Genomic DNA, 115343 nt, shown 5'->3' with positions numbered 1-115343 from the left:
CGGCAGGTGCCCGTCGTGGTCGTCGACCTCGACCCCGAGCGCGCGCAGCGCGTCGGTGACCGGCCCCATCGGGCGCACCCGCGCCTGGGGGTCGCCGTCGAGCCGGACCGGCCCGTCGGCGAGCGCCGCCACGGCGGGCAGGAAACGCATCACGGTGCCCGCCAGGCCGCAGTCGACCGTCACGTCACCGCTCAACGTCTCGGGCGGCGTCACCACCCAGTCGAGCACGCCGCCGACCGCACCGACCCCACCGCTGCCGGACTCACCTTCCGGCGCGACGTCGTCGATGCGTACGCCCAGGGCGCGCAGCGCGTCGGCCATGAGGAGCGTGTCACGCGAGCGCAGCGGCGCCCGCAGCCGTGAACGGTCGCTGGCCAGTGCGGCGAGCACGAGGTAGCGGTTGGTCAGGGACTTGCTACCCGGCAGGACGACCGTGGCATCGAGCGGTCCGGGCGCGAGCGGCGCCGCCCAGTCGGGCTCCTCGGTCAGGGTGGCGCCGTCGGTGGCGCCGTCCGTCACGGACATGGGGTGGGGCGATGGATCAGCGGGACTCAACTCAGCTCACGACGTCCTGGGCTCGATGGGCGAGCAGGCGCGCCTCACGCTTGGCGGCCCGCTGGGCGTGACGGGCCTCGCGGCGCGTCGTCTTCGTGGCGTGCTGGGCGCGCCAGGCCAGGCCCGGCTTGCCCTCGGTGTCGACGGCGGCGAGGAGCAGGCCGCCGAGCAGGCCGACGTTCTTGAGGAAGAGGCTGCGGCTCTGCGCCTTGCGGGTGGGGTCGGTCTCCTCCCAGAAGGCGTGCTCGATCGCCGTCGTCGGCACGACCGAGGCGGCGAGCACCGTCGAGGCGAGCCGCGGCATCCGACCGGTGGCGAGCAGGAGCCCCCCGCCGAGCAGGGCGGCGCCGTTGATCCGGACGAAGAGGTCGGGGTCCTTCGCGGCGACCTCGGCCCCCGGCACCTGGCCCGGCACCTTCTGGAGCAGGTGGGCGGCCTGGTCGGTGCGCGCAGCCGGGTGGCGGAGCGCCTCCACGCCGGCGGCGACGAAGACGGATGCGAGCAGCGGGCGGGCGAGACGACGGACGATCATGCGTTTTCCTCCTCTGGCCGCGACCCGTTCGAACGCGTCGTGACCATCGTGGACCTGTGGACACCTACGGTATCGACATACCCGCGGCGCAGGACGTGCCGCCCACGCCGGCCCTCGGGGTCGTCGCGGTCGTGACGGACGCGTATGCCGTCACGATCCATGTCGTCGGCCACCCGGCATACGCTGTGGCGCATGTGCGGGAGGTATGCCGCGAGCGCGCGGCCCGACGAGCTCATCGAGGCCTTCGACGTCGACGAGGACCACACCGACGAGCCCGCGCGCAGCGTGCTCAAGAACCCCCAGAGCCCGCCGGCCGGCGAGCCCGACTGGAACATGGCCCCGTCCAAGCAGGCGTTGGTCGTCCTGACCCGGAGGCCTCGCGGCACCGGAGGCACCGACGGCGCAGACGAGGAGGCCGTCCCCGCCCGGCAGCTCCGGATGCTCACGTGGGGTCTGGTGCCGGCGTGGTCCAAGGACGTCTCGACGGGTCTGCGCATGACCAACGCGCGCGCGGAGTCGGTGCTCGGCAAGGGTGCCTTCGCCAAGGCCGCCCTCTCGCGCCGCTGCCTCGTGCCGGCCGACGGGTGGTACGAGTGGCAGGTCTCGCCGACCGCGGTCGACGCCAAGGGCAAGCCGCGCAAGCAGCCCTTCTTCATCCACCGCGCCGACGGCGCCCCCGTCGCCTTCGCCGGGCTCTACGAGTTCTGGCGCGACCGCGAGCTGCCCGAGGGCGACCCGGCGGCGTGGTTGACGACCTTCACGATCATCACGACCGCCGCCGACCCCGGCATGGACCGCATCCACGACCGCCAGCCCCTCGTCCTCGAGCCCGCCCAGTGGGAGCACTGGCTCGATCCCGACGAGAAGGACCCGGGCTACGTCCAGGGCGTCCTCGAGTTCGCCGCGCCCGGACGCTTCGAGGCGCACCCGGTCAGCCGTGCGGTGGGTGCGACGCGCAACAACGGTCCCGCCCTCGTCGAGCCCGTCCCCGAGTCCGAGCTCGAAGGTGTCGTAGACCCGATGACCGGTGAGGTGGTCGGCGCGTGAGCGCACCGGCCCGTGAGGCGGTCCGCGAGATCGAGACGCCCGGTGGGCCCGGACGCGCCCACATCCAGCGACCCGCACGCCCACGCGGCACCGTCGTCCTCGGCCACGGCGCCGGGGGAGGGCTCGGAGCGATCGACCTCGCGATCGCCCGCGAGGTGCTCGTCGGCGCGGGCTGGGCGGTCGTGCTCGTCGAGCAGCCGTGGCTCGTGGCCGGTCGCAAGGTGGCCGGTCGCCCGCCCACGCTCGACGTCGCCTGGGTGCCGATCGTCGAGGCGCTCATGACCGGCAGGGGCCGCCTGCCGCGCCCCCTCGTCGTCGGCGGCCGCAGTGCGGGCGCGCGCGTGGCGTGCCGCACGGCCGGACCGCTCGAGGCCGATGCCGGCCTCCTGCTCAGCTTCCCCCTCCACCTGCCGGGTCAGCCGGAGAAGCTGCGCGCCCACGAGCTCGCGCTCGCGCCAGAGCCGTCATGGGTGGTTCAGGGCACCAAGGACACGTTCGGCACGCCCGACGAGGTGCGCGCGCACCTGCCGGTGGGCACGACGCTCGTCGAGGTACCCGGCGCGCACAGCTTCCCGAAGGGCTCGCGCAGCGCCCTCACCGAGGCTCTCGGCACGATCGCGGGAATGCTGCCCGGCTAGGTGTCGTTGCACGGAGCATGGTCACCTGCCCCACCCGTGAGCCCGAGAGCATCGCGACCGTGCCGACCGAGCACGGTCTGCTGACGCAGCCCACCGGTCTAGGCTGGGAGGCGATGGCAAAGGACAAGAAGACCGATCCGAGCGCCGCACTGCGGCTGACGGACCCGAGCACCGACACGAGCGCGACGACCCGGGGGGCGACGCCTGCACCGTCCGACCCCGACGACCTCGCGCGCGCCGATGCGACCGTCGACGTCGCGAGCGAGAGCGAGCACGAACGTCGAGCGCGCTTCGAGCGCGAGGCGATGCCCCTGCTCGACCAGCTCTACAGCGCTGCTCTGCGCACGACGCGCAACCCGAGCGACGCCGAGGACCTCGTGCAGGAGACGTTCGCCAAGGCGTACGCCGCGTTCCACCAGTACAAGCCGGGCACCAACCTCAAGGCGTGGATGTACCGCATCCTCACCAACACCTACATCAACAGCTACCGCAAGAAGCAGCGCCAGCCCCTCGAGTCCGACTCGGCCGAGATCGAGGACTACCAGCTGGCGCGGGCCGAGTCGCACACGTCGGTCGGGCTCCGGTCCGCCGAGGCCGAGGCGCTCGACCACCTCCCCGACAGCGACGTCAAGCGCGCCCTGCAGGCGATCCCCGAGGAGTTCCGCCTCGCGGTCTACTTCGCCGACGTCGAGGGCTACGCCTACAAGGAGATCGCCGAGATCATGGACACGCCCATCGGCACCGTCATGAGCCGCCTGCACCGCGGCCGCCGTCAGCTGCGCGAGCTCCTCTCGGAGTATGCCGCCGACCGCGGTTTCGCGGCGGCCGGCACCTCCGAGGGTGCGGCGATGGGTGCGGGGATCGCTGCTGGCACGGAAGGAAGCCGGTCATGAACGACCACACGACGGGTGGACAGGGTGCGTCGGACAGCGCGATGACGCGCACCGACTGCTCCGAGGCGTTGCTGAGGGTCTACGAGTACCTCGACGGCGAGCTGGGCCCCGACGAGTGCGCCAAGATCCAGGCGCACCTCGACGAGTGCGGGCCGTGCCTCAAGGAGTACGACCTCGACACGACCCTCAAGTCCCTCATCAAGCGTTCGTGCGAGTGCGAGCAGGCGCCGGAGGCGCTGCGCCTGACCATCATGTCGCGCATCTCGATGACCATGATCCAGGTCGACCGCAGCTGAACAGCGGCCCACGACGTCAACGTCGGGTCCCACGGACACGACGAAGGCCCGCCCCGAGCTGCTCGGGTGCGGGCCTCTGACGTCTGCGGCTCAGGCGTTGGGCTTGCGGCCGTGGTTGGCGGCGTTGCCCTTGCGGGAGCGGCGCTTGCGGGCGCGCTTGCTCATCGTCGGCTCCTAATGGGTCGTACAGTGGTCTCGGGCCCCGGTGCGGGACACGAAGACCCGATTCTTCCACATCCTGCGCGAGTGGCCAATTTGGTCGCAGGTTTGCCCTGCAAACCTTAAAATCTTCGTATAGATCCGGCATGGGTACGCCGGATCTGCTTCCGTGCGCCCGCGCGCGCAAGGCATCCTGTGCATTGAGGGAAACCTCTGTTGTTCTGTGCTGCCGCAGCAACGCCCCTCCATGGCGCACGCATCCGGAACATCCATCTATGAAGGAGCCCCCACATGTTCGCTGCCCTCCTGTCGGCACTCGCGTCCAACGACCTCGCCACCCGCGCCATCATCTCCCTCGCTGGCGTCTGGGGCTGGACGGGCGGCTGAGCACTCTGCCTTGCCGGACGGCGTCGGGACCCTCCCTAGGTCCCGACGCCGTGGCACTACCGTGGCTTCCGTGACGACAACGGCCATGGCGAGCGCCCAGTCGCGCTGGCTCCCGTACTATCTGGCGCTCGTCGTCACGACCTCGCTTGCCGTCGGTGTCTCCTCCTGGTTCCTGTTGCCTCGGCCGTCCTTCGGCCCACTCGTCCTCCTCTGCATCATGGGCCTGGTCAGCTATCAGATCCGCGAGCCGGAGCTGGGTCTGCGCATCAGCTTCTCCTTCCTCTCGATCATCCTCGTGGCCTCGGCCGCGATCGTCGGGATGTTCGGTGCCTGGCTGGTCGGAGCCCTGTCCATGCTCGTTGACAGGGAGCAGCCACGTCGGAGCGTCACGATGTTCAACGCGGCGATGTGCAGTCTCCTCGGCGCGAGCAGTGCTCTCACGTACGCGCTCCTCGGCGGCGTCGAGGGAGACGCGATGGTCGGGATGGGACCGGTCAGGCTTGCCTCCGATGTCGGCTGGCCCCTGCTGGCCGCTGACATCGCCGCCTGCCTGGTCAACGCGGCACTCCTGTCCGGTGTCATCAGCCTCGACAAGCGCGTGCCCTTCTGGGTGCAGATGCGGCAGGTACTGACCGGTTCGGGTGTCGCCTACGTCGGCTACGGCGTCATCGGTCTGCTCTTCGTCATCCTGTGGTTCCCTGCGGGACTCGGCGCCTTCAGTGCATTGCTCGTCCTCGCGCCGCTGCTCGCGGCCCGGTGGGCCTTCATCCAGTTCGGCGAGGAGCTGCGCTCTCACGAGCGGACCGTCGACACCCTCGTCACGGCGCTCGGCACCAAGGAACCCGCCGCCGTCGGACGGAGTCGTCGGGCTGCTGCACTTGCGGAGTGGGTCGCCGAGGGGCTGGGCCTGCCGCCCGGCCAGATCGGCACGGTCCGCTACGCCGCGACGCTCCATGAGATCGGACATCTGGGAGTGGCCACCCGCCTGCTCCGCCGGGCACCGTCCTCGCTCAGTCCTGCCGAGCGGCGCGTCATCGACGGCCACAGCGTCGTGGGTGCCCGGATGATCGAAGGGATCGACTTCCTCGAGGACGCCCGATCGGGCATCCGCCACCAGCACGAGCGTTTCGACGGGAGCGGGCGACCTGACGGCCGGGCCGGGCAGGACATCCCCATCGCGGCGCGAATCGTGGCCGTGACGTCGGCCATCGACGAAGTCGTGCACGCGTCCGACGCCGGCGCCGGCGCCGGCGCTGGCGTCACCGTCGCTGACGTGGCGCGCGCGCTGAGCGCCGACCCGGGTCGGTTCGACCCCGACGTCGTGGCGGCGGCGATCGCCGCCCTGGACCGGCACGGGCTGCCGACGTCCGCACCCGCGGAGGCGGCGACGTGAACGGTGCTCTCCGTCGCGAGCCGGTCGCCGGATTCTTCGGCGTCCTCGGCCTCGTCGCGTCTGTGGCGGTCGCGATCCGAAGCGGGGACGTCCCCTCGGCGCAAGACCTCACGACCATCTGGTTCGTCGCCGTGTTCGCCGTGGCGATCGTGGTCGGTGAGTGGTTCCACGTATCCGCACCCGGATTCCGCGAGGCAGCCCCCATTTCCATGGGCGCTGCCTTCGGACTGGCACTGACCACGGAGCTGCCCGGGAGGGTGCAGCTGCCTTATGGCGCCCCACTGGTGCTGGCGGTCACAGCCGCGTCCATGGCGCTCGGCACCACCGTGCGCGTCGTCGCCGGGCGCGACACGAGCCTCGTCGACGCGGCCGGGCGGTTCGTGGCGATCCTCGCGGTGACGCTTGTCTACCGCGTCGCCGTCCTGGGCCAGAGTCCCGGCGCCACGCTGCGCGAGGGCTCGTACGCCCCGTGGCAGCAGGCACTCCTGCTGCTCGGGATCTGTCTGCTGGCCCTGGTGACCGATGCCCTCTTCACCTCGCTTCTGCAAGGGCTTGCGGTCGGCGCCAACGTGCGCCGGATCTTCGTCGAGGAGTTCCGATCCTCGTTCGCGCTGTCGATCGCCGTCGCGGTCACCGGCGTCCTCATCGCGCTCGCCGCCCCGCCCCTCGGCATCGTGGCCCTGCCGCTCTTCCTCATCCCGCTCGTCCTGACGCTCTTCGCGTTCCGGCGCTACGTCAGCATCCGCGCCACCTACCTCCAGAGCATCCGGACGCTCTCGCGCCTCACCGACGCCGCGGGCTACACCCCGTCCGGGCACTCCGAGCGCGTGGCGGCCCTGTCGGTCCAGGTGGGCCGCGAGCTGGGCCTGTCGGAGCGCGAGCTGCTCGACCTCGAGTACGCCGCGCTGCTCCACGACATCGGACAGGTGGCCCTCGTCGAGCCGATCCCCGGTGGCGCCACCGTCCTCGCGGCGCCGGCCGACCAGCGGCGCATCGAGGCCGACACCGTCGCCATCGTCCGAGAGACCGGCGTCTTCGAGGGGGTCGCGCGGATCCTCGAGCACCAGACGACGCCCTACCGCCAGGTGCGCGAGCTCGGCGAGGAGATCCCCCTGACGAGCCGCATCGTCAAGGTCGTCAACGCCTACGAGGACCTCACGGCGGGGGCCCGCAGCGCTCGGGCGCGAGAGGCGGCCGTCGAACGCATCTACCTCGGACTCGGCTACGAGTACGACCCGCGCGTCGTCGACGCCCTCCTCAAGTCCCTCGGCTCCTCGGCCCACGTCTGAGACAGAGGTCACACCGCGCCGGAGGCCCTTGGGTCGGTCCGTGTCGCCGTGCCATGATGGCGACTTCGGGCAACCCCCGTCGCGAGAACGAAACCTGCAGGCCAGACCCCCGGCACTGTCCACCAGTGAGGGCGCCTGCCCTCTTCGTCTCCATGCGAACGAGGTGTTCCAGCATGAGTGCGTTGCCCACCAGCCAGCTCTTCGACCCCAGCGACCCGGTCTTCCGGGCCCACGTGGGCGGGAAGCTCGGGGTACACGCCACGTCGGAGCTGCGCGATGCTGCCGACCTCTCCCTCCTCTACACGCCGGGGGTCGCCCAGGTCTCCCTCGCCATCGCGGTCGACCCGACGCTGGCCGCCGTCTACACGAGCCGACGCAACACCGTCGCCGTCGTCAGCGACGGCACCGCAGTCCTCGGGCTCGGCGACGTCGGACCGCTGGCCGCCATGCCCGTGATGGAGGGCAAGGCGGTGCTCTTCAAGCACTTCGCCGACGTCGACGCCGTCCCCGTGTGCATGGAGACCGGCAGCGTCGAAGAGATCGTCGACGCGGTGGCGCGGATCGCACCGACGTACGGCGGCATCAACCTCGAGGACATCTCGGCGCCGCGGTGCTTCGAGATCGAGCGCCGGCTCCAGGACCGTCTCGACATCCCGGTCTTCCACGACGACCAGCACGGCACGGCGATCGTGGCCCTGGCCGCCCTGCTCAACGCGGTCAGGATCGTCGACAAGGACCTCGCCGACCTCACGGTCGTCGTCTCCGGCGCCGGTGCCGCCGGTGTCGCCGTGAGCCGGATCCTCGTGTCGGCCGGCGTGGGCGACGTGGTCGTCGTCGACTCCCGGGGCGTGCTCGGTCCCGACCGTGACGACCTGGCCGCCCACAAGCGCGAGCTCCGGGAGGTGACCAACCGGTACGGGGTGACCGGCGCCATCGGCGACGCGCTCTCCGGGGCCGACGTCCTCATCGGCGTCTCCGGGGGCACGGTCGCCGAGCGCGACCTCCTGAGGATGGCACCGCGCGCGATCATCTTCGCGCTCGCCAACCCCGACCCCGAGGTGCACCCGGCCGTCGCCGCCCGCTTCGCCGAGGTGGTCGCGACCGGCCGCTCCGACTTCCCGAACCAGATCAACAACGTCCTCGCCTTCCCCGGCATCTTCCGCGGCGCACTCGACTCCGGGGCTCGCCGGATCACCGAGGAGATGAAGCTCGCGGCAGCGCATGCCATCGCCGGGCTCGTCGACGCGCCGACGGCCGACCGGATCGTGCCGAGCGTGTTCGACGAGCGCGTGGCGCCGGCCGTGGCTGAGGCCGTCTCGGGCCGGGTCCTCGGGGGAGTGCGTTAGCCGGCCGACCGTGACGACGCTCCCGGTCCGTCCGGGCCGGGAGCGTCGTCGTCGGCCGGGTCGGTGAGTCCTCTGGCCGCGAGGGCCTCACCCGTCGAGCGTGCGAAGGCGACGACGTGCACGACCGTCGGCACGACGACGGCCCGTGGGTCGCGGTCGAGACCTCGGGCCCGGGCCGACTCGCGCACGCTGGAGAACGACCCGGCCACCCAGGGCACCGAGCGCACGACGACGCCGAGGGTGAGCGCCACGACCTCGGGGTCGACGACGCGGCGCAGCGGGCGGGCCGCCCGCACCACGCCGTCGAGCAGGTCGGTGACCGGCGTCGTCGCCGTGAGGATGCCCGCCGCGACGAACGCGTTGACGATGCCGAGGACGACGCGGACGGCATACGCGAGGTCGCGCGACCACCACTGGAAGGCCAGCAGGACGACGAGGACGGGGAGGAGGCCACGCATCGAGCGCACGAGGCGGCGCGCCGGGAGGCGCGCTGCCAGCACGACCCCGACCAGGACGACGGTCGTGACGGCGAGCGGCCACACCGACTGCGCGAACCAAGGCGTCGCCCCGACGACGAGGACGCCGACGAGCTTGAGCCACAGAGGCATTCGATGCACCACCGACGTGCCGGGGACGTGCGCCGTGAACAGGCCGGGACCGTTCACGGCGCGTCGGACAGCGCGAGGTAGCGCTCCACGGCCGTCGCCGGCTCACCGTCGAAGACGATGCGCCCCTCGTCGACGACGAGGGTCCGGTCGGCGTGGAGGGCGAGCTCGAGGTCGTGGGTCGCGACGACGACGGACTGGGGGAGCGAGTCGAGCAGGGAGCGCAGCCGGAGGGTGTTGCGTCGGTCGAGGAGCGTCGTCGGCTCGTCGAGGACGAGCAGACCCGGTTCGGTGGCGAGGACGACGGCGAGGGCCATGAGCTGACGCTCACCCCCGGACAGGTCGTAGACGCTCTGGTCGGCGAGGTGGGCCAGTCCGAAGCGCTCGAGCACCCGCTCGGCGGCGGCCCGTCGGTCGGTGCGCGACCGGTGCAGCCGCCGCAGGGAGAGCTCGACGTCCTCGCGCCCCGTGGGCATGACGAGCTGCGAGATCGGATCGGTGAAGGCGAACGCGACGCGGCGGCGCACGCGGGCCCCGTGACGCACCGTGTCGAGGGCGTCGACGGTGACGGTGCCCGACGTCGGGGTGACGAGGCCGTTGAGGAGGCGGAGCAACGTCGACTTGCCCGACCCGTTGGCGCCGATGACCGTCACCCGCGACTCGGTCAGGACGAGGTCGACGGGACCGAGGATGGTGCGCGTCCGCTGCCCGGGCGAACCGTCGACGGGCACGGTCACCGTCGCGGCCTCGAGGCGGACCTCCGTCACGGACGGGTCACGCGCGGGGGCGCCGTGGGCGCACGAGGACGTCCGGGAAGGCGCGGTGCACGGCGACGGCGGCGACGACCGCGACGACGTCCTTGACGAGGTCGCCCGGGAGGAAGGGCAGGTCCGCGCTGATCGCGGCCGACAGCGGCAGCCGGAGGTTGACCATGAGCCCGACGACCCCGAGCGCGTGGACGACCGCGACGGTCGTCGCGAAGGAGGCGAGCAGGAGCAGTGGCACCCAGAGCGACCGGTTGGTGCGGCGGACGACCACGCGGGCGGCGACCCCCACGACGAGCGCCGCGACGAGGAACGACACGAGGTAGCCGGCCGTCGGTCCGCTCAGCACCTGCAGGCCGGACTGACCCCGGCTGAAGACCGGCAGCCCGACGAAGCCGAGCAGCAGGTAGAGCGCCACGGCGAGGCCGCCGCGGAGGGGCCCGAGCACGAGCCCGGTGAGCACGACTGCGAGGGTCTGCAGCGTGATCGGCACCCCGAACCCGCCCACGGGGATGCCGGGCACGACGGCGGCCGCGACGAGGAGCGCCGTGAAGACGGCGACGAGAGCGACCGACTGCGCGTCGACGCCGTGGGTCTGCTGACCGGCGCCGCGATCGCCGGCCCGGGAGGCCTGGCCGGTCGTGGTGGCGCTCGACTCGGCACGGTCCCGGGTCGCCGTCGTCGTCTGCGCGGGCTCGTGGCGCACGGGGATGTCGTCGGTCACGGGCAGGACCCTACCGGGGCGCCGTTCGGCCTCCGGTCACTATGGTGCTGGAATGCTCGCTGCCTACGCCGCCGGTCAGTCCGCCTCCGACCCGCTCTCCGGTCTCGTCGTCGGGGACCGCCCCGATCCGGAGGCCCGCCCGGGCTGGACCGTCGTCGACCTGCGCGCCGCCGCGCTCAACCACCACGACGTGTGGTCGCTGCGTGGCGTCGGCCTCGCGGCGGACCGGCTGCCGATGGTCCTCGGCTGCGATGGCGCCGGGGTCGACGCCGACGGAAACGAGGTCATCGTCCACGCCGTCGTCCCCTCGGAGGGCTGGCGCGGCGACGAGACCCTCGACCCGCGACGCACCCTCCTGTCAGAGCTGCACGACGGCACCCTCGCCGAGAAGGTCCTCGTCCCCGAGGGCAACGTCGTGCCGAAGCCGGCGTCGATGTCGTGGGAGACGGCTGCCTGCCTCTCGACGGCGTGGCTCACGGCATATCGCATGCTCTTCACCAACTCCGGAGTGCAGCCGGGCGGCACGGTGCTCGTCCAGGGCGCCGGTGGCGGTGTCGCCACGGCGCTCATCCAGCTCGGCTCGGCCGCCGGCTACCGGATGTGGGCCACCTCCCGCGACGAGGCCCGGGGTCAGCGGGCCCTCGAGATCGGCGCTGACCGCGTCTTCGGCTCGGGCGAGCGGCTGCCCGACCGCGTCGACGCCGTCATGGAGACCGTCGGCGCCGCGACGTGGTCGCACTCGGTCAACTCGCTCCGCCCCGGCGGGACGATCGTCATCTCCGGGGCGACGTCCGGCGACGCCCCGGCGAAGGCCGAGCTGACGAAGATCTTCTTCAAGCAGCTGCGCGTCGTCGGCTCGACGATGGGCACCCGCGAGGAGCTCGGGCAGCTGGCCCGCCTCGTCGAGCAGGCACGCATCGAGCCGGTCGTCGACTCGGTCCTGCCACTCGCCCGGGCCCGTGACGGCTTCGCACGGATGGTCGACGGCGACGTCTTCGGCAAGGTCGTCTTCACCGTCGGGTGACGTCCGCGGGCTCGTCCCGCCCTGCCCCCGGCGGTCAGGACCCGTGCGCGCCCGAGACGTGCACGACCGCCGACAGGCCGTCCGCCGACGGCGAGCCGGCCTCGCCGACCAGCCACTCGCACCACAGCGCGGCCCGCAGCCGGGCGACGAGCTGTCCGAGCTCGTAGGGGCTCTCGGCGCCGAGGGTGACCGAGAGCCGGCCCACGTCGGCGGTGCCCGACTCGACGCCGTGCAGCGCAGCGCGAACCGCCCGGGACACCGCGTCGAGGCGGGTGTCGGTGCCGGCGGGGGCGATGCCCACGGCAACGGCCTCCGGGCTGCCCGGCTCGATGCCCAGAGCGGCACGCACGGCCTCGACGCGTCCGTAGCCGAACCAGTCCCCGGGGCCGGTGCGTACGAGGTCGCGTCCCCGGGGCTGGGACTCGAGGGGCTCGTCGACGAGGATCCCCGGCAGCCCCCGCAGCACCGCGGCGGGCACGGCGGACACCTTGCCCTTCGCGAGGTCTGCCGCGGCGGCGATCTCGTCGGCGACCGCGCGGGTCGTCACCTCGAGCGGCTTGCCGTCGGCGTCGGTGCCCCCGCGCAGGTCGTCGAGGACGCGCAGCCCGTGGGCGCCGAGGGCGAAGTCGACCTGTCCGACGCGCCAGGCACGTCCGGCGGTGTCGCTCAGGACCACCCCGACTCGGACGCCGTGCCGCGCGACGAGGGCGTCATGGACCTGCTCACAGATGCCGTCGGGGTCGTGGGGGAGCAGCAGCCACCCGCCGCGCGCCCCCGTGTTGGAGCCGTCGACACCCGCAGCCGCCATGATGGGCCCGGCCTTGGCGCGGACGATCCGCGTGACGCGGTCGCCCACCGAACGCTCGGCGACGACGTACTCGGTCTCGCCGTGCACGACGCGGTCCTTGTCGGGGTCGTGCGTCACGAGACCGAGGGCCTTGCTCGCGATCTTGCTCGAGACGACGACGACGTCGCCGTCGGCGAGCCGGATGCCCGCGTGGTCGAGACCGACCTGGAGCACATCGGCGAGGTCGTCCCCCTCGCGCACCTCGGGTATGCCGGTGAGCGGGGTGATCGTGATCGGCGCGGTCACGCCCGGGCTCGCTCCGTGCGCAGCCGCAGACCGAGGTCGAGGGCCGCCCCGGCCATGTCGGCCGCCGCCTCGACCGAGCTCATGAGCAGCGGGCGGCGCAGGACCTCGAGACCCCGGCGTGCCGGCATGGGGTCGTCCTCGTCGACGAGCCAGCCGTCGAGGAAGTCGGCGTAGAGCCCGGCGACGCCGGCGCTCGACTCCTCGACCCCGATCGTGCGCAGGCACACGTCGGCGTGGCCCCGCACCGGGCGCCCGCCGACGAGGGGGGAGACCCCGACGACCGGCGCGCGGGTGCCGCGCAGCGCGTCGCGCACACCCGGGACGCCGAGGATGATGCCGATCGAGACGACGGGGTTGCTCGGCGGCAGGATGACGACGTCGGCCTCGCGGATCGCGTCGAGCACGCCGGGAGCCGGCGTGGCCCGGTCGAGGCCGGCGACGACGAACCGGTCGGCTGCGAGCTCTGCGCGGTGGCGCACCCACCACTCCTGGAAGTGGATCGCCCGCTGCTCGCCGTCCTGCTCGACGACGACGTGCGTCTCGACGGGGGTGTCGGTCATCGGCAGGAGGCGTACGCCGAGCTCACCGAGCCCCCAGCGTTCGGAGAGCCGCTCGACGACGCCGCTCAGCGGCATACCCTGGCCGAGCAGCTGCGAGCGGTAGACGTGGGTGCCGAAGTCCCTGTCTCCCAAGGTGAACCACTGTGGCTCGGCGCCGAGCGCGGCGAGCTCCTCGGCGAGGTGGTGCGACTCGTCGGCGCGCCCCCAGCCCTGCCCCTCGTGGATGCCTCCGCCCAGGGTGTAGAGCAGCGTGTCGATGTCGGGGCACACCCGCAGGCCGAAGAGCGTGATGTCGTCGCCGGTGTTGCCGATGACCGTCAGCTCGAGCGGATCGGGGCGGTCGGGATCGGCGACCAGTGGGTAGGTCTGTCGGGCGTGGTGGAGCAGGCCCCGGAGGAACCGGGCGCCGCCGACTCCTCCGGCCAGGGCGGTGATGCGCATGCGCCGATCCTCTCAGCAGTCTGCCCCCGTCCCGTCGTGCGGGGTCGGCCCGGACATTTCGAACCTGCGAATATCACCAACGGGCTTGACGTAGGGCATATGACACGCATGTAATTTCATTGTTGTATTCGGTCGGGGTTGGATCGCTGGGAATCTTGGACGCATTTGTCCGGAACCTCCGGAGAACGGTGCCGCTCGGTGCGACAGTGCTGACACAAAGTGCAGTCAGGGTCGAGGAGGGGTCATGCACGAGTTGATGGTGGTTTGGTCGGACACGGGCGAGCAGGAGGGTGAGCTCTCCTGGCAGGAGCGTTCGCTCTGCGCCCAGACCGACCCGGAGGCGTTCTTCCCTGAGAAGGGCGGCTCCACCCGCGAGGCCAAGAAGGTCTGCGTGGGATGCGAGGTGCGATCCGAGTGCCTCGAGTACGCCCTGTCCAATGACGAGAGATTCGGCATCTGGGGCGGACTGTCCGAGCGAGAGCGCCGCAAGCTGAAGAAGCGCGCGGTCTGATCGTGAGGTTCCAGCCCGGCACCTCGCTGGTGTCCGGGTGCAGGTAGCCGCTGTGCCCGACGAGCTCGCCGAAGACCTGAGCACCCCCGCTGGCGCGGGGAGTGCGTCGTCCGTGTCGTTGTCCGCCCCTCCCTCCACCGGGCAGCGACCGAACGGAACGGTCGACGCGATCGTCGTCGTGCACAACGGAGCTGCGTGGCTGGCGCAGTGTCTCGACGGCCTGGCCGCCCAGACACTGCCGCCAGCGCGGCTCGTCATCGTCGACGTCGCGAGCAGCGACACGTCGAACGCCATCGCGCGCGCCCACACCGGCGTGCGTCGGGCGATCCCCTCCGTCGAGATCGTGCGTCTCGACGGCCGCGTGCCGATCGGTCGCGCCATCGACGCCGGTGTGGCGGCGCTCCCCGTCGGCGCCGACGCGTCCACGAGCTGGGTGTGGGTGCTCCACGACGACACCGTGCCGCGTGCCAACGCGCTCGCCCAGCTGCTCCAGGCCGGGCTCCGCTCGAAGTCCGTCGGGGTGGCCGGGCCCAAGATCGTCGACTGGGACGACCCGCGACGCCTCGTCGAGATGGGCATCCAGATCACCCGCACGGGCCGCCGCCTGGCCTCGCCCGCCCGCGGGGAGGCCGACCAGGGCCAGTACGACCACCGCGCGGACGTCCTCGCGGTGAGCACGAGCGGCATGCTCGTGCGACGCTCCGCCTACGACGACATCGGTGGCTTCGACCCCGCGTTCGTCGAGCACGGAGCCGATCTCGACCTCGGCTGGCGGGCGCAGCTCGCCGGCCACCGCGTCATCGTCGTGCCGGGTGCGGTCGTGCGCGACGCGTCCGCCGGCATCGACGGTGAGCGACCGGGTGTCCCCAGGCCTCGTGAGCTCGAACGCCGCGGGCGCCGGGCCGCCCGACAGGTCACGCTGGCACGCTGCTCGCCGCTGGCCGCACCGTTCCTCGCCGTCTGGATGGCGCTGTCCGCCCTCGTGTCGTCCGTGACCCTGCTCGTGGCCAAGCGCCCGAGGCAGGCCTGGCGCGAGCTGACCGACGTCAGCGCGCTGCTCCACCCGTTCGCGACCCTCGGCGCCCGCTGGCGTGGACGCCGGACCAAGCGGTTGCGTCGGGACCACCTCGGCACGCTCTTCGTCGCACCGGCCGTGGCCGCCCGCACCACCATCGACCACATCCAGGACGCCATCACCCCCGAGCGCAGCCGCGCGCGGCGCGAGGCGGCCCTCACCACCGAGACCGGCCCCGTCGCCGACGACTCCGAGTCGCTCGACCACCTGCCGGCATCGCTGCCGCGTCGCATCGTCTCGCACCCCGGGTTCCTCGCCGTCCTCGCCGTGCTCGTCGCGACGACGGCCGCCTGGCGCGACGCCATCCGGGCCGGGGCGCTCTCACCCACGAACGCAGGCGTGGCCGGCGGCGAGCTGCGACCCGTGTCGACCGACGCCTCTGGCCTGTGGCACGCGTTCCGCGACGCCTGGCACGGCGCGGGACTCGGCACCGGCGCCGAGTCCGGCCCCCATCTCGCCGTGCTCTCCGCCCTGACGTGGCTCGCCGAGCGGGTCCCCGGCGTCGCCGAGAGCCGGTCGAGCGCCGGGGTGACCATCGCCTGGCTGCTCTTCCTCACACCGGTGCTCGCGACGTGGTCGGCCTACCTCGCCGGACGCGTCGTCACCTCCTCGCGGGTCGCCCGGGCGCTGGGTGCCCTGGCCTGGGGCACGGCCGGCGTCGCCGCGACCGGCATCGCGCAGGGCCGGGTCGGCGTGGCCGTCGTCCACGTCCTGCTGCCCTTCGTCCTCGCCGGCTTCTGCCTCGCGGCCCGCCGCGACGGCACCTTCACCGCCTCCTTCGCGACGGCGCTCGCGACGGCGGTGGTCGGGGCCTTCGCGCCGCCGCTGCTCGCGCTCTCGGTCGTCGCGGCCCTGCTGCTCCTCGTCCTCGGCCCGGGCCTGCGCCGGGCCCGTGCTCTCGTCCTGCTCGTCGTGCCCACCGCGCTCCTCGGACCGTGGGTGGCCCAGTTCGTCGAGGACGCACGGCTGCTCCTCTCCGGTCCCGGCCTCGTCACGACCGTCGACGACCGCGGCCCGTCGGGGGTGCTCGCGCACGTCCTCGGCGAGCCGGGGGCGACCAGCTGGGCCGTGTGGCTCGGTGCGCCGCTCGTCGTGCTCGGGGTCCTCGGGCTCGCGACGCGGGGACGCAGCCGCGCCGAGTCCGTCGGTCTGGTCGTCGGTGGGGTGCTCGCGCTGCTCGGGCTCGCCGCCGCCCTATTGTCCGGGCGGGTCGTCCTCGGCTCGGCCGAGACCGGGGTCGGACAGTCCGCCACGGCACACCTCTGGGCGGGCGTCGGCGTGCAGCTCTGGCTGGCCGGCCTGCTCGTCGGGGTGCTGGCGGGCAGCAGGCCCGTGCTCGAGTCGCTGGCCCGTCCGGGTCGTCGCTGGGGGTTCGCCGCAGCCGTCGCCGCCGCGGCGCTCGCCGTCGTCCCGGTCCTGGCAAGCGCCGCCTCCTGGGGCGTCCAAGGAATCGGCCACACGCTCTCGGTGGGGCAGGCCACCCTCCCCGCCGTCGCGATCGAGCAGGGCAGCGGCCCGCTCGGCAACCGCCTGCTGCTCCTGCGCCCGTCCGACGACGTCGTGGACTTCGTCCTCGCCGGTCAGGAGCCGGGCGAGCTGCTGCGTGACCTCGACCGCACCCCCGACGCCGATGACGCGCCGCTCGTCGACGCCGTGGCCAACCTCGTGGGCGGCCGCGGGGCCGACTCCCTCGACTCCACCGCCCTGGCCCGCCTCGGCGTCGGCTTCGTGCAGGTGCGGGCGACGGCCGACTCCGCGCTCGCCCGCCGCCTCGACTCCTCCGAGGGTCTGAGCCGTCTCGGCACGAGCGAGCGCGGCATCCTCTGGAAGGTGCAGCCGCTGCCGGCCGCCGACGGCGGGGTCGCTGCGACCGCTCCGTCCCGGGCCCGCCTCGTCGACGCCGACGGAGCGCTGCTGCGGGTCGTGCCCACGTCGGGACCGCACGCCGCGGTCGACACGATGCCTCCGGCCGGGAAAGCTGCACGCTTCGTCGTCCTGGCCGAGCCCGCCGAGTGGTCGCAGCAGGCGCTCGTGACCTTCGACGGCCGAGAGCTCCTACCGGTGGCCGGGGCCGCCCAGCCCACGTATGCCGTGCCCCCCACCGCCGGGGAGCTCGAGATCGATCTCGCTGCAGCACAGCCGTGGTGGCGGCTCGGCCAGGGTCTGCTGCTCGGCTTCGTGGTGTTCATGGCCGTGCCCTTCGGCAACCGACGCTCGAGGAGGCGCACATGACGACGAACGTGCCCGGAATGGTCCGGGCGGGTGCCGTGGCGCTCGTCGCCGCGGGACTCGCGGTCGGAGCGACCCGGGTGAGCGGCTCCGTGCAGCTCGCGACCCCGGGCGGGCAGGCCGGCCTGCCCGAGTCCTCCACCGTCCTGCTCGACGAGTCCTCCCTCGTGTGCCCGGGCCAGCAGCGACTCGGAGCCACGGGGCTGAGGGACGTCGAGGGCACCGTCACCGTCGCGGCGGCCACTCCCGACCAGGGTGTCGTCGCCGGTGCGCCGGCGGGCGGCTCCGGCACCGTGGCGCTGCTCGGCGGGTCGTCGTCCACCGGGCTCGCCCAGAGCTCAGACCGGGGAGCGGAGGTCTCGGCCGGCACCGCCGCCCCCGACGTCGTCATCGCGAGGGCGCGGGGCGCCTTCGCCCCGGGGCTCGTGGCCACCCAGGTGTGGCGCCACGGCGGTGACGACGACCGCGGCCTGACCGTGACCCCCTGCCAGCTGCCGTCGTCCGACGTCTGGCTCGTCGGTGGCGGTGGGGGGCCCTCGCGCACCGAGCGCGTCATCGTCAGCAACCCCGGAGCCAACGCCGTGTCCGTCTCCCTCGAGGTCCTGGGGCGAGGGGGGCCCGTCGACGCGGCCGGCGCGCGCAGCATCTCCATCCCGCCTCTCTCGCGGGAGGTCGTCTCGCTCGACGCCCTCGCGCCCGACGAGGCCGGTCCGGTCGTCCACGTCACCGCCACCGGTGGCGTCGTGTCGGCCGTGCTCGACGAGCAGTGGATCCTCGGTGCCACCGGCCGCGGCATCGACGATGCGACCCGCGCCGCCTCGCCGAGCACCGACCTCGTCGTGCCCGGTGTCGAGACCGGCGGCGGCATCTCGCTGCGCCTGGCCAACCCCGGCAGCACCGAGGCCCTGGCCCAGGTGCGACTGCTCACCGACAAGGGGGCGGTGCAGCCGGAGGACCTCCGGGCCGTACGCGTGCCGGCGGGCTCGACGCTCGACGTGGCGATCCCGTCCAACCCGGCTGCCTTGGGTGTCGGTGTCCGGTCCGACCAGCCGCTCGTGGCTGCGGCCTGGACCGAGCGCCGGGCGACGACCGGGGACCAGATGGGCGACTTCGCCTGGACGCCCGCGACCCCGGCCCTCCGGGGAGTCGCCGGAGTCCTGCTGCCCGGACTCGACGGCACCACGAAACGCCTTCTCCTGACAGCAGGTTCGGCTCCCGCGACGGCTCAGGTGCGGCTGGGCTCCGGCGACAGCGCCCAAGTGTCCACCGTCGACGTGCCGGCCGCCTCGACCGTGGCCGTCGACGCCAAGGACGCGAAGGGCGTGTGGGTCGTGCCGACGAAGGGGACACTGCGAGGCGCCGTCTCCGTGGCAGGGATCGACGGGGGAGTGCCGTTCTTCTCGGTGGCCTCGCTCAGTGACGCGCCCGTGCGGGCCCTGTCGGTGCCGGTGCGTCAGGTGCGCAACTAGCGACGGCCCCGCCCGGCCCGGTGTCGGCGGGTCACTCGCCGAAGCCGGGGTCGAGCTCCTCGGGAGCGACCCCGAGCAGCCCGGCGACCTGCTCCGTCACGATGTCGGCCACGAGGGCAGCGACGTCTCGCCGGTCGGTGACGCGCGTCTCGACGGGCCGACGATAGACGACGATCCGCGCCGGACGCGCGCTCGTCGCCGGGTAGAGCCGGCCGAGCGGCACCTCGCGGTGGTCCCACGGAGCAGGTCCGCGGGGCACGTCCTCGACGGCGAACTCCACTGCGGGAAAGGCACGCCCGCACGTCGCCTCGAGCCGGGCCGCGGCGTCGAGGACGAAGTCGTCGAACTCGTCGCGGCGCGAGGTCATGGCGGGGACCGGCGGCCAGGCCAGAGGCCCCCGGCGGCCACGTCCGTGCCGGTCACGCCGACGACGGCGCCCGGGCGTGCGGGGTGAGGCGGTGTCCACGTCTCCACTCTAGATCGACCGTCACCTCGCGCACGGACGCCACCCGGCGGCATACGCCCTCGGTGATCTCGTGCTCGGACGGCGTGGTGATTCGTCCTCTTCGGGAGGGCGGACTAGAGTCCCGGATCGTGGGTCTGACACGTGGTTGCTCGAAGACGGGATGCGCCCGTCCTGCCGTCGCGACCCTGACGTACGCCTACGCCGACCGTGCGGTCGTCGTGGGCCCGCTCGCGACCTACGCGGAGCCGCACACCTACGACCTGTGCCTCGAGCACGCCGAGCGGATGACCGCTCCCCGTGGCTGGGAGGTCGTGCGTGTGGGTGGAGACTTCCCCGAGCCGGCCCTGGCCGCCGACGACCTCCTCGCCCTGGCCGACGCCGTCCGCGAGGCCGGCCGCCCGCGCACGAGCCGCCCCGGAGAGACCCGCACGACGTCACGGGGCCAGGCCACCGCGGAGGCCGAGTCCGGCGCCGTCGAGTCCGGCCGCCGCGGACACCTGCGCATCCTCAAGGACTCCTGACCACTAGGGTGTTCGGCGTGCCCCACCTCGCAGACTTCGTCAAGGCCTACGACGTACGTGGAATCGTGCCCGACCAGCTCTCACCCGACGTGGCCCACGCCCTCGGCGCCGCGTTCGCCGAGGTCGTCGCCGTCCCGGACGGGGCCAGCGGTGTCGTCATCGGCCACGACATGCGCCCCAGCTCGCCGGAGCTCTCCGCGGCCTTCGCCGCCGGTGTGACCTCGCGCGGCGTCGACGTGACCGTCATCGGGCTCTGCTCGACCGACGGCCTCTACTACGCCAGCGGCGCCCTCGACCTCCCCGGCGCCATGTTCACGGCGAGCCACAACCCGGCCCAGTACAACGGCATCAAGCTGTGCCGGTCGGCGGCCCGCCCCGTGGGCCAGGACTCGGGACTCGCCGAGATCCGCGACCTCGCCCAGTGGCTGCTCGACGGTGGGACCGGCCTCGCTCACCCGGCCGGGGGTCCCGGCTCGGTGACGATGCGCGATCTGCTCGGTGACTACGCCGCCTTCCTGCGCGGCCTCGTCGACCTGTCCGGTTCGCGCCCGCTCAAGGTCGTCGTCGACGCCGGCAACGGCATGGGCGGCCACACGGTGCCGGCCGTGCTCGGCACGGGCGCCGGCCTGCCCGAGCTGCCGCTCGAGATCGTCCCGCTCTACTTCGAGCTCGACGGCACCTTCCCGAACCACGAGGCCAACCCCCTCGACCCGGCCAACCTCGTCGACCTCCAGGCCGCCGTGCGTCAGCACGGTGCCGACATCGGCCTCGCCTTCGACGGTGACGCCGACCGCTGCTTCGTCGTCGACGCCGACGGCGAGCCCGTCTCGCCCAGCGCCGTCACCGGGCTCGTCGCGGTCCGCGAGATCCTACGCGCCCGCGAGGGCGGCGACACCGAGGTGTCCATCGTGCACAACGTCATCTCGAGCGCCGCGGTGCGCGAGATCGTGCTCGAGCACGAGGCGACGCCGGTGCGCACCCGCGTCGGCCACTCGTTCATCAAGGCCGAGATGGCCCGCGCCGGAGCCGTCTTCGGCGGCGAGCACTCGGCTCACTACTACTTCCGCGACTTCTGGTACGCCGACACCGGCATGCTCGCCGCCATGCACGTGCTCGCCGCCCTCGGCGAGCAGGACGGCCCGCTGTCCGACCTCTGTGACGAGTACGAGCGCTACGTCGCATCCGGCGAGATCAACTCGACGGTGACCGACCAGGCCGCCGTCGTCGAGCAGGTGCGGGCCTGGGCCCAGGTGCGCGGCGCCGGCACCGACGAGCTCGACGGGCTCACCGTCGCGAGCCCCGAGGGCGACGCCCCGATGTGGTGGTTCAACGTGCGCGCCTCCAACACCGAGCCCCTCCTGCGGCTCAACGTCGAGGCCGCCGACCGTGAGACGATGCAGGACGTGCGCGACGAGCTGCTCGCCCTCATCCGGTCGGGTGCCACCGTGAGCGACGAGACCGGGTCCACCCCCGCCCAGGACGCAGGAGACGCTTCGTGAGCCAGAGCCAGCAGACGATCGAGCCGTGGCTGCGCGGCATCCTCCGGTGCCCGCAGTGCAAGGGCGAGCTCGTCGACGCCGTGCACACCGCGGGTGAGCACGCCGGCACGAGTGAGACAGCCGCGACCGGCGAGACCGCCGAGACCGCCGAGCTGCGCTGCGACACGTGCCACCTCGCCTACCCCGTCGAGGGCGGCGTCCCCGTCCTGCTCGTCGACCTCGCCCGCCGCACCGACGGCTGAGACCCGTGGGCGCCGTGTTCGACGAAGCCCGCCTCGACGACGAGGGCGCCCTGGCCGCTCTCGACTCCAGCGACACGTTGCGCGCCCTGGCGGGCGCGGGTGCCCAGGTGCGGCGCACGGTCGCGGCCTCGACCGAGGCCGGCCTCGACCGGCTCCGTGACGTCGAACCCCGTGGGGTCGTCGTCGCGGCCGCCGGCGGGTCCGTCGCCGTGGCCGACCTCTTCGAGGCCGTGTCCCGCGGCGCGTCGGCCCTGCCGGTCCAGAGCTGCTGTTCGGGATCGCTGCCCGGCTGGGTGGGGGCCCTCGACGTCGTCATCGCCGTGTCCCAGTCCGGTCGGGCGGCCGGCACGCTCGCCCTCGCCGCCGAGGCGGCGCGGCGTGGCGCCTTCCTCGTCACGGTCGGGGCGGCCGACTCGCCGCTGGCCGAGGTCTGTGCCCGGGCCCACGGCGTGCACGTCCCGATCGCGGTCAGCGGGGCATCCTCCCGCACGTCGGTGTGGGCCCAGGCCACTCCTGCGCTGCTCGCCGCCGACGCCATGGGCATCGCGTCCGTCAGCCACGAGACGCTCGCCGAGCTCGCCGACGTGCTCGACCGCACGGCCACCGACGCGCGCCCGTCGTCCGAGTCCTTCGTCAACCCCGCCAAGGTGCTGGCGACCGAGCTTGCCGAGTCGACGCCCATCGTCCTCGGCGAGGGCCGCTTCGGGGACGTCACGGCCCGCCGGGCGGCCGCGATGTTCGGTCGCACGGGCCGCGTGCCCGTCGCGCACGGCGCCCTGCCCGACGCCGCGAGCCAGATCGTCGCGTGCTTCGACGGACCCCTCGCGCCGGGCCAGTCCGGTGGCGGCGGGAGCGACGACATCTTCGCCGACCCGTTCCTCGACGGCCCGACGCGGCCACCGCTGCGGCTCATCATGCTGCGGGACACCTCGCCGGGTGAGCCGCACAGCCTTGCCGAGACCGTCGTGTCCGTGGCCGAGGACGCGGGCGTGCGCGTCTCGCTCGTCGACGCCCCGGCGGCCGACCCCCTGCTGCGCCTCGCGCACCACGTCGCCCTGACCGACTTCGCCGCGACCTACCTCGCCCTCGGCTTCGGCTTCGACCCCGCCACCTCGCCCCACGTGCGCCTGCTGCGGGGCGCCCGCGACAGCTGACCCGTCCGGCACGCCGAGGGCGTATGCCGTGTGCCGACCGCGTGCGGAACGGATGCCGTCCGGGGTCGGTCGGGTCTCCCACGTAGGCTGCCACGGTGACGGAGCACTACGACCTGGCCATCATCGGCAGCGGCTCGGGCAACTCGCTCGTGACCCCCGACTTCGACGACAAGCGCGTCGCGATCATCGAGGGTGGGACGTTCGGCGGCACCTGCCTCAACGTCGGCTGCATCCCGACGAAGATGTTCGTCTACGCCGCGGACCTCGCGCGCGACGTGCGCGGGGCCGGCCGCTACGGCGTCGACGCCACGCTGGAAGGTGTGCGCTGGGCCGACGTCCGCGACCGCGTCTTCGGGCGCATCGACCCCATCTCGGACGGTGGCCGGCGCTATCGCGTCGAGGGACCCAACACGACGGCCTACCTCGGGCACGCGCGCTTCACCGGTGACCGGACGCTCACGGTCGACCTCGGCGACGGCCGCGAGGAGACGGTGACGGCCGACCAGGTCGTCGTGGCCGCCGGCGCCCACCCGGTCGTGCCCGACGTCGTCACCGAGTCGGGCGTGCCGTTCCACACCTCCGACACGATCATGCGCCTCGACGCGCTGCCCGAGCGGCTCGCGATCATCGGCGGCGGTTTCATCGCGGCCGAGATGGCCCACGTCTTCGCCTCGTTCGGCGTGAAGGTGACGGTCGTCGTCCGGTCGTCGCTGCTGCTGCGCCACCTCGACACCGACATCGCACGGCGTTTCACCGACCTGGCCCGCGAGCAGTGGGACGTGCGCACCGAGACGGCGGTCACGGCCGTCGAGACCGGCGTCGGGGGGGCGGGCGTACGCCTGCGCCTCGACGACGACACGGCCGTCGACGCCGACCTCCTGCTCGTCGCCACCGGTCGCCGGCCCAACAGCGCCGACCTCGGCGTCGAGGCCGGGGGCCTGCGGCTGCTCGACGACGCGCGCATCGAGGTCGACGCCTACGGCCGCACGAGCGCCGCGGGTGTCTGGGCCCTCGGCGACATCAGCGCGCCGCACCAGCTCAAGCACCTGGCGAACGCCGAGGCCCGGACCATCGCGCACAACCTCGTGCACCCCGACGACCTGCGCGTCCTGCCGCACGAGAACGTGCCGTCCGGCGTCTTCAGCCACCCGCAGATCGCCACGGTCGGCCTGACCGAGCAGGAGTGCGTCGAGCAGGGCCGCGCGCACACGGCGTACGTCCAGGCCTACGGCGACACGGCATACGGCTGGGCCATGGAGGACACGACGGGCATCTGCAAGCTCGTGGCGGACCCCACGACGGGTCTCCTGCTCGGAGCCCACCTCATGGGTCCGCAGGCGACCTCCCTCATCCAGCCGCTCGTGCAGGGGATGGCGTTCGGCACGACCGTCCACGACCTCGCCCGCCGGCAGTACTGGATCCACCCGGCTCTCGCGGAGGTCGTCGAGAACGCGCTGCTCGGGCTGAAGCTCGACGACCCGGCCTGAGCGCGTTCCCAGCGGGCTCCCAGACCACCCTAGGATGACGCCATGGCAGGCGGACTCGTAGCGCTCCTCGACGACATCGCGGCACTCGTGAAGCTCGCGGCGGCATCCGTCGACGACGTGGGCGCTGCAGCCGCGAAGGCCAGCGTCAAGGCCACCGGCGTCGTCGTCGACGACACGGCCGTGACCCCGCGCTATGTGCAGGGTCTGGCACCCGAGCGCGAGCTGCCGATCATCAAGCGGATCGCCCTCGGCTCGCTGCGCAACAAGCTGCTCATCATCCTCCCGGTCATCATGGTGCTCAGCCAGTTCGTGCCGTGGCTGCTGACGCCGATCCTCATGGTCGGCGGCGCCTACCTCGCCTACGAGGGCGCCGAGAAGGTCTGGGAGATCGTCTCGGGCCACGAGGAAGAGGAGGCCGAGGTCGGCGAGGTCGACGAGAAGGCCGTCGTCTCCGGCGCGATCCGCACCGACTTCATCCTGTCGGCCGAGATCATGGTCATCGCCCTCAACGAGGTCGACACCGAGCCCTTCGTCTCGCGCCTCATCATCCTCGTCATCGTGGCGCTGCTCATCACGGCGCTCGTCTACGGCGTCGTCGGCCTCATCGTCAAGATGGACGACGTCGGCCTGCACCTCGCCGGGCGCGAGTCAGGGGCCTCGCAGCGCATCGGCCGGGGCCTCGTCAAGGGGATGCCGAAGCTGCTCTCAGTGCTGTCGACCGTCGGCATCGCGGCGATGCTCTGGGTCGGTGGGCACATCCTGCTCGTCGGCGTCGACGAGCTCGGCTGGCACGCGCCCTACGACCTCGTCCACCACCTCGAGGAGGGCGTGGCCGGGGTGGCCGGCATCGGTGGCTTCCTCGCCTGGGTCGTCAACACGCTCGCGTCGGCCCTCATCGGTCTCGTCGTCGGCGCCGTCGTCGTCGCCGTCCTGCACGTCATCCCGCGCCGCACGAAGCACGACGAGGCCGCAAGCACGCACTGACCCGCACCGCTGGAGCCGGCCGCTCGGCGTATGCCGTGTGCTGGCCTCTCCCGAGTCGCTGGGGAGGCCGCGGGGTGGGACCCATCGCCACGCCCGTCATACCTCCGCCCGGGCGGAGGAGGTGTGGCGGTTTCGGGTCTGGCGACTGCACCAACTCCGCCGGGGCGGGGGTAGGTGCCGCCGAGACAACGTATGCGCTCAGACCGCGGGGAGCTGTGGGGCGTGGCAGCGCAGGCCTCGACAGGGGATTCGAGCCCGACGAGGCTCGCGGCTAGACTGGGCGACTGCCGGCGTGGGTGATGACCCGCCAGATGAGCCCAGAGGGGCGCGCCGGGTCTGCAGACCGACGATCAAAGGAAACGATCACTCATGTCCTTCGACTACAAGGTTGCCGACCTGAGCCTCGCCGAGGCCGGCCGACACCAGCTCCGACTCGCCGAGCACGAGATGCCCGGCCTCATGGCGATCCGCGAGGAGTACGCCGAATCCCAGCCGCTCAAGGGCGCCCGCATCGCCGGCTCCCTTCACATGACGGTCCAGACGGCCGTGCTCATCGAGACGCTCACCGCGCTCGGTGCCGAGGTCCGCTGGGCCTCCTGCAACATCTACTCGACGCAGGACGAGGCCGCCGCGGCCGTCGTCGTCGGCCCCCAGGGCAGCGCCGACGACCTCCAGGGCGTCCCCGTCTTCGCCTGGAAGGGCGAGACGCTCCCCGAGTACTGGTGGTGCACCGACCAGATCCTCACCTGGCCCGGCGGTGAGGGCCCGAACATGATCCTCGACGACGGCGGCGACGCGACGATGCTCGTGCACAAGGGCCGCGAGTGGGAGCAGGCCGGCCAGGTGCCGCCGACCACCGAGGAGGACTCCGAGGAGTTCGGCGTCTTCAAGGAGCTCGTGCGCCAGACGCTGACCACCGACCCGCAGAAGTGGACGACGGTCGCCGCCGGCATCAAGGGTGTCACCGAGGAGACCACGACCGGTGTCCACCGCCTCTACCAGCTGGCCGAGGCCGGCGAGCTGCTCTTCCCGGCCATCAACGTCAACGACGCGGTGACCAAGAGCAAGTTCGACAACACCTACGGCTGCCGCCACTCGCTCATCGACGGCCTCAACCGCGCCACCGACGTCCTCATCGGTGGCAAGGTCGCCGTCGTCGCCGGCTTCGGCGACGTGGGCAAGGGTTGCGCCGAGTCCCTCCGTGGCCAGGGCGCTCGCGTCATCGTCACCGAGATCGACCCGATCTGCGCCCTGCAGGCCGCCATGGAGGGCTTCCAGGTCGCCCGCCTCGAGGACGTCGTCGAGTCCGCCGACATCTTCATCACGACGACCGGCTGCTACGACGTCATCACGGCCGAGCACATGACGAAGATGAAGAACAAGGCGATCGTGGCCAACATCGGCCACTTCGACAACGAGATCGACATGGCCGGCCTCGCCCGCGTCCCCGGCATCCAGAAGACCGAGATCAAGCCGCAGGTCCACGAGTGGACGTTCACCTCGGGCAGCTCGATCATCGTGCTCTCCGAGGGTCGCCTGATGAACCTCGGCAACGCCACCGGCCACCCGAGTTTCGTCATGAGCAACTCGTTCTCCAACCAGACGATCGCCCAGATCGAGCTCTTCACGAAGACCGGCGACTACGCCAAGCAGGTCTACACCCTGCCGAAGCACCTCGACGAGAAGGTCGCGCGCCTGCACCTCGACGCCCTCGGCGTCCGGCTCACCGAGCTGACCAAGGGCCAGGCCGAGTACCTCGGCGTCGACGTCGCCGGGCCGTACAAGCCGGAGCACTACCGCTACTGAGCCCGCCCGTACCGCCCCGCAGGGGAGCGGCACCTGACGGCGTACGTATGCCGCCCACCTCACGAGGTGGGCGGCATCCGTGTGTTCGGGGTGGGGAGTGCTGCCGTCAGCGCGGGGCGCGGAGCAGGACGTACTCCGAGCCGCGCTGCACGACCGTCCACTGCGCCTGCTCCGTCAGCGCCTCGATGACCGGCTGCCCCTTGGTGAGCAGGGCGTACGTGCAGCCGGTCCGGCGCACGTAGGCCTGCCAGGCCGGGGCTGCGCGCTCGAAGTCGAGGTGCTCCTTGACGTGTCCGGTCGCGTAGACCTCGACGCGCCCGTCGATGGTGGGACGCACGTTCGGGTGGCGCCAGATGAGCCAGCCCCCGACGCCGTAGTCGTTGCACACGACGGTGCCCTGCGGCAGGGCCGACAACGGCGTGTCGAGGTCGTTGGCCCCCCATGTCGGGACGGCCGCGCGGGTCGGCAGGATCAGGGCTGCGACGAGCAGCCCGAGCGCCGCGAGGCCGACGGTCAGGCCGACCTCGCGCCGAGTCACGGGTTCGCGGTCCGGCGGGAGCAGGCCCTGGATCGTCGCCGCGGCGACCGGGGCGATGACGGCGGCTCCGACGGCGACGGTCCGGCTGTAGAGCAGGGCCAGCCCGATGGCGAGCCCGACGAGGAGGATGTCGGTCCAGCGGGCGCGGTGCCTCGCGCGAGCCCAGACGAGGACGACGGCGGCTGCGAGGGCGAGGAAGGCGAGGAAGCCGGGCTGCCGGAGCGACGGCGGCATCCACTCCTCGATGTACTGGGTCGTCTCGTTGACGGCGAAGGGCGACAGGAGCAGCTCGGGTCCGGTCGGCGTCACGGCCGCGGCCGCGAGGGAGGCCAGTGGCACGAGCGCGAGGCGCAGCCACTGCCGGCGGGTCACCGCACGGTCGAGCGCGATCCCGAGCAGCGCTACGACCCCGATGACGACACCGAAGAACCACATGCCGTGCGTGCAGGCCCAGACCCACGTGACGGGCACGAGCCACCACCGCGGGCGAGCGTCCGCGGCCGAGCGCAGCCAGGCCGCCGTGAAGGCCACGGCGAAGGCGAACGAGAGCAGGTGCGGCCGCAGCGACAGGCTCTGGCTCATCGCCACGAGTGCGACGGACGTGACGGCGGCCGAGGCGAGGAGCGAGGCCCGCGGCCGGGTCGCGCGCCACAGGGTGAGGCCGATGGCGGCCCCGCCGAGGGGAAGCAGCCAGGCCACACCCGGCAGCCCGAGGAACTGCTGGACGACGCTCATGAGCAGCTCGGGCAGCCACTCGTGCAGCCGCCACGGCTGCGTCGACATCGTGCTCCACGGGTCGGGCCCGTTGAAGGTCCACGTCTCGCGGAGCCGGTCGCCGGCCGCGAGGTGCCAGAAGGTGTCCGGGTCACCGACCGGACGGGCGATCTGGACGACGGCGACGAGGATGACGAGGCCGGGCAGCGCCTGGCGCACGCCGAGCGGCAGCGGGCCGCGTCGGCCGCGCGGGGTCGGCTCCGGCCCTCCGACGACCGGGCCGTCGACGGGGCCGGTGTCCGGGTCGTTCTCCAGTCCGGTGTCCGGGGCCAGCTCGGCGGCCGGGGCGGTTCCCCGCGTGTCGCTCGTCACCGGGCGATCATCCCCGCTCACCGGACGGTGCGGGGGCTTTTGGGGGATTGGAACGCGGCGTCGCTGGTCGCGCGAACCGCTCCTGCCGTGCTCCTCGACGCTCCCGGGCGGCCCTCCCGTGGGAGGATCGGGGGACTCACCGACCACCCGTCTGGCAGGGACCCTCCATGATGAAGCTCCTGACCGGTGCACTCGCACTGGCCCTCTCCGTCTCGCTCGCCGCCTGCTCGAAGTCCGTCGACCCGGCAGCGACACCGACCACTCCGGCCGGCTCGACCTCGAGCGCGACCACGCCGTCCGACACGATGTCGTCGGGCACGACCGACGACACCGGCGCCACCGACACGGGCACGACGAACGCGACGGCCGGTCCCGTCGACCAGGCGACGCCCGAGGCTGCGATGACCTCGTGGCTCGACGCCATGGTCGCCGGTGACGGCAACACGGTGTGCACGCTCATGGCCACGGGAGGCAAGGCCATCTCGAGCATCCCCGGGGCCGCTGCGGCCTGCGGCAAGACCATCACCCCGATGCTCGACCAGATCAAGGAGCTCGGGGCGGCCTTCCAGGGCCTGAAGATCAGCGGCGCCACCGTCAACGGCAACAACGCCACCTTCGAGAGCGTCACGACCGAGCCGGCGCTCGCCGCCGACGTCGTCTCGAGCTTCAAGGCCGTCAAGATCGGCGGCAAGTGGTACGTCACGCAGAGCTGACGGCCTGACGCCGCACCGCTCCACGGGGGGTCCCGACACCGTCGGGGCCCTTCGCCGCGTCGCGAGCCGTATGCCGCGTGGCCCGCTCCCGTCACGTGCTCGCGGAGGGTGCGCGCACGGCATACGGCCCCCGGTCACGACTCGCTTGGGTCAGCAGGTCGTCAGGCGTGTGTGATGATTTGGTCAGGACGTACGGGGCGCGTGGTCCGCGGTCCCGGGAAGGAGTGTGTCGTGAAGGGTCGGGTACTGGTCGTCGACGACGACCTCGCACTCGCCGAGATGCTCGGGATCGTGCTGCGCAACGAGGGGCTCGAGGTCACGCACGTGGCCGACGGCTCCGAGGCGGTCGGTGCCTTCCGTGAGTCGCGGCCCGACCTCGTGCTGCTCGACGTCATGCTCCCGGGGCTCGACGGCATGGAGGTCTGCCGTCGCATCCGTGCCGAGAGCGGGGTGCCCATCGTCATGCTCACCGCGCGCACCGACACCGTCGACGTCGTCGTGGGGCTCGAGTCCGGCGCCGACGACTACGTCGTCAAGCCCTTCAAGCCGCAGGAGCTCATCGCCCGCGTCCGAGCCCGGCTGCGCCGCGGCGACGAGCCCGCGCCCGAGAAGCTGTCGATCGGCGACCTCGAGATCGACGTGGCGGGCCACTCCGTCAAGCGCGACGGCGAGTCACTGTCCCTGACGCCGCTCGAGTTCGACCTGCTCGTCGCGCTGGCGCGCAAGCCCTGGCAGGTCTTCACCCGCGAGGTGCTCCTCGAGCAGGTGTGGGGCTACCGCCACGCGGGTGACACCCGCCTCGTCAACGTCCACGTCCAGCGACTGCGCTCCAAGATCGAGCACGACCCCGAGCGGCCCGAGATCGTCGTGACCGTCCGTGGCGTCGGTTACAAGGCCGGCCCGTCCTGACATGACGGAGCGCGCGGCCCGGAGCGGACCCGCGGGGCTGGCCTCGCGGGCCGGTGCGGCGTTGCGCCGGGCCTGGCGCCGGCTGCTCCACCTGTGGCGGGCCTCCCTCGGCTTCCGCGTCGTCGTCGTGACGATGCTCCTCGGCATCCTCGTGCTCACCGCGGTGGGCACCTACCTCTACGGCTCGATCGCCCAGGGGCTCGTCGACAGCCGCCAGCGCATCGCGTCGGAGGACAGCCTGCGCGACGCGACCGACGCCCAGGGACAGTTCGACTCGACCGACCAGACGGACACGCAGGAGAAGCTGACCCAGTTCGCGACGACGCTCATCAACACCTACCGGCGCGACGCGGGCAACGAGACGCGCTACGTCGTGCTGACGCGGTTCGACGACAACACGTCGCCGTTCATCGTCAGGACGGTCGAGAGCGGCAGCGTCGGCGTCCGGTTCATCCCCGACGAGCTGCGCCAGCAGGTCGCGGCCCAGCCCGACCGCCAGCACCTCCAGGTCGCGACGATCGAGGAGGGCAACGGCAGCATCTCCGCCGTCATCGTCGGCCAGAAGGTCGTGCTCCCCGTGGCGGGCAACTACGGCCTCTACTTCATCTACCCGATGGACCGTGAGCGCGAGATCATCAGCTTCATCGGGCAGACCTTCCTCTTCGGCGGTGCCGCCCTCATCCTGCTCATCGGTGCCATCGCCTTCGTCGTGACCCGGCTCGTCGCCGACCCGGTGCGTCGCGCCGCCTCCGTCGCCGAGCGCTTCGCCGAGGGCAACCTCAACGAGCGCATGCAGGCGAAGGGCGAGGACGACCTCGCACGCCTCGGCACGTCCTTCAACGGGATGGCCGCCTCGATCCAGCAGCAGATCGCCCAGCTCGAGAACCTCTCGCGCGTGCAGCAGCGGTTCGTCTCGGACGTCTCGCACGAGCTGCGCACGCCGCTCACGACGATCCGCATGGCCGGTGACCTCATCCACGACTCCCGGCACGACTTCGAGCCGACGGTCGCCCGCTCGGCCGAGCTGCTCCGCGGCGAGCTCGACCGCTTCGAGTCGCTGCTCAGCGACCTGCTCGAGATCTCGCGGTTCGACGCCGGTGCGGCCGTGCTCGAGGTCGAGGCGAGCGACCTGCGTGCCTGCGTCGAGCGGGCCGTCGACGCGCACCGCACCCTCGCCGCTCGCAAGGGCACCCAGCTCGTCGTCAACGCACCCTCGAGCGCCGTCGTCGCCGACATGGACTCGCGCCGGATCGAGCGCATCCTGCGCAACCTCGTGTCCAACGCCGTCGAGCACGGCGAGGGCAAGCCCGTCGAGGTGACGATCGGGTCCAACGACTCCGCCGTCGCCGTGACGGTGCGCGACCACGGCGTCGGGCTCCGGCCGGGCGAGGCGGCGCTCGTCTTCACCCGTTTCTGGCGTGCCGACCCAGCCCGGGCCCGTACGACGGGTGGCACCGGCCTGGGCCTCGCCATCGCGCTAGAGGACGCCCGGCTGCACGCCGGCCGCCTCGAGGCCTGGGGAGCACGGGGAGAGGGGTCGTGCTTCCGCCTCACTCTGCCGCGCCAGGCCGATGCGACGATCACGAGCTCGCCCCTGCCGCTCAGCCCGCTCGCGGCGGAGGCCGCCCGCGCCCGCGCGGCCGGAGGGGACGACTCGACCGGCCCTGCCGGCGGCGACGGGTCCTCGGACGCCGGCCGCCCGGCCGACGACGACACGCTGCGGCTGCGACGCATCGTCGTGGAGCGTGCCCCGTGAGAGCCCGCGGTCTCGCGGCGCTGCTGCTCGCCGCCTCCACCGCCCTCGCGGCGTGCGGTGGCCTGCCCGGCACCGGCCCGGTCGTCGAAGGGCGCGCGCTGGGGGAGGTGCTCAACGAGCCGGTCCGCGTCGTGGCCGTCGGCCCGTTCGACGGGGCGAGCCAGGAGGCTGTCGTCCGGGGGTTCCTCCGGGCGGGCGAGGACACCGACGAGACCCATGCCACCGGGCAGTTGTTCCTCACGCCGCAGTCGGTCGACCTCTGGCGATGGTCGAGCGAGGACGTCGTCGTCTACGACGGTGACCTCACGCTGCGCCGGCTCACCGACGACACCATCGAGGTGAGCGCCGACGCCCTGGCCAGGCTGACCCCGGACGGCCGCTACGTCGAGCAGCCGCCGGGCACCCGGGAGAAGGTCACCCTCGGCCTGACGAAGGTGGGCGGCGAGTGGCGCGTGGAGCTGCCCAAGACCGGCTTCGGGCTGTGGCTCGACAACGACCAGTTCAACCGCGTCTACGTCAACCGGGTCGTCCACTACGTGACGCGCACCGGGCGCGACCTCGTGCCGGACTCGCGGTGGTTCCCGATCGGGTCCCGTCTGGCCACGACCCTGGCGCGGGCCCAGCTGAGCGCCGTGCCCGGCCACCTCGCCGGCGCCGTCGCCACGGGCGTGCCCACGGGCACCCGGCTGGCCGTCAACGCCGTCCCGGTGACGAACGGCAGGGCCCAGGTCAACCTCAGCAGCGAGGCGCTGTCGGCCGACCCGGCCGGTCGCGCCGCGATGTGGGCCCAGCTGACCAAGACGTTGAGCCAGATCTCGTCGGTGAGCTCGGTGTCCCTCGCCGTCGACAGCACCCAGCTCGAGCTGCCCGGCGGCGTGACCACGGTTTCGTCCGCGGCCGAGTTGGGCTACGACGTCGTCCCCAAGACCTTCCTCGACACGGCGCAGCTGCGCACGGGCGATGCCATGAGGCGCTTCGACCCGCGCTACGTCCCCGACACCCAGGACGCGAAGCGGCCCGACCTCAAGCCCAAGGACGGCGACATCGCTCGCATCCCCGACACGTGGCGCAGCCTCGCGCTCGCCGTCGACAGCAAGCAGGTGGCGGCGGTGTCGGCCAACGGGCGTGACCTGTCCATCTGGCGTGCGACCGAGCAGCCGAGGACGGTCGCCTCCTTCGCGACATCGCTCATCCGCCCGGTCTACGACGCCGACGGCTACCTGTGGATCGCCGGCAGCGACGAGCACGGCGACGACCGCGTCTACGTGCTCGACTCCGTCTCGAGCGACCCCGACTCCGCCCCGAAGCCGATCAGCACGCCGTGGCTGGGGGACCGCCGGGTCAAGGCCATCGCCGTGGCCGCGGACGCCACCCGCGTGCTCATCGTCACGACCGACCGGTCGGGAGGCGACGAGCAGCTCGGTCTCAGCGGCATCGTCCGCGCGACGAACGGCGAGCCGCAGGCGCTCGCGCAACCGCTGCGCCAGGCCCAGTCGCTGACCCGCATCCAGGACGTCACCTGGCTCGACCCGGTCGGGTACGCCGTCCTGGGCCAGGAGCGCCAAGGTGACCCGATGCGGGCGTGGCTGGCGACGATCGGTGCGGGCGTCGACGGCACACGGACCGGCGCAGCGCGGCTCGGCGCGGTCCCCGGAGCCGTGACCATCACGACCGTCGGCGGCCCGCGCGGCATCATCATCGTCACGAGCGACAACCGGGTGCTCGCCAGGGCAGGCTCGAACTGGCCCCTCATCGAGCGCGGCAGCGACGTCCTCGTCCCCGGCGGCTGAACGCCGCCGGTCCGGCCGTCCACACCCCCGCACGCCCGACGGCCGTCGTCCCCAGTGACGGCCTCAGGTCTCGACCCTCAGGCCGCCGTGAGGTGGGCTGGAGGCGTGCGAGGGCGTCGCGGGTCAGGGCTGGCGGGCCCGCCGCGGCGCGAGAGGCGCGTGGGGCGCGGGGTCGGGGACCTCGGGCGGGCGATCGGCGCCGCCCTCTCGGTCGGCGCGGCCCGGGTGCGCGACAGCGACCTCGTCGACCTCGTCCTCCCGCGCGAGTGCGGCGGATGCCTCCGTCCGGGTGCCGTCTGGTGTGCTCGGTGCACACGTGCCCTCGAGGGGCTGGCCTTCGGGGCACCCGCCTCGCGTGACCCCGGCGGTCACTCGACGCATACGCCCGCGGTGCAGGGCCACGCCCGCGTGCACGGCGGCGGACCCTGGGTCGTGCCGCATCCCGTCCCGGAGGGCATGCCGCCCGTGCACGCCTGGGGCGTCTACGCCGACCCGCTCCGCGCGGCCGTGTCCGCGTGGAAGGACGCCGGCCGGCGCGACCTCGAGGCCGTCCTCGTGCCCCTCCTCGCCGTGTCGCTCGACGCGGCGCTGGCCGGCGTCGGCTGGGACGCAGGGGGCGTGCTCGTCGTCCCGGCCCCCTCGTCGCGACGCGCCGTCCGCGAGCGCGGCGACACGCCGATGACAGGCCTGTGCGAGGCAGCGGTCGCACAGCTCGTCGGGCGACCCGGGCCGGCGCTCCGGGTCGCCCCTGCCCTGCGTCACGTGCGGCGCGTGGAGGACCAGTCGGGACTGGGGACGGTCGAGCGCCGCGGCAACCTCGCCGGGGCCCTGTCAGTGATCCCCTTGTGGCACAACGTGATCCGGGGCCGACGATGCCTGCTCGTCGACGACGTCGTGACCACGGGGGCCACCTTCGCCGAGGCCGCCCGGGCGCTGCGGGCTGCCGGTGCCGGGTCCGTCGTGGCCGCCTCGCTGGCCGCCACCCAGCGGACCCGCGGGTGACCCGTGGCCTCCGGGGAGGCCCTGGCGGGCACCGTGCGTGTGATGTTGCCGGGGGATGTCCGGCACGCCTTCCAGTGGGCGCGCGGCCCCAGTAGTGTCGAGTCATGGACCCCCGTCCCACGGGGAACGGCCTGCCGGCCGCCCTCGGGGACGTGATCGACAGGAAGGGGTGGTGCCGCGTCGACCGCGGGCCCGTCCTAGGTGACCAGAGGCCCGGAAACACTCTCACTGCCCGCACGAAGAAGATGTGCGCGATCAAGGAGGAACCGTGGAGATCGTCGTCACTGGACGCCACGTCCAGATCCCCGACCGATTCCGTGAGCAGCTCGACGAGCGACTGGCCAAGGTGCCCGCGCTCGCCCCCAAGGTGCACCGCATCGACGTCGTCGTCACCCACGAGCGGGTCGCCCGTGGGTCCGAGAAGGTCGAGATCACGTGCCACGCCAAGGGTCCCGTGATCCGGGCGGAGGCTTGTCTCGACGACAAGTACGCCGCTCTCGACGCGGCCGTGGACAAGCTCATGGACCGCCTGAGGCGGGTGCACGACAAGCGCAAGGTCAGTCGCGGACGACGCATCCCCGAGTCGGTCGCGCAGGCGACCGCCCGCATCGACGCCTCGGCGAACGGCGCGGCTGCCGACGACTCCGCAGCCGGCGACGCCGGTGACGGTCGGGTCGACGACCTCGAGCGCTTCGGTGCGCTCGGCAACTCACCCATCGAGGTCCGCGAGAAGATCCACACGGCCGCGCCCATGTCGCTCGAGGACGCGGTCAACCAGATGGAGCTCGTCGGACACGACTTCTTCCTCTTCCACGACGCAGACACGGATCGCCCGAGCGTGGTCTACCGGCGCCGTGGCTGGAGCTACGGGGTGCTGCACCTCGAGACCGACGCGGACGCCGCCGTCGCCGCCACGGGCTGATCCCCTGCTCCCCGGACGTCGATGGCGTCGGGGCGTCCCCGTCCAGGGGGCGCCCCGACGGGCGTCCGGACCGCGCCGCGCCGATGCGGGCCGTCCATCGGGCGGCGTGTCCGTGGTCTGGGCCAAGATGGAGGCGTGAACCCGCCCCCCGACGTCATCCGTGTCCTCATCGTCGACGACCACGCCCTCTACCGTCGGGGTCTGCAGACCGTCCTGTCGACGGAGGACGGCATCGAGGTCGTCGGTGAGGCGGCCGACGGGATCGAGGCGGTCGACCAGGCCGAGGAGATCCTCCCCGACGTCATCGTCATGGACGTCGGCATGCCCAAGCGCGGAGGCATCGACGCGTGCCGGGTCATCAAGCAGCGGGTGCCCTCGGCGCGCATCCTCATGCTGACGAGCTCCGACGACGAGGCCAACCTCTTCGAGGCCGTCCGGGCCGGGGCCAACGGCTACCTCCTCAAGGACGTGCCTCCCGAGGAGGTGGCGGCCGGCATCCGCAGCGTCTTCCAGGGCCAGTCGCTCCTCTCGCCCCTCATGGCGTCCAAGCTGCTCGAGGAGTTCAAGGCGATCAGCCAGAAGGACGTGCCGCCCGCGCCCACGCCGGGGCTGGAGCTGCCGCGGCTGACCCACCGCGAGCTCGAGATCCTCCGCAGCGTCGCCAAGGGCAAGCTCAACCGTGAGATCGGCGCCGAGCTGTTCATCTCCGAGAACACCGTGCGCAACCACATCCGCAACATCCTCGACAAGCTGCAGATGCACTCGCGCATGGAGGCGGCGATGTATGCCGTCCGCCAGCGGCTCATCGACCCCGACTGACCCCGACTGCCGCCGACCGACCGCGAGCACCACGACCCACCACGACCGACCGGGCCGAGACGCCCAGGAGCACCGTCCATGACCGTTGCCACGCGCCGGATGACGCGAGCGCAGGCGCGCCGCACCGCCATCGCCGCCCAAGGCTTCCTCGACCCCCGCCCCGAGCCCTTCACCGCGACGATGCGCCACGTCCAGCGCGTCGTCGACCGCGTCGGGGTCGTCCAGATCGACAGCGTCAACGTGCTCGCCCGCAGCCAGTACCTCCCGTTCTTCTCCCGGCTGGGGCCCTACGACCCGGCGCTGCTCGACCGGGCCCGCGACCGCGCCCCGAGACGCCTCGTCGAGTACTGGGCCCACGAGGCGAGCCTCGTCCCGCCGTCGACGTGGCCGCTGCTCGACTTCCGCATGCGCGCGGCCGCCGAGAAGGCGTGGGGCGGCATGCGGCGCATCCTCGAGGAGCGCCCCGACTACGTCGACCTCGTCCGGGCCGAGGTCGAGGCCCGCGGCCCGATGACCGCGCGCGAGGTCGAGGTCGCGCTCGCGCACGACCAGCCCCGGCGCACCGACCACTGGGGCTGGAACTGGTCCGACGTCAAGCAGGCCCTCGAGTACCTCTTCTGGGCCGGACGGATCAGCTCGGCAGGGCGCACGTCCCAGTTCGAGCGCCGGTATGCCGCACTCGCGGCCACCGCGCCGCCGCCGCTGCGCGAGGCCTGGATCGACCGTCCCGGACCGGAGGCCGACCCCGACCGCTATCTCGAGCTCGTCCGCATCGCCGCCCGCGCCCACGGCGTCGGCACCGAGCTGTGCCTCGCCGACTACTTCCGGATCAGGCGCGAGGACGCCCGCCCGGCCATCGCCCGACTCGTCGCCGACGGCGAGCTCATCCCGGTCACCGTGCCGGGCTGGAAGCCGGCCTGGCTGCACGCCGAGGCCCGGCTGCCGCGACGCGTCCACGCCGAGGCCCTGCTCAGCCCCTTCGACTCGCTCGTCTGGCAGCGCGAGCGCATCCACGCCCTCTGGGACTTCCACTACCGCATCGAGATCTACACACCCGCCGAGAAGCGCGTCCACGGCTACTACGTCCTGCCCTTCCTCCACGGAGACGCCCTCGTGGCCCGGTGCGACCTCAAGGCCGACCGCGTCGCCGGCGTGCTGCGCTGCCACCGCGTCACGTGGGAACCCGGGGCGCCCGCCGAGGCGCGCCCGGCCCTGCTCGCCAACCTCGAGTCGATGGCCGCCTGGCTCGGGCTCGGTCGCGTCGACCTGCCCGTCGACCAGGCCCTCGACCAGGGGGTCGACCAGGCCGTCGACCCGACGGGCGCCGCCGCGGGCGGCTGAGCGCGTCCCGGGGCACCCGGCATACGCCCTCGGGCACCGGCGCGGACCGGGCTGCCCACGGTGTCGGAACCGGGCCGCGCGCCGATGCGTTGGTCGTTGTGTCCGGAAGGCGGCTAGCCTAGGCGGGTCCCGTGACCCATCACGGGCGATGGAGCCCGCCCACCGGGCGAGTCCACACGTTCAGTCGGGAGTGAGATCACCAGATGGCCGTCATCGAGAAGCTGCTTCGCGCCGGCGAAGGCCGGACCCTGAAGAAGCTCCAGGGCATCGCCAAGCAGGTCAACGCCCTCGAGGCCGACTTCGAGAAGCTCACCGACGAGGAGCTGCGCGACGAGACCAAGGGTTTCCGCGAGCGCCTCGACAAGGGCGAGACCCTCGACATGCTGCTGCCGGAGGCGTTCGCCGCCGTCCGCGAGGCGAGCAAGCGCACCCTCGGCAAGCGGCACTTCGACGTCCAGGTCATGGGCGGCGCGGCGCTGCACATGGGCAACGTCGCCGAGATGAAGACCGGTGAGGGCAAGACCCTCGTCGCGACGCTCCCGAGCTACCTCAACGCCCTGTCGGGCAAGGGCGTTCACGTCATCACGGTCAACGACTTCCTCGCCGAGTACCAGTCCGAGCTCATGGGCCGCGTCCACCGAGCCCTCGGCATGGAGACCGGCTGCATCCTCAGCCAGATGACGCCCGAGCAGCGGCGCGCCGAGTACGCCAAGGACATCACGTACGGCACGAACAACGAGTTCGGGTTCGACTACCTCCGCGACAACATGGCGTGGGACCCCGCCGAGCTCGTCCAGCGCGGCCACAACTTCTGCATCGTCGACGAGGTCGACTCGATCCTCATCGACGAGGCGCGCACGCCGCTCATCATCTCCGGCCCGGCCGACCTCGCGACGAAGTGGTACGTCGAGTTCGCCCGCATCGCGGCCCGACTCAACCGCGGCGAGGACGGACGCGGCGACTACGAGGTCGACGAGAAGAAGCGCACCGTCGGCGTCCTCGAGTCCGGCATCGCGCGCGTCGAGGACCTCCTCGGCATCGACAACCTCTACGACACGGTCAACACGCCGCTCATCGGCTACTTGAACAACTCCATCAAGGCCAAGGAGCTGTTCAAGAAGGACAAGGACTACGTCGTCATGAACGGCGAGATCCTCATCGTCGACGAGCACACCGGCCGCATGCTCCCCGGCCGCCGCTACAACGAGGGCATGCACCAGGCCATCGAGGCGAAGGAGGGCGTCGAGATCAAGAACGAGAACCAGACGCTCGCCACGATCACCCTGCAGAACTACTTCCGCATGTACGGCAAGCTCTCGGGCATGACGGGCACGGCCCAGACCGAGGCCGCCGAGCTCAACTCGATCTACAAGCTCGGCGTCATCCCGATCCCGACGAACCGCCCGATGGTCCGCAAGGACCAGGCCGACCTCGTCTACCGGACCGAGGTCGCCAAGTACGACGCCGTCGTCGACGACATCGCCGACAAGTACGCCGTCGGCCAGCCCGTCCTCGTCGGCACCGTGTCGGTCGAGAAGAGCGAGTACCTCTCGCAGCAGCTGAAGAAGCGCGGCATCAAGCACGAGGTCCTCAACGCCAAGCAGCACGAGCGCGAGGCCGCGATCGTCGCCGACGCGGGACGCAAGGGCGCCGTCACCGTCGCGACCAACATGGCCGGTCGAGGCACCGACATCATGCTCGGCGGCAACTCCGAGTTCCGGGCCGTCGCCGAGCTGAAGCGTCGCGGCCTCGACCCGCACGAGACGCCGGAGGAGTACGAAGCCGCGTGGGACGAGGCGCTCGCCACGGCCGAGCGCGACGTCGCGGCCGAGCACGAGGAGGTCACCGAGCTCGGCGGCCTCTACGTCCTCGGCACCGAGCGCCACGAGTCGCGGCGCATCGACAACCAGCTCCGCGGTCGCTCCGGCCGTCAGGGTGACCCGGGTGAGTCGCGCTTCTACCTCTCGCTCAACGACGACCTCATGCGCCTGTTCAACGCCGGGCTCGTCGACCGCTTCATGCAGACCGCCGGCATGGAGGACAACGTGCCGATCGAGTCCAAGATGGTCACGAACTCGATCCAGAAGGCCCAGGGCTCGGTCGAGGCGCAGAACTACGAGATCCGCAAGAACGTCCTCAAGTACGACGACGTCATGAACCGCCAGCGCCAGGTCATCTACGACGAGCGCCGCGCGGTGCTCGAGGGGGAGGACCTCCACGAGCAGCTGCGGCTGTTCGTCAACGACGTCGTCGGCTCCTACGTCGACGCGGCCACGGCCGAGGGCTTCGCGGCCGACTGGGACCTCGAGAAGCTCTGGGACGCGATGCGCCAGGTCTACCCCGTCTCGGTCACCATCGAGGAGGTCGAGGACATGGCGGGCGGTCGCCAGGCGATCACCGCGGACCTGCTCCGCGAGCAGCTGATGTCCGACGCGCACCACGCGTACGACCAGCGTGAGGAGACGCTCGGCGCGGAGACGATGCGCGAGGTCGAGCGCCGGGTCGTCCTGTCGGTCCTGGACCGCAAGTGGCGCGAGCACCTCTACGAGATGGACTACCTCCAGGAGGGCATCGGCCTGCGGGCCATGGCCCAGCGCGACCCGCTCATCGAGTACCAGCGCGAGGGCTTCCAGCTCTTCGAGGCGATGATGGAGGCCATCAAGGAGGAGTCGGTGAGCCACCTCTTCTCCGTCGAGGTGCAGTTGCCCGAGGCCGCCGCCGCTCCCGTCGGCGCCGCGCCGATGTCGGTCGGGGACCTCGTCGGCGGGCTCGCCGCCGCCGGTCACGTCGCTGACGACGCGACCGGTGCCGCCGCCCGCAACGGCGAGACGGACGAGGAGGCTGAGGCCGCGGCCGCTGGACGCCGCCCGTTCGGCTCCGGCGTGCGCGTCTCCGGCGTCGACCTCGACCCCGAGTCGCAGCGCCCGGCCGCCCTGCACTACACCGCCCCCGGCGAGGACGGCCGCGCCGTCGAGACCGGCGGCCAGCAGACGGTCGAGCGCAAGGCCGACCGTCGCGGCAAGAAGGTCAAGCGCAAGCGCCGCTGACGCAGCGACGGACGACGGCCCGGGCCCCTGAGGGAGCCCGGGCCGTCTGCACCCCCACCCGAGGTCGTATGCCGGGTGCGCGGCCGCGGATGACGCGCGCGGTCAGCCGATGGTGAGCGCCGTGACGAGCCACCGCCCGTCGAGGCCCTCGAGCCGCAGGGCCAAGGCCCGGACTCGCCCGTGCGACACGACGACGGCGCAGGCCTCGACGATGCCGTCGGCCGGCTCGCACACGCGCACGCGACGCACGACGGCCGAACGGCGTGGGCCGGGGGTGCGACGCCGGCCGGCGACCATGGCCTGCCTGGCGATGACCGAGTAGATCGTCGGCGCCGTGTGCCGGATGAGCTGGGGAGCGGGGCGCTGGCCGGAGACGACCTCGACGATAGCCTGCGCCAGGCGGCCCACGAGCGGGGCCGGCTCGGGGAGCAGGCTCGTGCGGGTCGGCTGCCGGCCGAAGTCCTCGTCGTCGCGCGCGCCGAAGAAGTCGAGGGCGAGGGCGTCCTGGGCGTAGGGCGGCTCCCCGTGCCAGGCCTCGTCGGCGCTGATGATCCGAGGCGCCGTCTGGGGGATGCGCCGGACGGTGAAGCCGTCGCGGGTGGAGGTGCCGGTCTGGCCGGGTGTGGTGGTCGCTCGCGTCATCACCGGGCTCCCTGCTCTGCGGGGACCCTGTCGCCGGCGCCGGCGCTGGACGGCCGTGGCACGGCTGCGTGGGACTCAGGTTTGTCCGGCCCTGACGGGGCGCTCGAGGGCGGACGCAGCTGCACCCCCGGCATGATCACGTCGGGGTCCTCACCCACGACGTCGCGGTTGGCGGCATACCACCTCGGCCACTCGCGGGAGATCTGTGCGTCGGAGGCGCCCGGACCGAGGTGTCGGGCGGCGATCGTCCAGAGCGAGTCGCCACGGCGCACCGTGACGAGGTCGTGGGCCGATGCGGCGGGACGCGGGGGCTGGGCCATGAGCTGCGACCGGTCCGCGTCGAGCACCGGCACGGGCTGCGTCGGGAGGTAGCCGGGCCCGTCCGGCGGCCTCGGGGACGCAGGTGCCGCGACGCCCTGCTGCGTGCCTGGGGTGGGGGAGTGGCCCGGATCGACGGGGAGCTCGGGAAGGTCGGCGGGCTGCGAGTGGAGCGACAGGGTCGGGCTGGCAGACCCAGCCGACCCGGCGGACCCGGCGGACCCGGCGGACCCGGCGGACCCGGCGGACCCGGCGGACGGTGTGTAGCCCGGCGTCAGCTCGGTGGGTGTGTACCCGGGCGTCAGGTCCGGTGCGGAGGCCCCTTCGGCGGACGACGCCTGAACACCGGCGCCGCGTGCCGTCGGAGCGGAGCCGGCACTCGAGACGGGGGCCGGGGGCAGGGCCACCGAGCCGACCGACGCGCCGAGGACGAGGGTCAGCACCTTGCGCACCGCGGTCGGGGTGACATGGTCGGCGACCTCGCTGGCCACCCGTCCTGCTGCACCCGGAAGGAGGGAGGCGACGGCGAACAGGCACCCGAGCGCGAGCCACGCGGCGAGCAGGACGCCCATCCAGGCGAGAACGAGAAGGAGGACGTCGTCCGGCCGGGCGGTGTCAGCAGTGTGGCTGCCCCGCCGTGCGACCGTCACGAGAGTCAGCAGGGTGATGACGGCGACGGCCAGCCCGACGGCGCCGGCCCCGACCTCGCGCAGGCGCGGGCCGTCCAGGCCTGTCCGATGCCGCTGAGCAGGGAGAGGCCTGGCTGCGCGGCCGCTCTCGTCGTCTCGTCGGGCGGCCCTGCGTGCTCCCGCTCCGTGTCCCTGTGCTGGCTGCAATCCCCTGTCCATGGCTTCATTCAATGCAGTTTGCTTGTGTTTGGTCAAGTATGGTGTTGGTCAAGAATCGCCGGGTGGCCCGCGACGTCGGGGCAGGGGAGGGTGTGCGCATGCGCTGGGACCGGCTCTTCGACGACCTTGAGGCTCAGCTCGCGCTGGACGACGTGCGGGAGCTAGAGGCCGAGGTCGCCGACCGCACCCGGCGCGAGCGCGCGCTGCTCGACCTGCACACGCGGTTGCTCGCGAACGTCGGTGCGACGCACGTGGGGCTGCGGGTGCGCGACCGCGTGCTCACGGGTCGGCTCGTCGACGTGGGGCCGGACTGGGCACTCGTCGAGACCGCGCCGGGACGGCCGGTCCTCGTGGCTCTGCCTGCGGTCCGCGCGGTGTCGGGACTGGCGCCGGGGGCTCGGACGCCCTCCGTCGTGGCCCGGAGGTTCGGCCTGGGGGCGGCCCTACGGGCGGTGAGCCGCGACCGCGCCGTCGTGGAGGTCGTGGATGTGGACGGGCACGCATCGACGGGGACCATCGACGTCGTGGCGTCCGACCACCTCGAGATCGCCGAGCACGCGGCCGACGAGGCCCGACGAGCGGCCAACGTCACCGGGCGGACGCTCGTGCCCTTCTGGTCACTGGGCTCGGTCCGCCGGCTCTGAGAGCCGGGACCGGGGTGGCCTCACTCCTCGGCAGAGCCGCCGAACGGGTGCGCCTGCACGAACGACTTCGTCTCGGCGTACATCCGCTGGATGTAGCTCTCGAGCTCCGTGGCCTCGACGCGCCACTGGCCCCGGCCACCGATCTTGATGGCCGGCAGCTCCCCGGAGCGCACGAGGGCGTACGCCTGGGCGGAGGAGATGTTGAGGATCTCCGACACCTCGGCGAGCTGCAGGAACCGCTGGGCCACGTTGACTCCTCCTCTGGGCACCGTCTGGCGACGGCCTCGACCACACCCGTACCCCCCGCGGCGCGTCCGGACACGGCCGGTGCCACCCGACTCCGGCACGGGCTCGTGGGTCGAGGGCAGGGAACGGCTCCATCCTAGGGATCCGTGCCGTCGTCATCGTCCGTCGTCCCCAGCTGTGCACCTTGACGGGCGGTGTGCGCCCGGTTGATGCAAGATGTTGCCGCGTCCGTCCGGTGTCGTGCGACGGGCGTCCAGCCATCGCCGAGCGGACCACAGGGGGCCCACATGACCGAGCTGGCCAGTCCCAGCGCCAAGCGCCTGCAACGTCCGTCCTGGCGTGACAGCCGCCTCGTCGTCGGTGTGCTGCTCGTCGTCGTCGCCGCGACGCTGGGGGCCAAGGCCGTCGCCAGCGCCGACGACCGCGTCCCGGTGTGGGTCGCGGCGGGCAACCTCGTGGCCGGTGACGAGGTCGAGGAGGCCTCCTTCGTGCGCGCCGACGTGCGACTCGCCGACGGGATGAACGCCTACCTCGCCGCCGACGCCCCGGCGCCGACCGGCTCGTTCATGGTCCGTGACGTGCGCGCGGGCGAGCTGGTGCCCGTGTCCGCCGTCGGCGATGCCGATGCCGTCGCCGTGCAACGGGTCACGGTCCGCGCCGACGCGATGTCGACGACCGGCCTGGCACGGGGGAGCCGCGTCGACGTCTTCGTCACGCCCAAGGCCCCGACGACGAGGGACGCGGCCACCACCCCGACGAAGAAGGTCCTCGAGTCCGCCGCGGTGGCTGCGGTGATGACGAGCAGCGGTGGCTTCGGCGCGGGCTCGATGACGTCGGTGCAGATCTACGTGCCGGCCGACAAGGTCCAGCCGCTCGTCGAGGCCGTGGACGGCGAGGCGAAGCTGACCCTCGTCCCCTCCGTCGGGGCGGTCACCGGCGGCGGCGCATGACCGAGGTCCTGACCGCTCTCAGCCACCAGTGGGAGTCGTCGGTCGCGACGACCCTCGAGGGTCTGCGTGACGTGACCGTGACGCGGCGGTGTGCCGACGTGTCCGAGCTGCTGTCGGTGGCCGACGCGGGTCTGGGCGACACTGCCGTTGTCTCCTCCGACCTGCGCGGCCTCGACCTCGCGGTCGTGAATCGCCTGCGCGCCAACCGGATCCGCGTGATCGGGGTGCACCCCGCCGACGACGAGCCCGCCGAGCGCCGCCTGCGACAGCTGACGATCACGGTGACGCTTCCCGTCGACGCGGGGACCGACCGGTGGGAGGTGTCGCTGCAGGAGGGATGGGGCGCATCCGACGACCTCGAGGCGGCCCTGAGCGGCGATGCCGGCGTCGGCGCCGGCCAGCAGTCCGCGCCCGACCACCCTGAGGAATCGACCGACGGTGACGCGGGGTGGCGTCCTGCTGGCTCCGGTGGCATCGCCGCAGGCCGTGAGCACGTCGGCTCGCGCGATGCCGACGACCCGTCCGGCGACGACGCGGCCGCGGGGCGAGTGACAGGTTCGCGGCCCGTCCCCGAGCGTGCGTCGGTCATCGCGGTCTGGGGACCCACCGGCGCGCCCGGTCGCACGACCGTCGCGACGACCCTGGCTGCGGAGGTCGCCGGCCGTGGCGTCGAGGTGCTGCTCGTCGACGCCGACACCTACGGGGGCTGCGTGGCGCAGACCCTCGGGCTGCTCGACGAGGCGCCGGGCGTGGCGGCGGCGTGCCGTGCGGCCGACCAGGGCCTGCTCGACCTGTCCGCGCTCGCGCGCCTCGCCCCGGTGGTCGTCCCGGGACTCCGCGTGCTGACGGGCCTGCCCAAGGCCGAGCGGTGGCCCGAGGTGCGCGCCGCGGCGCTCGAGAGGGTCCTCGAGCTGAGCCGGTCGCTCGTGCAGGTCGTCGTCGTCGACTGCGGCTTCTGCCTCGAGGACGACGAGGAGCTCAGCTACGACACCGTGGCCCCGCGACGCAACGAGGCCACGCTGACCTCCTTGGCCGCCTCCGACCTCGTCGTCGCGGTGGGCGGCGCCGACCCGGTCGCGCTCCAGCGTTTCGTCCGGGGTCTCCAGGAGCTCGGCACGGTGCCGTCCGGCGAGCCGGTGCCCGTCGTCAACCGGGTGCGCAGCGGCGCGGTCGGGTCCCGTCCCCAGTCCCGCATCGCCGACTCGCTCCTGCGGTTCGCCGGGCTCGCGTCGGTGCGGTTCGTGCCCGACGACGCCACCGCCGTCGACGCGGCCCTGCTCGCTGGGCGCTCGGTCGTCGAGCACGCGCCGGACTCGCCCGTCCGTCGTGCGGTGGCCGACCTCGCGACCGGTCTGCTGCCGTGGACGGTGGCGCCGCCCGAGCCTCGCGAGCGGAGACGGCGTGGCCGCCGCCGTGATCATGGGCGCCGGTCGTCGAGTGCCGTCGGCGCCTGAGCGCACGGCGTCCGGTCAGGGCGCGAAGAGGATCGTCAGGCCACCGAGCGTGTAGAAGACCATGACCACCATGAGCGGGACCTGACCGATGACCGCGGCGCGACGGTCGAGGACGGTGATCGCCCGCTCGTGGGCGGCGAGGACGCCGAGCAGGTGCCCGACGACGATGCTCACGGCCTGGATCGTCGCGACGAGCGTCGGCTGGATGAGCAGGTCGTTCGGGGTGAGGTCGGCAGTCCCGAGCAGGTCGGCACCCGTTCCGAGCGGGTCGGTGAGCAGCCGCCACGCGAACTGCCCCTGGTAGACCCAGAGCGACCAGTAGTGCGCGATGACGTACCCGCCGGCGATGGGGATCAGCGACGGCGCGATGTCACTGACGAAGGAGAACGAGCGGGAGACGGGCTCACCGGCGAGCCTCACCGACACGACCGAGGCCAGCCAGAGCGTCACGGCCACGAAGCCGAAGAAGGCGAGGAGGGTGGCCGTCCGGAGCAGTGCCGACGGCAGGGGCGAGGACTGGACGAACGTCGCCCACGAGAGGTTGGCCGAGAAGCCATCGTATGCCGTCCCGCCGAGCATGACGGCGACCGTGGGCACGAGGCCCCGCTGGCCACGCAGGCCGTTGACGCCGTGCAGCGGGGTCCGCAGCACCCAGCGCCCGTCATGGCGCCGGCCGAGCGGTGAGAGCAGGCCGAGCAGCCGTGACCACGCCTCGAAGGGGTCGGCGTGGTCGAACCACGTGCGGCCGAAGACGGCCGCACCCAGCAGCGACACGGCGAAGAAGCCGGCGACGAGGACGCGGAGGAAGCCCAGCGACGTGTTGTCCTCGGCGACGAGCTCTACCCACGTGAAGGTCCCGAGCCCGAGGGCCGCGGGCCACAGGCCCCAGCGGTAGGACAGGGCCGCGAGGTCGGGCGAGACACGGGCAAGTCGGAGCAGGCCGGCGTGGAGCGCGCGGAGCGGGTTGATGACCCGCCAGACCGGGCCGAGGAGCATCGAGGAGAAGGCGAGGCCCACCCACAGCCACACGTAGACGACGTGGGGCACCGGGTTGCGGGCCGAGTCGGGGCCGAACACGAGCGCCGCCAGCGTCCACACCGTGACGATGCCGGCCAGGACGCGGGCCACGACGCGCAGCCAGCGCGAGTCCAGCACGGCGGCGACGGGCCCGGGCAACAGCACCCCGTCGGTGTCGCGCAGCCGCGGCTCGCGCCACAGCGTGCTGATGGCGACGAACGAGATGACGAGCGCCGCGACCGCCGCGATGACGAGGGCGGTGAACGGCAGGGGAAGGTCGCCGCGGCTACCGACGCCGTGGGCGGGGACGACAGCCGGGACGGAGCCCGGAGTGAGGGCTGATGGGAGGGCGGAAGCGAGGGCGGCCGGGAGGGACGCCACGGTCAGCGGACAGCGACCGTGAGCAGGGTCAGGGCCGGCTCGTGGGTCTCGACCTCGTAGAGGCCGGCCTCGGTGCCGGTGAGGCGCAGGGTCGTCGGGGTGCCGGCCTTGAGCGTCGCCTCGACGTCGAAGCCGTGGGCGTGCAGCTCGTCGTCGTGGTCGCTCGTCACGACGAGCTCGAGCGTCGAGCCGATCGGCAGGTCGACCTGCGCCGGGGCGGGCGTCACGGTCGTCCCGGTGACGGTCACCTCGAGGCGCTTGACGCTGCCCGTCGAGACGACGCCGGTGCTGCCGCCCGGTCCGGGATCGGGGGTGCCGGACGAGCAGGCGGCGGCACCGACGAGCGCGAGGACGCAGACGGCATACGGCAGGGCGCGAAACGTACGCATGGCCACGATCCTAAGCAAGGGCGTCTGGCAGAGTGTGAGCATGTCTGACCGCCTGACCTCGCTCGACGCGTCGTTCCTCTACCTCGAGGAGTCCACCACGTCGATGCACGTCGGGTCGGTCATGGTCTTCCAGCCTCCTCGCGACGGCTTCGACTACGACCAGCTCGTCCGCATCATCGAGAGCCGGATCGGGGCGATCCCGCGCTTCCGGCAGAAGGTGCGCGACGTCCCGGGCCGGATCGGCAACCCCGTCTGGGTCGACGACGAGGCCTTCGACATGGGCTACCACGTGCGTCGCGCCGGCCTGCCGCGTCCGGGCAGCGACCGGCAGCTGCAGGACTTCGTCGCCCGGGTCCAGCCGCGCAAGCTCGACCGCACCCGCCCGCTGTGGGAGGTCTACCTCGTCGAGGGCCTGCACGACGGTCGGTTCGCCATCGTCACGAAGACCCACCACGCGCTCATCGACGGCGTCAACGCCCTCGACATCGCGCACGTCATCGTCGACGCCGTCAAGGGTGAGGACCAGGACGACGTCGTGCCGCCGTGGGAGCCGAGCCGGTCGCCGTCGTCGGTCGAGCTCGTCACGGGTGCCGTCATCGACGCGGTGCGCCGCCCGACGCAGGTCGTCGACCTCGTCCGCGGCGGTCTCAACGACGCCCTCAACGTCGGCCTGCGTGCGGTCGAGTCTGCCGGCCAGGTGCTCTCGACGGTCGCGCGCACCGCCGCTCGTCCCGCGCCCGACTCGCCCCTCAACGCCGAGATCGGCTCGGCCCGCCGGTGGGTCATGATCGCGACCGACCTCGAGGACTACCGCCTCGTGCGCAAGCGGCTGGCCCGCGGCGCGTACGCCGAGGACGTGACGATCAACGACGTCGTGCTCGCGACGATCGCGGGCGGCTTCCGGGCGTGGCTGCTCGGGCGCGGCGAGGCCGTCAGCCCCCACACGTCGGTGCGCGCCATGGTGCCGGTCAGCATCTACGGCGACGACCCGGCGGGGATGTATGCCAACCAGGTCATGGCCTGCGTCGTCAACCTCCCGGTCGGCGAGCCCGGGGCCTCGATGCGCCTGCACCAGATCGCGTTCGCGATGCGCCAGCAGATGGAGGGTGGCCAGGCGGTCGGGGCGACGTCGCTCGCCAACCTCGCGGGGTTCGCGCCGCCGACCCTGCACGCCCTCGGTGCGCGTCTCGGCTCCGCGATGTCGCGCCGCCTCTACAACGTCATGATCACCAACGTGCCGGGCCCGCAGACGCCGCTCTACGCCGGAGACGCCGAGATGCTCTCGACCTACCCCGTGACGCCGCTCGCCAAGGGGCAGGCCCTCTCGATCGGCATCACGTCGTACAACGGCGGGGTCTACTTCGGCCTCAACGCCGACCGCGACGCCATGCCCGACGTCGACGTGCTCGGCCAGTCCATCGTCGAGTCGCTCGCCGAGCTGACGAGTGGGAGGGAGTCCTGATGCCGGTCGTGCGCGTCTACGTGCCGCTGGGGCGGGCGGGCCTCGAGGAGCTCGCCACCGCGGGCGCGCTCGCTGCCGGTCCGGGCACGCCCCGGACGGCGTATGCCGTCACGTCGGGTCTCGAGCAGGCCGCGCCGGGTCTCGACGTCGAGGACCTCGAGTACGCCGCCTTCAGCGATGCCGTCGAGGCTGCGGCCGGGCTGCGGTCGGTGCGCTCGGACCGTCGCGTCGTCGCATCCGCCGACGCGGACGCCACGTGGGTCTCACCGCGCGACGGTGCGCCCGTGTCGAAGGTCGTGCTCACGGCGCCGCTGCCCCTCTCGCGGGTCGCGTCGTTCCACGTCGACGACGAGGTGACCGGCGACGTCGACGAGGAGGCCGACGAGCTGCTGTGGTACGACGTCACCGAGCTCGACGACGTGCGTTCCTTCTTCGGCTGAGCCCCGACATGGCCGACGACGAGGTGGTCGCCCTCTACGACGAGGCCGGCCACGTGTCGGGATCGTCGCCACGGTCGGTCATGCGCGCGCGCAACCTGCGTCACGCGGCCTCGTCGATCGTCGTGCGCGACCCGCTCGGTCGCATCTACCTCCACCGTCGCACGACGACGAAGGACGTCTACCCGGGTCTGCTCGACGTCGCGGCCGGTGGGGTCGTCCTGGCGGGGGAGGATCCGGCTGTGGGCGCGGTACGCGAGGTCGACGAGGAGCTCGGTGTCGCCGGGGTCCCGCTCGAGCCCCTCGGCGTGGCGGACTACGCCGACGAGCACACGCGCTACCGGGCCTTCCGCTTCGTCGTGACGTGGGACGGCCCGATCCGGTGGCAGCCCGAGGAGGTGTCATGGGGCGAGTGGGTGACGGTCGAGGAGCTCGTGCGCCGGTTCGACGACGAGGTCGACAGCATCGTGCCGGACAGCGTGGCCGTGTGGTCGTCCCTCGTGCGCGGATGGCATGCCGACCGGGTCCCGCTCCGCCAGGGCTGGGACAGCGTGGCGACGCTCGTGGAACAGCGCTGGGTCGACCGCACCGCGCGCCGGCCCGACGTCGAGACGGCGCTGCTCGCCGAGGCGGTCCTGCTCCCGGCGATCGCGGACGGGCTTCCGGTGGAGGTGCCCCGCCCGGTCGTGCTCGACCGTGCGCCGCTGCGGCTGCGGCACGCCCTCGTGGTGGGCGAGGCCGTCGATCCGGCACGCCTGACCTCGGCGGACGGCGAGGTCTTCGCGGCCTTCCTCGAGGTGCTGCACGCCACCCCGCTTCCCCTCGCGGCCGATGCGGGGTGCCCGTCGGCAGCGGACGACCACGTCGAACGAACCGTCCGGGTGGAGCGGCTCGGGCACGTCGTGCTGCCCCTCCTGCCGCCCGAGCACCGCTCGACCGCGGAGGCGCTGCTCGAACGGGTGGCGACCGTCGGTGAGCAGGCCCTCTGCCACGGGGACCTCGTGAGCGAGCACGTCCTCGCGCGAGACGGGCGGCTGTCCGGGGTCATCGACTGGGGCGACGCCCGGGTCACCGACCCCGCTGTCGACCTCGCCTGGGCGCTCAACGCGACATCGATCGCCTTCGCCGACGCTGTGGCGTCCGGCGTGGACGACGACACGAGGGCCAGGGCCCGGGCCTGGTGGGCGCTCGCGCCGTGGTTCGACGCCCACCGCGACGTCGTGTACCCCGAGACGGTGGACGTTGACCCGTCCGGTGCGCTCGCACACGACCTCGAGGTCGTGGTCTCCCGTCTGCTCCGGTGGCGCGGCGCCTGACGGGCGTGGTGCCATGACTTCATCTCTTGTCACGACCGAACGATCGTGCTTTTATAGACGTCATGGGCAAAGGTGAGAGCACGAGGACCGCGATCCTCGACGAGGCCACCGAGCTCGCGTCGCTCGTCGGGCTCGGTGGGCTGACCATCGGCACGCTGGCCGCGGCGACGAAGCTGAGCAAGAGCGGGCTCTACGCCCACTTCGCCTCCAAGGAGGCGTTGCAGGTCGAGGTGCTCCAGCACGCCCGCGAGCGGTTCACCGACGTCGTCATGCGTCCGACCGTGGCCACACCCCGTGGCGAGCCGCGCGTGCGCGAGTTCTTCGACCGCTGGATCACCTGGCAGTCCACCGCCTTCGACGGCGGCTGCATCTTCGTCGACGCAGCAAGCGAGTTCGACGACCAGGAGGGCCCGGTCCGCGACGAGCTGGTGCGCGCCGAGCGCGACAAGCTCGAGTCCCTCACCCTCATCGTCGGCACCGCGATGAGCGAGGGGCACTTCCGCGACGACGTCGACGCCGAGCAGTTCGCCTACGAGCTCGAGGGCATCGTTCTCGCGCACCACCATGCGCGTCGGTTGATGCGCGACGGTCGTGCCGAGGAGCGTGCGCGCCGGGCCTTCGACCGCCTCGTCGACGACTGCCGGCCCGTCGCCCGCTCGGCCTGACCACCACGCATCCGGTCCTGCACGGACCACCCGTCCCGATCACCATCCAGAAGGAGCAGTCATGGCCCTCCAGTCGCCACAGAAAAGCACGAACGATCGGTCTATTAAGTCCGCCACCACTCACATGGCGTTCCGGATCTTCGAAGCGCTCGCACCTCGCGTGGGAGCGCGGGTCGCCGAACGGCTCTGGTTCCGACTGCCCCCGGCCCGACCCTCGATCGCCACGCCCTTGGGTGCGACGCCGATCCGGGAGCTGCTCGGCTCGGCCTTCGAGGTCGAGCTCCGCGGCCGCTCCGTGCGGGGCTGGGTCTGGGGTGAGGGACCGGTCATCTACCTCGTGCACGGCTGGGGCGGGTCCCTCGAGCAGCTGACCCCGCTCGTCGCGCCCCTGCTCGACCGGGGCCTGCAGGTCGTCGCCTTCGACGGGCTCGGTCACGGCCGCTCGGACCCGGGGGTCCACGGCTCCGGCTCCTCCGATGCGGTCGAGCTCGGTCGCTCCCTCGACGCCGTCGCCGCGCGCTTCGGGCCTGCGCGGGCCGTCGTCGCACACTCGATGGGCGCCCTGTCCGCACTGCTGGCGATCCGCGACGGCTGGGTGGCAGTGGAGCGGCTCGTCCTCATCGCCCCGCCGAGCGGCATACCCGACCTGCTCGTCCGCCTTCGGAGCGAGCTGGGGCTGGGCGCGCGGACGACGCGCCGGCTCGTCGAGCGGGTCCGCCTCCGCACCGGCTACGCGCCCGACGAGCTCGACCTCGTGACGATCGCGACCTCGCTCGAGCGGCCCGAGCGGCCCGACCTGCTCGTCGTCCACGACCTGCTCGACCGAGAGGTGTCGCACGCGCCCTCGGCGCGCCTCGTGCAGTCCTGGCCGGGGGCCGAGCTGCTCTCGACCGCCGGGCTCGGGCATCGTCGGGTGCTCGCGGACGCCGCGGTCGGGGGAGCCGTCGCCCGCTTCGTCGACCGCCTCCCGGTGGAGGCCAGCCTGCACGGCGACGACCGTCCCCAGCCGTGGCCGGACGCGGTCGCCGACGGCCGATCGGCAACCGGCCGGCAGGCCCGCGCCGGAGCGGCCTGACCGTCCCACGTGCTGGTCCGGGGGAGTCGCGCTTGCGTCATCCCTTGTTACCTTGCGCGGATGGACTTCACCGCTGACGAGTACGCCCGCCGCGATGCCGACCGCCTCCGCGAGATCCTCGCCGGACCACCCGTGACGTGGGTCTTCCTCGGCGACAGCATCACGCAGGGGGTCGTGCACACGCACGGCCGCCGCGGCTACGTCGAGCACTTCGCCGAGCGCGTCCGCGGTGAGCTCGGTCGTCGTGGGGACGCCGTCATCAACTCCGGCGTGTCGGGGGCCACGACCGAAGACCTCCTTCCCGAGTTCCACTGGCGGGCAGGACGATTCGCGCCCGACGTCGTCTTCGTGATGTTCGGGACCAACGACATCCTGGCGGGGGAGGACGGCGTGCGCGGCTTCCGCTACCGCCTCGACCAGATCGTCCAGCGCTCCCGCGACGTCGGAGCCACGGTCGTGCTCCAGACGCCCCCGCCGGTGCTCGAGGACGGCGGCCGCGGGCCCCGCCTCATCGCGCTCTACGCCGAGGCGGTGCGCGAGGTCGCACGCGACCTCGGGGTGCTCGTCGTCGACCATGCCGCCGCGTGGGAGGCGGCCGCGGCCGACGCGGGCCGGGAGGTGGCGCCCGACGGCTGGCTCGACGACACGTTCCACCCCGGCGCGCGAGGGCACCACCAGCTCACCCTCACCCTCCTGTCGGCCATCGACGTCGCCGACCCCACGAGCGAGGTCTGCTCGCTCGTCGTCGACGACGCCGTGGGCGCCACCGCCTGAGGGCGCCTGCCCACCCCGCCTCCGACCCCACTCCGACCCCGACCGCACCGCGCCTCCACCCCGAGGGTGGGCGGCGTCGGTCAGGGGCGGCTCAGGGTCGGGTCAGGGCGCTCCCCGGCAGCGCCACGGCCCCGAGTGGCGCGACGATGGGGTCATGACACAACCGATCCCGAACCCGTCCGGCCAGTCCCTGACCCCGACGAGCGACGAGCGCACGTGGGCCGTCCTCGGCCACCTCGCCGCCATCGTCGCCGCCGTCATCTCCGTCGGCTGGCTCAGCTTCGTCGGCCCGCTGCTCATCTGGGCCGTCTACAAGGACCGCAGCGCCTTCGTCCGCAAGGCCGCTGCCGACTCCTTCAACTTCAACCTCGCCGTCTGGGCGGCGATCATCGCCGGCTGGGTCATGCTCTTCACCGTGATCCTCATCCCGGTCGCCATCATCGTGTGGATCGTCGCCGTCGTGGCCGCGCTGTGGTTCCACATCAGGGCGGCGATGGCCGCGAGCCGCGGAGAGAGCTTCCGCTACCCGTGGAGCATCCCCGTCCTGCACTGAGCGCCCCGGCAGGGCTGACGGGCACCGTGGCCGGCATGGAACGATGGGGTGGCTCCGCCCACGAGGCGGGCCACCCCACTCGCCTGCACCGGGCGAGACCCCGTGCCAACCGCAGGAGAACTTGATGGACGCCGTGACCCACGTGCCCGCACCGGCCAACGAGCCGGTGCTCGACTACGCGCCGGGCTCGCCCGAGCGAGCCGCGCTCGAGGTCGCCCTCGCCGAGCTGGGGTCGACCCAGACCGAGCTGCCCCACACGATCAACGGCGAGCGGGTCACCGGCACCGGTCGCAAGATCGCCGTCCGCCAGCCGCACGCCCACCGCAAGGTCCTCGGCACGCTGCGCAACGCCACCGTCAAGGAGGGCCAGGCCGCCGTCGACGCCGCCAAGGCCGCCGCCCCGATGTGGCGCGAGCTGTCCTTCGACGACCGCGCCGCCATCCTGCTCAAGGCCGCCGAGCTGCTCTCCGGCCCCTGGCGCGCCCGCCTCAACGCGGCGACGATGCTCGGACAGAGCAAGACGGCCTACCAGGCCGAGATCGACGCCGCGTGCGAGCTCATCGACTTCTGGCGCATCAACGTCCACTTCGCCCGCCAGATCCTCGAGCAGCAGCCGCCGCTCAACGCCAAGGGCATCTGGAACCGCTCCGACTACCGCTCGCTCGAGGGCTTCGTCTACGCGGTCACGCCGTTCAACTTCACCGCGATCGCGGGCAACCTGCCGACCGCCCCGGCCCTCATGGGCAACACCGTCGTGTGGAAGCCGAGCCCGACCCAGCAGCTCGCGGCGCAGCTGACGATGGAGCTGCTCGAGGAGGCCGGCATGCCTCCGGGCGTCATCAACATGGTGACGGGCGACGGCATCAACGTCAGCAAGGCAGCCCTGCGCGACGAGGACCTCGCCGGCATCCACTTCACCGGCTCGACCCCGACGTTCAAGCACCTGTGGCACGAGGTCGGGACCAACCTCGACCGCTACCGCACCTACCCGCGCCTCGTCGGCGAGACCGGCGGCAAGGACTTCATCCTCGCCCACCCGAGTGCCGACCCGGCCGTCCTGCGCACCGCCATGATCCGGGGCGCCTTCGAGTTCCAGGGCCAGAAGTGCTCGGCCGCCTCGCGCGCCTACGTCCCCGCCTCGGTGTGGAAGCAGATCAAGGGCGACCTCGTCGACATCACCAACGGCCTGACCCAGGGCGACGTCACCGACCTGTCCAACTTCATGGGTGCCGTCATCGACGACCGCGCGTTCGCCAAGCACCAGGACGCGATCGACCGGGCTCACGCGACCACGGGCATCGACGTCGTGGCCGGCGGCACCTACGACGACTCCGTCGGCTACTTCGTGCGCCCGACGGTGCTCGAGATCAAGGACGCCGCCGACGAGTCCTTCCGCACCGAGTACTTCGGCCCGATCCTGTCGGTGCACGTCTACCCCGACGCGCAGTACGACACCGTGCTCGACCAGATGGAGCGCTTCGCGCCGTTCGGGCTCACCGGCTCGATCATCGCCCAGGACCGTCGCGTCATCGCCGACGCCACGAAGCGCCTGCGCTTCGCCGCCGGCAACTTCTACGTCAACGACAAGCCGACCGGCGCCGTCGTCGGCCAGCAGCCGTTCGGCGGGGGCCGCGCGTCGGGCACCAACGACAAGGCGGGCGCCGCGCAGAACCTGCTGCGCTGGACGAGCGTGCGTTCGATCAAGGAGACGTTCGTCCCGCCGACGAACCACACCTACCCGCACATGGGCTGACCCGCCCCCGAGCACGTATGCCGCTGGGCCCGTCTCCGTCAGGAGGCGGGCCCAGCGTCGTGCAGGGGTGTCAGGCGCGCTCGGACAGCCAGGCGTTGCCGGTTCGCTGCTCGCTGCGGATCGCGTCGATGACGGCAGGGGCGGCGGCCTTCTCGACCTTGCCCCCGAAGAGCGGGATCGAGGCCTTGAGGTCGCCGTCGATGCTGATCTGCGTGCCGCCACCGGCCGGGGCGAGCCGGACGCTCGACCGCATCGCGACGGGAGCCCCGGCCACCTCGACCGTGAGGGTGCCGGTGCGGGTGCCGTCACCGGCGGCCCCACCCCACTCGTAGGTCTCCGTCACCGAGAGGGTCGGTCCGACGATCGACTTCGCGAAGTCGGGGAGGTCGTCGGCGGGCAGGTCGCGCTTCGTCACAACGCGGGCGCCGTCACCCGCCGGGCTGACCGCGGCCTCGTGCCGTTGGGCGTGGGCCTCGACGCACTTGCGCTCCTGGAAGGCCACGTCGGTGACCATGGCGTAGACGGTCTCGGGCGGGGCGGCATACGTGATCGTCTCGGAGATCTTCATGGCCGACACGCTATTGCACCGTCCACCGCACCCCGAGGACGTATGCCGCGCGGCCGGGTCACGCGCCCGGCGCCGAGGTGACGCTCAGGCGCCCGACCGGGCGCGGTCGGACAGGGCCGCGAGTGTCGTGCCGGACGTCTCGAGCTCGCGGCGGAGCCGGGCCAGCTCGCGCGAACGGACCGCCGTCACGCGGTTGAGCAGCTCCTGGAGCCGATCGCGCTCGGCCAGGCGCTCGCCCGGCTCGACCCGGCTCGGGCCGGAGCGCTCGACGACGAGCCGGCCGTCGATGGTCAGGTCGCAGCGCGTCAGGGCCGGCTCGAGCCCGCGGACGCGGGCTGCCGACTCGACGGCGGTCGTGGTCCAGGACTGGAGGAGGCCGCCGACCCGGTCGAGCTCGGTGGCGGCGCGGGTCACGAGGTCGCGCTCGTGGCCCGTGGGGTCGGGCCCCCCGGTGCGCCCGACCCGCCGCGCGGCCGCGTCGAGGTCGACGACGAGGTCGGCGAGCTGGTGGGCCTGCGTGCGCAGGGCGCCGCCGAGCGCCGACGTCGAGCCGGGGTCGCCGGGAGAGAGGCTCATCGGGCGTCACCCGCCTGCGTGGCCGGACGGCTGTCTCGCGGCACCTGCTCGTCGACGCCGGCGGGTGCCCGCCCGGGGGCGGCGCCGAGGTCGAGCAGCCGCTCCTCGAGTGCCTCCGAGAGGGCCCGGAGGGTGTCGGCCGCCTGCTCGACCCAGGTGTCGAGCGCGCGCTGCGTCGGCAGGTCGCCGAGGTCGGGAAGGTGCGTCAGCAGGTCGTCGGAGAGCGTCCGCGTCGTCGACCGGCCGGCGGCGAGGGCTCGCAGCGTCGCAGGGTCCGCAGCGCCCGCCACCCGGCTCCCCTCGGTCATGGCACCACTCTAGGGACTGGGCGTCCGGGCGCCCCGGAGTTCTCCACCGCCTGTCCCGTCCATCACTCGTGTCACAGTCGCGGAGTGTCCGGCGGGGGTGGTTCGGGCGTGGACGCCGACGGGGATAGGCTCACATGGTGAGATGGGCGGCACAACGACGTGCCGCCGTACGGGCCACACGGTGAGGAATCCGACGACCGCATGTCAGCGTCACTCGAACAGACTCGAATCGACGTCATGAAGGCCGCTGCCGCGGCAGTGGCGCCTCCCCCTCGACGGGGTCGCGGCCGATCCGGCGGCACCGCGTCCCGCGAGCTCGAGGAGTTCCTCCTCGCCTACTACCGCCTCGTCGCGACCGAGGACCTGCTCGCGCGCCCGGCGCGCGAGCTCGCGACCATCGCCACCGAGCACCGCGCCTTCGCCCAGGATCGCCCGGTCGGCACGTTCAACGTGCGCGCCTTCAACCCGACCGCCGACGACGAGGGCTGGTCCACGGGCCACTCGGTGGTGCAGATCGTCGTCGACGACATGCCGTTCCTCGTCGACTCCGTCGTGGCCGCGCTCGGCGGCTTCGACCGCGGCGTACACCTCATCGTGCACCCGCAGATGACCGTCTCGCGCACCATCACCGGTGAGCTCAAGTCGGTCATCACCGACGGCTCGACGACCGTGCAGTCCAGCTCCCTCGGTCTCGTGCGCGAGTCGTGGATGCACCTCGAGATCGACCGCCTGCCGGCCGACGCCCTGCCCGACGTCGAGGCCCGGCTGCGGCACGTCCTCGAGAACGTCCGCGACTCCGTCGAGGACTGGCCCAAGATGCGCGCGCACGCGCTGACCATCGCGAGCGAGCTCCGCTCGGCGACGCCACCCGGCACCGACCCGCACCAGGCGCGCGAGACGAGCCGTTTCCTCGAGTGGCTCGCACACAACAACTTCACCTTCCTCGGCTACCGCGAGTACTCCCTCTCGCACGAGAACGGCAAGGACGTCTCGCGCCAGGTGCCCGGCACCGGTCTCGGGCTGCTCCGCTACGACCGGCCCTCTGCCGGAAAGGGACTCGTGCTCACGCCGGCTGCCAGCCGAGCCGCTCGCGACTCCACCATCCTCATCATCACCAAGGCCAACTCGCGCGCGACGGTCCACCGCGACGTCTACCTCGACTACATCTCGGTCAAGCGCTTCGACGCCCGCGGCGAGTGCGTCGGCGAGCAGCGCTTCCTCGGCCTCTACGCCTCGGCCGCCTACAACGACACGATCCACGACATCCCGCTCCTCGACGTACGGGCGCAGGAGGTGCTGCGCCTCACCGGGCTCAGCGCCGACAGCCACTCCGGCAAGGACATCCTCCAGATCCTCGAGACCTACCCGCGCGACGAGCTCTTCCAGACGAGCCCCGCACAGCTGGCCGAGATCGCGACGAGCGTCCTGCACCTGCAGGAGCGCCGCAAGACCAAGCTCTTCCTGCGTCGCGACGAGTTCGGCCGTTTCGTCTCGTGCCTCGTCTACCTCCCGCGCGACCGCTACAACACCACGGTCCGCCTGCGCATCGAGGCGATCCTGCTCGAGGCCTTCGGCGGCGAGAACATCGACAACACGACGCGGGTCAGCGAGTCGACGCTCGCGCGCCTCCACTTCGTCGTGCGCATGCCGGCGGGCACCGACATCCCCGACATCGACGAGGCGGAGCTCGAGAAGCGCGTCATCGACGCGACCCGCACCTGGGACGAGGACCTCTCCGAGGCGCTCGGCCAGGCCCGCGGTCTCGAGGGCGCGGCCCGCACGATGGCGGCGTACGCCAAGGCCCTGCCCGAGGCGTACAAGGAGGACTTCGACGTCGAGACGGCGGTCGAGGACCTCGACCGCATCGACGCGCTCGGAGACGGTGACCGCACGACCGGCCTGCACCTCTACGACGACCCCGCGTCGGACGACCCCCGCGAGCGGCGCTTCAAGCTCTACCGCCGCGCCGACCTGTCGCTGACGCAGGTGCTGCCGCTCTTCACGCACCTCGGCGTCGAGGTGACCGACGAGCGCCCCTACGAGGTGCCCGGACCCGACGGCCGCACGCTGCACATCTTCGACTTCGGCCTGTGCGCCGACGCCCGCACGTGGGGGTCCGGCGACGCAGCCCTCTCGGCGGACGTCCGCGAGCGCTTCGAGGAGGCCTTCCGGGCCGTCTGGGACGGCCGTGCCGAGTCCGACGGCTTCAACGCCCTCGTGCTCGCCGCGGGTCTCACCTGGCGGCAGGTCGTCATCCTGCGCACCGTGGCGAAGTACCTCCGCCAAACGGGCTCGACCTTCTCGCAGGACTACGTCGAGTCGGCGCTCGCCGCCAACACCGGCATCGCCCGCAGCCTCGTCGAGCTCTTCGAGGCGCGCTTCGACCCCGACGCCTTCCCCGAGACCGAGGCCGGCCACGACAAGCGGGCGTCGCGGCAGAAGCAGGTCGTCACGCGCATCAAGGAGGCACTCGACGACGTCGCGAGCCTCGACCACGACCGCATCGTGCGTGCCCTGCTCGGAGTCATCCAGGCGAGCCTGCGCACGAACTTCTACCAGCCCGACGAGAACGGACGCGACAAGTCGTACGTGTCGCTCAAGCTCAACCCGAAGAAGGTCCCCGACCTCCCGGCCCCGCGGCCGATGTTCGAGATCTGGGTCTACAGCCCCCGGGTCGAGGGCGTGCACCTGCGCTTCGGCAAGGTCGCCCGCGGCGGTCTGCGCTGGTCCGACCGCCGCGAGGACTTCCGCACCGAGGTCCTCGGGCTCGTCAAGGCGCAGATGGTCAAGAACGCCGTCATCGTGCCGACCGGCAGCAAGGGTGGCTTCTACGCCAAGCAGCTGCCCGACCCCGCGGTCGACCGCGCCGCGTGGATGGACGAGGGCATCGCGTCCTACAAGCTCTTCATCTCCGGGCTGCTCGACCTCACCGACAACCTCGTCTCGGGTGCCGCCGTGCCGCCGCGCCGTGTCGTGCGCCACGACGAGGACGACACCTACCTCGTCGTCGCCGCCGACAAGGGCACCGCGAAGTTCTCCGACATCGCGAACGGCATCTCCGCCGACTACGGCTTCTGGCTCGACGACGCCTTCGCGTCCGGCGGCTCCGCCGGCTATGACCACAAGGGCATGGGCATCACGGCGCGCGGCGCATGGGAGTCGGTCAAGCGCCACTTCCGCGAGCTCGGCGTCGACACCCAGACCCAGGAGTTCACCGTCGTCGGCGTCGGCGACATGAGCGGCGACGTCTTCGGCAACGGGATGCTCCTCTCTGAGCACATCCGCCTGCTCGCGGCCTTCGACCACCGGCACATCTTCGTCGACCCCGACCCGGACGCCGCGACCTCGTATGCCGAGCGCCGGCGGATGTTCGACCTGCCCGGGTCGTCGTGGGCCGACTACGACGAGAAGCTCATCAGCAAGGGAGGCGGCATCTTCCCGCGATCGGCCAAGTCGGTGCCGGTGAGCCAGCAGATGGTCGCGGCCCTGGGGCTGCGCTCGGGCACGAAGTCGATGACGCCCGCCGACCTCATGAAGGCGATCCTCCTCGCGCCGGTCGACCTGCTGTGGAACGGCGGCATCGGCACCTACGTCAAGGCGGCGGCCGAGACGAACTCCGAGATCGGCGACCGGGCCAACGACGCCATCCGCGTCAACGGCAGCGACCTGCGCTGCAAGGTCGTCGGCGAGGGCGGCAACCTCGGGGCAAGCCAGCTCGGCCGCATCGAGGCCGCGCTGGCGGGTGTCCGGATCAACACCGACGCCATCGACAACAGTGCCGGAGTCGACACCTCCGACCACGAGGTCAACATCAAGATCCTGCTCACCGAGCTGACCCGCTCCGGCGAGCTGACGACGAAGCGTCGCAACACGCTCCTCGCCTCGATGACCGACGAGGTCGCCGAGCAGGTGCTGCGCGACAACTACGAGCAGAACGTCCTGCTCGGCAACGCCCGCGCGCAGCAGCACGCGATGCTCGGCGTGCACGAGCGCCTCATCCAGTTCCTCGAGGCGAACGGCGACCTCGACCGCTCGCTCGAGTTCCTCCCGAGCGACGCCGAGATCGCGCGCCGCCAGAAGGACGGACTGGGCCTCGCGTCGCCGGAGTTCTCGGTGCTCGTCGCCTATGCGAAGCTCTACCTCAAGAACCAGCTCATCACGACGGCCCTGCCCGACGACCCGTGGTTCGAGTCGACGCTCGCCGAGTACTTCCCGAAGCCGTTGCGCGGCAAGTACGCCGACGAGATCGCCGCCCACCCGCTGCGCCGCGAGATCATCACCAACGCGGTGGCGAACTCGATGGTCAACCGCGGCGGCATCACCTTCGCCTACCGGGCGGGGGAGGAGACCGGCGCCACGCCCGAGCAGGTAGCGCGTGCCTACGTCGTCTGCCGCGAGGTGTTCGACCTCGCCGGGTTCGTCCGGGGCGTCGAGGCCACCGACAACGTCGTGAGCACGGGGGCGCAGACGGCGCTCTACCTCGAGTTCCGTCGCCTCATCGACCGCTCGGTGCGCTGGTTCCTCACCTCACGCCCGGCGACGCTCGACATCGCGGCCGAGGTGGCGCGCTTCCGCCCCGGCATCGAGGCCTTCTCCGGCCGCATCGCCGAGCTGCTCCAGGGCAGCGAACGCACCCGCCTGCAGCGACGGGCCCGCGAGCTCGAGGGCAAGGGCGTGCCGGAGGACCTCGCGCTCGCCGCGGCGTCCCTGCTCGACCTCTACTCGCTGCTCGACTGCATCGAGATCGCCGAGGACACCGGCGAGAAGCTCGACGACGTCGTCGGGGTCTACTTCCTGACCTCCGAGACGTTCTCGATCGACGCGATGCTGACGCGGGTCACGATGCTGCCGCGCGACGACCGCTGGGACGCCATGGCCCGCGGCGCGCTGCGCGACGACCTCTACGCGGTCCTCGAGAGCCTGACTCGGTCGGTGCTCGAGGTGAGCAACCCGCGTCACGACGGCGCGGGCCGCCTCGCCGAGTGGTCCGAGCTCAACGCCGACGCGCTCGGTCGGGCCCGGGCGGCCCTCGGCGGGATCGAGCGGATGAGCCACGCCGGCATCGCCGCGCTCTCGGTCGCCCTGCGCACCCTGCGCACCGTGACCAAGCCGGCGTCGTCCGGCCAGCCCGCGCCCATCCAGGCCGAGGCGCCGTCGGGTCCCGTCCCGACGAAGAAGGCGTCTGTCAGGAAGGCGCCCGCGAAGAAGGCGTCCGCCGCGAAGAAGGCGGCTCCGAAGAAGGCGGCCAGCGCGGCCCCGAAGACCGAGGCCAAGCAGCCCGCCACCAAGACGGCGGCCGTGAAGAAGGCCCCGGCCACGAAGACCGCGACCAAGCAGGCGGCCCGTGCCGCTGCGGCCCGAGTGGCCGCCGATTCCCGTAGCTGACCGACCACCTCGTCGAGTGAGCGCCTGACCACACACGAGTGAGCGCGCCGTCCCACCTGCCACGAGGCGGGAGGGACGGCGCGCTCACTCGAGTGGGACGGGGCGCTCACTCGAGTGGGGTGGGTGAGGCCACCGAACGCGTGGGCCCCGTGGCTCACTAGGCTCGGGACGTGGCAACCCTGAGCGAGCTCCTGCGCGGCCGGACGAACCTGCCCGACCACGACGTCGAGTGGCTGCAGCTGCTCGTCGGTGACTGGCAGCTCGTCGCCGACCTCTCGTTCGCCGATCTCGTGCTCTGGGTCCGGTCGACGAGCGAGCGGTGGGAGGCCGTGGCCCACGTGCGTCCCACCACGGGCCAGCTCGTCTTCGTCGACGACCAGGTGGGCCGCATCGCCGACCCCGGCCGCACCCGTGACCTGCTCGACGAGGCCGCGGCCGAGCAGCGCATCCTGCGCGTGCGCCAGGTCGTCGTCCCGCACGAGCACGGAGCCGACCAGTCGGTGCGCGAGGAGTACATCCCCGTCGTCCGTGGTGGCCACGTCGTCGCCGTCCTGACCCGCCACACGAACCTCTGGACGACGCGCACCCCGAGCCGCCTCGAGCTGACCTACCTCGCCACGGCCGACGCCCTGTGCCGGATGGTCACCGGGGGAGAGTTCCCGCACAGCGGCGCCCCGACGGGCCTGCGACGCGGCGCACCCCGGGTCGGTGACGGCGTCATCCGACTCGACGTCGACGGCATCGTCACCTACGCGAGCCCGAATGCCGTCTCCGCCCTGCACCGGCTCGGGCACCTCGGCGAGGTGGTCGGGGCGAGCCTCGCCCAGATCGTCACCGACAACGTCCGCGAGTCCTACCCCGTCGACGAGGGGCTGCCGCTCGTCGTCACGGGGCGTCAGCCCTGGCGCACCGAGGTCGTCGCAGGCGGCACGACCGTCTCGATGCGGGCGATCCCGCTCACCGAGGCCGGGCAGCGGTTCGGTGCCATCGTGCTCATGCGCGACGTCGGCGAGCTGCGCCGCCGCGAGCGCGAGCTCATGACCAAGGACGCGACGATCCGCGAGATCCACCACCGCGTCAAGAACAACCTCCAGTCCGTGGCCGCGCTGCTCCGCCTCCAGTCGCGCCGGCTCCCCGACGGCGAGGCCAAGATCGCGCTCGCCGAGGCCGAGCGCCGGGTCGGCACCATCGCCATGGTGCACGACCAGCTGAGCCAGGGCTTCGACGAGACGGTCGAGTTCGACACCATCGCCCAGCGCGGGCTCAACGCCGTCGTCGAGGTCTCGGCGAACGGTGCGCCGGTCCACACCATCACGGAGGGCTCCTTCGGGCGCCTGCGCGCCGAGGACGCGACGTCGCTCGCGATGATCATGAGCGAGCTCGTCCAGAACGCCATCGAGCACGGCCTCGGCGACGCCGGGGGAGAGGTGCGCATCTTCATCGACCGTCAGGCCGACGAGCGTGGCCAGCAGATGGTCGTCGTCTCGGTCGAGGACGACGGCAAGGGCATCGACCCGGCCCGCCGGCCCGGCTCGGGTCTCGGGACCCAGATCGTCCAGTCGCTCGTCAGCGACCTCCAGGGCCGCATCTCATGGGAGGCCGTCGTGCCGCACGGCACCCGGGCCCGGTTCACCGCGACCCTGCGCCCCATCACCTGAGGGGCACGGGCGCCCCGGTCGGCACCGGACCGCATACGCGGGCAGCCAAAAGCCCGGCGACCGGGGAGGGTCACCGGGCTCGACGACGATGGTCGTGCGGGGCTCAGCCGGCGCGGCGGGCCCGCGCGTTGCGGCGCTTCAGGGCGCGGCGCTCGTCCTCGGAGAGGCCGCCCCAGACGCCGGCATCCTGGCCGGTCTCGAGGGCCCACTTGAGGCAGGTGTCCATGACCGGACAGGTCCGGCACACAGCCTTCGCCTCCTCGATCTGCAGGATGGCCGGGCCGGTGTTCCCGATGGGGAAGAACAGCTCCGGATCGGCCTCCAGGCAGGCAGCGCGGTCGCGCCAATCCATGTGGATCGTGCTCCTTCATGTATCTCGGTTCGCACCGACGCCGGGTGTCGGTCGCGGTGCATGTGCTCGGGGCGCCAGCGTCGTTGTCGGAGCCAAGTCATGGTGTCGTCGTGCGGGGGGATGACCCCCTGACCAACGGAAACGCGCACGAAGTTGTTCCGTACGCGTCGAGGGCCATGATCCAGTGTGACCAGCAACCATGTCCGTGTTCAACGCCTTGGGCGCGGATCACACCAAGGATTGAGTCTATCGGCAGACGGCTCCCAGTTCCAGACCTCCGGCCCGTCCGTGGGGATCGGGAGCCGCCCGGACGGTCCGGACCAGCCGGATCGCTAGGCTGGCGAGGTGACCGAATCGACCTCTCCGAGCCGCGAGGTGCGTGGATCCCACCGCGCCGCAGGGCTGCTCACGCTCCTGGAGGCCCTCGCCGTCCTCGGCTTCGCCGGCTTCTACGTCTACGAGATGGTGACGGGCGCCACAGACGACGTCACGCGGGCGGCGACCTCCGGGGCCCTCATCCTCGTCTTCGGGCTGGGGCTGCTCGCGCTGGCCCGGGGCTGGAACCGCGCCGCCGACTGGCCACGCACCCCCACCGTGCTCTGGAACGCCCTCCTGCTGCCGGTCGCGTGGTCGCTGCACGAGTCGGACCGCACCCCCGTGGCCCTGGCCGTCGGGCTCGTCGCGGCGGCGAGCATCGTGGCGGCCGTGTCGGCTCCGGGGCGCCGGGCCGACGGCAGCCCGGACGGCGAGCGCGACACGGACGTCGTCAGCTGAGCGAGAGCCAGTCGTTCCAGCCGTTGTGGAGCACGAGCCAGGCGATGAGGCCGTAACCGGCCTGTCCGGGGTGGGCGCGGTCGGGGCTGGCCGCGAGGTCGGCCATCCACTGGTCGTGCGTCGCGAGGGGGCGGTAGCAGTCGACGTAGGTGATGCCGCGGCGTGAGCACACGTCGGCCTGGGCCTCGGCGAGCGCCTCGATCTTGCGGTTCATCTCGTCGTCGAGCGTCGGCGTCAGGCCGACGACGAAGACACCGATCCCGGCGTTGGTCGCCTCGTCGAGGACGTTGGCGAGGTTGAGCCGCGAGCGGGCCATCGTCATGCCCGACAGGACGTCGTTGGTGCCCACGTTGAGCACGAGACGTCGCTCGGCGCGTCCCTTCCAGCGCGGGTGGCACTCGGCGCCCCAGCGGGTGACGACGTCGCCCGAGGTGTTGCCGCGGACCCCGAGGTTGTAGGCCGTCAGGTCGAGGTCCGGGTGCTGCGTGCGGGCCACGACGCGTCCGACCCAGCCCAGGCCCTTGGGGTCGCCGTAGCCGGCCGTCATCGAGGCGCCGACGAAGACCATGCCGACGTCGCGGATGCCCTCGGCGACGGTGAACTCGGCGCTCGGGGCGTAGTAGGGGTCCTCCGTCGGGGCCAGGTCCGCCGGGGCCTGCGGGGACGCCGCAGGTGCGGCAGGCACGGTGGGGACAGCGGGCTCGGGGGTCGACGCGGGAGCCGACGCGGCGGCATACCGCCCCGGGGCGTCGGTCGTGAACTGGGTGTGGGAGGAGGGGTAGGCGGGGCCCACGCCGTAGGGCTCCCTCGGTGCCTCGCCGTGCGTCTGGGCCCTGTCGCTGCGGTCGCTCACTGCTCAGTCCTCGTCGTCGTCCAGCCGGGCGAGCCATGTCGCGAGTCGCTCGACCGGCACCTCGAACTCGGGGTTGAGGTCGACGAACGTCCGCAGCTGCTCGGCGAGCCACTCGATGGTGACCTCGTCCTCGCCGCGGCGCGCCGCCAGCTCCTCGATGCCCCTGTCGGTGAAGTACACGTGGGGAGGTTATCGCGTGCCGGGGTGGGGCCGGCGGAGGCGGGCCGAGGACCGGGCACATCGCCTGCGTGCCGACGGGAGACGACCGCCTGCGTATGCCGTCACGCCGGGGACGCAGCGAGGGACCCCGCCGTCGTGGCGGGGCCCCTCGGGTGCTCGGTGTGCCCGGCGGGCGGGTGCGGGCGGGTGCGGGCTCAGCGCCCGAACGCGCGCTCCATGAGCTCGGCCTGCTCGGCCGCGTGCTTCTTCGACGAGCCGGTGGCCGGGGAGGCCGCGGCCTTGCGGGCCACGACGCGCCACGGACGGGTCTCGCCGAGGTCGCAGAGGTCCTCGTGCAGCCACTGGGCCATGAGCGGCCAGGCACCCTGGTTGCGCGGCTCGTCCTGCACCCACACGAGCTCGGCGCCGGGGTACTTCGAGGCGGCGTCGATCATCTCCTTCTCGGGGATGGGGTAGAGCTGCTCGACGCGGATGACGGCCGTCGAGGTGTCGCCGCGCTTCTCGCGCTCGGCATCGAGCTCGTGGACGATCTTGCCGCTGGCGAAGAGCACCCGCGTGACGTCCTGGGTGACGCCCTCGTGGTCGGCCAGGACCGGCTGGAAACCGCCTTGCGTGAAGGCCTCGACAGAGCTGGCCGCCGCCTTGCTGCGCAGCATCGACTTCGGGGTGAAGACGACGAGCGGCGTGCGCGGACGGGCGTAGGCCTGCCGGCGCAGCAGGTGGAAGTAGCTCGCCGCCGTCGACGGGTAGGCGACCGTCATGTTGTTCTCGGCGCAGAGCTGCAGGTAGCGCTCGATGCGCGCCGAGCTGTGGTCGGGACCCTGCCCCTCGTAGCCGTGCGGCAGGAGCAGCACGACCGAGCTGCGCTGGCCCCACTTCTGCTCGGAGCTGGAGATGAACTCGTCGACGATCGTCTGCGCGCCGTTGCCGAAGTCGCCGAACTGCGCCTCCCACAGCACGAGAGCGTCGGGACGCTCGACGGAGTAGCCGTACTCGAAGCCCATCGCGGCGTACTCGGACAGCAGCGAGTCGTAGACCCAGAAGCGGGCCTGCCCCTCGCCGAGGTAGAGCAGCGGCGTCCACTCCTCCGCGTTGTTCTTGTCGATGAGCACCGCGTGGCGCTGCACGAACGTGCCGCGGCGGCTGTCCTGACCGGCGAGCCGGATCGGGGTGCCCTCCTTGAGGAGCGTGCCGAAGGCGAGCAGCTCGGCCATCGGCCAGTCGATGCCACCCTCGTGGACCATCTGGGCACGCTTGTCCATGAGCTGCTTGAGCTTCGGGTGGATCGTGAAGCCCTCGGGCGGGCTCGCGAAGGTCTCTCCGATGTGGACGAGCTCGCTCGCCTCGACCCCGGTCTCGGTCGCGGAGCGCACCGGGGCCTCGTCGTCCTGGACCTGCGCCGTGGGGCGCTCGAGGCCGGCGTTGTCGGGGGCGTCGGAGTCGCGGTCGTTCGGCTGGGGCGGCGTGGCGGCCTGGGCCTTCTTCGCCTCACGGGTCTCGACGAAGACGCGCTCGAGCTGCTGCTGGTAGTCGCGCAGCGCGGCCTCGGCGTCCTCGACGCTGATGTCGCCGCGACCGATGAGCGACTCGGTGTAGAGCTTGCGGACCGAGCGCTTGGCCTCGATGAGGTTGTACATGAGCGGCTGGGTCATCGACGGGTCGTCGCCCTCGTTGTGACCGCGTCGGCGGTAGCACACCATGTCGATGACGACGTCCTTGTTGAACTCCTGGCGGAACTCGTAGGCCAGCTCCGCCACGCGCACGCAGGCCTCGGGGTCGTCGCCGTTCACGTGGAAGATCGGCGCCTGGATCATGCGGGCGACGTCGGTCGAGTAGACCGACGAGCGCGAGCTGCTCGGCGAGGTCGTGAACCCGACCTGGTTGTTGATGACGACGTGGATCGTGCCGCCCGTGCGGTAGCCGCGCAGCTGCGAGAGGTTGAGCGTCTCGGCCACGACGCCCTGCCCGGCGAACGCCGCGTCGCCGTGCATGAGCACGGGCAGGACGGTGAAGGACTCGCCCGCGAGGTTGAGCCGGTCCTGCTTGGCCCGGACGATGCCCTCGAGCACCGGGTTGACGGCCTCGAGGTGGCTCGGGTTGGCGGCGAGGTAGACCTTCGTCTTGCTGCCGTCCTCGGAGACGAACTCGCCCTCGGTGCCGAGGTGGTACTTCACGTCGCCCGAGCCCTGGACCGACTTGGGGTCCTGGGTGCCCTCGAACTCGCGGAAGATCTGGCCGTAGGACTTGCCGGCGATGTTGGCCAGCACGTTGAGGCGGCCACGGTGCGGCATGCCGATGCAGACCTCGTCGAGGTTCTCGCTCGCGGCGCGGCACAGGATGCGGTCGAGGAGCGCGATGACGGACTCGCCGCCCTCGAGCGAGAAGCGCTTCTGCCCGACGAACTTCGTCTGGAGGAAGGTCTCGAAGGCCTCGGCGGCGTTGAGCCGGCGCATGATCCGCATCTGCTCGTCGCGGTTGGCCTTCTCGTAGGGTCGCTCGACCTTGTTCTGGATCCACTTGCGCTGCTCGGGGTCCTGGATGTGCATGTACTCGATGCCGACGGTGCGGCAGTACGAGTCACGCAGGATGCCGAGGATCTTGCGCAGCTTGAGGAACGGGTAGCCGCCGAAGCCGCCCGTCGCGAAGGTGCGGTCGAGGTCCCACAGGCTCAGGCCGTGCGTCGTGACGTCGAGGTCGTGGTGGCGGCGCTGTTTGTACTCGAGCGGGTCGGTGTCGGCCATGAGGTGGCCGCGCACGCGGTAGGCGTGGATGAGCTCCTGGACGCGGGCGACCTTGTTGATGTCGTCGTCGTGCGAGGAGTCGACGTCCTGGATCCAGCGGATCGGCTCGTAGGGGATGCGCAGCGACTCGAAGATCTCGTCGTAGAAGCGGTTGTCGCCGAGGAGCAGCTGGTGCATGATCCGCAGGTAGTCGCCGGACTGGGCGCCCTGGATGATCCGGTGGTCGTACGTCGAGGTCAGCGTGAGGATCTTGCTCACGGCGTTGCGGTTGAGCGTCTCGGTGCTCGCGCCCTGCCACTCGGCGGGGTAGTCGAGGGCGCCGACGCCGATGATGGCGCCCTGGCCCTTCATGAGGCGCGGGACCGAGTGCACGGTGCCGATGCCGCCCGGGTTGGTGAGCGAGATCGTCGTGCCCTGGAAGTCCTCGACGGTCAGCTTGTTGGCGCGGGCCTTGCGGACGACGTCCTCGTAGGCGGTCCAGAAGTGGACGAAGTCCATCTCCTCGGCCGACTTGATCGAGGGCACGACGAGCGTGCGGCTGCCGTCGTCCTTCTGGAGGTCGATGGCCAGGCCGAAGTTGACGTGGGCCGGCACGACGAGGGCGGGCTTGCCGTCCTTCTCGGTGAAGCCGTTGTTCATCTCGGGCATGAGCGCCAGGGCCTTGACCATGGCGTAGCCGATGAGGTGCGTGAAGCTCACCTTGCCGCCGCGCGAGCGGGCCAGGTGGTTGTTGATGACGACCCGGTTGTCGATGAGCAGCTTGGCCGGGACGGCGCGCACGCTCGTCGCGGTCGGGACGGTGAGCGAGACCTCCATGTTGGCCACGACGCGGGAGGACGCGCCGCGCAGCGGGGTCACCCGGTCGTCGTTGACCGGGCCGGTGCCCTTGACCGCGGGGATGTCGCGCGGCTTGGGGGCCTCGGCGGCGGACTCGTCCTTGGGTGCCGCCTTGGGCTCGGTCTTGGGCTCGGTCTTGGGCTCGGTCTTCGACTCGGTCTTCGGCTCCGCCTTGGCCGCCGGTGCGGCGGGGGTCCTGGCTGGTGGCGCGGGCGCCACCTTCGGCCGGGTCGTCGCGGCCGGCGCCGGGGCGGGGCTCTGCGCCGGGGCCGTCGAGGTCTTCGCGGGGGCACCGTTGGACGACCCGTTGGTGGACCCGGTGGCCGAGCCGTTGGCCGGCGTGCTCGTCTGCGGCTTGGTCGCGGTCGCCGTGCGGCCCGGGGCCGCGCTCGCGTCGGCCTCACCCGGCCGGTAGTCCTCGAAGAACCCCCACCAGGCCTTGTCGACCGACGTCTTGTCGGTCAGGAACTGCTGGTAGAGCTCGTCGACGAGCCATTCGTTCGGCCCGAATGCTGCAATCGGGTCACCGGACGTGGACTGATCGGACACGGCGAATGCGCCTCTTTCGTTTGGCTCGGGTGCGTCGTTGCCTATACAGGGGTCAAGCCTAGACCCGAATGCTCTGATACCGGACGGGGGCTCGGATGTCGAGCCCGACCATCGACGAGGCGTTCCTCACGTCCACAGGGCTGGCCCTCGGGGACGCTCTCGAGTATCGCCCGTGCCCGATGGAAGCCCGCGTCAGCTGATGTCGGCGCGCAGCGTCCGCCACGTGCCGAGACCGGCCATCACGGCGGCATACGCCATGAGCACGAGCGCGCCCGCCCACCAGGAGAGCTGGGCGACCGGCTGACCGTCGAAGCCGCCGCTCGTCGACTCGAGCATCGCGCTCGTGGCGCGGCTCGGTAGGTAGGGGGAGATGCTCTTGCCCCAGTCGGTCAGGGCGAGCACGAGCCCGAGCACCGGCTCGACGATCCACGCCACGGCGACGGAGATGAGCAGCGCGGCGACCTGGTTGGGGATGAGGATGCCGGCGCCGAGGCCGATGAGGGCCCACAGGCCGAGGACGAGCAGGGAGAGCGCGAGGGTGCGCCAGATCGCCGGGTCGGCGAAGGGGGCGACACCCTTGGACGTCAGCACGAGGGTGCCCGCGCCGACGGCGCCCGCGAGCGAGAGCAGGCCGTAGAGCACGCCGATCGCGAGCAGCGAGATGACCTTGGCCGCCATGACGCGACCGCGCCGGGGGATCGCCAGGAAGGTCGCGGTGATGGTCTGGTGGCGGTACTCCGAGCCGATCGTGAGCACGCCGATCGACAGCGTCAGGAGGTAGCCGACCTGCAGGCCGCCCGTGAAGACGGCCTTGGCGATGGCGACGTCGGTGGTGGGAGCCGCCGCGGCCTGAGGGCCGCGCAGGGCGTCGCTCGTGAACACGAACGCGAAGAGGACGGCGAAGGCGGCGCCGCTGACGAACACGGCGATGGCCATGCCCCACCAGAGGCGCGTCGTGAAGAGCTTGCGGAGCTCGGCCCGCACCGCCGCGGTCATCGCAGGTCTCCTTCGCGGTCGGCCTGACCTGCCACCGGCGTGGGCTCGGTGAGCAGGGCGGGGTCGATCGGGGGTCCGCTCGGCGGCGGGAGGTCGGCGGGCACGCTGCCCGCTGCGGGCGTGTCGAGCCCCAGGTTGCGGTTGCGGTGCGCGTCGTTCTCGGTGAGGTTGAAGAAGAGCTCCTCGAGGTGCGTCTGCTCGCTGCGCAGCTCGTGGATCGCGACGTCGCTGGCGTGCGCCACGTCACCGACCACGGCGAGGTCCTCGGTGGTGACGCGCAGGCCCCGCCCGCTCGGCGTGACCGTGAGGCCGCGACCGCGGAGCGCCTCGGACAGGCGGTCGGGGTCGGACGTGCGGACGTAGGCCGTGGGCTCGCCACGCAGCTCGGCGACGGTGCCCTGGGCGACGCGCTGGCCGTTGGCGATGATGACGACGTCGTCGACCGTCTGCTCGACCTCGGAGAGCATGTGGCTCGAGATGAGCAGCGTGCGACCCTCGTCGGCCAGGTGGCGCAGGAAGCCGCGCAGCCAGCGGATGCCCTCGGGGTCGAGGCCGTTGGCCGGCTCGTCGAGGATGATGACGCGCGGGTCGCCGAGCAGGGCGCCGGCGAGCCCGAGCCGCTGGCGCATGCCCATGGAGTAGCCGCCGGCCCGCTTGCGGGCGGCGGCGGGGATGCCCACGAGCTCGAGGAGCTCGTCGACGCGCGAGTCGGGGACACCGGCGACCGCAGCCTGCACGCGCAGGTGGTTGCGCCCCGTGCGGCCGGGGTGGAAGTTCGTCGCCTCGAGGGCGGAGCCGACGACGGTGAGCGGGTTGGGGATCTCGGCGTAGCGGTGGCCGTCGATCGTCGCCGTGCCGTCGGTGGCCCGGACGAGGCCGAGCAGCATGCGCAGGGTCGTCGTCTTGCCGCTGCCGTTGGGCCCGAGGAAGCCGGTCACGCGTCCCGGCTCGACGTCGAAGTCGAGGTGGTCGACGGCGGTGAAGGAGCCGAACCGCTTCGTCAGACCGCGCACCTCGATGTGCCCGGTGAACTCCGGTCGTCCGTGCACCACCGTGCTCCCTCCGTCGGCCCACGTGGGCGCCACGGCCCCCGCCGTGATGCGCCCAACTCAACCACACCGCGTACCCGGTCCACACGGAGGTCGCAGCGAGCGGTCCGCGCCGCCGCGGGCCGGTGCGCCTCCCTATAGTTGGGCGCACCATGACCTCCCTCCGCGACCAGGGTCCGGCCACCCCCGCCACCAGCCAGGTCACCCCTCCCGTCACCGCGGGCGCCCCCGGACGGGTGGCCCGGCCGTGACCGAGTGGCTCCTCGTCCTCGGCGCCGTGCTGCTCACGGCCGGCACCGCGCTCTTCGTCGCGGCCGAGTTCTCCCTCGTGGCCCTCGACCGGCCCACGGTCCAGCGCGCCATCGACGAGGGTGACTCGCGGGCCCGTGTCGTGCTCCAGTCGCTCAAGCAGCTCTCGACGCAGCTGTCGGCGGCCCAGGTCGGCATCACCATCACGACCCTCGTCGTCGGCTACCTCGCGCAACCCTCGATCGGGGTCCTCGTCGCCGGGCCCCTCGAGGCCCTCGGTCTCGGCGCCGGTGCGGTGGAGGCCGTCTCGAGCGCCCTCGCCCTCCTGCTGGCCACGATCTTCTCGATGGTCTTCGGCGAGCTGCTGCCGCAGTTCCTCGGCATCTCCGCGCCGCTCGCGACGGCCAAGGTCGTGGCCCTGCCCGTGCGCGTCTTCGCCGTCGTCGCCAAGCCGCTCATCATCGTGCTCAACGGCTCGGCCAACGCCTTCCTCCGCGCGGTCGGGATCGAGCCGCAGGAGGAGCTGTCGGGCGCACGCACGCCGCAGGAGCTCGCGAGCCTCGTCCAGCGCTCCGCCGAGGCCGGCACCCTCGACGTCACGACCGCACGCATGCTGACCCGCTCGCTCGGTTTCGGCGAGCGCACGGCCGACGACGTCATGACGCCGCGCGTGCGGTGCACCGGCATCCACCGTGAGGAGTCCGCCGACGACGTGCTGCGGCTCTCGCGGCGCACCGGGCACTCGCGCTTCCCGGTCCTCGGCGAGGACTGGGACGACATCGACGGGGTCGTCCACGTCAAGAAGGCGATGGCCGTGCCGCACGAGCGGCGCAAGGACGTGCCCGTCTCGGCGCTGATGTCCGACCGCCTCGTCGTCCCCGAGACGATCCGCCTCGACCCGCTCCTGCGCGAGCTGCGCGAGGGCGGCTTCCAGATGGCCGTCGTCGTCGACGAGTACGGCGGCACGTCGGGAATCGTCACGCTCGAGGACGTCGTCGAGGAGATCGTCGGTGAGGTCTCCGACGAGCACGACCGCAGCCGGCAGGGTGGCCGCGAGCTCATCGACGGGTCGTGGACCGTCCCCGGACTGTGGCGCCCCGACGAGGTGCGCGACGCCTTCGACGCCGACGTCCCTGACGGGTCGACCTACGAGACGATGGGCGGCTTCGTCATGACGAGCCTGGGCCGGGTGCCCGTCGTCGGTGACGTCGTCCGGCTGCCTGGCTGGCGCATCAACGTCGTCGGCATGGAGGGGCGCCGCGTCGACCGGCTGCGCTTCGTGCCCGACCCGGAGTCCCTGCCGCCCGGCGACGGCGAGGACGCACGTGACGCATCCGCCGCGTCCGGCCTGCCGGACCGGGCCGGTCGTGTGCCGTCTGCCCGGGAGACGGGGGAGCGGTCGTGAGCGGCGCCTGGGTCTACGTCGTGTCGGTGTTCCTCCTGCTCGGCAACGCCTTCTTCGTCGGCGCCGAGTTCGCCGCCATGGCGGTGCGACGCTCGACGCTCGAGCCGCTGGCCGATGCGGGCAGCAAGCGCGCCCAGTCGTGCCTGCTCGCGCTAGAGCGGCTCGGGTCGATGCTCGCGACCGCCCAGCTCGGCATCACCGTGTGCTCGGTCGGGCTCGGTGCGCTGGCCGAGGCGGCGCTGCACCACCTGCTCGAGCCGATCTTCCACGGCTGGGGGCTCTCCGACGCCTGGGCGAGCGGCGTGGCCCTGGCGCTCGCACTGCTCATCGTGTCCTACCTCCACGTCGTCGTCGGCGAGATGATCCCGAAGAACCTCGCGATCGCGGGGCCCGACCGGGCGGCGCTCGTCCTCGTGCCGGCGCTCTTCGTCATCGCGAGCGCGCTGCGCCCGATCATCCACGCCATGGAGGCGATCGCGAAGGCGCTCGTGCGCCTCTTCGGGGTCGAGCCCAAGGACGAGATCACGTCGGCGTTCACCGCCGAGGAGGTGGCGCACATCGTCGGGGAGTCCCGTCGCGAGGGCCTCATCGAGGAGGAACGTCACGGCCTCGTCGCCAAGACGCTCGAGTTCTCTGACAAGCGCGCCCGCGAGGTGGCGGTCGACGTGCGGTCGCTGACGACCGTCGAGCTGGGCGCGACGCCCGCCGACATCGAGCGCCTCGTCGCCAAGCAGGGCTTCTCCCGCTACCCGGTCCGGGACGCCGCGGGCGAGATCGCCGGCTACCTCCACCTCAAGGACATCCTCTACGCGGACGACGAGCGTCATGAGCAGCCGATCCCGCCCAAGCGGGTCCGCCGGCTCGCCACCGTGCGCGCGGACGACGACATCGAGGACGTGCTCGCCACGATGCAGCTGACGGGCGCGCACCTCGCACGCGTCATCGACGACGACGCCGCGGTGACCGGTGTCGTCTTCCTCGAGGATGTCCTCGAGGAGCTCGTCGGCGAGGTCACCGACACGACCCAGCGCTGACCGGCCGCCGGGGTCGAGCCCATCGTGCTCAGCCGGGCTGCCGCTCCAGCCACTCGAGGTATGCCGTCCCGCGCGGTGAGAGCTCATAGCCGACGTCGTGGCTGATCGTCAGCCCGAGGGCCTTGAGCTTGCGGATGTCGACCTTCATCGGGAGCAGCTCGACGCCGCGCAGGGCCGCCAGCTCCTTCGAGACGACGTGCGGGTTGTCGCGGATCCACTCGAGGATCTCGCGGGTCCACGGACCGGTCGGCCGCGCATCGAGCCGTCGGAGACGAGCCGCGATGTCGCCCAGCGACTCGTCGTCGGGCAGGCTCTCGCGCAAGGCGATCCGCGGGTCCTCACCGGCCCAGCTGAGCCGGATGCGGTAGACGGTGTCACCGCCCTTGCCGCCTCGAGGTGAGGGCTTGCGCTCCCTCGGGGCGAGGAACCGCTGGAGGGTCGCGAGGTCCTTGACGCCGGACGTGCGCGCGTCGCGCTCGGTGAGCTTGTCCGGGTCGCGCACCCAGCTGACGGCGTCGAAGCGGACGAGGCCGGCCGAGGTGAGCTGCAGGCCGCCGACCTTGACCCGCGGGGCATCCCACCGGCGGAAGGCCTGCGTCACCGTGCCGGCACGGATGGCCTCGGCGACGGGCTTGGAGATGAGCACGACCTCATCGTGGCACGTGCCGGCCGGCAGTGGCGCGCCCGCGCAGCCCCACGCATACGTCCTCGTGCGCCGTGCTGCGGGCGATGGTCGGGGGCGGGCGACCTTGCGGATGAACGCGATTCCGGGGTGCACGTGCAACTCCGCCACGTCCGGCAGCACGAGCACGCCGGACGGGGCGCTATCGACGGACGGCCGTCACACACGCCATCGGCACGGTGAGCTCGAGAGCCCCCTGCTCGCCTGCGACGGCGTCGAGCCTGGCCGCGACGTCGGCGAGCACGCGGTCGGCCTCCGTATCGGGCACGACCGAGCGCCAGCCCGGCACGAAGCCGAGCCGGACGAACCAGTGGGCGAGCAGTGCCCGCCCGTCGGCGAAGCGCATCCGGAAGACGTCGGTCGCGACGTCGACGACGTCGAGGCCCGCCACGGTCAGCTGGTCGGAGACCGATGCGACGGTCGCGCGGTGCTGCTCCTGGGCGTCGAGGGCGTGGCGGTGGTCGTCGAGACCGAGGTCGGACAGCGCGCTGCGGTAGGCGGCGTACACCTGCTCCATGTGGCCGACGAGGTTCGTCGTCGTCACGAGTCGTCCCCCGGCGCGCAGCACGCGCGCACACTCATGGAGCACGGCCGGTGGGTCGTCGAGGTTGTTGATGCCGAGGTTGGAGACGACGAGGTCGACGGACGCATCCGGCAGCGGGAGGTCCTCGGCGGAGGCCACGACGACGTCGACGTTGGTCAGTCCGAGGAAGGCCACCTTGTCGGCGAGGCGCTCCATGGCCGCCGCCCACGGGTCCACGGCCGTGACCCGGGACTCGGGCCCGCAGCGCTGCGCGAGCTCGACGGTCACGAACCCGGTGCCCGCGCCGACGTCGACGACGCTCTGCCCCCGGTGCAGCGGCACCCGGTCGAGCAGCATGAGCCCGAACGGCGCCGACCAGAGCGGCAGCTCGTCGTAGTGGGCGGCCACCTCGGGAGCGGACCAGTCGATGTCCTCGTGGCTCGTCACCCGGCCATCGTCGCAGCGGCAGGGCGTCCGGGTGGCCGACGCGGGGGTGCATTCCGCGTCCATGGCGGTCTGCTGCTAATCTCACCGGGCGCACGAAAGTGCGTGCCGCCCCCGTAGCTCAGGGGATAGAGCACCGCCCTCCGGAGGCGGGAGCGCAGGTTCGAATCCTGCCGGGGGCACCAACCGACACGAGGCCTTGAGAACGCGCGAAGCGCCGTCTCAAGGCCTCGTGTCGTCCGTGCCCACGGCAGCTTCGGGGAGGCGGCCTCCGAGGAACGAGGAGGACGTCGGAGTCCTGACGCGGGCCGCCCTCGGGCAACCAGGGCATCCGGGGCATCCGGGGCATCGAGGGAGCCGCAGGACGGGCTCGTAGACTCGGCCGCATGACGCCGGAGCAGCTGCGCGCCCTTCTCGAGGAGGTCGCCGCGCAGGCGGCCCGCACCGGGGAGCTGCCCGACGAGGCGCAGGCCGGTCCACCCGCCGGGCCGCTCTTCCGTCCCACCGACACCCGCGTCGCCGGCGTCGTCGCCGACTGGGTCACGCCGGTCGCCCAGCGGTGGGCGCCGCAGATCGACCTCGAGCCCCGGGACCTGGCGCGCGTGCTCGCCCAGGGGCTGACCCGCCAGAAGTCGGTCGCGGCCGTCGAGGTGGCACCCAGCGGCCTCATCGCCCTCACCCTCGAGGACTCCGCGAGGTCGGCGATCGTCCCGCTCGTCATCGATGACCAGGACCACTACGCCCTCGCCGCGGGCGATCGTCGGCACGACCTCGTCGAGGCTCCCGGCTCCCGACTCGTCGACGACCCCGTCCGCTCCGCCCAGCTCGCGCACGCCCGGCTCTGCCGCATCATCCGCAACGCCGAGGCCGCGGGGGTCGACCGGCGTCCGTCGACCCGGCTCGGCGAGCTGACCCACGTGGCCGAACGCCACCTGCTCGTGGCCCTCGCGGACCTGCCGCAGCGCCTCGCGACCCACGTCGGCGACGAGGTCCAGCAGCGTCGAGCCGTGACCGACCTCGCGGCGCTCGCCGACGCCTGGGACCACCCGGTGCGACCGACGGTCGTCGGGGTGCACCCGCAGCCCGTCCACGGGGCTCGGCTGCTCCTCGCCGACGCCGTCCGCATCGTCTTGCGCAATGGACTCGCCCGCCTGGGCGCGGCAGCCCCCGAGAGGATGTAGTCATGCGCGCACACGAAGCAGGAGCGCTGCACGCGGAGGGCTATCGCGGCCCCGCGTGGCTCCAGACCCCCGTCGACGTCAACGCCCTCGTCCCGTCCCTCTGGGCGACCTCCGTCGGTCGGGGCGCCGACGGCGTCCTCACGGTCGGTGGGATGAGCGTGACCGAGTTGGCACGCGAGTTCGGCACCCCGGCATACATCATCGACGAAGACGACTTCCGTTCGCGCGCAAGGGATTTCAAGCGGACGTACGCCGAGGTGTTCGACGGGCTGTCGGGTGGCGCCGACGTGTTCTACGCCGGCAAGGCCTTCCTCTGCACCGAGGTGGCGCGGTGGGTCCACGACGAGGGCCTGCACCTCGACGTCTGCACGGGCGGCGAGCTGGCGGTGGCCAAGCGGGCCGGCGTCCCCGGCGACCGGATCGGCCTGCACGGCAACAACAAGAGCGTCGCCGAGATCCGCGACGCCCTCGACTACGGCGTGAGCCGCATCGTCATCGACTCCTTCGACGAGATCGAGCGCGTCGCAGCGGTCGCCGCCGAGCTCGGCGTCGTCGCACCGGTCCTCATCCGCGTCACGGTCGGGGTCGAGGCGCACACGCACGAGTTCATCGCGACGGCCCACGAGGACCAGAAGTTCGGGCTGTCTCTGTCCGGCGGACACGCCTTCGAGGCCGCCCGTCGCATCCTCGACCAGCCCGAGTCGCTGCGCCTCCTCGGTCTGCACAGCCACATCGGCTCGCAGATCTTCGACACCGCCGGCTTCGAGGTGTCGGCCCGCCGCATCGTCGGGCTGCACACCCGCATCGCGCGCGAGCTCGGCGTCGAGCTGCCCGAGCTCGACCTCGGCGGCGGCTTCGGCATCGCCTACACGACCGAGCACGACCCCCTGCCGCCGAAGAACCTCGCGGCCGGCATGGCCGAGATCATCGAGCGCGAGTGCCGTGCCGAGGAGGTCGCCGTGCCGCGCATCTCGATCGAGCCGGGACGCGCCATCGCGGGCCCCACGACCTTCACGCTCTACGAGGTCGGCACGGTCAAGCCGGTCGACCTCGACGGGGGAGCGGAGCGCGTCTACGTCTCCGTCGACGGCGGCATGAGCGACAACGTCCGCACGGCGCTCTACGACGCCAACTACTCGTGCACGCTCGCGAGCCGGGCCTCGACCGCACCTCCCGTGCTCGCCCGCGTCGTCGGCAGGCACTGCGAGAGCGGCGACATCGTCGTCAAGGACGAGTTCCTCCCGGCCGACGTCGGCGCGGGTGACCTCATCGCCGTCCCCGGCACGGGCGCCTACTGCCGCTCCCTGTCGAGCCAGTACAACCACACGCCGCGCCCACCCGTCGTCGCGGTCCGTGAAGGGGTCGCCCGGGTCATCGTGCGGCGCGAGACCATCGACGACCTGCTCGCCCTCGACGTCTGATGGATCTGCAGATCCTGCGCCACGGATGTCCGGATCGCGAAACAATGACCGTCCAGCACCCGGACAGGCGGCAGGATTCGCACCGTGGACAGCGCCGTGAGTGACACCCAGCCGTTGCGCGTCGCCCTGCTCGGGGCAGGCGTCGTGGGCGGAGCCGTCGCGCGCCTGCTCACCGAGCACGCGGACGACATGGCCGCGCGTGTCGGCGCGCCGCTCGAGATCGTCGGCATCGCCGTGCGTCGCGCCGGCCGGGACCGCGCCGCCCTCGGGGTCGACGCCGGCCTCTTCACGACCGACGCCGAGGACCTCGTGACCCGGGCCGACGTCGTCGTCGAGGTCATCGGCGGCATCGAGCCGGCTCGTTCGCTCATCCTGCGCGCGATGGAGCACGGCGCCTCGGTCGTCACGGCCAACAAGGCGCTCCTCGCCGAGGACGGCCCGGCCCTCTATGACGCCGCGGCCCGCCACGGCGTCGACCTCTACTACGAGGCCGCCGTCGCCGGGGCGATCCCGCTGCTGCGCCCCCTGCGCGAGTCGCTCGCCGGTGACGAGGTGCGCAAGGTGCTCGGCATCGTCAACGGCACGACGAACTACGTCCTCGACAAGATGGACACGACCGGGGCCGGTTTCGCCGACGCGGTCGAGCAGGCCCAGGCCCTCGGCTACGCCGAAGCCGACCCGACCGCCGACGTCGAGGGTTTCGACGCCGCGGCCAAGGCCGCCATCCTCGCCTCCCTCGCCTTCCACACCCGGGTCTCGGGCACCGACGTCTACCGCGAGGGCATCACCGAGGTCTCGGCGGCCGACGTCGCGGCGGCGCGCGAGATGGACTCCGTCGTCAAGCTCCTCGCGATCTGCGAGCACACCGACAAGGGCGTCAGCGTCCGCGTGCACCCGGCGATGATCCCGCGCTCGCACCCGCTGGCGGGGGTCCGCGAGGCGTTCAACGCCGTCTTCGTCGAGGCCGACGCCGCCGGTGAGCTGATGTTCTACGGGAAGGGCGCCGGCGGCGACCCGACGGCCTCGGCGGTCCTCGGTGACCTCGTCGCCGTCGCGCGCCACCGCGTCGGGGGTGGCCTCGGGCCGGGGGAGTCGAGCTACGCCGACCTGCCCGTCCTGACGATGGGCGACGCCCAGACGAGGTACCACATCAGCCTCGACGTCGAGGACCGGTCGGGTGTCCTCGCCCAGGTCGCGGCTGCCTTCGCCGACCACGACGTGTCGATCGAGACGGTGCGCCAGCAGCTCGTGCCCGCCGGCGACGGCGAGGCGGCCAGGGCCAACCTCATCATCGTCACGCACACCGCGAGCGACGCCGCGCTCTCGTCCACGGTCGAGCGCCTGCGCACGCTCGACGTCGTCCGTGGCGTCAACTCCGTCATGCGCGTGGAAGGTTCGTGATGGCCCACCAGTGGCGCGGAGTGATCCGCGAGTACGCCGACCGCCTTCCCATGCTCGAGGGCGCGCCCGTCGTCACGCTGCACGAGGGCGGCACCCCGCTCATCCACGCCGAGAAGCTCTCCGAGCGCGTCGGCGCCGAGGTCCACCTCAAGTACGAAGGCCTCAACCCCACCGGCTCGTTCAAGGACCGCGGCATGACGACGGCGATCAGCGTCGCTGCCCGCAAGGGGGCCAAGGCCGTCATCTGCGCGAGCACGGGCAACACGAGCGCGTCGGCCGCCGCCTACGCGACGAAGGCCGGCATGACGTGCGGCGTCCTCGTGCCCGACGGCAAGATCGCGATGGGCAAGCTGAGCCAGGCGATCGCCCACGGGGCCACGCTGCTGCAGGTCGACGGCAACTTCGACGACTGCCTGACCCTCGCGCGCAAGCTCGCCGAGGCCTACCCCGTCGAGCTCGTCAACTCCGTCAACCCCGCGCGCATCGAGGGCCAGAAGACCGCGAGCTTCGAGGTCGTCGACGCGCTCGGCGACGCCCCCGACATCCACTGCCTCCCGGTCGGCAACGCCGGCAACATCACGGCGTACTGGCGTGGCTACCGCGAGTACCTCGCCCAGCCCGTCACCGATGCGCCCGCGGGACCGGCCACCCACCTGCCCAGGATGTGGGGCTTCCAGGCTGCCGGTGCCGCGCCGATCGTCCTCGGCCACCCGGTCGACCACCCCGAGACCATCGCGACCGCGATCCGCATCGGCAACCCGGCGTCGTGGGAACAGGCCGTCGCCGCCCGCGACGAGTCCGGTGGCCGCATCGAGGCCGTCACCGACGAGCAGATCCTCGACGCCCATCGCTACCTCTCGTCGCAGGAGGGTGTCTTCGTCGAGCCCGGCTCGGCCGCGTCGGTCGCGGGCCTGCTGGCGAGCCACGCCGCAGGGCTCGTGCCCTCCGGGGCGCGCATCGTGTGCACCGTGACCGGCCACGGGCTCAAGGACCCCCAGTGGGCGCTGCGCACCGCCGACGGGAGCGAGGTCGTGCCGACCCGCGTCTCGGTCGACGCCTTCTCGGCAGCCCAGGCCCTCGGTCTCGAGGGCTGACCGCGTGAACCGGGTGCCCGCGGGCCGCTCCGTCAGCGTGCGGGTGCCGGCGAGCAGCGCCAACCTCGGTCCCGGCTTCGACTCCATCGGCCTGGCCCTGGGCCTCTGGGACGACTACGTCGTCACGACGTCCGACCGCGCCGGTCTCGTCATCGAGGTCATCGGCGAGGGGGCTGCCGACGTGCCCACCGACGGGCGGCACCTCGTGCACGCCACGATGCAGCACACGTGGCGCGCCCTCGGCGCCGAGCCGCCCTCGGGGTTGCACATCGCGGCCACCAACGGTGTCCCGCACAGCCGCGGGCTGGGTTCGTCGGCGACGGCGATCGTCGCGGGCGTTGTTGCTGCACAGGCACTTTCGTGGGGTGCCGACGAGACTGAGTATGCCGCGTGGCCGGCTCCCGGTGCCACCGTGCCCGTCGACCTCGGCCTGGCGACGCACCTGTCGAGCGAGCTCGAGGGGCACCCCGACAACGCATCGGCGAGCGTGCACGGCGGCCTCACGGTGAGCTGGATGCCGGACGGCAGTGGCCTCGACCGCGGCGAACGGACCGTCACGGCCCGTCTCGTCCCGCACCCCGACGTCGAGGTCGTCGTCTTCGTCCCGGAGACGCAGCTCGCGACGCGGACGGCCCGCGCCGTGCTGCCGGCCACGGTCCCGCTCGCGGCGGCTGCCGCCGGTGCCGGACGCGCCGCCCTGCTCGTGCACGCGCTGACAGCCGATCCTTCGCACCTGCACGCCGCGACCCGCGACTGGCTCCATCAGGAGGCCCGGCGCCCCTCCTATCCGGCCACGATGGAGCTCGTCGACCTCCTCCGCTCGCACGGGCACGCGGCCGTCGTGTCCGGGGCAGGTCCGAGCGTCCTCGTCCTCACGACGACCGAGGCCGCGGGCGACGTGCAGTCCGGGCACCTCGCCGAGCGGTGGGAGCGGCTCACGCCCAGGGTGCCGGCCCACGGGGCCACGGTGCACGCTCGCTGAGGCGCGACATTCGTGACCTCCCTCACCCGTGCGAGGGTCCCTGGGTGGTATCCTGAGCCCGCACCACTCGCCGCGACACCGCAGGCCGGTGCATCACCCCCACACTGAGGCGAAATCCTTTGCCTCTGGGCGCGTTCTGCGCCGAAGTGGATCTCAGACGGCCAGGTCACCTGGTCCAAGTCCGGCCCGCTGGAATGTCCCGGGCCGCAAACGAGGGGGAAGGATCCTTCGTGTCAGAAACAACCACCCGTCCGCTCTCTGGCCTGTCGGCCATGAAGCTGGACGAGCTCAAGGGCGTCGCGTCGTCGATGGGCATCACCGGCACGACGAAGATGCGCAAGAGCGACCTCGTCGAGGCGATCAAGGCGCGCCAGTCGGGCGGCTCGTCCGCTCCGGCTGCATCGACGCCCTCAACGGCGTCGACGGCATCGACGGGCTCCGACGCCGAGGCCCCCACCGAGGCCGCCACCGAGGCCGCCCCGGCCCGCGCGTCGCGCCGGGTCAGCCGCCCGGCGGGCTCGGCCACGACGGCCGAGTCCTCCACCGAGTCCTCCACCACGACCTCCACCACGACCTCCACCGAGTCGGCCGGCCAGGCGCCCGCCGAGGATCGCGCCCAGGGCCGTGACGAGGCCCCGACCGGGGACCGTGCCCCGCGTGCCGAGCGGGGTGCCCGCGGCTCCCGTGAGAACCGTGCGGCGCGTGTCGACGCCCAGGACTCCACCTCGTCCGAGCGGTCCGACGCCGGCGACCACCAGGCGTCCGAGGGTGACGACCACGAGGGTCGTCAGCGCGACCGGGGTCGCGGACCGCAGTCCGACCGCGGTCAGCAGGGCGACCGTCAGCAGGCCGGCCGTGGCGACCGGGCGGACCGTCAGCAGGGCGGCCAGCAGTCCGACCGCCAGCAGTCCGACCGCCAGCAGTCGCGTCAGCAGGGCGACCGCCAGCAGGGCGACCGCCAGCAGGGCGACCGTCAGCACGACCGCGGCCAGCAGTCCGACCGCCAGCAGACGCGTCAGCAGGACCGCCAGGACCGTCAGCAGGACCGCCAGCAGCCCGACCGTCAGCAGCCCGACCGTCAGCAGGACCGTCAGCAGGGCGACGTGAACGACCAGAGCCGTGGTCAGCAGTCGCCGTATGACGACGAGGGTGGCAGCCGTCGCAGCCGCAACCGTCAGCGCAGCCGGGACCGCAAGCGCGGTCGCGGCCGTGAGGGTGGGCAGGACTGGAACGACGCCGACCTGCAGGTCGGCGACGACGACGTGCTCGTCCCTGTCGGCGGCATCCTCGACGTCCTCGACAACTACGCCTTCGTCCGCACGTCCGGCTACCTCGCCGGTCCGAACGACGTCTACGTGCCGCTCGGCATGGTCAAGAAGAACGGCTTGCGCAAGGGCGACGCGGTCACCGGTGCCGTCAAGGCGCTGCGCGACGGCGAGCAGCCCTCGGGCAACGTCGGACGCCAGAAGTTCAATGCGCTCGTCCGCCTCGACACGGTCAACGGCCAGACGCCGGAGGAGGCCGCCAAGCGCGTCGACTTCGGCAAGCTGACGCCGCTCTACCCGCAGCAGCGACTGCGCCTCGAGACCGAGCCCAACGTGCTGACGACGCGGATCATCGATCTCGTCGCGCCGATCGGCAAGGGCCAGCGCGGCCTCATCGTCGCCCCGGCCAAGGCCGGCAAGACGATGATCATGCAGACCCTTGCCAACGCGATCACGACGAACAACCCGGAGTGCCACCTCATGGTCGTCCTCGTCGACGAGCGCCCCGAGGAGGTCACCGACATGCAGCGCGCCGTCAAGGGCGAGGTCATCTCCTCGACCTTCGACCGGCCGGCCGAGGACCACACGACGGTCGCCGAGCTCGCCATCGAACGGGCCAAGCGCCTCGTCGAGCTCGGGCACGACGTCGTCGTGCTCCTCGACTCGATCACCAAGCTGGGTCGCGCCTACAACCTCGCAGCTCCGGCGAGCGGCCGGATCCTCTCCGGTGGTGTCGACTCGGCTGCGCTCTACCCGCCGAAGAAGTTCTTCGGCGCCGCGCGCAACATCGAGAACGGCGGCTCGCTCACCATCCTGGCGACGGCCCTCGTCGAGACCGGCTCGAAGATGGACGAGGTGATCTTCGAGGAGTTCAAGGGCACCGGCAACATGGAGCTGCGCCTGAGCCGCGACCTGGCCAACCGCCGGATCTTCCCGGCCGTCGACATCAACAGCTCGGGCACACGCCGCGAGGAGATCCTCCTCGCGAGCGAGGAGCTGAAGATCATGTGGAAGCTGCGCCGGGTCCTCGGCGGCCTCGACGCGCAGCAGGCCATCGAGCTGCTCATCGATCGCCTCAAGAAGACCCGGACGAACTACGAGTTCCTCACCCAGGTCCAGCAGACGAGCGGCTCCAAGCTCGACGACGAGTCCTGACCGACGACAGATCGGGGACGGTGCCACATCGGCGCCGTCCCCTTTCGGCGTTTCATGGGCTATTCGGGTCAAATGTTCCTAAAATGGACGCATCACCCCGAACCCACCATGGAGAACCATGTCTGCGCCTGCCGGCGACCCCGATGCCAGCCCCGTCCGTGTCCTCGTGGCCGATGACGACGCTGACATCCGAGACCTCGTCGAGTTCAAGCTGACCCAGGCGGGGTATGCCGTCGAGGCCGTCCCCGACGGCATCAGCGCCTGGGAGGCGTTCGCGGCCAACCCGCCGCAGCTGGCGGTGCTCGACGTCATGATGCCCGGCCTGTCCGGCATCGACGTCCTCCGCAAGATCCGCGAGAGCGAGTTCTCCACGGTCCCGGTGCTGCTGCTCAGCGCCAAGTCGCGCGACTCCGACGTCGACACCGGTTTCGCGGTCGGCGCCGACGACTACGTCATCAAGCCGTTCAGCCCGCGTGAGCTGCTCCATCGCGTCAACGGCATGCTCGCCCGGGCCCGATGAGGGGGAGGGCGTCGTGATCATCGGGGCGGCGCTGCTCGTCGGAGCCACGGTCGTCATCCTCGGCGCGTGCGTGCTGCTCATCCTCGCCGTCGTCGCGGTCCGCGCGCGACGACACAGCCGCACCCAGCGCGACGAGATGCTGCTCTCGCCGCTCCGGCCGCCCCTCATCACGGTGGCCTCGGGTGAGGACGACGACGGCGCGGCCGCAGAGCAGCTGACGTGGGCGACCGGCGTCTCTCGCACCGTCCTCGACCGCAACATCGTCGAGATGCTGACGAAGATCCGCGGTGTCCCCGCCGAGCAGCTCGTCCACGTCCTCGAGGTCCACGGCGCCGTCGACGCGGCGGTCGCGCAGATGTCGAGCCGCTCCACCGTCAAGCGCGCGCGGGCAGCCCAGCTGCTGGGCCTGGCCCGCGCCGGGCACACGGTCCCGCTGCTCGTCGAGGCCCTCGGCGACGAGGCCGTCGAGGTGCGCAACAGCGCCGCCTACGCGCTCGGGCTCATCGGCGACCCCGCGGCCGCCGGCCCGGTGCTCGCGGCGATCGGCGCACCCGAGCGCGGGCTGCCTGCGGCCACGGCGGCCGAGGCCCTGCAGTCGATGGGTGTCGGCATCTCGGAGGTGCTGCGCGACGGGATGGCCGCCCCCGACGCCCGCACCCGCATGGTCGCCGCCCACCTCAGTGGCGAACGCAGCTTCACCCGTGGGCTCCCGGAGCTGCGCGGACTGCTCGACGCCGACCCCGACCTGACGGTCCGCGAGACGAGCGCCTCGGCCATCGGCCGCCTCGGCCGGAGTGAGGACGTCGGCATCCTCGTGCGGCACACGGTGCCCTCCGAGCCGCTGGCCCTGCGCCGGGCCTGCGTGATCGCCCTGGGTGACCTCGGTGAGGCGGAGGCGATCCCCGCGCTCGCCGTCCTGCTCGACGACTCGGACCCGCGCCTGGCCGAGCTCGCGGCGACGGCCCTGCTGTCGATGGGTCCCGACGGTCGCGACGCCCTCGCGGGCCACGAGAACGACCCCGCCGTGCGCTCCGCGCGACTGCTGGCCAGCCTGCAGAAGGCGTCTGCATGAGCTGGGACGGCTTCGTCGAGGGGCTGCGGTCCTTCGTCCTGTGGAGCATGGACGTCACGGCGGTGCCGATCATCATCTACTTCATCCTCATCAACACCTCGCTGCTCGTCCTCATCGTGCTGGCCTACCTCGAGTTCCGAGCCCAGCAGCGTCGTCGTTCGACGGCGGTCACCTGGCAGGGAGCGGGCCTGGCCCCCGGGGTGTCGTTGCTCGTCCCGGCCTACAACGAGGAGGCCGGCATCGTCATGGCGGTCAAGTCGTTCCTCACGCTGCGCTACCCGCGGCACGAGGTCGTCGTCGTCGACGACGGCAGCAGCGACGAGACCTTCGCCCGCCTCGAGGAGGCCTTCGACCTCGTCCAGGTCCCGCGCGAGCTGCCGCACGAGATCCCGATCCGGGCCAAGGTGCTCGGCATCTTCGTCCCGCGCGACGGCCGCACCCGCCTCGTCGTCGTCCGCAAGGAGAACTCCGGCCGCTCGGAGGCGATCAACGTCGCCATCAACGCCGCGAGCGAGCCGCTCGTCGCCATGATCGACGGGGACTCCATCCTCGAGCCCGACGGCCTGCTCCACGTCACCCGTCCCTTCGCCGACGACCCGACGCGCATGGTCGCGACCGGCGGCGCCATCCGCCCGGTCAACGGCAGCCGCGTCGTGTCGGGCCGCATCGTCCGCGTCGAGATGCCGCAGACGTGGATCCCGCGCATCCAGCTCGTCGAGTACCTCCGGGCCTTCCTCCTCGGCCGCACCGGGTGGTCGCGCCTCGGCGGGCTCATCCTCATCAGCGGGGCCTTCGGTCTCTTCCGGCGCGACGTCGTCGTCGAGGTCGGTGGTCTCGACCCGAACAGCATCGGCGAGGACTTCGAGCTCGTCATGCGCATCCACAAGCGGCTGCGCGACGAGGGCCGCGACTATTCCATCGAGTTCGTGCCCGAGCCGGTCTCCTGGACCGAGGTCCCCGTCACCGCCAAGGTGCTGCGCAACCAGCGCCGCCGGTGGCACCGCGGTCTCTGGGAGACGCTCTGGGCCTACCGCTCGATGCTCTTCCGCCCGAAGTACGGCCGCATCGGCTGGCTCGCCCTGCCCTACTACTGGCTCTTCGAGCTGTTCGCACCGCTGCTCGAGCTCTTCGGGATCATCATCGTGCCGCTCGCGCTGGCGCTCGGCATCGTCAACGTGCCCTTCGCGATCCTCTTCCTCGTGCTGGCCTACGGGTATGCCGTGCTCGTCACCCTGTCCGCGATGGTCGTCGACGAGTGGGCCTTCCACAAGCACGACCGGTGGCGTGCCATCTGGCAGACCATCGCGGCGTCGGTCCTCGAGAACATCGGCTACCGCCAGGCCACCGTGTGGTGGCGCCTCGAGGGGTGGTGGTCGAGCCTGCGCGGGAAGAAGCACGTCTGGGGAGTCATGACCCGCACGGGCTTCGACGAGGACCCCGCGTGACGGGCGGGCTGCCGGTCGTCTCGAGGCGCTCCGTCGGCAGCCAGATCCGGCTGCTCATCGGCATCCTCGTGATCCTCGTGCCGATCGGAGCCATCATCTCGGTGGCCACGATCCACTCGCAGGGAGCCTCGGTGCGGGCCCTGACGCTCGCGCTCGGGCCGGCCCGCGAGGCCAACAGCGCCGTGCTGCTCGACATGACCCGCGCGGAGGGGGCCTGGCGAGAGAAGGTCGTCGGTGCCCCGGCCCCCCTCGACCCGCTCTCGTTGCGCCCCCGGGTCGAGAAGGAGCTGGCCGTCGTCGAGGCGGGCACGCAGCACGAGGAGCTCGCAGCCGACGACCGGGCCAGCTTCGCACCGCTCGTCGCGGCGCAGCGCGCCGCCGTGGAGGGCTGGTTCACCGCCGCCGAGGCCTCGCTCGAGAACGTCCCCAGCGGACCTCCGGACGAGGCCCCGACGGGACCCCCGCCCAGCACGCCCGGCACCCCCGCGCCGGGGAGCACCGGCACCGCACCGACCACGCCCGAGGCGCGGCAGCGCACCCGGGTCGAGACGGCCTACGCCGCGTTCCTGTCGGCCAACGGCTCGCTGGAGGAGGCCATCCGCTCCCAGCGCGACGCCGCGCGCGTCGAGTCCCGCGAGGCGACCGGCATCACGTCCGGCGTCATCATCGCCGTCGCGGCGGTCGTCGTGCTCGTGCTCATCGCGGCCGGCTTCGGGATGGACCGCGCGGTCGGCCTCCCGCTCGCTCGCCTGCGTGAGGTCGTGCGCCGGCAGGCCGAGGAGGACGTCATCGCGATGGCCAACCAGGAGGAGGGCGCGCTCGAGGTCCGCATGCTCGCGCGCGACTTCAACGACCTGACCCGCGCCAACGCCCGCCTCGTCGACCAGCAGGCCGCGGTGCTCGAGATGCAGGAGCTCGTCCTCGACGTCGGCCGGGGCGCCCGGTCGGCCGTCGACGTCCACGAGGCTCTGCAGCGGGTCACGACCAAGCTCGGCGCCGGCCTGGGCGCCGACCGCGTGCTGCTCTACACCCTCGGCGAGGACGGCCAGACGATCGAGGACCGCCTCCAGTGGCACACCGACGACCTGCCCGACCTGCCGCCGCTCCCACGCTCGCTCGCCCAGCAGGTCGGTGCCGTCAACGACGAGCTCCGCCGCGACGTCGGCTTCTTCGACCTCGGTGACCTCCTCGCCCACCAGGCGTACGACGACGAGAGGGCCCGCGCCTTCCACCGGGCCACCGGGGCCCGGTCCCTGCTCATGCTCCCGGTCGGGACGGGCGGCCGGGGCCTGGGCATCCTCTCGGTGATGATGGTGAGCGCGCCGCGCCGCTGGCACCGCCACGAGATCCAGGCCGCGCAGCAGTGTGCGGCCATCGCCGCCCAGTCGATCGTCGCGCTGCGCCTGTCACAGATGCAGGACGAGCAGGTGCGACGCCTCACCGAGCTCGACCGCCAGAAGACCGACTTCATGGCGACCGTCAGCCACGAGCTGCGCACCCCGCTGACCTCGATCAGCGGCTACCTCGAGCTGCTCGTCGACGGCGACTTCGGCGACGTCTCCGACGGCCAGCACGTCGCCCTCGACATCATCGGACGCAACGCGACGCGGCTGCGCGGGCTCATCGAGGACCTTCTCGTCCTCAACAAGATCGAGATCAGCGGCCTGCAGGCCGTGTCCGAGGAGGTCGCCGTCCGTGACCTCCTGCGCACGGTCACCGAGACGATGGAGCCGGTGGCCGCCGCCGGGGGAGTGCAGCTGCTCTGCACCGACGTGCCCGACGACCTCGTCGTCCGGGTCGACCGTGGACAGGTCGAGCGGGCGCTGATCAACCTCGGCTCCAACGCCGTGAAGTTCACCCCAGAAGGTGGCCAGGTGCTGCTGTCGGCCGAGCGCTCCGGTGACTCCACGATCATCTCCGTGCACGACACCGGCATCGGCATCCCGGCCGGCGACCTCGCGCGCCTGTCCGAGCGCTTCTTCCGTGCCGGCAACGCCACGGCCGCAGCCATCCCCGGGACGGGTCTCGGGCTCGCGATCGTGCGTGCCATCGTCGAGGGCCACGGCGGCGAGCTCGTCATCGCGTCGGTCGAGGGGGAGGGCACGACGATGCAGGTGGTGCTCCCCGTCGCCCAGCCGGCGAAGGTCCCGGCCCGGCGCTGACATCAGGGGGCGGGGCACTCCGGGAGCCGCGCCGGGAGTCCCGAGGATCCTCAGAAGCAGCCGCCCCGGGGGCGGCCCCGCAGCTGCTGCGTGACGGTCCATCCGGTCGCCGGGTCGCGGAGCACGTCCCCGGTCGGCGTCGTCGGCCGCGGCCTCGTCCCGGAGCTCGTCACCCGGGGAGAGCGGGTCTCGCCGGTGCGCGCGTCGAGCGACCAGCGCTCGGTGACCCAGACGGGCTCGCCGGTGACGGCCGCGGCCGTCGTCCGCGGGTACCAGACCTCGACGGCGACGACGTCCCGGCCCGCGAGGCGAACGCTGACGTCCGTCGGAGCGTCGGGTCGCGTGGGCAGCACGCGCCACGTCACCGCGCGGGCAGCGAGGTCGACCCCGAGGACCGAGCCGTCCGAGCCCGGGACGACGACGTGGGTGTCGTCGGCCGCCGCGAGGCGCTGGCCGGACCGGGTGCCCACGGGCAGCGCCACCTCGACCGAGTCCCACGAGCCCGAGTCCGGCGACCAGGCGACGAGCGTCTGCCCGCGGACGCCGACGACCGCGGTGGAGGTCACGACGGCCGACGCGCGGTAGGCACGGTCGGCGTCGCCGTCCACCGGTGACTCCTGCCACGACCAGCCGCCCGGGCCGCCGTCGAGCCGCTCGGCGGCGAGGACGGTGTCACCGTCGGCAGGGGCCCCCACGGCATACCCCTGGACGACGCCGATGACGTCGGCCAGGCCAGTCGGCGTCGAGACGGAGCCGGACGTGACGTCGACGACGTGGGTGGCGTGGCAGCCGACGATGACGACGTGGCCGTTGCTGACGACCGGAGGCTCGCTCAGCAGGTCCGGCACCCTCGTCGTCCAGCGGACGGCCCCCGAGGGGTCGGCGCCGGTGACCGGCCCGGCCTCCGTCGCGGACACCTCGGGACAGTCGTCGAACGAGCAGCCGGCGCCCGAGCACGCCGCGGTCGAGAGCAGCACGGCGACCGCTCCGGCGACCGCCGCGCGGCGCCCACCCACCCTGCCCCTGACACCCATGCGCGCATCCTCGTCCTCCGCCGGCCCCGTCGTGGAGGAAAGACACTCGAACGCCCCCGATCGATGCATGTCCGGGACGCGTCGTCGCCGCGTCCGGGAGGGGGAATGCCGCGGCCCTCTCGTGCGTTTGGGAGGAGGTGCGCCGATCTGGCACACTCTTCCTTTGGACCGGTTCACGGGAGAGCAGCTCCCCAGCGTGAGCAGCGATGACACCGACCCGGCCGACTACCTCAAGGAGACAACGTTGAAGAAGGACCTTCACCCCGAGTACGTCGAGACCACGGTGACCTGCACCTGTGGCAGCACGTTCGTCACGCGCAGCACCGAGACGTCCGGCAAGATCTCTGCCGACGTCTGCTCGCAGTGCCACCCGTTCTACACGGGCAAGCAGAAGATCCTCGACACCGGTGGCCGCGTGGCCCGGTTCGAGGCCCGTTACGGCAAGAAGGCCGCCAAGTAGGTCTCCCGCACGCCGGCTCCCACGACTTCGGTCGTCGGGAGCCGGCGTTCGCTTTACCCCGACCCGTCCCCTGAGCCGAAGGGCCTGCCGTGCTCGATTCCGTCCAGTCGATCCTCGACGAGTACGCCGAGCTCGAGCTGCAGCTCGCCGACCCGGCCGTGCACGGTGACCAGGACCTCGTGCGCACCCTCAACAAGCGGTATGCCGCCCTGGCGCCGACCGTCGCCGCCGCCCGCGAGTGGACGGCGGCCGGCGACGACCTCGAGGCTGCACGTGAGCTCGCTGCCGACGACGCGTCGTTCGCCGAGGAGGTGCCCTCGCTCGAGGCCCGCCTCGCCGCGGCGGAGGAGCACCTGCGCCGGATGCTCGTGCCCCGCGACCCCGACGACGACCGCGACGTCATCCTCGAGGTCAAAGCGGGGGAGGGCGGCGACGAGTCCGCCCTCTTCGCGGGCGACCTGCTGCGGATGTACCTCCGCTACGCCGAGCAGCGCGGCTGGCGCACCGCCGTCGAGGACGCGACCGAGAGCGACCTGGGTGGCTACAAGGACGTCCGGGTCTCGGTGCGCGCCAAGAGCGCTCCCGGGCTGGGCGAGGGGCCCTGGGCCCGCCTCAAGTACGAAGGCGGCGTCCACCGTGTCCAGCGCGTGCCCGTGACCGAGAGCCAGGGCCGCATCCACACCTCGGCGGCCGGCGTCCTCGTCATGCCGGAGGCCGAGGAGGTCGAGGTGACGATCGACCCCAACGACCTGCGCATCGACGTCTACCGCAGCAGCGGCCCCGGCGGGCAGAGCGTCAACACGACCGACTCGGCCGTGCGCATCACCCACCTGCCCTCGGGTCTCGTCGTGTCGTGCCAGAACGAGAAGTCGCAGCTGCAGAACAAGGAGGCCGCGATGCGCGTGCTCCGGGCTCGCCTGCACCAGATGGCCAAGGACGAGGCCGATGCGGAGGCGAGCGCCGCCCGTCGGTCGCAGGTGCGCACCGTCGACCGGTCGGAGCGCATCCGCACCTACAACTTCCCCGAGAACCGCATCTCCGACCACCGCACCGGCTACAAGTCCTACAACCTCGACTCGGTGCTCGACGGAGACCTCGACCCCGTCGTCCAGTCGGCGCTCGACGCCGACGAGGCCGCCAAGCTGGCAGCGCTCGCCGAGGGTGACGGGCCGCGCGCGTGACGGACCTGCGCGAGGGTGTCCGGGCTGCTGCCGCGCGGCTCCGCGACGCGGGGGTGGCCTCCGCCGACGTCGACGCCGTCGAGCTCGCGGCCCACGTGCTCGAGGTCGACGCCTCCGAGGTCCGCCGCCTCATTGTGCTCGGCGGTCGCACGCTCCCGGGGTCGTATGCCGTCCTCGTCGACGAGCGGGCCCGCCGGGTCCCGCTGCAGCACCTGACGGGCCGCGCCCACTTCCGCCGCCTGACCCTGTCGGTCGGCCCGGGGGTCTTCGTGCCGCGACCCGAGACCGAGGTCCTCGTCGACCTCGCGCTCGTCGAGGTCGATCGGCTGTCGGCAGCAGGCGCCGAGGCCGTCAGGGTCGTCGACCTCTGCTCGGGCTCCGGCGCCATCGCCCTGTCCGTCAGGGCGGAGCGACCGGACGCCGACGTGCGCGGCCTCGAGCTGTCGCCCGACGCGTACGCCTGGTCGGTGGCCAACCGCGACCGCCTGCGTCTCGACGTCCGGCTCGAGCAGGGCGACGCGACGCTGCCCTGCTTCGAGGACTGGGCGGGCGCCGTCGACGTCGTGACCGTCAACCCGCCCTACATCCCCGTCGGCGCCGTGCCCGTCGACCCCGAGGTGCGCGACCACGATCCCGACGTCGCGCTCTACGGCGGCAGCGAGGACGGCCTGGCCATCCCGCTCGCGGTGGCCCGGACGGCCGCCCGGCTGCTTCGTCCCGGCGGCCTCGTCCTCGTCGAGCACGCCGACTCACAGGGCGAGAGCCTGCCCCGCCGCCTCGCGGCGACGGGGCAGTGGACCGACGTCACCGACCACGACGACCTGTCCGCCCGCCCGCGGGTGACGGTGGCGCGCCGCCGCGTCTGACCCACGGGTCGGCCCGGCGCCCGGGCGCTCGACCGCGCCCCAGTAGGCTCTGCCCGTGAGCGAGCGCTACGACTGCACCGACCCCGAGGGGCGTGCCGAGGGCATCCCGGCCGCGGCCTCGGCCGTCCGACGCGGCGAGATCGTCGTCCTGCCGACCGACACGGTCTACGGCATCGGCTGCGACGCCTTCGACGCCACCGCCGTCGCCTCCGTCCTCGCGGCCAAGGGCCGCGGCCGCGACATGCCGCCGCCGGTCCTCATCCCGACCGCGCGCACGGCCCAGGGCCTCGCGACGCAGGTGCCCGACTACGCCCAGCGGCTCATGGAGAAGTTCTGGCCCGGACCGCTGACGCTCGTGCTCAAGGCGCAGACGTCGCTGCACTGGGACCTCGGCGAGACCAACGGGACCGTGGCCCTGCGCGTGCCCGCCCACGAGATGACCCTCGAGCTGCTCGGCGACATCGGTCCCATGGCGGTCACGAGCGCCAACACGACCGGCGACCCCGCGGCACGCACGGTCGATGAGGCGGTCGGGATGCTCGGCGAGTCCGTCGGGGTCTACCTCGACGGCGGCCCGGCCGGCGAGGGGCAGCCCTCGACGATCGTCGACTGCACCGGCGAGACCCCCGTGACCCTGCGCCTCGGCGCCGTGAGCCAGGAGGAGCTCGACGAGGCCCTCGTGCCCGAGCCCGTCCTCGAGGCCCCCGAGCCCGACGCCGAGCCGGCGGCCGAGGCCGACGCGACGCCCGCGGCGGACCCCGCGACCGAGCCGGACGCGGAAGCCGGCGACGAGCCGCCCGCCGAAGGCACGTCGGACGAGGCTGCCGAGACGCTCGGCGAGTGGCACGACGTGTCCACGACCGAGCGGCCGTCCGACGGTGCCAGCACGACGCAATAGAGTTGGCTCGCGCTCGCGCCCCACTCCCGACCCCCCGGAGAACTCCCATGGCTGACGACACGTTCTACGGCTCCGACTTCGGTGCCCTGCAGTCCTTCGACCCCGACATCGCGGGGGTGCTCCTGTCGGAGCTCGACCGCATCCGCGGGGGACTGCAGCTCATCGCGAGCGAGAACATCAGCTCGCCCGCGGTCCTGACGGCCCTCGGGTCGACGTTGTCGAACAAGTACGCCGAGGGCTACCCCGGTCGCCGCTACTACGGCGGCTGCTCCGAGGTCGACAAGGCCGAGACGATCGCGATCGAGCGCGCCAAGGCCCTCTTCGGCGCAGACCACGCCAACGTCCAGGCGCACTCCGGCGCGAGTGCCAACCAAGCCGTCTACGGCGCCTTCATGGCTCCGGGCGACACGATCCTCGCGATGGCGCTGCCGATGGGCGGCCACCTGACGCACGGCACCAAGGTCTCCTTCTCCGGCAAGTGGTTCAAAGCCGTGCACTACGGCGTCGACCAGCAGAGCGAGGACATCGACTACGACCAGGTCGAGGCCCTCGCCCATGAGCACCGTCCCAAGGTCATCTGCGCCGGCGGCTCGGCCATCCCGCGCCTCATCGACTTCGAGCGTTTCCGCGCCATCGCCGACGAGGTCGGCGCGATCCTCTGGGTCGACGCCGCCCACTTCATCGGCCTCGTGGCGGGCAAGGCCATCCCCTCGCCCGTGCCGTACGCCGACGTCGTCACCTTCACGACGCACAAGGTGCTGCGCGGCCCGCGCTCCGGCGCCCTCGTCTGCAAGGCCGAGCACGCCGCCGCCATGGACAAGGCGATCTTCCCGATGATGCAGGGCGGCCCGCAGATGCACACCATCGCGGCCAAGGCGGTCAACTTCAAGGAGGCCGCGACGCCCGAGTACGCCCAGTACGCCAAGGACGTCATCGCCAACAGCCGGCAGCTCGCGGCCAGCCTGCTCGCGCTCGGCATCCGCCCGACGACGGGCGGCACCGACACCCACCTGGCGCTGCTCGACCTCCAGGGCGTCGGTGTCACCGGCAAGGAGGCCGAGGAGCGGGCCGACGCGGCCGGCATCGTGCTCAACAAGAACGCCATCCCCTTCGACCCGCAGAAGCCCAACATCGCCTCGGGCATCCGCGTCGGCACGCCGTCGGTCACGACCCAGGGCATGGGCCTGGAGGAGATGAAGCAGATCGCCTCGCTCATCCACCGCGCCGTCACCGAGGGTGACGCCGACCCCGACCACGCGGTGAGCAAGGACGTGCGTGCGGAGGTCACCGACCTCGTGACGCGCTTCCCGGCATACCCTCGCTGAGTCAGTCCCCCCGCCAGCGTCGGCGCCCGAGCGAAGGTCGGTAGGTGCACGAGTACGTCCTCGTCCTCATCGTGGCCGCTGCGGTCACGTACCTCGCCACACCCTTCGTCCGCAGCGTCGCCGTCGCGACCGGGGCGTTCACGGCCGTCCGCGAGCGCGACGTCCACAAGACCCCGATCCCGCGGCTCGGGGGAGTCGGCATCTACATCGGCTTCGTGGCGGCGGCGCTCGTGGCGAGGGCGCTGCCCTACCTCGGGACGCTCTTCTCGACGAAACAGATCTTCGGCGTCGTCGCCGCAGCCGGCATCGTGTGCCTGCTCGGGGCGTTCGACGACATCCGTGAGCTCGACTGGCTGACCAAGCTGGCGGGACAGATGCTCGCCGCGGGCCTGATGGCCTACACCGGGGTGCAGCTGCTGTCACTGCCGATCTTCGGCACGACCATCCTGCCGACCCCCGTCCTCGTGCTCTTCACGGTGCTGGTCGTCATCGCGTCGACGAACGCCGTCAACTTCATCGACGGGCTCGACGGGCTCGCCGCGGGGGTCGTCTGCATCGCGGCGTTCGCCTTCTTCGTCTACAGCTACATCGTGTCGCGCTCGTTCGTGCCGGCCAACGTGTTCTCGACCGCGACCTTCATCTCGGCCGCCCTCGTGGGCTGCTGTGCCGGCTTCCTGCCGCACAACTTCCACCCGGCCCGACTCTTCATGGGCGACTCGGGAGCGCTGACGCTGGGGCTGCTCCTGTCGGCGGCGACGATCACCCTGACCGGCAACGTCGACCCGGGCGAGGTCAGCGCCAACGACGTGTCGGCCGCGTTCCTGCCGATCCTCGTCCCGCTCGCGGTCCTGCTGCTGCCGCTGCTCGACATGCTGCTCGCCGTGGTCCGGCGCACCCGTGCCGGCCAGCGACCGTGGCACCCCGACGCGATGCACCTGCACCACCGCATGCTGCGCATCGGTCACGGCCACCGCCGTGCCGTGCTCATCCTCTACCTGTGGGCCGCCATCGTGGCGCTGGGTTCGGTGTCCTTCGTCATCTGGGACGGCCTCGATCCGCTCGCGGTCGTGGGGGCGGCCGCCGCGATGGGTGTCGTGCTCACCGTCTGGCTTCCTCGGTGGAGGCCGTCCGAACGCTTGTGATAGCATTCACAAGCACCTGAGGGGAGTCTGGGAAGACCGCCACAGGAGCCCGGAAGTCCTTTCCACACAAGCGATCCGAGCATCATCCGGATCAGCCCGAACCCCGCCCGCACTACGCCTCACGACGCACCCAGGCAGGTTTTCTTGAGCGCCACACCGGCACGCGACGCATCACAGTCAGATGCCTTCGCGCAGCTCCTCCGGGGCTCCCTGCTGCCGACGGCCGTGGCAGGCCTCGTCTGCGTCGTCGTCGGGCTCTTCTCGAGCCCCAAGGCCGCATGGTCGGCCGCGCTCGGCGCCGCCATCGTCCTCTTCTTCTTCAGCCTGACGCTCCTCGTCATGAAGCGCACGGCCGACCTGCCGCCCACGACGACGATGATGATCGTCATGGTCACCTACACCTTCAAGGTGCTGGTGCTCGGCGTCGTCATGTTCGCGCTGCGCGACGTCACGTGGGCCTCGGGCTTCGCGATCGGCCTGTCGATCACGGTGTGCGCCGTCGTCTGGCTCTTCTTCGAGATGCGCGCCTACAAGCGCCTGCGGATCTTCGCGTACGACCCCGACGGCGCGGCCTCGCTCGACGCGACGCCCGACTCGAAGCCCGACGCGACGCCCGAGGCGGCGCCCCACCGGGAGCCGCGTGATGAGCCGTGACACGGGAGGTCGACATGACCACACCACCGACGCCGGAGCCCAGCGACCCGAGCGAGCCCACGGTGCCCAGCGAGCCCAGCGAGCCCAGCGAGCCCTCTGCGGAGGACAAGGCCGAGGAGCTGCGGCGGTTCAACACCCGCGAGCAGGACTCCGCCTGGCGTGCCGTCGCCTACATGCTCACCGGTCCGCTCATCTACGGCGGTCTCGGTGCCCTGGCCGACCACTGGCTGGGCACGACCTGGCTCGTCGGGGTCGGGATCGTGGGTGGAATGGCCCTGTCGCTCTACCTGATCTGGTTCCGATACGGTACCCATTGAGCCCGACGGCCTCCGTGCCGCACGTCAGCGCGTCGCCCCCTGGCCCGCCGACGTGGAGCCCCACCGGGAGCCCGCTCCCGAGCACCGACTCTCCACCCCTGACGCAGGTCGTCAGCCGAAGTGCCCAGAACCTACAAAGGAGTAACCCGTGAGCATCGTGGCCGCCGCCCCGACGGACTACACCGCCCCCGGCGTCGAGGAGTTCTGGCAGCCCCTCTTCGGGACCGACGGGCCGTTCGCGATCACCCGCCCGATCCTGCTCATGGTCCTGGCCACCGGCCTTGTCGCGTGGTTCCTGCTCGCCACGACGAAGAAGAAGGCTCTCGTGCCCGGCCGCGGCCAGATGGGCACGGAGGCCGTCTACGGCCTCGTGCGCAACGGCATCGCCAAGGACCTCATCGGCAGCAAGGAGTTCATGCGGTTCGTCCCGCTGCTCTTCGCGCTCTTCACGACGATCCTCGTCAACAACCTGTTCGGCGTCATCCCGCCGATGAGCTACCCGACGATGAGCCGTATCGGCTTCCCGATCGCGCTGTCGCTCATCGTCTGGGTCGTCTTCCACGTCGTCGGCATGCGCAAGCACGGCTTCATCGGCTACTGGAAGTCGCTCGTGCCCGCCGGCCTGCCTAAGGCGATGATCCCCGCGATCTTCTTCCTCGAGCTGATCACCGACCTCTTCACGCGCCCGGTCACCCTCGCCCTGCGACTCTTCGGCAACATGTTCGCCGGCCACATCCTCATCGTCCTGTTCATCACCGGTGGCTGGTACATGCTCACCAACGGCGGCATCCTCGTCATCGCCGGCGGCGTCACGTGGATCTTCGCCTTCGTCATGACGCTGTTCGAGATCCTGGTCCAGTTCCTCCAGGCCTACGTCTTCACCCTGCTGGCCGCCCTCTACATCGGCGGCGCGGTCGCCGACGAGCACTGAGGCCGACGCCTCCCGGCGCCTCCGGCGCCCTACGAACTGCACCACCGCACGAACACCACACACCAGCTTCGCCCCCGCCCGTCTGGTAACCGCCAGCCGGACAAGACAAGAAGGAATGGAATAAACATGACTGGCAACATCGCCATCCTCGGTTACGGCCTCTCCGCCATCGGCCCCGGTATCGGTGTCGGTCTGATCTTCGCCGCCTACATCAACGGCGTCGCCCGTCAGCCCGAGGCCCGCGGCATGCTGCAGCCGATCGCCTTCCTCGGCATGGCCATCACCGAGGCGCTCGCCATCTTCGGTATCGCGCTCGCCTTCGTCTTCAAGGGCTGACGCCCCTTTCCGGGGCAGCCCGAAGCACCGATCGTCTTTCTCTCTAGGAGAACCTCATGCAAGCAGTGACCGTGACCGCCGAGGGCGGCGAGGGCGGCTTCTGGGCCACCGCGGCACCGATCATCCCGCACCCGCTCGAGTTCTTCTTCGGCCTGGCGTGCTTCGCGATCCTCTACGTCGTCGTGAAGCAGAAGGTCGTGCCGCGCCTCGAGCAGATCTACGCCGAGCGCACTGCTGCGATCGAGGGCGGGATGAACAAGGCCGAGGAGGCCCAGGCCCAGGCCCAGGCCGCGCTCGAGCAGTACCAGGCGCAGCTCGTCGAGGCCCGCTCCGAGGCCGCCCGCATCCGTGAGGACGCGAAGGCCCAGGGCGCGCAGATCATCGCGGAGATGCGCGAGCACGCGGCGTCCGAGGCCTCTCGGATCACCGAGACGGCGCACAAGCAGATCGAGGCCGAGCGCCAGCAGGCGGTCGTCTCGCTCCGCGGCGACGTCGGCCGCATCTCGACCGACCTCGCGAGCCGCATCGTCGGGGAGTCCCTCCACGAGGAGACCCGTCAGAAGGGCATCGTCGAGCGGTTCCTCGCCGAGCTCGAGTCGGGCGACGTCGTGCGCGAGAAGGTCGGCGGCGCCGCCGGCAGCCCGGGCGGAGACGCCTGATGCAGGGACCCTCACGCGCAGCAGCGGCGGCGAGCCGCGAGGCTCTCACCGGCGTCCTCGCTGCCGGTGCCGACCGTTCGCGGTTGGCCGAGGAGCTCTTCGCGGCCGTCGGGATCATCGACAGCAGCGCGACCCTGCGTCGCGCCGTGGCCGACCCGTCCCGCGAAGGCGTCGACAAGGCCCAGCTCGCCGAGCGGCTCTTTGCGGGCAAGGTCAGCGCCGAGACGCTGGTCGTGCTCAAGGGTGCCTTCGGCCAGCGCTGGAGCTCCGAGCGTGACCTGACCGACACGGTCGAGTCGTATGCCGTCGAGGCCGTCATCGCCGAGGCGGAGGTCCAGGGCCGTGCCGACCGCGTCGAGGACGAGCTGTTCCGCTTCGAGCGCATCGTGGCGGCCGACGCCCCGCTGCGCTCGGCGCTGGCCGACTCGCAGGCGCCCGCCGACAAGCGAGCCAACCTCGTGTCCTCGCTCCTGCGCGAGAAGGTCGCACCGGAGACCCTCGTGCTGGCCCGTCAGGCCGTGGTCGCCCCGCGCGGCCTGCGCTTCGACCGGGTCCTCGAGAAGTACCTCGAGACGGCCTCGAGCCGCCGCGAGCAGCAGACGGCCATCGTCACCTCGGCCGTCCCGCTCACCGACGACGACCGTGCACGCCTCGCCGCGGGCCTGGCTGCCATCTACGGCGGCACGGTCCACGTCAACACCGTCGTGGACCCCCGGGTCATGGGCGGGGTCAAGGTCGAGATCGGTGACGAGCTCATCGACGGAACCGTCATCCGCAAGCTCGACGCGGCCCGCCGGGCCATGGGTGCCTGAGGCACCCACCACCAGCTGTGATCAACCACCGGCCCGTCCTGCGGGTCGAAACCGAGGAGAAGATCTGACATGACGGAGCTTTCGATCCGTCCGGAGGAGATCCGGGACGCTCTGGACTCGTTCGTCCAGTCCTACGAGCCCGGCGCGGCCTCCCGCGAAGAGGTCGGCCGCGTCACCGACGCCGGTGACGGCATCGCTCACGTCGAGGGTCTGCCCTCGGCCATGACCAACGAGCTGCTCCAGTTCGAGGACGGCACGCTCGGCCTCGCGCTGAACCTCGACGTCCACGAGATCGGCGTCGTCGTCCTCGGTGACTTCGCGGGCATCGAGGAGGGCCAGACCGTCAAGCGCACGGGCGAGGTCCTTTCGGTCCCGGTCGGTGACGACTTCCTCGGCCGCGTCGTCGACCCGCTCGGCAACCCGATCGACGGTCTCGGCGACATCAAGTCCGAGGAGCGTCGTGCCCTCGAGCTGCAGGCGCCCAACGTCGTCCAGCGCAAGTCGGTCCACGAGCCGCTCCAGACCGGCATCAAGTCGATCGACGCGATGACGCCGATCGGCCGTGGCCAGCGCCAGCTCATCATCGGCGACCGCCAGACCGGCAAGACGACGGTCGCGATCGACACGATCATCAACCAGAAGCGCAACTGGGAGTCCGGCGACCCGGACGCCCAGGTCCGCTGCATCTACGTCGCCATCGGCCAGAAGGGCTCGACCATCGCGTCGGTCCGCGGCACGCTCGAAGAGGCCGGCGCGCTGGAGTACACCACGATCGTCGCGGCCCCCGCGTCCGACTCGGCGGGCTTCAAGTACCTCGCGCCCTACACCGGTTCGGCCATCGGCCAGCACTGGATGTACCAGGGCAAGCACGTCCTCATCGTCTTCGACGACCTGAGCAAGCAGGCCGAGGCCTACCGCGCCGTGTCCCTGCTGCTGCGCCGTCCGCCGGGCCGCGAGGCCTACCCGGGTGACGTCTTCTACCTGCACTCGCGGCTCCTCGAGCGTTGCGCCAAGCTCTCCGACGACCTCGGCCACGGCTCGATGACGGGTCTGCCCATCATCGAGACCAAGGCTGGCGACGTGTCGGCGTACATCCCGACCAACGTCATCTCGATCACGGACGGCCAGATCTACCTGCAGGCCGACCTGTTCAACGCCAACGTGCGTCCGGCCATCGACGTGGGTGTCTCGGTCTCCCGAGTCGGTGGTGCCGCGCAGATCAAGGCGATGAAGTCCGTCGCCGGTCGACTCAAGCTCGACCTCGCGCAGTTCCGCGCCATGGAGGCGTTCGCCATGTTCGCCTCCGACCTCGACCCCGCCTCGCGAGCCCAGCTCGCCCGTGGTGCGCGCCTCGTCGAGCTGCTCAAGCAGCCGCAGAGCTCGCCGTACCCCGTCGAGGAGCAGGTCGTCTCGATCTGGGCCGGCACGACCGGTCGCCTCGACGACGTCGCCGTCGAGGACGTGCGGACCTTCGAGTCCGAGCTGCTCGAGACGCTGCGTCGCGACGGCAAGATCCTCCAGACGATCCGCGAGACCCTCAAGCTCGACGAGGACACCGAGACGGCGCTGGCCAAGGTCGTCGACGAGGTCAAGTTCACCTTCCGGGGCACCGGCAAGGACGGCCTCGAGGCCGGCAACGAGGAGTTCGACGAGATCGCCGACGACCAGATCACCCAGGCGAAGATCGTCAAGCAGAAGTGACCACCTTCCGTATGCCGCCCGGCCAGCCGGGCGGCATACGGAAGCGGGCGTGAGCCCACCCTGCAGGCAACCACAGACTTTAGAGACCAAGAGAGGCGGAGCACATGGGAGCGCAGATGCGGATCTACCGCCAGCGCATCAAGTCCGTCAACTCCATCAAGAAGATCACCAACGCGATGGAGCTGATCGCGGCCGCACGCGTCGTCAAGGCCCGCCAGCGGGCCACCGAGGCGATGCCGTACACGACCGCGCTGACGCGTGCCGTGTCCGCGGTGGCGACCAACACGAACGAGGACCACCCGTTGACGACGGCGAAGGAGACCGCGAAGCGGGCCGGCGTCGTCATCATCACGGCGGACCGCGGACTTGCCGGTGCCTACTCCGTCGCGGCGATCAAGGAGAGCGCGGAGCTCATCTCCAAGCTGACCGCCGAGGGCAAGGAGGTCGTGCCCTACCTCGTCGGTCGCAAGGCCGTGAGCTACTACAAGTTCCGCAAGCGCGACTACGCCGCCGAGTGGACCGGCTTCTCCGACGCCCCGACGTTCGAGAACGCCAAGGAGATCGCCGACCGCATCACGGCCGACTTCCTCAAGCCCACCGAGGAGGGCGGCCACGACGAGATCCACGTCGTGTTCACCCGCTTCCGCTCGATGGTGCGCCAGGACCCGTTCGTGCTGCGCCTGCTGCCCCTCGAGGTCGTGGAGGCCGACGACGCCAGCGAGGACGAGAGCCTCGACCTCAGCGTCAACCGCTACGAAGAGGGGCAGATCCCCCCGGAGTACTCCTTCGAGCCGAGCGCGTCCGAGGTCCTCGACCTGCTGCTGCCGAAGTACGTCCGCAACCGCATCTTCACCGCGCTGCTCAGCTCGGCGGCCTCCGAGCTCGCCGCCCGCCAGCGCGCGATGAAGTCGGCCACCGACAACGCGACGGAGCTGATCAAGACCTACCAGCGCCTCGCCAACCAGGCCCGTCAGGCCGGCATCACCCAAGAGATCAGCGAAATCGTGGGCGGCGCCAACGCCCTCGCCGAGAAGTAACGCCCACAGGTAAGGAAGCAGACCACCATGACTGCAGCTGTCAGCGACACCACGTGGACGGCCCCGCCCGCGGGCGGCGTCGGACGCATCTCCCGCATCATCGGCCCGGTCGTCGACGTGGAGTTCCCCGTCGACGCCATGCCCGAGCAGTACAACCTGCTCACGACCGAGGTGACCCTCGCGGGCGAGACGAAGAACCTCAACCTCGAGGTCGCCCAGCACATCGGCGACAACATGGTCCGTGCCATCTCGCTCCAGCCGACCGACGGTCTCGTGCGCGGCTCGTCCGTGCAGGACACCGGCGGCCCCATCACCGTCCCCGTCGGTGACGTGACGCTCGGCCACGTGTTCAACACGACCGGCGAGTGCATGAACCTCGCCGAGGGTGAGCGGCTCGAGGTCAAGGAGCGCTGGGGCATCCACCGCAAGGCCCCCGCCTTCGACCAGCTCGAGTCCAAGACCACGATGTTCGAGACGGGCATCAAGGTCATCGACCTGATGACCCCGTACGTCCAGGGTGGCAAGATCGGCCTCTTCGGTGGTGCCGGCGTCGGCAAGACCGTGCTCATCCAGGAGATGATCGCGCGTGTCGCCCGTGACCACGGTGGCGTGTCGGTGTTCGCCGGTGTCGGTGAGCGCACCCGTGAGGGCAACGACCTCATGGTCGAGATGGAGGAGGCCGGCGTTCTCGGCCAGACGGCCCTCGTCTTCGGCCAGATGGACGAGCCGCCGGGCACGCGTCTTCGCGTCGCGCTGTCGGCGCTGACGATGGCGGAGTACTTCCGCGACGTCCAGAAGCAGGACGTGCTGCTCTTCATCGACAACATCTTCCGCTTCACGCAGGCCGGCTCGGAGGTCTCGACCCTCCTCGGCCGTATGCCGTCCGCCGTGGGTTACCAGCCCACCCTGGCCGACGAGATGGGCACCCTCCAGGAGCGCATCACCTCGACGCGTGGTCACTCGATCACCTCGATGCAGGCGATCTACGTGCCGGCCGACGACTACACCGACCCGGCCCCGGCCACGACGTTCGCGCACCTCGACGCGACGACCGAGCTCTCGCGTGACATCGCGTCGATGGGTATCTACCCCGCCGTCGACCCGCTGTCCTCGACCTCGCGAATCCTCGACCCGCGCTACGTGACCGCCGACCACTACAACACGGCCGTGCGCATCCGCTCGATCCTCCAGCGCAACAAGGAGCTGCAGGACATCATCGCGATCCTCGGTATCGACGAGCTCTCCGAAGAGGACAAGATCCTCGTCAACCGCGCCCGTCGCATCCAGCGCTTCCTGTCGCAGAACACCTACGTCGCCAAGCAGTTCACCGGCATCGAGGGTTCGACGGTGTCGCTGGCCGACTCGATCGAGGGCTTCACGAAGATCGCCGACGGCGAGTACGACCACGTCGCCGAGCAGGCCTTCTTCATGTGTGGTGGCCTCGACGACGTCGAGCGTCAGTGGGCGGAGATCCAGAAGAACCTCTGACCTGGATGGATCGATTCACCCGACGACGGGGAGGTGCCCTCTGGGCCCTCCCCGTTCGTCGTCTGTGGGTGCCGGGCTTCGCGGTGGCCGTCGTGGCCGCCGCGATCGTCCGCGCCCGCTACGGGTTGGACCTCAGCGACAGCTCGCACGCCGTGGAGCTGGCGCTCCGCCTCGCCCAGGGTGACGTCCCGTTCCAGGACGAGATGAACGTCCAGGCGCTGCCGGGTGCATGCAACCAGCAGGTCGTGTCGTACACCACGACCCCGGCGCTGCTGTGCCTCCTCGCCGTGCTGCGGGTTGGGCGCCACCGTCCGCCGCGTCCGCTACGACCACCTGCGCCGAGTGTGACGAGAACCGCAGCCCGTGGACGCCCTCCGCGTCCCCCGCGGGGCATGCGGGTACGACCGACGGTGTTGACAGAGATGGAACCGTCAGCGCCGACGCGCCCAGCACCTCGCACCAGGACACAGCTCAAGGACAAGGAGAATCGTGAGCACGCCCACCCAGCAGGCCCCGCGCCACCGGGTCGTGGTCATCGGATCGGGTTTCGGCGGACTGTTCAGCACGCAGAAGTTGAAGCGCGCCGACGTCGACGTGACCCTCATCGCCCGCACGACGCACCACCTCTTCCAGCCGTTGCTCTACCAGGTGGCCACCGGCATCCTCTCCGAGGGCGAGATCGCCCCGTCGACGCGCGAGGTGCTGCACCGTCAGGACAACGCCAAGGTGCTGCTCGGTGAGGTCGAGACGATCGACCTCGAGGCGCGCACCGTGACCCACACCGCGGTCGGCCGCGAGACGGTCACGCCCTACGACTCGCTCATCGTCGCCGCGGGCGCCGGCCAGTCGTGGTTCGGCAACGACCAGTTCGCCCGGCACGCCCCCGGCATGAAGTCGATCGACGACGCCCTCGAGCTGCGCGGTCGCATCTTCGGCTCGTTCGAGCTCGCCGAGCTCGCCACGACGCAGGCCGAGGTCGACCGCCTCATGACGTTCGTCGTCGTCGGCGCGGGCCCGACGGGTGTCGAGATGGCGGGCCAGATCTCCGAGCTCGCGCGACGCACCCTCAAGCGCGACTTCCGCCGGATCGACCCGACGAAGGCGAGGGTCGTCCTGCTCGACGCGGCTCCCGCCGTGCTGGGCTCGTTCGGCGAGAAGCTCGGCGACCGCGCCGTCAAGCGCCTGACCGAGATGGGCGTCGAGGTCCGCCTCGGTGCCAAGGTCGTCGACGTCGACGCGACGGGCATCGAGGTGGAGCACGGCGACGGCAGCCGCGAGCGCATCGAGTCGGTGTGCAAGGTGTGGGCCGCGGGCGTCAGCGCCTCGCCGCTCGGTCGCCAGCTCGCCGACCAGTCGGGCGCTCAGCTCGACCGGGCCGGCCGCGTCGAGGTCCGCGACGACCTGACGCTCCCGGGCCACCCCGAGGTCTTCGTCGTCGGCGACATGATGGCGCTCGACGGGCTGCCGGGTGTCGCCCAGGTCGCCATCCAGGGCGGCCGCTACGCCGCGGAGCAGATCGAGCGACGCCTCGACGGCAAGGAGCCCAAGGGGCCGTTCGAGTACTTCGACAAGGGCTCGATGGCCACGATCTCGCGCTTCTCCGCCGTCGCGTCGGTCGGCAAGGCGCAGTTCAGCGGGTTCTTCGCCTGGATCCTCTGGCTCGCCGTGCACCTCGTCTACATCATCGGCTTCAAGCACCGGATCACCACGCTGCTGCACTGGGCCGTCACCTTCATCGGCCGTGGCCGGTCCGAGCGGGTCGTCACCGAGCAGCAGGTGTTCGCCCGGCAGGCGATCGCCGACCTCGGTGAGGAGTTCAGTCCCGAGCTGCCGCGCGTCGCGACGGACCGCGGGCACGACGAGTCCTGACCGGTCCGGGTGCGACCCGGACCCACGACCGGGCCGGCTCCTCGAGGGGAGCCGGCCCGGCGGCATACGTGGTCGGTGGCGTGCACCGTCCTGCGGTCAGGGACGCGTCAGGGGACGAGACGCTCCACGGCTGCGCCGAGCCGGGGGAGAGCGGCGACGACATGGCCCTTGGCCTTGCCGCGCAGCGAGCCGTAGACCTTGGCGGCCGAGCCGTGCGAGGTGTTGGCGGCCTTCGCATCGGTCACCGCGAGGAGGGCGTCGGCCGCGGCGTCGGGCTGGGCCGCGAGGTGGGCCCCGAACGACGTGTCACCCTTGGTGGCCCAGAACGGGTCGAGGGCGCTCGCGAACTGGGGGAGCAGACGGTCGGTGGCGCTCGTGACGAAGTTGCCACCGAGCTTCTTCGCGGCGGCGTAGCCGGCCTTGACAGCGGCTCCGCCCAGTCCGGACTTGTCGGCGACCTCGGCGTCGATGACGTCGGTCAGGGTCTCCACCGCCACCGGGCGGCGGGTCGGCTCGAGAAGGGCGTCGGACACGGTTGTGCTCATGGATAGGACTCCTGTGGAGGATGGGGAATCGGCGCGAGCGGCCTGCGCCACCTCGCGTACGGAGCATCCTCGCAGAGGCACTAAACTGCAGAGCACACCCCCACGATCCGGAGGAAACGTGAGTTCGCTCAAGGTTGAGATGGTTGCCGCCGACCGGAAGGTCTGGGAGGGCGAGGCCAAGTTCGTACGCGCCCGGTCCATCTCGGGCGAACTGGGCATCCTGCCCGGCCACACCCCGTTGCTCGGTGTCCTCGTCGAGGGCGAGGTCTCCATCGAGTCCCTCGAGGGCGAGCGTCGCACGGTGACGGTCGACGGCGGGTTCCTCTCGGTCGACTCGGACGTCGTCACCATCGTCGCCGAGCACGTCGACGCCTCGTCGCTGCAGACGAGCTGAGGTCGCGCGTGCCGTCCGTTCTCGTCTCGACCGAGATCGTGATCGGCACGCTCCTGGTGGTCGCGGTGGCCGTCCTCGCGACGACCTTCCTGCGCCGGCGTTACATCGCCAAGGGCCTGCCCCTGACCCTCTGCGGCATGCGCCGCACGGAGTCCGACCGCTGGCGCCTGGGTCTCATCCGGTTCGGTGACAACGCCCTCGAGTGGTATGCCCTCGGGGGCGTCTCCGTGCGCCCCAAGCACCGCTGGCTGCGTCAGCGCCTGCTGCTCGACGCTCCGGAGCCGCTGAGTGGCAGCGACTCGATCCCGCTGCTGCCCGACGCGAGCCGGGTGCCGTGCAGCGACGGCGACAGCGACTTCGAGCTGGCCCTCCAGGGGCCGGCCTACACCGCGCTGCGCTCGTGGCAGGAAGCCGCGCCCCCGGGCTACAACGTCAACGTCGCCTGACGCAGCCCCGCTCCGGCCCACCCGCCTCGGCCCACCCGCCTCGCCCGCTGGTCGCTCGTCGCGCACGAGATCGCGCACCCGCTGCGCCCAGGGCGACCTGTTCTGCGCGATCTCGCGCAGTTCACGGCGCACGGTCTTCCTAGGACGACCGTCGCGTGACAGGTCGAACTCCCAGCCAGGGGTCGCGTGGGGTGGCCACGACGTCCGCGCGCACACCCGTCGCCCGGGCCTCGAGGTAGGCAGTCTCGACCCGTTCCCGCACCCAGCGGGGTCGCGAGCGGATCGAGTGCGGCGTCACCCCGACGACGACGACCCGTGCGGTCTGCAGATCGGTGTCCTGCTCGACCGTCGACTCCCAGGCCAGGCCATCGGCGTGCCACTGGCGGCTGTGCACCATGACCGCGAGGGCGACGTCGTCGATCCAGACGTCGGGTGTCGTCAGGCGGCGCCCCGACGAGGCGCGGACCTCGGGGTTGGCCCACACCGCGGGCAGGACCGTGGACGAGGAGAGGAGGCGCAGCAGGTCGGCCTCGGGGACGGACCAAGCCCCGGAGGCCGCGACCGCCAGACCCTCGTGCAGTCGTCGTGAGCCCGCCTGCCCGCGGACGAGCGACCAGTGCGCGAGGTCGCTCAGCCGTGCCTTGCGCGACTGGGCCGCGGCGACGAGCACGGCTCGTGCCTGCTCGTCCGACGGTGCGGCCGCCGCGGCGTCGACGGCCGCCCGGGCGGGACACGACAGGCGGAGCGGGCCGCGCCGGTAGATGGGCTCGTCGAGCAGCGTCGTGTTGCGGACGAGGACCCACCCATGAGCCCGGGAGCGCAGGGGAGCCGGGACCAGGACCTGGATCGGGTTGGACACCGGAAGTCCTGCGATCCCGTGAACCGCTGCGGCCGACGAGCCTGCGAGCCAGCTTCTCGGACCGGCGAAGAGCAGGGCGGCCATCAACCGCTGCTGCTCGGAGGGCACTCCGTTGGACAGCAGGACGACGCCTCGCAGGACGAGCCGCCATTCTCGCCCGAGCCTCGTGCGCAGCTGGGCCGGCGTCAGGCCGCCCTCGAGAAGCTGCCGGCGAGTCAGGACGCCGAGCTGGTGCACGGCAAGCTCGTGCAGCGGGGCGGGGAGTCTGGGGTCCACCCGAGCATCGTGCGCTCCGGCGGGGCGTCGGTCCCGCCTCGGCCGTCAGGGTGTGGACGGTGCGCGACAGGCTTCCGGGGCTGTGGACGACACCGTGGTCGGGCGCGAGATCGCGCGTCTGCTGCGCCCAGGCGACCGCAGATGCGCGATCTCCCGCGCGACCGGGGCGCCGAGGCCGTATGCCGTATGCCGTATGCCGTGTGGCGGGTCAGTGCTTCTTCGTGCGCTCGGGCTTCTCGACGCGGCCGCCACCGGGCTGCCACAGCACGTCGCCGCCGATCGGCTTGTTGGCGATCCGGGCGAGGATGAAGAGCAGGTCCGAGAGGCGGTTGAGGTACTTCGCCGTGAGGACGTTGACGCCGCCGACGCCCCTCGCGTCCGTGCCCTCGGGGGCCGGCTCGGTGCCGTGCTGGTCGGCGGCCGCCCACGCCGAGCGCTCGGCGCGACGCACGATGGTCGTCGCGAGGTGCAGGTGCGCCGACCCGGCCGTGCCTCCGGGGAGGATGAACGACCGGAGCTTCTCGACCTGCTCGAGGTAGTGGTCGCAGTCCGCCTCGAGGTCGTCGATCCAGGGCTGCTCGACGCGCAGGGGCGGGTAGTCGTAGGCCTGCCGTAGCGGCGTCGACAGGTCGGCGCCGACGTCGAAGAGCTCGTTCTGCACGCGCTGGAGGGTGGCCCTGACCGCGTCGGGCAGGTCGCCGCACGCGACGGCGATGCCGATGGCGGCGTTGGCCTCGTTGGAGTCGGCGTAGGCGTGCAGCCGGGCGTCGTTCTTGCTGACCCGCGAGAAGTCGCCGAGGCTCGTCGTGCCGTCGTCGCCGGTGCGCGTGTAGATCCGCGTCAGGTTGACCATGGGGCCACTCTCTCACCCGTCGTGGAGGCGCTGTCGGTCGGTCGGTGCCCCGATAGGGTTCGGTGGGTGAGAGAGCGATTCCGTGTCGTCGGTGGTGCCCACCTCGTGGGCGAGGTCGCCGTCGTCGGCGCCAAGAACAGCGCCCTGAAGCTGATGGCCGTGGCCCTGCTGGCCGTGGGCCGCACGACGCTGACGAACGTCCCGGCGATCGCCGACGTGACGATCATGGCCGAGCTGCTGCGCCGGCTCGGGGTGGGTGTCGACTACGACCCGGCGGCGGGCGTCGTCGTCCTCGACGTGCCCGAGCGCATCGGTCACCGGGCCGACTACGAGCTCGTCCGGGCGCTGCGCGCCTCCATCTCCGTGCTCGGCCCGCTCGTGGCCCGCGTCGGCGAGGCCGACGTGGCCGTCCCGGGTGGCGACGCGATCGGCTCGCGCGGCCTCGACCTGCACGCGGCCGGCCTCGAGGCCCTCGGTGCCGAGGTGCACGTGACGCACGGCTACCTCGTGGCCACGGCGCCGGCCGGCCTGCGCGGCGCCGACATCCGGCTCGACTTCCCGAGCGTCGGGGCGACCGAGAACATCCTCACGGCGGCTGTCCTGGCCAGCGGCACGACGACGATCGACAACGTCGCCAAGGAGCCGGAGATCATCGACATCGCCGAGATGCTCGTGTCGATGGGTGCCAAGCTCGAGGGCGCAGGCACGTCGCGGATCACCGTGCACGGCGTCGAGGCCCTCGTCCCGACCGAGCACGCCGTCGTCTCCGACCGCATCGCGGCCGGCACGTGGGCCTTCGCCGCCGCCACGACGCGTGGCGACATCGAGGTCGTCGGTGGGGTCGCCGAGCACCTCAGGGCGCCGCTGGGCGCCCTCGAGGAGGCGGGGTGCCACGTCGAGGTCACCCCTCGCGGGTTCAGGGTGTCGGCCGTCGACCGGCGCCCGCGCGCCTTCGACGTCGCGACGCTGCCCTACCCGGGCTTCCCGACCGACCTGCAGCCCTTCGCCCTGTCCTACAACGCCGTGGCGGACGGCTCTGCCATGGTCACGGAGAACCTCTTCGAGGCCCGCTTCCGCACGGTCCAGGAGCTGGCCCGTCTCGGCGCCGACGCGCAGATCGACGGGCACCACGTCATGACCCACGGCGTCCCGATGCTGTCCGGTGCCCCCGTCGAGAGCAGCGACATCCGCTCCGGTGCCGCACTCGTCATCGCCGGCCTCGTGGCCGAGGGGGACACCCTCGTCAGCGGGGTCCACCACATCGACCGCGGCTACCCGCGCTTCGAGCAGGCGCTCCGCGCCCTCGGCGCCGACGTGACGCGCGAGCCCGACGACGAGCCCCCGTTCGAGTAGGCGAACCCGCAGACCCGCCGGGCCAGTCCGCGGCTGCGGCGGCGGATCGCCCCTTTTGTCAGGAGCGCTCAGTCCCGGCACGGAGGCCGGCGGAGTTCTTCGCTCGATGTTCGTATTTTCTTGACCACTTCTTGACTCCTAGGGGCAACGTTTTGGCTGGCTGAGGCGTCATCATGGTGACGGCACAGCGTTGAGAGGGGTCTACATGACGCTGAACACCCACCGCAGGGGTCCGGTCAGAGTGCTCGACGCACCCGACGGCCACGATGTCATCATCGAGGGGCGTCTCGACGTCCACACGGTGCCCGACATCCGTGACGCGATCCACGCGGTCATCAACCAGGGTCCTGGCGAGCTGCGCCTGCACCTCGGCGGCGCCGAGATCGGCGACGCGACGGGCCTCGGTGTCATCGTCCACCTCCACCGGCGCGCCACCCGCGCCGAGCGCCGGCTGCTGCTCGTCGACGCGAGCGACCGCACGACGCGCCTGCTGCGCGGGTGTCGGCTCGAGCGCATCCTCGCCCCGCGGCATCCGGCACCGGCGAGCCTGACTGTGGCGCCTCTCACCGCCTGAGCGCCTCCCCACCGCTGCACCCCGCCGCTACCGTCGAGCCATGTCTTCGACGGAGAGCACGCCGCATCCGGCCGCCCGGGTGACGCCCGACCGACCGTGGGTCATGCGCACGTATGCCGGCCACTCGAGTGCCGCTGCGAGCAACGCGCTCTACCGCCGCAACCTCTCCAAGGGGCAGACCGGCCTTTCCGTCGCCTTCGACCTGCCGACCCAGACGGGCTACGACCCCGACCACGTCCTCGCCCGCGGCGAGGTGGGCAAGGTCGGGGTCCCGATCAGCCACATCGGCGACATGGCAGCGCTCTTCGACGCCATCCCGCTCCGCGAGATGAACACGTCGATGACGATCAACGCGACGGCGATGTGGATGCTCGCGCTCTACCAGGTCGCCGCCGAGCGCCAGGCCGAGGCCGCCGGCGAGGACCCGGCCGCCTGGGTGCACGAGCTCGCCGGAACGACCCAGAACGACATCATCAAGGAGTACCTCTCTCGCGGGACCTACGTCTTCCCGCCCGCGCCGTCGCTGCGGCTCATCACCGACATGGTCACCTACACGGTGCGCGAGATCCCGAAGTGGAACCCCATCAACATCTGCAGCTACCACCTGCAGGAGGCCGGGGCGACCCCCGTGCAGGAGATCGCCTACGCCATGTCGACGGCGGTCGCCGTGCTCGACGCCGTGCGCGACTCGGGGCAGGTGCCGCCCGAGGAGTTCGCCAGTGTCGTCGCCCGGATCTCCTTCTTCGTCAACGCCGGCGTGCGGTTCGTCGAGGAGATGTGCAAGATGCGCGCCTTCGTGCAGCTGTGGGACGAGCTGACCCGGGAGCGCTACGGCGTGACCGACGCGAAGGCCCGCCGCTTCCGCTACGGCGTCCAGGTCAACAGCCTGGGCCTCACCGAGGCCCAGCCCGAGAACAACGTCCAGCGCATCGTCCTCGAGATGCTCGCCGTGACGCTCTCCAAGGACGCCAGGGCCCGCGCCATCCAGCTGCCGGCGTGGAACGAGGCGCTCGGTCTGCCGCGCCCGTGGGACCAGCAGTGGAGCCTGCGCATGCAGCAGGTGCTCGCCTACGAGTCCGACCTGCTCGAGCACGACGACCTCTTCACCGGGTCTGTCGTCGTCGAGGCCAAGGTCGCCGAGCTCGTGGCCGGGGCGAAGGCAGAGATGGCCCGGGTCGAGGAGATGGGCGGCGCCGTCGCCGCCGTCGAGTCCGGCTACATGAAGTCCGCGCTCGTCGCCTCCCACGCCGAGCGTCGACGCCGCATCGAGACGGGCGAGGCCGTCATCGTCGGGCTCAACCGCTTCGAGACCACCGAGCCCAACCCGCTCACGGCCGACCTCGACACCGCGATCCAGACCGTCGACGCCGACGTCGAGCACCACGCCTCAGAGGCCGTACGCGCGTGGCGCGAGACGCGTGACGCAGACCCTGAGCGCCGGGCGCGCGCCGCGGCGGCTCTCGAGCGCCTGCGCGCCGACGCGGCGACCGACGTCAACCTCATGGCGGCCTCGCTCGAGTGCGCCCGTGCCGAGCTGACGACGGGGGAGTGGGCCGCCGCCCTGCGCGAGCAGTTCGGCGAGTACCGCGCACCCACCGGGGTCTCCGGCTCGGTGGGCGTCGGCGCGAGCGAGCCCGGGGACGCCCTGTCCCACGTCCGTCGGCTCGTCGCGCGCACCGGCGACGAGCTCGGCGAGAAGCTGCGCATCCTCGTCGGCAAGCCCGGCCTCGACGGCCACAGCAACGGCGCCGAGCAGGTGGCCGTGCGGGCCCGGGACGCCGGGTTCGAGGTCGTCTACCAGGGCATCCGGCTGACTCCCGAGCAGATCGTCGCGGCCGCCGTCGCCGAGGACGTCCACCTCGTCGGGCTCTCGATCCTCAGCGGCTCGCACATGGAGCTCGTGCCCGAGGTCCTGCGTGGCCTGCGCGAGGCGGGTGCCGGCGACGTACCGGTCATCGTCGGAGGCATCATCCCCGAGTCCGACGCCGCCGCCCTGCGGGCCGCCGGCGTCGCCATGGTCTTCACGCCGAAGGACTTCGGCCTCAACGACATCATGGGCGAGATGGTGGGTGTGATCCGCGCCGCACGGGGTCTTGCGCCCCTCGAGTCCGCGCCCGTCTGAGCAGGCGTAGCGTCGCAGGTATGAGCGACCTGCAGTGCGCCGCGCGCGTCATCGTCGTCAACCCTCCGGCGCTCTCCGACGTCGCGTGGCTGGCGTCCGCGATCCACCTCGAGAAGGTCCAGGCGGTGTATGCCGCCGACGACGTCCCCGACACCGGCCCGGTCGAGTCGCTGGCCGACGACCTGGGCGTGCCCTCGCACCTCGGGCACGGCGACCTCCACGACGGCTCATCGGGCCTCGAGGAGCTCGTCGACCGGCACCGCGGCGAGACCGTCGTCGTCGTGCGCGGAGGGGAGGCGCCCGACCCGGTCCTG

105 protein-coding genes and 1 tRNA gene (2 of these 106 only partly in view) are annotated in these 115343 nt (G+C 72.0%); 76 read left to right on the top strand and 30 right to left on the bottom strand.

From position 1 onward, the window contains the following. Positions 1-525 carry the 5' portion of a 3-phosphoshikimate 1-carboxyvinyltransferase gene (aroA, locus tag AC1DW8_RS10090; RefSeq protein WP_056770675.1) on the bottom strand. 858 nt of this gene lie to the left of the window's left edge, so the window shows 525 of its 1383 coding nt (coding positions 1-525); it begins with the start codon at positions 523-525; its stop codon lies beyond the left edge, outside the window. 31 nt (positions 526-556) lie between these two features. Beyond that, on the bottom strand, positions 557-1087 hold the full coding sequence (locus AC1DW8_RS10085) for a DoxX family membrane protein (protein WP_478093700.1): 531 nt from the start codon (positions 1085-1087) through the stop codon (positions 557-559). Positions 1088-1279: 192 nt separating this feature from the next. On the opposite strand from AC1DW8_RS10085, the gene AC1DW8_RS10080 reads away from it, so the two are divergent. The 4 genes from AC1DW8_RS10080 to rsrA are packed head-to-tail and all read left to right on the top strand — an operon-like array spanning position 1280 to position 3961. After that, positions 1280-2134 (top strand): SOS response-associated peptidase, encoded by an 855-nt coding sequence (locus tag AC1DW8_RS10080; protein ID WP_056770669.1) that lies wholly within the window; start codon positions 1280-1282, stop codon positions 2132-2134. Beyond that, on the top strand, positions 2131-2772 hold the full coding sequence (locus tag AC1DW8_RS10075; RefSeq protein ID WP_056770668.1) for an alpha/beta hydrolase family protein: 642 nt from the start codon (positions 2131-2133) through the stop codon (positions 2770-2772). The genes AC1DW8_RS10080 and AC1DW8_RS10075 overlap by 4 nt, the downstream gene beginning before the upstream one ends. A gap of 17 nt (positions 2773-2789) precedes the next feature. Further along, on the top strand, positions 2790-3665 hold the full coding sequence (locus AC1DW8_RS10070; RefSeq protein ID WP_478093697.1) for a sigma-70 family RNA polymerase sigma factor: 876 nt from the start codon (positions 2790-2792) through the stop codon (positions 3663-3665). Then, complete coding sequence (gene rsrA, locus AC1DW8_RS10065) at positions 3662-3961, top strand: mycothiol system anti-sigma-R factor (RefSeq protein ID WP_478093695.1); 300 nt, start codon at positions 3662-3664, stop codon at positions 3959-3961. The genes AC1DW8_RS10070 and rsrA overlap by 4 nt, the downstream gene beginning before the upstream one ends. Before the next feature lie 90 nt (positions 3962-4051). On the opposite strand, the gene AC1DW8_RS10060 is transcribed toward rsrA, so the two are convergent. Continuing rightward, positions 4052-4126 carry a 50S ribosomal protein bL37 gene (locus AC1DW8_RS10060; RefSeq protein WP_369791897.1) on the bottom strand — a complete coding sequence of 25 codons (75 nt, stop codon included), beginning with the start codon at positions 4124-4126 and terminating at the stop codon, positions 4052-4054. Between the two features lie 451 nt (positions 4127-4577). On the opposite strand from AC1DW8_RS10060, the gene AC1DW8_RS10055 reads away from it, so the two are divergent. The 3 genes from AC1DW8_RS10055 (at position 4578) to AC1DW8_RS10045 (ending at position 8535) form a co-directional block, all read left to right on the top strand. Beyond that, positions 4578-5900, top strand: coding sequence for an HD-GYP domain-containing protein (locus AC1DW8_RS10055; protein WP_478093693.1), 1323 nt, complete (start codon positions 4578-4580; stop codon positions 5898-5900). Continuing rightward, positions 5897-7189, top strand: a complete 1293-nt coding sequence (locus AC1DW8_RS10050; protein WP_478093691.1) for an HD-GYP domain-containing protein — start codon at positions 5897-5899, stop codon at positions 7187-7189. Before AC1DW8_RS10055 ends, AC1DW8_RS10050 begins: the two co-directional genes overlap by 4 nt. 173 nt (positions 7190-7362) lie before the next feature. Continuing rightward, entirely contained in the window at positions 7363-8535 is a 1173-nt protein-coding gene (locus AC1DW8_RS10045) for an NAD(P)-dependent malic enzyme (protein ID WP_478093689.1), read from the top strand. On the opposite strand, the gene AC1DW8_RS10040 is transcribed toward AC1DW8_RS10045, so the two are convergent. From AC1DW8_RS10040 to AC1DW8_RS10030, 3 genes are read right to left on the bottom strand one after another with little or no spacing between them, the layout of a single operon-like run. After that, the gene (locus AC1DW8_RS10040; RefSeq protein WP_478093752.1) at positions 8532-9155 is read right to left on the bottom strand and encodes a CbiQ family ECF transporter T component; all 624 of its coding nucleotides are present in this window, start codon (positions 9153-9155) and stop codon (positions 8532-8534) included. The two genes, AC1DW8_RS10045 and AC1DW8_RS10040, sit on opposite strands and share 4 nt — an antisense overlap. 41 nt (positions 9156-9196) lie before the next feature. Continuing rightward, positions 9197-9907: an energy-coupling factor ABC transporter ATP-binding protein gene (locus AC1DW8_RS10035; RefSeq protein ID WP_478093687.1), complete on the bottom strand. Its 711-nt coding sequence runs from the start codon at positions 9905-9907 to the stop codon at positions 9197-9199. 7 nt (positions 9908-9914) lie between these two features. After that, complete coding sequence (locus AC1DW8_RS10030; protein WP_478093685.1) at positions 9915-10628, bottom strand: biotin transporter BioY; 714 nt, start codon at positions 10626-10628, stop codon at positions 9915-9917. Between the two features lie 52 nt (positions 10629-10680). Between AC1DW8_RS10030 and AC1DW8_RS10025 the strand changes: the two genes are divergently transcribed. Continuing rightward, entirely contained in the window at positions 10681-11652 is a 972-nt protein-coding gene (locus AC1DW8_RS10025) for a zinc-binding dehydrogenase (RefSeq protein WP_056770642.1), read from the top strand. Positions 11653-11686: 34 nt separating this feature from the next. Here the strand turns inward: AC1DW8_RS10025 and AC1DW8_RS10020 are convergent, their stop codons facing one another. Together AC1DW8_RS10020 and cofD are read right to left on the bottom strand one after the other, a co-directional pair. Further along, complete coding sequence (locus AC1DW8_RS10020) at positions 11687-12745, bottom strand: coenzyme F420-0:L-glutamate ligase (protein ID WP_478093683.1); 1059 nt, start codon at positions 12743-12745, stop codon at positions 11687-11689. After that, positions 12742-13746, bottom strand: coding sequence for a 2-phospho-L-lactate transferase (gene cofD, locus AC1DW8_RS10015; RefSeq protein ID WP_056770635.1), 1005 nt, complete (start codon positions 13744-13746; stop codon positions 12742-12744). Before cofD ends, AC1DW8_RS10020 begins: the two co-directional genes overlap by 4 nt. A 244-nt stretch (positions 13747-13990) precedes the next feature. On the opposite strand from cofD, the gene AC1DW8_RS10010 reads away from it, so the two are divergent. From AC1DW8_RS10010 to AC1DW8_RS10000, 3 genes are all read left to right on the top strand, one after another. Then, complete coding sequence (locus tag AC1DW8_RS10010; RefSeq protein ID WP_020143018.1) at positions 13991-14257, top strand: WhiB family transcriptional regulator; 267 nt, start codon at positions 13991-13993, stop codon at positions 14255-14257. A gap of 178 nt (positions 14258-14435) precedes the next feature. Further along, the gene (locus AC1DW8_RS10005; RefSeq protein WP_478093680.1) at positions 14436-17564 is read left to right on the top strand and encodes a glycosyltransferase family 2 protein; all 3129 of its coding nucleotides are present in this window, start codon (positions 14436-14438) and stop codon (positions 17562-17564) included. Next, positions 17561-19030, top strand: coding sequence for a DUF5719 family protein (locus tag AC1DW8_RS10000; RefSeq protein WP_056824214.1), 1470 nt, complete (start codon positions 17561-17563; stop codon positions 19028-19030). The genes AC1DW8_RS10005 and AC1DW8_RS10000 overlap by 4 nt, the downstream gene beginning before the upstream one ends. Before the next feature lie 31 nt (positions 19031-19061). On the opposite strand, the gene AC1DW8_RS09995 is transcribed toward AC1DW8_RS10000, so the two are convergent. Next, positions 19062-19496 (bottom strand): metallopeptidase family protein, encoded by a 435-nt coding sequence (locus tag AC1DW8_RS09995; RefSeq protein WP_081633808.1) that lies wholly within the window; start codon positions 19494-19496, stop codon positions 19062-19064. 128 nt (positions 19497-19624) lie between these two features. Between AC1DW8_RS09995 and AC1DW8_RS09990 the strand changes: the two genes are divergently transcribed. The 7 genes from AC1DW8_RS09990 (at position 19625) to ahcY (ending at position 27189) form a co-directional block, all read left to right on the top strand. Continuing rightward, positions 19625-20017, top strand: a complete 393-nt coding sequence (locus AC1DW8_RS09990; protein WP_056770627.1) for a DUF3499 domain-containing protein — start codon at positions 19625-19627, stop codon at positions 20015-20017. A gap of 8 nt (positions 20018-20025) precedes the next feature. Next, positions 20026-21516: a phosphomannomutase/phosphoglucomutase gene (locus tag AC1DW8_RS09985; protein ID WP_478093677.1), complete on the top strand. Its 1491-nt coding sequence runs from the start codon at positions 20026-20028 to the stop codon at positions 21514-21516. Then, the gene (locus tag AC1DW8_RS09980; RefSeq protein ID WP_056770621.1) at positions 21513-21758 is read left to right on the top strand and encodes a Trm112 family protein; all 246 of its coding nucleotides are present in this window, start codon (positions 21513-21515) and stop codon (positions 21756-21758) included. The genes AC1DW8_RS09985 and AC1DW8_RS09980 overlap by 4 nt, the downstream gene beginning before the upstream one ends. Positions 21759-21763: 5 nt before the next feature. Beyond that, complete coding sequence (locus tag AC1DW8_RS09975; protein WP_478093675.1) at positions 21764-22912, top strand: SIS domain-containing protein; 1149 nt, start codon at positions 21764-21766, stop codon at positions 22910-22912. A gap of 95 nt (positions 22913-23007) precedes the next feature. Continuing rightward, positions 23008-24399, top strand: coding sequence for a mycothione reductase (locus AC1DW8_RS09970; RefSeq protein WP_478093673.1), 1392 nt, complete (start codon positions 23008-23010; stop codon positions 24397-24399). A 42-nt stretch (positions 24400-24441) separates the two neighbouring features. Beyond that, positions 24442-25383, top strand: a complete 942-nt coding sequence (locus AC1DW8_RS09965) for a DUF808 domain-containing protein (protein WP_056770614.1) — start codon at positions 24442-24444, stop codon at positions 25381-25383. Between the two features lie 369 nt (positions 25384-25752). Next, positions 25753-27189, top strand: a complete 1437-nt coding sequence (gene ahcY, locus AC1DW8_RS09960; RefSeq protein ID WP_056770612.1) for an adenosylhomocysteinase — start codon at positions 25753-25755, stop codon at positions 27187-27189. A gap of 106 nt (positions 27190-27295) precedes the next feature. On the opposite strand, the gene AC1DW8_RS09955 is transcribed toward ahcY, so the two are convergent. Further along, the gene (locus AC1DW8_RS09955) at positions 27296-28813 is read right to left on the bottom strand and encodes a hypothetical protein (RefSeq protein ID WP_478093670.1); all 1518 of its coding nucleotides are present in this window, start codon (positions 28811-28813) and stop codon (positions 27296-27298) included. 167 nt (positions 28814-28980) lie between these two features. Between AC1DW8_RS09955 and AC1DW8_RS09950 the strand changes: the two genes are divergently transcribed. From AC1DW8_RS09950 to secA, 9 genes are all read left to right on the top strand, one after another. Next, positions 28981-29526, top strand: coding sequence for a hypothetical protein (locus AC1DW8_RS09950; RefSeq protein WP_478093668.1), 546 nt, complete (start codon positions 28981-28983; stop codon positions 29524-29526). Positions 29527-29757: 231 nt separating this feature from the next. Then, the gene (gene mtrA / locus AC1DW8_RS09945) at positions 29758-30435 is read left to right on the top strand and encodes an MtrAB system response regulator MtrA (RefSeq protein ID WP_020143004.1); all 678 of its coding nucleotides are present in this window, start codon (positions 29758-29760) and stop codon (positions 30433-30435) included. 1 nt (position 30436) lies between these two features. Further along, entirely contained in the window at positions 30437-32191 is a 1755-nt protein-coding gene (gene mtrB, locus AC1DW8_RS09940) for an MtrAB system histidine kinase MtrB (protein ID WP_304437913.1), read from the top strand. After that, positions 32188-33981 carry an LpqB family beta-propeller domain-containing protein gene (locus AC1DW8_RS09935; protein WP_478093665.1) on the top strand — a complete coding sequence of 598 codons (1794 nt, stop codon included), beginning with the start codon at positions 32188-32190 and terminating at the stop codon, positions 33979-33981. The genes mtrB and AC1DW8_RS09935 overlap by 4 nt, the downstream gene beginning before the upstream one ends. Before the next feature lie 159 nt (positions 33982-34140). Continuing rightward, positions 34141-34983, top strand: coding sequence for a ComF family protein (locus tag AC1DW8_RS09930; protein WP_478093663.1), 843 nt, complete (start codon positions 34141-34143; stop codon positions 34981-34983). Between the two features lie 268 nt (positions 34984-35251). After that, positions 35252-35905 carry a ribosome hibernation-promoting factor, HPF/YfiA family gene (hpf, locus tag AC1DW8_RS09925; protein WP_056770605.1) on the top strand — a complete coding sequence of 218 codons (654 nt, stop codon included), beginning with the start codon at positions 35252-35254 and terminating at the stop codon, positions 35903-35905. A 135-nt stretch (positions 35906-36040) separates the two neighbouring features. After that, positions 36041-36724, top strand: coding sequence for a response regulator (locus AC1DW8_RS09920; protein WP_020142999.1), 684 nt, complete (start codon positions 36041-36043; stop codon positions 36722-36724). Between the two features lie 78 nt (positions 36725-36802). Further along, positions 36803-38065 carry a winged helix-turn-helix domain-containing protein gene (locus tag AC1DW8_RS09915; RefSeq protein ID WP_235509498.1) on the top strand — a complete coding sequence of 421 codons (1263 nt, stop codon included), beginning with the start codon at positions 36803-36805 and terminating at the stop codon, positions 38063-38065. Positions 38066-38268: 203 nt separating this feature from the next. Further along, complete coding sequence (gene secA / locus AC1DW8_RS09910; RefSeq protein WP_056770601.1) at positions 38269-41112, top strand: preprotein translocase subunit SecA; 2844 nt, start codon at positions 38269-38271, stop codon at positions 41110-41112. A 102-nt stretch (positions 41113-41214) separates the two neighbouring features. Here secA and AC1DW8_RS09905 read toward each other — a convergent pair whose 3' ends face one another. Next, positions 41215-41754 (bottom strand): Rv3235 family protein, encoded by a 540-nt coding sequence (locus AC1DW8_RS09905; RefSeq protein ID WP_056770598.1) that lies wholly within the window; start codon positions 41752-41754, stop codon positions 41215-41217. Then, positions 41754-42722, bottom strand: a complete 969-nt coding sequence (locus AC1DW8_RS09900) for a LysM peptidoglycan-binding domain-containing protein (RefSeq protein ID WP_478093659.1) — start codon at positions 42720-42722, stop codon at positions 41754-41756. Before AC1DW8_RS09900 ends, AC1DW8_RS09905 begins: the two co-directional genes overlap by 1 nt. A gap of 296 nt (positions 42723-43018) precedes the next feature. Between AC1DW8_RS09900 and AC1DW8_RS09895 the strand changes: the two genes are divergently transcribed. Next, a complete protein-coding gene (locus AC1DW8_RS09895; RefSeq protein ID WP_056825617.1) occupies positions 43019-43564 on the top strand; it encodes a hypothetical protein in 546 nt (181 codons plus the stop codon). A gap of 20 nt (positions 43565-43584) precedes the next feature. Here the strand turns inward: AC1DW8_RS09895 and AC1DW8_RS09890 are convergent, their stop codons facing one another. Next, positions 43585-43812 carry a helix-turn-helix domain-containing protein gene (locus AC1DW8_RS09890; protein ID WP_478093656.1) on the bottom strand — a complete coding sequence of 76 codons (228 nt, stop codon included), beginning with the start codon at positions 43810-43812 and terminating at the stop codon, positions 43585-43587. Positions 43813-44097: 285 nt separating this feature from the next. Between AC1DW8_RS09890 and AC1DW8_RS09885 the strand changes: the two genes are divergently transcribed. After that, the gene (locus tag AC1DW8_RS09885) at positions 44098-44760 is read left to right on the top strand and encodes a CpaB family protein (protein ID WP_478093654.1); all 663 of its coding nucleotides are present in this window, start codon (positions 44098-44100) and stop codon (positions 44758-44760) included. Next, positions 44757-46214: a CpaE/TadZ family protein gene (locus tag AC1DW8_RS09880; protein ID WP_478093652.1), complete on the top strand. Its 1458-nt coding sequence runs from the start codon at positions 44757-44759 to the stop codon at positions 46212-46214. Before AC1DW8_RS09885 ends, AC1DW8_RS09880 begins: the two co-directional genes overlap by 4 nt. 15 nt (positions 46215-46229) lie before the next feature. On the opposite strand, the gene AC1DW8_RS09875 is transcribed toward AC1DW8_RS09880, so the two are convergent. Together AC1DW8_RS09875 and AC1DW8_RS09870 are read right to left on the bottom strand one after the other, a co-directional pair. Continuing rightward, a complete protein-coding gene (locus AC1DW8_RS09875) occupies positions 46230-47612 on the bottom strand; it encodes a hypothetical protein (protein ID WP_478093650.1) in 1383 nt (460 codons plus the stop codon). A 2-nt stretch (positions 47613-47614) separates the two neighbouring features. Beyond that, positions 47615-48001: a hypothetical protein gene (locus tag AC1DW8_RS09870; protein WP_056772524.1), complete on the bottom strand. Its 387-nt coding sequence runs from the start codon at positions 47999-48001 to the stop codon at positions 47615-47617. A gap of 40 nt (positions 48002-48041) precedes the next feature. On the opposite strand from AC1DW8_RS09870, the gene AC1DW8_RS09865 reads away from it, so the two are divergent. From AC1DW8_RS09865 to pruA, 8 genes are all read left to right on the top strand, one after another. After that, positions 48042-49463 carry a WS/DGAT/MGAT family O-acyltransferase gene (locus tag AC1DW8_RS09865; protein ID WP_056772522.1) on the top strand — a complete coding sequence of 474 codons (1422 nt, stop codon included), beginning with the start codon at positions 48042-48044 and terminating at the stop codon, positions 49461-49463. Further along, positions 49463-49903 carry a DUF6912 family protein gene (locus AC1DW8_RS09860; RefSeq protein ID WP_056770585.1) on the top strand — a complete coding sequence of 147 codons (441 nt, stop codon included), beginning with the start codon at positions 49463-49465 and terminating at the stop codon, positions 49901-49903. Before AC1DW8_RS09865 ends, AC1DW8_RS09860 begins: the two co-directional genes overlap by 1 nt. 8 nt (positions 49904-49911) lie before the next feature. Further along, complete coding sequence (locus tag AC1DW8_RS09855; protein ID WP_478093647.1) at positions 49912-51216, top strand: phosphotransferase; 1305 nt, start codon at positions 49912-49914, stop codon at positions 51214-51216. 62 nt (positions 51217-51278) lie between these two features. After that, a complete protein-coding gene (locus AC1DW8_RS09850) occupies positions 51279-51881 on the top strand; it encodes a TetR/AcrR family transcriptional regulator (protein WP_056770581.1) in 603 nt (200 codons plus the stop codon). 124 nt (positions 51882-52005) lie between these two features. Then, positions 52006-52956, top strand: a complete 951-nt coding sequence (locus AC1DW8_RS09845) for an alpha/beta hydrolase (protein ID WP_056824258.1) — start codon at positions 52006-52008, stop codon at positions 52954-52956. 60 nt (positions 52957-53016) lie between these two features. After that, on the top strand, positions 53017-53730 hold the full coding sequence (locus tag AC1DW8_RS09840) for an SGNH/GDSL hydrolase family protein (RefSeq protein WP_056770576.1): 714 nt from the start codon (positions 53017-53019) through the stop codon (positions 53728-53730). A gap of 154 nt (positions 53731-53884) precedes the next feature. Next, the gene (locus AC1DW8_RS09835) at positions 53885-54283 is read left to right on the top strand and encodes a DUF4870 domain-containing protein (RefSeq protein ID WP_056770575.1); all 399 of its coding nucleotides are present in this window, start codon (positions 53885-53887) and stop codon (positions 54281-54283) included. A gap of 124 nt (positions 54284-54407) precedes the next feature. Next, complete coding sequence (gene pruA, locus AC1DW8_RS09830) at positions 54408-56036, top strand: L-glutamate gamma-semialdehyde dehydrogenase (RefSeq protein WP_056770572.1); 1629 nt, start codon at positions 54408-54410, stop codon at positions 56034-56036. A 70-nt stretch (positions 56037-56106) separates the two neighbouring features. Here the strand turns inward: pruA and AC1DW8_RS09825 are convergent, their stop codons facing one another. The 3 genes from AC1DW8_RS09825 to AC1DW8_RS09815 form a co-directional block, all read right to left on the bottom strand. After that, entirely contained in the window at positions 56107-56604 is a 498-nt protein-coding gene (locus AC1DW8_RS09825) for a DUF2505 domain-containing protein (RefSeq protein ID WP_056770568.1), read from the bottom strand. A gap of 84 nt (positions 56605-56688) precedes the next feature. Continuing rightward, on the bottom strand, positions 56689-57180 hold the full coding sequence (locus tag AC1DW8_RS09820) for a hypothetical protein (RefSeq protein WP_056770565.1): 492 nt from the start codon (positions 57178-57180) through the stop codon (positions 56689-56691). Next, the gene (locus tag AC1DW8_RS09815; protein WP_056770564.1) at positions 57177-57488 is read right to left on the bottom strand and encodes a hypothetical protein; all 312 of its coding nucleotides are present in this window, start codon (positions 57486-57488) and stop codon (positions 57177-57179) included. Before AC1DW8_RS09815 ends, AC1DW8_RS09820 begins: the two co-directional genes overlap by 4 nt. A gap of 237 nt (positions 57489-57725) precedes the next feature. Between AC1DW8_RS09815 and AC1DW8_RS09810 the strand changes: the two genes are divergently transcribed. Next, the gene (locus AC1DW8_RS09810; protein WP_478093640.1) at positions 57726-62873 is read left to right on the top strand and encodes an NAD-glutamate dehydrogenase; all 5148 of its coding nucleotides are present in this window, start codon (positions 57726-57728) and stop codon (positions 62871-62873) included. 170 nt (positions 62874-63043) lie between these two features. Continuing rightward, positions 63044-64531: a sensor histidine kinase gene (locus AC1DW8_RS09805; RefSeq protein ID WP_478093638.1), complete on the top strand. Its 1488-nt coding sequence runs from the start codon at positions 63044-63046 to the stop codon at positions 64529-64531. A gap of 103 nt (positions 64532-64634) precedes the next feature. Here AC1DW8_RS09805 and AC1DW8_RS09800 read toward each other — a convergent pair whose 3' ends face one another. Beyond that, on the bottom strand, positions 64635-64883 hold the full coding sequence (locus tag AC1DW8_RS09800) for a WhiB family transcriptional regulator (protein ID WP_020142976.1): 249 nt from the start codon (positions 64881-64883) through the stop codon (positions 64635-64637). A 345-nt stretch (positions 64884-65228) separates the two neighbouring features. Here AC1DW8_RS09800 and AC1DW8_RS09795 point away from each other — a divergent pair, with 345 nt between their 5' ends. Next, complete coding sequence (locus tag AC1DW8_RS09795; RefSeq protein ID WP_235508585.1) at positions 65229-65657, top strand: hypothetical protein; 429 nt, start codon at positions 65229-65231, stop codon at positions 65655-65657. Here AC1DW8_RS09795 and AC1DW8_RS09790 read toward each other — a convergent pair. From AC1DW8_RS09790 to AC1DW8_RS09770, 5 genes are all read right to left on the bottom strand, one after another. After that, positions 65650-66510 carry a GDSL-type esterase/lipase family protein gene (locus tag AC1DW8_RS09790; protein WP_478093635.1) on the bottom strand — a complete coding sequence of 287 codons (861 nt, stop codon included), beginning with the start codon at positions 66508-66510 and terminating at the stop codon, positions 65650-65652. The two genes, AC1DW8_RS09795 and AC1DW8_RS09790, sit on opposite strands and share 8 nt — an antisense overlap. Before the next feature lie 3 nt (positions 66511-66513). Beyond that, complete coding sequence (locus tag AC1DW8_RS09785; protein ID WP_020142973.1) at positions 66514-66690, bottom strand: DUF6104 family protein; 177 nt, start codon at positions 66688-66690, stop codon at positions 66514-66516. A 194-nt stretch (positions 66691-66884) separates the two neighbouring features. Next, a complete protein-coding gene (locus AC1DW8_RS09780) occupies positions 66885-70817 on the bottom strand; it encodes a multifunctional oxoglutarate decarboxylase/oxoglutarate dehydrogenase thiamine pyrophosphate-binding subunit/dihydrolipoyllysine-residue succinyltransferase subunit (protein ID WP_056824271.1) in 3933 nt (1310 codons plus the stop codon). A 192-nt stretch (positions 70818-71009) separates the two neighbouring features. Continuing rightward, positions 71010-71813 carry an ABC transporter permease subunit gene (locus AC1DW8_RS09775; protein WP_056770552.1) on the bottom strand — a complete coding sequence of 268 codons (804 nt, stop codon included), beginning with the start codon at positions 71811-71813 and terminating at the stop codon, positions 71010-71012. Then, entirely contained in the window at positions 71810-72862 is a 1053-nt protein-coding gene (locus AC1DW8_RS09770; RefSeq protein WP_478093632.1) for an ABC transporter ATP-binding protein, read from the bottom strand. The genes AC1DW8_RS09775 and AC1DW8_RS09770 overlap by 4 nt, the downstream gene beginning before the upstream one ends. Positions 72863-73109: 247 nt before the next feature. On the opposite strand from AC1DW8_RS09770, the gene AC1DW8_RS09765 reads away from it, so the two are divergent. Next, positions 73110-74516 carry a hemolysin family protein gene (locus AC1DW8_RS09765; protein WP_478093630.1) on the top strand — a complete coding sequence of 469 codons (1407 nt, stop codon included), beginning with the start codon at positions 73110-73112 and terminating at the stop codon, positions 74514-74516. Beyond that, positions 74513-75550 (top strand): hemolysin family protein, encoded by a 1038-nt coding sequence (locus tag AC1DW8_RS09760; RefSeq protein WP_478093628.1) that lies wholly within the window; start codon positions 74513-74515, stop codon positions 75548-75550. Before AC1DW8_RS09765 ends, AC1DW8_RS09760 begins: the two co-directional genes overlap by 4 nt. A 28-nt stretch (positions 75551-75578) precedes the next feature. Here the strand turns inward: AC1DW8_RS09760 and AC1DW8_RS09755 are convergent, their stop codons facing one another. Further along, entirely contained in the window at positions 75579-76328 is a 750-nt protein-coding gene (locus AC1DW8_RS09755; protein ID WP_478093626.1) for an ASCH domain-containing protein, read from the bottom strand. A 46-nt stretch (positions 76329-76374) separates the two neighbouring features. Further along, on the bottom strand, positions 76375-77202 hold the full coding sequence (locus AC1DW8_RS09750) for a class I SAM-dependent methyltransferase (protein ID WP_478093624.1): 828 nt from the start codon (positions 77200-77202) through the stop codon (positions 76375-76377). 107 nt (positions 77203-77309) lie between these two features. On the opposite strand from AC1DW8_RS09750, the gene AC1DW8_RS09745 reads away from it, so the two are divergent. From AC1DW8_RS09745 to AC1DW8_RS09695, 11 genes are all read left to right on the top strand, one after another. Next, positions 77310-77384, top strand: a tRNA-Arg gene (locus AC1DW8_RS09745). Positions 77385-77585: 201 nt separating this feature from the next. After that, complete coding sequence (locus AC1DW8_RS09740) at positions 77586-78380, top strand: DALR anticodon-binding domain-containing protein (protein ID WP_478093622.1); 795 nt, start codon at positions 77586-77588, stop codon at positions 78378-78380. 2 nt (positions 78381-78382) lie between these two features. Then, positions 78383-79801, top strand: coding sequence for a diaminopimelate decarboxylase (gene lysA / locus AC1DW8_RS09735; RefSeq protein WP_056770532.1), 1419 nt, complete (start codon positions 78383-78385; stop codon positions 79799-79801). An 84-nt stretch (positions 79802-79885) separates the two neighbouring features. Next, entirely contained in the window at positions 79886-81202 is a 1317-nt protein-coding gene (locus tag AC1DW8_RS09730; RefSeq protein WP_200959014.1) for a homoserine dehydrogenase, read from the top strand. Then, positions 81202-82296, top strand: coding sequence for a threonine synthase (thrC, locus tag AC1DW8_RS09725; protein WP_056770530.1), 1095 nt, complete (start codon positions 81202-81204; stop codon positions 82294-82296). Before AC1DW8_RS09730 ends, thrC begins: the two co-directional genes overlap by 1 nt. 4 nt (positions 82297-82300) lie before the next feature. After that, a complete protein-coding gene (locus AC1DW8_RS09720) occupies positions 82301-83278 on the top strand; it encodes a homoserine kinase (protein ID WP_478093619.1) in 978 nt (325 codons plus the stop codon). Positions 83279-83550: 272 nt separating this feature from the next. Then, on the top strand, positions 83551-85698 hold the full coding sequence (gene rho / locus AC1DW8_RS09715) for a transcription termination factor Rho (RefSeq protein ID WP_478093750.1): 2148 nt from the start codon (positions 83551-83553) through the stop codon (positions 85696-85698). Positions 85699-85816: 118 nt separating this feature from the next. Continuing rightward, positions 85817-86218: a response regulator transcription factor gene (locus AC1DW8_RS09710; protein WP_020142958.1), complete on the top strand. Its 402-nt coding sequence runs from the start codon at positions 85817-85819 to the stop codon at positions 86216-86218. A gap of 13 nt (positions 86219-86231) precedes the next feature. Next, positions 86232-87290, top strand: a complete 1059-nt coding sequence (locus AC1DW8_RS09705; RefSeq protein ID WP_056770522.1) for a HEAT repeat domain-containing protein — start codon at positions 86232-86234, stop codon at positions 87288-87290. Beyond that, positions 87287-88735 (top strand): glycosyltransferase family 2 protein, encoded by a 1449-nt coding sequence (locus AC1DW8_RS09700; protein ID WP_056770519.1) that lies wholly within the window; start codon positions 87287-87289, stop codon positions 88733-88735. The genes AC1DW8_RS09705 and AC1DW8_RS09700 overlap by 4 nt, the downstream gene beginning before the upstream one ends. Beyond that, a complete protein-coding gene (locus tag AC1DW8_RS09695) occupies positions 88732-90897 on the top strand; it encodes a sensor histidine kinase (protein ID WP_056770517.1) in 2166 nt (721 codons plus the stop codon). Before AC1DW8_RS09700 ends, AC1DW8_RS09695 begins: the two co-directional genes overlap by 4 nt. A 50-nt stretch (positions 90898-90947) precedes the next feature. On the opposite strand, the gene AC1DW8_RS09690 is transcribed toward AC1DW8_RS09695, so the two are convergent. Next, positions 90948-91931, bottom strand: a complete 984-nt coding sequence (locus AC1DW8_RS09690) for a hypothetical protein (protein WP_478093616.1) — start codon at positions 91929-91931, stop codon at positions 90948-90950. A 244-nt stretch (positions 91932-92175) separates the two neighbouring features. Here AC1DW8_RS09690 and rpmE point away from each other — a divergent pair, with 244 nt between their 5' ends. The 16 genes from rpmE to AC1DW8_RS09610 all read left to right on the top strand — a co-directional run bounded on the left by rpmE (position 92176) and on the right by AC1DW8_RS09610 (position 107607). Then, a complete protein-coding gene (gene rpmE, locus AC1DW8_RS09685; RefSeq protein ID WP_026863931.1) occupies positions 92176-92391 on the top strand; it encodes a 50S ribosomal protein L31 in 216 nt (71 codons plus the stop codon). Between the two features lie 89 nt (positions 92392-92480). Further along, the gene (gene prfA, locus AC1DW8_RS09680) at positions 92481-93572 is read left to right on the top strand and encodes a peptide chain release factor 1 (protein WP_056824304.1); all 1092 of its coding nucleotides are present in this window, start codon (positions 92481-92483) and stop codon (positions 93570-93572) included. Beyond that, positions 93569-94438: a peptide chain release factor N(5)-glutamine methyltransferase gene (gene prmC, locus AC1DW8_RS09675; RefSeq protein ID WP_478093613.1), complete on the top strand. Its 870-nt coding sequence runs from the start codon at positions 93569-93571 to the stop codon at positions 94436-94438. Before prfA ends, prmC begins: the two co-directional genes overlap by 4 nt. Before the next feature lie 55 nt (positions 94439-94493). Next, positions 94494-95336 carry an L-threonylcarbamoyladenylate synthase gene (locus AC1DW8_RS09670; RefSeq protein WP_478093611.1) on the top strand — a complete coding sequence of 281 codons (843 nt, stop codon included), beginning with the start codon at positions 94494-94496 and terminating at the stop codon, positions 95334-95336. A 47-nt stretch (positions 95337-95383) separates the two neighbouring features. Further along, positions 95384-96661: a serine hydroxymethyltransferase gene (locus AC1DW8_RS09665; protein WP_478093608.1), complete on the top strand. Its 1278-nt coding sequence runs from the start codon at positions 95384-95386 to the stop codon at positions 96659-96661. 44 nt (positions 96662-96705) lie between these two features. After that, positions 96706-97803 (top strand): glycosyltransferase family 4 protein, encoded by a 1098-nt coding sequence (locus AC1DW8_RS09660; RefSeq protein ID WP_478093606.1) that lies wholly within the window; start codon positions 96706-96708, stop codon positions 97801-97803. A gap of 144 nt (positions 97804-97947) precedes the next feature. Continuing rightward, on the top strand, positions 97948-98457 hold the full coding sequence (locus AC1DW8_RS09655; protein ID WP_056770497.1) for a Cg1360 family ATP-synthase-associated protein: 510 nt from the start codon (positions 97948-97950) through the stop codon (positions 98455-98457). A 14-nt stretch (positions 98458-98471) separates the two neighbouring features. Then, positions 98472-98774 (top strand): AtpZ/AtpI family protein, encoded by a 303-nt coding sequence (locus AC1DW8_RS09650; protein ID WP_478093604.1) that lies wholly within the window; start codon positions 98472-98474, stop codon positions 98772-98774. A gap of 148 nt (positions 98775-98922) precedes the next feature. After that, the gene (atpB, locus tag AC1DW8_RS09645; RefSeq protein ID WP_056770495.1) at positions 98923-99705 is read left to right on the top strand and encodes a F0F1 ATP synthase subunit A; all 783 of its coding nucleotides are present in this window, start codon (positions 98923-98925) and stop codon (positions 99703-99705) included. Between the two features lie 126 nt (positions 99706-99831). Beyond that, positions 99832-100041: an ATP synthase F0 subunit C gene (gene atpE / locus AC1DW8_RS09640; RefSeq protein ID WP_020142944.1), complete on the top strand. Its 210-nt coding sequence runs from the start codon at positions 99832-99834 to the stop codon at positions 100039-100041. A gap of 56 nt (positions 100042-100097) precedes the next feature. Further along, complete coding sequence (locus tag AC1DW8_RS09635) at positions 100098-100700, top strand: F0F1 ATP synthase subunit B (RefSeq protein ID WP_056770492.1); 603 nt, start codon at positions 100098-100100, stop codon at positions 100698-100700. Then, entirely contained in the window at positions 100700-101512 is an 813-nt protein-coding gene (locus tag AC1DW8_RS09630) for a F0F1 ATP synthase subunit delta (RefSeq protein ID WP_478093601.1), read from the top strand. The genes AC1DW8_RS09635 and AC1DW8_RS09630 overlap by 1 nt, the downstream gene beginning before the upstream one ends. A gap of 69 nt (positions 101513-101581) precedes the next feature. Next, positions 101582-103213, top strand: coding sequence for a F0F1 ATP synthase subunit alpha (atpA, locus tag AC1DW8_RS09625; RefSeq protein WP_056824313.1), 1632 nt, complete (start codon positions 101582-101584; stop codon positions 103211-103213). 104 nt (positions 103214-103317) lie between these two features. Then, positions 103318-104250: a F0F1 ATP synthase subunit gamma gene (locus AC1DW8_RS09620; protein WP_056770482.1), complete on the top strand. Its 933-nt coding sequence runs from the start codon at positions 103318-103320 to the stop codon at positions 104248-104250. Between the two features lie 27 nt (positions 104251-104277). Beyond that, on the top strand, positions 104278-105738 hold the full coding sequence (gene atpD, locus AC1DW8_RS09615; protein WP_056770479.1) for a F0F1 ATP synthase subunit beta: 1461 nt from the start codon (positions 104278-104280) through the stop codon (positions 105736-105738). A gap of 489 nt (positions 105739-106227) precedes the next feature. Then, positions 106228-107607: an NAD(P)/FAD-dependent oxidoreductase gene (locus tag AC1DW8_RS09610; RefSeq protein WP_056770473.1), complete on the top strand. Its 1380-nt coding sequence runs from the start codon at positions 106228-106230 to the stop codon at positions 107605-107607. A gap of 107 nt (positions 107608-107714) precedes the next feature. On the opposite strand, the gene AC1DW8_RS09605 is transcribed toward AC1DW8_RS09610, so the two are convergent. Beyond that, positions 107715-108152, bottom strand: a complete 438-nt coding sequence (locus AC1DW8_RS09605; RefSeq protein ID WP_478093597.1) for a DUF6918 family protein — start codon at positions 108150-108152, stop codon at positions 107715-107717. Between the two features lie 118 nt (positions 108153-108270). Between AC1DW8_RS09605 and AC1DW8_RS09600 the strand changes: the two genes are divergently transcribed. Beyond that, a complete protein-coding gene (locus AC1DW8_RS09600; protein WP_028785412.1) occupies positions 108271-108546 on the top strand; it encodes a F0F1 ATP synthase subunit epsilon in 276 nt (91 codons plus the stop codon). Positions 108547-108554: 8 nt separating this feature from the next. After that, on the top strand, positions 108555-108992 hold the full coding sequence (locus AC1DW8_RS09595; protein ID WP_056824320.1) for a DUF2550 domain-containing protein: 438 nt from the start codon (positions 108555-108557) through the stop codon (positions 108990-108992). Positions 108993-109131: 139 nt separating this feature from the next. On the opposite strand, the gene AC1DW8_RS09590 is transcribed toward AC1DW8_RS09595, so the two are convergent. Beyond that, positions 109132-110127, bottom strand: coding sequence for a hypothetical protein (locus tag AC1DW8_RS09590; RefSeq protein ID WP_478093594.1), 996 nt, complete (start codon positions 110125-110127; stop codon positions 109132-109134). Positions 110128-110335: 208 nt separating this feature from the next. After that, positions 110336-110980 (bottom strand): cob(I)yrinic acid a,c-diamide adenosyltransferase, encoded by a 645-nt coding sequence (locus AC1DW8_RS09585; RefSeq protein WP_478093592.1) that lies wholly within the window; start codon positions 110978-110980, stop codon positions 110336-110338. A 66-nt stretch (positions 110981-111046) separates the two neighbouring features. Here AC1DW8_RS09585 and murA point away from each other — a divergent pair, with 66 nt between their 5' ends. From murA to AC1DW8_RS09565, 4 genes are all read left to right on the top strand, one after another. Beyond that, positions 111047-112333, top strand: a complete 1287-nt coding sequence (gene murA / locus AC1DW8_RS09580) for a UDP-N-acetylglucosamine 1-carboxyvinyltransferase (protein ID WP_056770458.1) — start codon at positions 111047-111049, stop codon at positions 112331-112333. A 205-nt stretch (positions 112334-112538) separates the two neighbouring features. After that, positions 112539-112907: an STAS domain-containing protein gene (locus AC1DW8_RS09575; RefSeq protein ID WP_056770456.1), complete on the top strand. Its 369-nt coding sequence runs from the start codon at positions 112539-112541 to the stop codon at positions 112905-112907. A gap of 103 nt (positions 112908-113010) precedes the next feature. After that, complete coding sequence (locus tag AC1DW8_RS09570) at positions 113011-115029, top strand: protein meaA (RefSeq protein ID WP_056825622.1); 2019 nt, start codon at positions 113011-113013, stop codon at positions 115027-115029. Positions 115030-115049: 20 nt separating this feature from the next. Next, a protein-coding gene (locus AC1DW8_RS09565) for a hypothetical protein (protein WP_056770451.1) crosses the window boundary here: on the top strand, positions 115050-115343 show its 5' portion. 54 nt of this gene lie beyond the right edge of the window; only the first 294 of its 348 coding nucleotides appear in the window; the start codon lies at positions 115050-115052; the stop codon falls past the right edge of the window.

The organism is Terrabacter sp. P2_E3 (genome assembly GCF_056403915.1).
This window is presented reverse-complemented; position numbering and strand designations above follow the sequence as displayed.

Bases quoted from the DNA above. Each gene is read 5' to 3' on its own strand.
- AC1DW8_RS10080 (WP_056770669.1), top strand. From the start codon at position 1,280: ATGTGCGGGAGGTATGCCGCGAGCGCGCGGCCCGACGAGCTCATCGAG.
- AC1DW8_RS09740 (WP_478093622.1), top strand. From the start codon at position 77,586: ATGACGCCGGAGCAGCTGCGCGCCCTTCTCGAGGAGGTCGCCGCGCAG.
- AC1DW8_RS09710 (WP_020142958.1), top strand. From the start codon at position 85,817: ATGTCTGCGCCTGCCGGCGACCCCGATGCCAGCCCCGTCCGTGTCCTC.
- AC1DW8_RS09860 (WP_056770585.1), top strand. From the start codon at position 49,463: ATGCCGGTCGTGCGCGTCTACGTGCCGCTGGGGCGGGCGGGCCTCGAG.
- AC1DW8_RS09820 (WP_056770565.1), bottom strand. From the start codon at position 57,180: ATGAGCCTCTCTCCCGGCGACCCCGGCTCGACGTCGGCGCTCGGCGGC.
- pruA (WP_056770572.1), top strand. From the start codon at position 54,408: ATGGACGCCGTGACCCACGTGCCCGCACCGGCCAACGAGCCGGTGCTC.
- atpE (WP_020142944.1), top strand. From the start codon at position 99,832: ATGACTGGCAACATCGCCATCCTCGGTTACGGCCTCTCCGCCATCGGC.
- AC1DW8_RS09575 (WP_056770456.1), top strand. From the start codon at position 112,539: ATGACGCTGAACACCCACCGCAGGGGTCCGGTCAGAGTGCTCGACGCA.
- AC1DW8_RS09635 (WP_056770492.1), top strand. From the start codon at position 100,098: ATGCAAGCAGTGACCGTGACCGCCGAGGGCGGCGAGGGCGGCTTCTGG.
- AC1DW8_RS09825 (WP_056770568.1), bottom strand. From the start codon at position 56,604: ATGAAGATCTCCGAGACGATCACGTATGCCGCCCCGCCCGAGACCGTC.
- AC1DW8_RS09905 (WP_056770598.1), bottom strand. From the start codon at position 41,754: ATGACGCGAGCGACCACCACACCCGGCCAGACCGGCACCTCCACCCGC.
- AC1DW8_RS09700 (WP_056770519.1), top strand. From the start codon at position 87,287: ATGAGCTGGGACGGCTTCGTCGAGGGGCTGCGGTCCTTCGTCCTGTGG.
- AC1DW8_RS10010 (WP_020143018.1), top strand. From the start codon at position 13,991: ATGCACGAGTTGATGGTGGTTTGGTCGGACACGGGCGAGCAGGAGGGT.
- AC1DW8_RS09815 (WP_056770564.1), bottom strand. From the start codon at position 57,488: ATGACCGAGGGGAGCCGGGTGGCGGGCGCTGCGGACCCTGCGACGCTG.
- AC1DW8_RS09885 (WP_478093654.1), top strand. From the start codon at position 44,098: ATGACCGAGCTGGCCAGTCCCAGCGCCAAGCGCCTGCAACGTCCGTCC.
- atpA (WP_056824313.1), top strand. From the start codon at position 101,582: ATGACGGAGCTTTCGATCCGTCCGGAGGAGATCCGGGACGCTCTGGAC.
- AC1DW8_RS09650 (WP_478093604.1), top strand. From the start codon at position 98,472: ATGACCACACCACCGACGCCGGAGCCCAGCGACCCGAGCGAGCCCACG.
- rsrA (WP_478093695.1), top strand. From the start codon at position 3,662: ATGAACGACCACACGACGGGTGGACAGGGTGCGTCGGACAGCGCGATG.
- AC1DW8_RS09850 (WP_056770581.1), top strand. From the start codon at position 51,279: ATGGGCAAAGGTGAGAGCACGAGGACCGCGATCCTCGACGAGGCCACC.
- AC1DW8_RS09835 (WP_056770575.1), top strand. From the start codon at position 53,885: ATGACACAACCGATCCCGAACCCGTCCGGCCAGTCCCTGACCCCGACG.
- AC1DW8_RS09605 (WP_478093597.1), bottom strand. From the start codon at position 108,152: ATGAGCACAACCGTGTCCGACGCCCTTCTCGAGCCGACCCGCCGCCCG.
- cofD (WP_056770635.1), bottom strand. From the start codon at position 13,746: ATGCGCATCACCGCCCTGGCCGGAGGAGTCGGCGGCGCCCGGTTCCTC.
- AC1DW8_RS09800 (WP_020142976.1), bottom strand. From the start codon at position 64,883: ATGGATTGGCGCGACCGCGCTGCCTGCCTGGAGGCCGATCCGGAGCTG.
- AC1DW8_RS09865 (WP_056772522.1), top strand. From the start codon at position 48,042: ATGTCTGACCGCCTGACCTCGCTCGACGCGTCGTTCCTCTACCTCGAG.
- rho (WP_478093750.1), top strand. From the start codon at position 83,551: ATGAAGCTGGACGAGCTCAAGGGCGTCGCGTCGTCGATGGGCATCACC.
- AC1DW8_RS10045 (WP_478093689.1), top strand. From the start codon at position 7,363: ATGAGTGCGTTGCCCACCAGCCAGCTCTTCGACCCCAGCGACCCGGTC.
- AC1DW8_RS10000 (WP_056824214.1), top strand. From the start codon at position 17,561: ATGACGACGAACGTGCCCGGAATGGTCCGGGCGGGTGCCGTGGCGCTC.
- AC1DW8_RS09690 (WP_478093616.1), bottom strand. From the start codon at position 91,931: ATGGGTGTCAGGGGCAGGGTGGGTGGGCGCCGCGCGGCGGTCGCCGGA.
- AC1DW8_RS09845 (WP_056824258.1), top strand. From the start codon at position 52,006: ATGGCGTTCCGGATCTTCGAAGCGCTCGCACCTCGCGTGGGAGCGCGG.
- AC1DW8_RS09570 (WP_056825622.1), top strand. From the start codon at position 113,011: ATGCGCACGTATGCCGGCCACTCGAGTGCCGCTGCGAGCAACGCGCTC.
- AC1DW8_RS09870 (WP_056772524.1), bottom strand. From the start codon at position 48,001: ATGCGTACGTTTCGCGCCCTGCCGTATGCCGTCTGCGTCCTCGCGCTC.
- AC1DW8_RS09630 (WP_478093601.1), top strand. From the start codon at position 100,700: ATGCAGGGACCCTCACGCGCAGCAGCGGCGGCGAGCCGCGAGGCTCTC.
- AC1DW8_RS10070 (WP_478093697.1), top strand. From the start codon at position 2,790: ATGGTCACCTGCCCCACCCGTGAGCCCGAGAGCATCGCGACCGTGCCG.
- AC1DW8_RS09855 (WP_478093647.1), top strand. From the start codon at position 49,912: ATGGCCGACGACGAGGTGGTCGCCCTCTACGACGAGGCCGGCCACGTG.
- AC1DW8_RS09620 (WP_056770482.1), top strand. From the start codon at position 103,318: ATGGGAGCGCAGATGCGGATCTACCGCCAGCGCATCAAGTCCGTCAAC.
- AC1DW8_RS09840 (WP_056770576.1), top strand. From the start codon at position 53,017: ATGGACTTCACCGCTGACGAGTACGCCCGCCGCGATGCCGACCGCCTC.
- AC1DW8_RS09950 (WP_478093668.1), top strand. From the start codon at position 28,981: ATGATGAAGCTCCTGACCGGTGCACTCGCACTGGCCCTCTCCGTCTCG.
- thrC (WP_056770530.1), top strand. From the start codon at position 81,202: ATGGCCCACCAGTGGCGCGGAGTGATCCGCGAGTACGCCGACCGCCTT.
- lysA (WP_056770532.1), top strand. From the start codon at position 78,383: ATGCGCGCACACGAAGCAGGAGCGCTGCACGCGGAGGGCTATCGCGGC.
- AC1DW8_RS09965 (WP_056770614.1), top strand. From the start codon at position 24,442: ATGGCAGGCGGACTCGTAGCGCTCCTCGACGACATCGCGGCACTCGTG.
- secA (WP_056770601.1), top strand. From the start codon at position 38,269: ATGGCCGTCATCGAGAAGCTGCTTCGCGCCGGCGAAGGCCGGACCCTG.
- AC1DW8_RS09895 (WP_056825617.1), top strand. From the start codon at position 43,019: ATGCGCTGGGACCGGCTCTTCGACGACCTTGAGGCTCAGCTCGCGCTG.
- AC1DW8_RS09585 (WP_478093592.1), bottom strand. From the start codon at position 110,980: ATGGTCAACCTGACGCGGATCTACACGCGCACCGGCGACGACGGCACG.
- atpD (WP_056770479.1), top strand. From the start codon at position 104,278: ATGACTGCAGCTGTCAGCGACACCACGTGGACGGCCCCGCCCGCGGGC.
- AC1DW8_RS10025 (WP_056770642.1), top strand. From the start codon at position 10,681: ATGCTCGCTGCCTACGCCGCCGGTCAGTCCGCCTCCGACCCGCTCTCC.
- AC1DW8_RS09915 (WP_235509498.1), top strand. From the start codon at position 36,803: ATGACCGTTGCCACGCGCCGGATGACGCGAGCGCAGGCGCGCCGCACC.
- AC1DW8_RS09810 (WP_478093640.1), top strand. From the start codon at position 57,726: ATGAAGGCCGCTGCCGCGGCAGTGGCGCCTCCCCCTCGACGGGGTCGC.
- AC1DW8_RS09880 (WP_478093652.1), top strand. From the start codon at position 44,757: ATGACCGAGGTCCTGACCGCTCTCAGCCACCAGTGGGAGTCGTCGGTC.
- mtrB (WP_304437913.1), top strand. From the start codon at position 30,437: ATGACGGAGCGCGCGGCCCGGAGCGGACCCGCGGGGCTGGCCTCGCGG.
- AC1DW8_RS09665 (WP_478093608.1), top strand. From the start codon at position 95,384: ATGGCTGACGACACGTTCTACGGCTCCGACTTCGGTGCCCTGCAGTCC.
- ahcY (WP_056770612.1), top strand. From the start codon at position 25,753: ATGTCCTTCGACTACAAGGTTGCCGACCTGAGCCTCGCCGAGGCCGGC.
- AC1DW8_RS09775 (WP_056770552.1), bottom strand. From the start codon at position 71,813: ATGACCGCGGCGGTGCGGGCCGAGCTCCGCAAGCTCTTCACGACGCGC.
- AC1DW8_RS10085 (WP_478093700.1), bottom strand. From the start codon at position 1,087: ATGATCGTCCGTCGTCTCGCCCGCCCGCTGCTCGCATCCGTCTTCGTC.